Below are 93,309 nucleotides of genomic sequence, written 5' to 3'. Positions count from 1 at the left end.
GAAGGATTGCAGCAGGCCGACGCCGAGGTCCGTCGACAGATCGGACAGATGCGCGGCATCCTGCTGCATGCGCTGGTCGGGATTGACGCCGATGGCGCCGGCATTGGCGAGCCGGAAGGCCCGCGCCGGCCGCATCCATTGGTCGATCAGGTCGAGCGTCAGCGCCTCGCGCAGCTTCAGCCGGATCATCTGGTTGAGCCAGGTCTGAGCGATGTTGAGCAGCAGCAGCGTGCCGGCAATCACGGCAAAGATCATCAGCTGATGCAGGAAGGCCGCCATGTCGCGACGCGCCAGCGCATCGTAGAAAGGCTGGTTCCAGCGGTTGAGCAGAACCTGGCCGATCGACGTCGCGACGATGACCGCCATAATGCCGACCGACGTCCAGACCAGCCACTTGCGCACCGGTGAGCCTATCAGCGCCCGTTTGATCGTCGCTACCTGATCGCGCAGGCTGCTGGCTTCGACGGTTACCGGCTGAACGGTGGCGGACTTGTCCGGTTGATCAGCCATGCACGAGGTCCTTGCGTTCAGAAGCGTTGCTGAAACCAGATGGAGAGACTTGAAGGCATCCGCCGCTCAAACGGACCGCGAATGCATCTGCGACAGATAGGTGGGAAAAACCCACGCAACACCAGTTTTCATGATGATCATGAAGGTGTCACCTGACGCGTCGTCGATGTCACCCCTTCCGCCCGGCGGCCAAGCCGCGTCGCACCGTGCGGTGACAGTACCGGCACGAAGACACGGCGCGAGGCGCGCTGCGCGACCGGCACGCCCTGATAGAGCCGCTTCTGCGCCTCGACCACGATGACGCCGGAAAAGATCGGCCAGAACCGCCGGCCGGCGCGCTCCAGCACATTGTGGAACCGCATCATGAAGCGCCGCGGCGATGGCGGGAAGAACAGCGCGTCGGACCAGGAAGCCGGTGTGAAATTCGCCTCGCGCAGCAATTCTGTCAGCTGGCCGCGCGAGAACGGCCGGCCATTGCCGAACGGCGTGTGCTCGAACCGCGCCCAGACACCGCGCCGGTTGGGCACGACGATGACGACGCGCCCTGCCGGCGACAGCACCCGCCAGATCTCGTTCAGCGTCTCGCGCGGGTTTTCGACATGTTCGAGCGAATGCACGAGCAGCATGCGGTCGATGCAGGAATCGACCAGCGGCAATTCCTCGTCGAAGACCAGCGCCGTAGCCGTCGGCCCGTTCGCCGGCCAGACGACGGCGCCTTGCGTAGCAGGCATGAAGGCAAACACCCGCTCGGCATCGGTGCCGAACCGCTCCAGCCACGGCAAGGTATAGCCGAGCCCGACCAGCCGCTCATTGGGCACTGTTGCCCATATTGAGGACAGCGCCATGGTGATCGAGCGTTCAGCCAGGCGGCCGAGCGTGGTCGAATAGAAGGAGCGGAGATCGACGATATCGGAATGCATGCGCGGGACGGTAGCTGCGATGCCGCCCAAGTTCAACAAAGCCGGCACGTTCTGCAAAGCTAGATGACATCAGCGGCCAAGCGCCCTATGTCTGCGCCAACAGATGGAGAGATGCCAATGCCCGTCGAAATCGAACAGTTCATGTGCCGCAGCGACAATTTCGGCGTGCTGGTGCATGACCCGAAAAGCGGCGAGACCGCCATTATCGACGCACCCGAAGAAGCGCCGATCATTGCCGCTATCGAGCGTACCGGCTGGAAGCCGACGATGATCCTGACCACCCACCACCATGTCGACCATGTCGAGGCCAATCTGGCGCTGAAGGAGCGCTTCAAGCTGCGCATCGTCGGACCGGAGGCTGAAAAGGAAAAGATCCCCGGCATCGACGAGACCGTCGGGCAAGGCTCGGTCGTCCATCTCGGCGGCGAGCGGATCGATGTCATCGCCACGCCCGGCCACACTGCGGGCCATGTCTCCTATCATTTTCCGGCCTCGAAAGTGGCGTTCACCGCCGACACTTTGTTCGCGCTCGGCTGCGGCCGGCTGTTCGAATGCAAGCCGCCGGTGATGTATGAGTCGCTGAAGAAGCTCGCCGCACTCCCGGCGGACACGGTCATCTATTGCGGCCATGAGTATACGCTTTCGAACGCCCGCTTTGCGTTGACCGTCGACCCGACCAATTCGGCGCTGAAAGAACGTGCCGCCAAGATCGAGACCCTGCGCGCCGACAACAAGGCGACGCTGCCGACCACGATCGGCGAGGAATTGTCAACCAATCCGTTCCTGCGCTGGCACGACCCGGCGATCCGCAAGCATCTCGGTATGGAGGAGGCCTCCGACGCCGAAGTGTTCGCGGAAATCCGCAAGCGCAAGGACAATTTCTGAGCATCGTTCCGGGATCAGCCATGACCAGCGCCGCTGAAATCATCGCCATGCTTGGCCTCAAGCCGCACCCGGAAGGCGGCTGGTATGCCGAGACCTTTCGCGACGGCGCCGGTGGCGGCCATTCGACGGCGATCTATTTCCTCCTTGAACAGGACCAGATTTCGGCCTGGCACCGGGTCAAGGACGCGGCCGAGGTCTGGCATTTCCATGCCGGGGCACCGCTTGCGCTGTCGACGTGCGAGGAAGGCAGTCCAAAGGTAAACCAGGTGATCGAGCAGGTGCTCGGCATTGAACTTGCGGCGGGCGAGCGGCCGCAGATCGTTGTGCCGGCCGGCTGGTGGCAATCAGCGCGCAGCCTCGGCGAATGGACGTTGGTCGGCTGCACCGTGGCGCCGGGCTTCGACTTCGCCGCGTTTGAAATGGCCGAGCCGGGCTGGCAGCCTTAGGCCAGAAGAAAACCAAGAGTTATGCAGAGCTGGGCGGCATAGTAGAGCACCCAGACCGCATAACGGATGCCGGCGCGATAGGGTGCTATTGCCGGAACCAGGAATTTCTCCGCGGCAAGCAGCCCGTCCGATGCCATGAACATAACAGCGCCGCCGATGACCCACGGATTGTCGAGCGTCAACGCCGAGATGCCCATCGCCAGAATGGCCGCGATATAGATGGCGATCGGCACCCGCAGGCCGGGACTGACACGGCGCCAGAGCGCCGCCAGCATGACGACTGCGAAGGCCGCCATGGCAAGCGCGATGGCGCCGCGCCATGTCTCGGTGCTGAGCACATCCAGCCCGCCGCCGCCGCGCAGGAAGAGCGGCACATAGAGGACATGCGCCGCAAGGAAGCTGGCCAGCCCGCCGAGGAAGGCCTTTTCGCCGTCACGCGACAGGAAGGCATCGCCGACGCCGCTGAGCAGCAGTGCGACGACGAGCAACAGCGGCCCACCTTGCATGAAGGCCAGCGCCGCAAGCATGGCCACGGCCAGCGTCTTTGCCGCCGAGCGGGCCAGCGTCGGCCGCATATCCAGGGTGAAGGCGTAGATCACTGCCGCCACCAGCGAAAAAATCAATGTTGCATTTGCGTTGGCGTCGATGCCGCCGGCAAACGGCATGGTCATGCGCTTGCCCCGCCAGTTGCCGCCTTGCGCAGGAACAACGATTTCGCCGCCAGCGCCGCCCCACCCGTGATCAACACGCAGGCGGCCAAGATACGCAGCGACGGCTCGGCAACGCCCGCCGCGATCAGCACCAATGTCGACAGCAGTGGCGCCGCATAGCTTGCCGCGCCGAGCACCTGGATGTTGCCGCGCTTGACGCCGATATCCCAGGCATAGAAGGCGGCACCCACCGGCATCAACCCCAAACCAACCACCGCCAGCCACTGGCCGGGGCCATCGGGCAGCACCGTCTTTTCCAGCAGAAGATGGCAGATGAGGGACAGGGCTGCGGTGGCGGCGCAGAACCAGGTGACGATCGAGGTTGGCACCGCCGGAAAGCGCCGCGACAGCAGCGAATAGGACGACCACAGCAGCGCACAGACGGCCGCCATCGCATAGCCGAAGGTGTAGCGAGCATCGAAGGCGAGGCCGCCACCCTTGGTGACGATCAGCACGGTCCCGGCGAGCCCGAGCAGCGCGCCGACCACATGGTTCCAGGCCAGCTTCTCGCCCGGCATCAGCGCTGATCCCAGCACGATCAGCAGCGGCCACAGATAGGCGATCAGGCTTGCCTCCACCGCCGGCGCGTTGCGCAGCGCGGTGAAATAGAAGAAATGGTAGCCGAACAGTCCGGCAATGCCGATCACCCAGACCTGGCGTGGGATCTTCAGGCTTTTATCGGTCGCCGGCATGAACAGCCGGGCAACCAGCCCGACCGCGGTGCCGATGGTGAAGGTGATGGCCGAGAGCAAGAATGGCGGCACGGCGCCCGACGCATCGGTGAGCAACGCCAGCAGCGCCCACATGGCGACCGCCGAGAAACCGATCAGTGTTGCGCGCCCCATGCCCGTCTCCGACGACTCGCCCCATTTCTATTCGGGTGGGCGCGTCTATTCAGTAGCTTCGAACCGCCCCGCGCTGACAGTCAAGGTGCCGATCTGCGTCCCGACCGTGGCGTGGATCGGCGCATATATGCCGGTTTGGCCGAGCGGTGCAAACGTCACCATCATCTGGCTCTTCTTCTTCAGGTAATTCAGCGCCTTGCGGCCCTTGCGGTAGCCTGCCACCGGCTCGAAGCTCATCTTGCAGGTAACGGTGTCGCCCTTGTAGCCCTTGACCGAGATCGATCCTTTCGAGGCGTAGGTCAGCGTCAGGTCGGCGCGCATCTCGCCGTCATAGAATTTCACCTTGCGCCCGCAGACCTGGTCGAGGCTGTCGGCATGGATAACGGTAGCCGCCATGGGATCGAGCACAGATGCCAGATCGTTGCTGCCCAGCGGTATCCAGTTTTTGGGATTGCGCTTTTTCGGCTCGGGAATGACCTGGGTGGCGGTCACCGCGCCATTGGCAAAGCGGATATCGACCATGGAAGCCTTCTTGCCGGACTTATAATCGGCGCGAAATACCTGTGGCTGCATCTGCTTGCCCAGGATCTTGCCCTTTGACGAGATCGTGCCGCTCGTGTCGTCGAACAAGGTGGCGAGACCCGCGCTGGAGACGGTGCCGTCTATGGAATAGCTACCGCCTTCGTAGTGGCTGGAAAATGTCGCCTTGGCCACGGAAAGGCCGAGGAACGACACCGTGTATTCGCCCTTGAAGGACTGTGCGGTGGCTGCGGGCGCGGCGGCAAGGGTTGATGTCGGCAAGGCGGCGACAAGTATGGCGACAACGGCATGTGACGGGCGAAGCATGGCGGGCTCGGTCCTTGATTTTTTTAACCGGAGGCGGGCGACTCCGGCTTGAGATGTCCCTGTCCGACCGCTTATAGGCTGAATTCCGGCCTTTATATGAAACGCTCGTCACAGTCGTGGGCAAGCCGGAGCTTGACGCATTGGCGAAATGCAACTATGGAACGCCAACTTTTCCATAAGGCCGCCTGACTGAAACCGCGCGCCACCCGGCGCGGGCGAACAAGGTTTGGCAGGCTAGACAGAACTGAAGGTTAGAGCCATGTCCCGCACCTGCGAACTCACTGCCAAGGCAGTCCAGACCGGCAACAATGTGAGCCACGCCAACAACAAGACCAAGCGCCGCTTCCTGCCGAACCTCGTCAATGTGACGCTGATTTCGGAAGCGCTGAACCAGAATGTGCGCCTGCGCATTTCGGCCAACGCGCTGCGTTCGGTCGAGCATCGCGGCGGCCTCGACGCCTTCCTGGCCAAGGCCGACGCCAAGGAATTGTCGCAGCGCGCGCGGCTGCTGAAGAAGCAGATCGCCAAGAAGCTGGCCGACCAGCCCGCCGCTTAACGATATCAAGGCGGGGGACGACCGCCCTGAGCATCGGAGCAATCCGATGCTCAAAACTTCTAAGGCAGCAGCATCGGAGCAATCCGATGCTCAAAACTTGCAAGGCAGCGCGATCCGGATTTCGGCTAGCGGCTGGCTGGTTCCATTACCCAGGATAAAAAAATGACTTCCTTCTCGCGATATCTGCCCTTTGTGGCCGCCATGGCGCTTGTCGTCGTGGTATCGAACATCCTCGTGCAGTTCCCGATGCAGGGTCAGGCCGGCGGTCTGTCGCTGGCCGACATCCTGACCTGGGGCGCCTTCACCTATCCCTTCTCCTTCCTGGTCACCGACCTTGCCAACCGCCGCTACGGCCCGACGGTGGCGCGCCGCATCGTCTTTGTCGGCTTCATGACCGCGGTGGTCTGCTCGATTCTCGTCCCGCCCTTCCTGTTTCGCCACGGCCTGATCGAGTTCGAGACATCAGCCGACCGGCTGGTGCGCATCGCCACAGCTTCCGGCGCGGCCTTCCTTTGCGCGCAATTGCTCGACGTCACCGTGTTCAACCGGTTGCGCCGGCAGAGCTGGTGGCGCGCGCCGATCGTCGGCACGCTGGTCGGCTCGGTGTTCGACACCCTGGTGTTCTTCAGCATCGCCTTTTCGGCCGCCTTCGCTTTTGCCGGCCCGAACGACAGCTTTGCGCTGGAGACGGCGCCGCTGATGGGCGTGCTGCCGGTCGAGTCCATGCGCTGGGTCTCCTGGGCCTTGGGCGACCTCTCGGTGAAGCTGATCATCGCTGTTGTGGCCCTGATCCCCTACCGGCTGCTCGCCGCCCACTGGAGCCAGCCGGCCGTGGCTGTCTAGGCCGTGATTCCCTGGGTCCAGCTCGGCTCGGCCAAAACGCCTGACGGCGGACAGGAACTGCGCCTCAAGCAGCGCGGCAGCGAATTCTCGATCATGCTCGGCACCAATGAGCTGATGAACAGCCGCCTCAGCGGCTCCGAGGAAGCGCTGGCCAAGCTCTCCTGTGAAAAGATCGGCGGCCGCGCCCAACCGAAAATCCTGATCGGCGGCCTCGGCATGGGTTTTACGCTGCGCGCTGCGCTTGCCCAAATGGGCGCCGACGCAGGCATCACCGTTGCCGAGCTTGTCCCCGCCGTCATCGCCTGGGCGCGCGGCCCCATGGAGGCGGTCTTCGCCGGCTGTCTCGACGATCCCCGTGTGACGGTTCGCGAAGCCGACGTCGGGCACATCATAAGATCCGACAAGGCAGCCTGGGACGCCATCCTGCTCGATGTCGACAATGGCCCCGAAGGCATCGTCTACAAGGGCAACGACGCCCTCTATGGCGCTGCCGGCCTCGGCGCGGCGCGTACAGCGCTCAGGCCCGGAGGCGTGCTGGCTGTTTGGTCGCAAGGCCCCGATGCCGGCTTCACACGTAGGCTCAAGCAGGCGGGCTTTGTCGTGGACGAGGTGAAGACGCGCGCGAATGGCAAGCGCGGCGCGCGCCACGTCATCTGGATCGCCACCAAGCCTTAGGGCTCTCAATCCTGGTGCAGGATGAATTCCAGATAGAGGTTGCGCTGCAGGATCGAGTGGTTGTCGTCCGAGATCAGCGACACCATCAGCGCTCCGTCATCGCGGGTCCAGACGTCGAGTCCTTCCATATTGTCGATCTGGTAGCCCATGTCGGCTTCCATCAGCACCGGTCCGTCGGCAACCGCGCCCTTCTCGACGCTTTCGCCATAGATGCACCTTAGCCGCATCCTGACACCGCCGGCCATCGAGAAACTGCGCTCCAAAAGCAGCAGGTCGCCATCCGGCAGGAAGGCGCCGTCAGTGATGTCGAAATCACCGTTGCGCTTGACCGTGAAGACGCCCTTGTGCGGCCCTTCGATGATGGCGGCATAGATGTTGCCAGCCTTGTCCAAGCTCTTTTCCGAGACCACGACGAGGCCGCCCTCGTGCTGGCCGCTAGGATTGGTGTGGGTGACCGTCTCGAAACCGCGGTTCTGTCGCAGTTCGCGGGCTGGAATCAGAAAGTTCAGTTGCTTGAAAGGCGCCGTCATGTTGCTGGGGTCGATCTTGAACTGGGCGACGCGGTGATCGCGCTCGAAGCCGACGGTGGCGATGCCGTCCTTGACTGCAAGGCCCTCGGCATCGACTTCCCATTTCCTGTCGATCGGCCGGCCCTTCTCATCGACCATCTGCTGCATGCGGAAATTCTGGATGCCGGACGGCCGCTTGTCGGCATCATGGGTGATCGAGCCGAAGAACCAGAAGCCCGTATCGGCGACGCCGATGAAATCGCTACCGGGTTTGACGAACCGAAATGCCGACAGCGCGCCGAAATCGCGCGTCGTCGAGTTCATCTCAAAACCGCCGACGAATTCCAGCGGCCCAAACTGCTTGTCGGCGCTGCCGATATGGAAGGTGGTGATCGGCCGCGCCGAGACTTCGACCGGCTCGACCGCGCTTGGGCCGGCGGCGATGGCCGGCGCAAACGCCATGCCGGACAAGGCAGTGACCGCGAAGAGCATCTGCCGAAACCCGCCGCGCAAAAAAATCATCCGGCGCGCCGGTAGCCGCCGCGGCGTGTATCGCGCACGTTTTCCTCGGCGAACAGCGAGGCCAGCTGCTCGGTCATGGCGCCGGCCAGTTCCTCGGCATCGACGATGGTGACGGCGCGCCTGTAATAGCGGGTGACGTCGTGGCCGATGCCGATGGCCAGAAGCTCGACCGGCGAGCGCGTCTCGATCAGCTCGATGACGGCGCGCAGGTGCCGCTCGAGATAGTTGCCAGGATTGACCGACAGCGTCGAATCGTCAACCGGCGCGCCGTCCGAGATCATCATCAGGATCTTGCGCTGTTCGGGCCGGGCGATCAGCCGGTTGTGCGCCCATAACAACGCCTCGCCGTCGATGTTTTCCTTGAGCAGGCCCTCGCGCATCATCAGGCCGAGATTGCGCCGGGCGCGGCGCCACGGATGATCGGCGGATTTGTAGATGATGTGGCGCAGATCGTTGAGCCGGCCGGGGTTCGGCGGCTTGCCGTCCTTCAGCCATTTCTCGCGCGCCTGTCCGCCCTTCCACGCCCGCGTGGTGAAGCCGAGGATCTCGACCGAGACGCCGCAGCGCTCCAGCGTGCGCGCCAGAATGTCGGCACAGGTGGCGGCAACCGTGATCGGCCGGCCGCGCATCGAGCCCGAATTGTCGAGCACCAGCGTCACCACCGTGTCGCGGAATTTGGTGTCGCGCTCCTGCTTGAACGACAAGGGCTGCATCGGATCGATGACGACACGAACCAGGCGTGCCGGATCGAGATAACCCTCTTCGAGGTCGAAATCCCAGGAACGGTTCTGCTGCGCCATCAGGCGGCGCTGCAGCCGGTTGGCGAGCCGTCCGACGACGCCGGAGAGATTGGCCAGTTGCTTGTCGAGGAAGGCGCGCAGCCGGTCGAGTTCTTCTTCCTCGCACAGCTCTTCCGCACCGACGGTCTCGTCGAAGGCGGTGGTGAAAACCTTGTAGTCGATCTCTTTCGGCAGGTTGGCGAACGGGTTGTCGTTACGGCGCGCCTCGCCCGGCGTTTCGGCGTCCGCATCGTCATCGTCGGAAAGATCGTCGGCAGTGGCGTCGGAGGCCTCAGTCTCGGACGACTGTTCGTCGTCGGCCGAGGCCTCGGCATCCTCGGATTGCGACTGCTCGGAGCCGGAATCCTCTTCGCCGCCCTCCTCGCTCTGCTCCTCGCCTTGCGGCTGGTTCTCGTCATTGTCCTCGGAGTCTTCGGTCTCCTGATCGTCGCCGAGTTCCTCGGCCATGTCCATGGACGCCAGCATCTCACGCACGACGCGGGCGAAGGCCTGCTGGTCGCCAAGCTTGGCCGACAGTCCGTCGAGATCGGCCTTGGCCTTCTCCTCGACCCAGGGCCGCCAGAGTTCGACCAGCCGCTCGCCGCTCTTCGGGATCGGCCGCCCGGTCAGCTTCTCGCGCACCATCAGCGCCAGCGCTTCCTCGATCGGCGCGTCGGCCTTGTCCTTGACGTCGACAAGGTTGGCCTTGGCGTATTTGTCCTCCAGCATGGAGCCGATATTGTCGGCGACGCCCTGCATGGCGCGGCTGCCGATCGCCTCGACGCGGGCCTGTTCCACGGCGTCATAGATCGAGCGCGCCAGCTTGCCTTCCGGCGCCAGTTTGGTGTGGATACGCTGATCGTGGCAGGCGCGCTTCAGCGCCATGGAATCGCCCAGGCCACGAGTAATCGCGATGTCTGTCTTGGACGCTTTCTTCGGCAGTTCGGGCAGACGGGCGCGGCTGCCGGCGAGCGCCGGGCGGTCCTTGGCGAAACCGACTTCGAGCTCCTTGTCGCCGGCGATTGCGCGCATGCAGACGGTGACGGCACGCTTGAAGCTGTCGGCTTCAGACCCCGTCTTCGACTTGTTGCGCGTGTTGTCGCCCGGACCCGCCATCGAGGCTCTGCTCAGCCCAGCACCACGTTGGCGGCGCTCTCGGGCAAATCCTCGCCGAAGGCGCGCTGGTAGAACTCGGCCACCACCGAACGCTCCAGCTCGTCGCATTTGTTGAGGAAGGTCAGCCGGAACGCCATGCCGATATTGCCGAAGATCTCGGCATTTTCGGCCCAGGTGATGACGGTACGCGGGCTCATCACGGTCGACAGATCGCCATTGATGAAGGCCGAGCGCGTCATGTCGGCGACGCGCACCATCTTGTTGACGATGTCCTTGCCCTTGCCGTCGCGATAGTGCTTGGCCTTGGCCAGCACGATGTTCACCTCATTGTCGTGCGGCAGGTAGTTCAGCGTGGTGACGATCGACCAGCGATCCATCTGCGCCTGGTTGATCTGCTGCGTGCCGTGATAGAGGCCGGTGGTGTCGCCGAGGCCAACGGTGTTGGCGGTCGAAAACAAGCGGAACGCCGGATGCGGGCGGATGACCCTGCTCTGGTCGAGTAGCGTCAGGCGGCCCGACGATTCCAGCACGCGCTGGATGACGAACATCACGTCCGGACGGCCGGCATCGTACTCGTCAAAGCAGAGCGCGACATTGTGCTGGTAGGCCCAGGGCAGGATGCCGTCGCGGAATTCGGTGATCTGCAGGCCATCCTTGACGACGATGGCGTCCTTGCCGACGAGGTCGATACGGCTGACATGGCTGTCGAGGTTGACGCGCACGCAGGGCCAGTTAAGGCGGGCGGCGACCTGTTCGATATGGGTCGATTTGCCGGTGCCGTGATAGCCAGACACCATGACGCGGCGGTTGTAGGCAAAGCCGGCAAGGATCGCCAGCGTCGTCGCCTTGTCGAACAGATAATCCGGATCGATGTCCGGCACATGTTCCGAGGTCACCGAATAGGCCGGCACCACCATCTTGGACTCGAAGCCGAATTTGTCTTTCACCGACACCGTCGTGTCGGGCAAATTGGCGATGTCGCGATCGACCTTGTTCATCTCTATCCAAGTCTCCACGGGCGAAATGCCTGATTTCGCCGGCAATCGATTTTGTCCGGGGGCGGTCTTAGAGCCTTTTCCACCCTTATGAAAGTTGGAAAACGACACGAACCGTTAGGTTGCTCAGCACAAACCCGCCTGCTTGAGCACGCGATAGGCCTGCAGCACATCGCGGAACCGGTCTTCCGAACCTCTATCGCCGCCATTCGCATCCGGATGGTGGCGCTTCACAAGTTCCTTATAGCGCGCCTTGATGTCCTTGCCAGTCGCCTTTGTATCAAGGCCAAGCGTTTCCAGCGCCTTGGCCTCAAGCGGCTTGGCCTTGCGTTCGCGCGCCTCGCGCGGGTCCTTCGGCCCTTTGAACAGATCGAAGGGATCGCGCATGCGGTTGTAATAGCCGGCGCGACCGGAACGCTGCTGGGCGAAATCGGGCGAGGAGCGCGTCGAGGCGCCGGCGACGCCCATCTTCCATGTCGGCCGGTGGCCGGTCATCGCTTCCTTCTGGAAGCGGGCTATCTCGGTGTCCGGCACGCCGGAGAAGTAGTTGAAACCCTTGTTGTATTCGCGCACATGATCGAAGCAGAACTGAAAATACTCGCCTTCCTTCATGCGTCCGACCGGCGCCCGGTGGGTACCGGCCTCCTTGCAGCCGTCCCACTGGCAGATCGGCGAGTGCGACTTCAGCTCCGCATCCTTGTCGGGACGGACCCGAATTTTCTCGAAATATTTGGGGTACGGTTTCATCTCACCCATTTATGGGCTGTTCGCACGTGCGAAACAAGAATTGACATTTTCGCGATCATCGCCCTAACCGCTGAATCGCGGCATAAAGCAGGGCGAATGGCGATTTTTGAGGCGGCCCGGCGGGATCGATCCCGATTTCCCGATCACGCCTTGCAGATATGGTGAAGGGAGATGGCGATGTCCATACAGGCGACGATGGAAGACAAGCTGAACAAGGCGTTTTCGCCGGAGCGGCTGGCGATCGTCAATGAAAGCCACCTTCATGCCGGTCATCACCACCACGGCTCCGACGATCACGGTGCCTATGACGGCACCGGCGAGACGCATTTTCGCGTCCGCATCGTCTCATCCGTCTTTGCCGGCATGAGCCGCATCGACCGCCACCGCGCCGTCAACGAATTGCTCGCAGCGGAGCTGCAAGCCGGCGTCCATGCGCTGGCAATCGAACCGGCTGCACCCGGCGAAAAGACCCGTTGGTAAGTCTCTCCGCCTCAGATCACCGCTTCGATGAGAAACGGTCCCGGACGCGACAGGGCACTGTCGAGCAGCGCGTCGAACCGCTCGCACGTGTCGGCGCGGGCCGCCTCGACGCCCATGCCTTTGGCCAGCGCAACCCAGTCCAGCGCCGGATGGTCGAGATCGAGCATGCGCCTAGCGTTCTCGCCGATCTCATTGACCCCGACATTCTTCATTTCGCCATGCAGGATGGCGTAGGTCCGGTTGGAAAAGATGATGGTCACGACGTCAAGCTTTTCCTTGGCCTGGGTCCACAGTCCCTGCACCGTGTACATGCCGCTGCCGTCGGCCTCGAGATTGATCACCTTGCGGTCCGGGCAGGCGATCGCTGCTCCTGTCGCCATCGGAATGCCGCCGCCGATCGATCCGCCCGTACCCATCATGTAGTCGTGCGGCGCCGCAAAGGCGGATAGCGCGAAGAACCGTCTCGCCGAGGTGACCGCTTCGTCGCAGACGATGGCATTGGCCGGAAGTTTGCGCGCCACCGACAGCGCGATGGCATCGTCCGTCAGTCTGCCGCTCAGCGTCGGTTCGTCTGGAAAGGCGGTTGCGGCGGCGAATTGCTGCGTCGGCTTGATGCCGACCTCGGCAGCCAGCGCCTCCAGCGCCGCTTTCAGATCCTGGCCATGCGCCGCCAGCGAAAGCACCTTGCAATCGTCCCGAACCAGCCGCCCGGGCTTGCCGGGATAGGCGAAGAAGGTAACCGGCTCCTTGGCGCCGACCAGCACCAGCAAGTCGATATCCCGGAGCATGGCCGTCGCCGCATCGACCGGATAGGGAATGCGGGTCGGGGCGAACCGCCCGCGGCCGCGCTGCATGCGGGCGATCAGAACCTCACTGAACAGCCTGACATCGCTTCCCGATAAGATTCTCCCTGTGATTTCAAGTGCATCGGCGCGCGCCGCTTGCCCACGCACCACCATGCCGACACGGCCCGGCGCGGCGCGGATTGCTTCGGCGATCGTGCGCACAACAGCCATGTCGACCGCAGGCGGCGGCTCCAGCTTCACCTTGCCAGGTGAAATCGCAGCAACTTCGCCCCAGGCCGCATCCGCAGGCAGGATCAGCGTCGTGACGCCAGGCGGCGTGAGTGAGGCGCGGAAAGCCGCCTCGGCGGCCGGCACAATATCGGCCGGCCCCTTGACGCGGCCAACCCAGTTCGACATCGGCGACCCCAGGCCTTCTATGTCGCTGGTCAGCGGGGCATCGAGCGGCAGATGGTAGGAAGCATGGTCGCCGACAATGTTGATCATCGGGCTGCGCGCACGCCTTGCGTTGTGGATGTTGGCCAAACCGTTGGCGAGACCCGGTCCGGTATGCAGCAACGTTGCTGCCGGGCGGTCGGTCATGCGCGCATAGCCGTCGGCGGCGCCGGTCACCACGCCCTCGAACAGGCCGAGCACGCAACGCATCTGAGGTTTGCGGTCCAGTGCGGCAACGAAATGCATTTCGGATGTGCCAGGATTGGCGAAGCAGACCGTGACGTCATTGGCCAGGAGCACGTCGCACAGCAGATCGGCGCCATTCATGATTTTCTTTCCCAATCGACAATTCAGGAACAATTGCACCTGTAGGCGCCGGGTCGGCAATGTCCCGCCGGGGCTTTTGGTCTGATCCAGGACGCCTCGCGGGGATCCGGCGATCAACCGACGGTCCATTCAGGAAGGCCAGCATCGCGGCGGTCAACGCGTCGCCGTCCTCGCCGAAGTCGTGATTGATCGACATATGCGTGTAGGCGTTGCCGTCGAACAGCGTCACTTCAGTGCCGATGGCGCGCAGGCGTTTGGCAAAGCCTTCGATTGGTCGTCGCGGCCTTCGGCGCGCGAATAGGCGATGAAGGTCGGCGGATGCTTGTGTCCATCGAGATAGCTGGCCGGCGACAACGCCGCCCATCAGCGCCGCAGCACCGGGCAACCCGCCATTCCAGCCACTCCGAATGTTTCCTCCCAAGCCTTCTACCCGGATTGCAGCCACTCTCCTTCATGTGAAGGGAACCAACAATGCTTTCCGACAGTTGAAGGTGATGAGGCGATTGGAATCCAGATCGGCTCCGAGGGCAGAACATCATGCGTGCAACCCAATCCGACGTCTTCGATCTTTTTTCGGAAATTTATGCCAATGCGGCGGACGAAGAGGTCAGCATCCAACAGTATCTTCTTGCCTGTCGGGAAGACAAATCGATGTACGCTTCGGCGCCCGAAAGGATGGTCGACGCAATCGGCGAACCAAAACTGGTTGACACCAGCAAAGACGAGCGCCTCGGCCGCATTTTCGCGAATCGGACCCTCAAGATCTACCCTCATTTTTCCGACTTCTATGGAATGGAGGATACGATCGAGCGCATAGCTGGATATTTCCGCTATGCCTCGCAGGGGCTCGAAGAACGCAAGCAGATCCTCTATCTCCTCGGCCCGGTCGGCGGCGGCAAATCCTCTCTGGCCGAGCGCCTGAAGAAACTGATGGAGCAGCGCCCGATCTACACGCTGAAGGTCGGCAACCAGATCAGCCCGGTTTTCGAGTCGCCGCTTGGGCTGTTCCATCCCGATCACATGGGTGATCTGCTAGAGGATAAATACGGCATAGCCCGGCGCCGGCTGAACGGAATGATTTCGCCATGGGCGGCCAAGCGCCTCGACGAATTGTCTGGCGACATTTCCAAATTCAGCGTCGTCAAGCTGATGCCTTCGCGGCTGCGCCAGATCGGCATCGCCAAGACCGAACCTGGCGATGAGAACAATCAGGATGTCTCGGCCCTGGTCGGCAAGGTCGACATCAGGCAATTGGAAAATTTTAGCCAGTCCGACCCTGATGCCTATTCCTATAGCGGTGGCCTGAACCGGACCACGCAAGGTCTGCTTGAATTCGTCGAGATGTTCAAGGCACCCATCAAGGTTCTGCATCCGCTGCTGACCGCGACACAGGAAGGCAGCTACAACGGCACTGAAAATTTCGGCGCCTTTCCCTACCAGGGGATCATCGTCGCCCATTCCAACGAGTCGGAATGGCAACAGTTCAAGAGCAACAAGAACAACGAGGCGTTTCTCGATCGCATCCTGGTGGTCAAGGTACCCTATTGCCTGCGGATCACCGAAGAGAGGCAGATCTATGAGAAATTGCTGCGTGAGAGCGAGTTGGCCGCCAGCCCCTGTGCCCCTGAAGTTTTGGACATCCTCAGCCGCTTTGCAGTTTCGACGCGCTTGGCCGAGCACGACAACTCGCCGCTCTACACCAAGATGCGCGCCTATGACGGCGAAAATCTGAAGGAAGTCGATCCCAGGGCAAAGTCGGTCCAAGAATATCGCGACGCCGCCGGCGTCGATGAAGGCATGACGGGCGTCAGCACGCGCTTTGCCTTTAAGATCCTTTCGCAGACATTCAACTTCGATAATGAGGAGGTCGCCGCCGATCCTGTGCATCTGATGTACATTCTGGAGGAGGCGATCAAGCGGGAGCAGTTCCCGAAGGAAACGGAAGCGGCCTATCTTGAATTCATCAAGTCGGAGCTTGCGGCGCGCTACGCCGAGTTCATCGGCCACGAAATCCAGAAGGCCTATCTGGAGTCCTATAGCGAATACGGCCAGAACCTCTTCGACCGCTACATCGCCTATGCGGATGCCTGGATTGAGGACCAGGACTACAAGGACCCCGACACCGGCCAGATCCTCAACCGGGAGATCCTGGACAACGAACTTTCGCAGGTCGAGAAACCGGCAGGCATCGCCAATCCCAAGGACTTCCGTAACGAGGTGGTGAAGTTCACTCTGCGCGCTCGCGCAAGAAACCACGGCCGCAACCCGTCATGGACCAGCTATGAAAAACTGCGCGAGGTCATCGAGAAGCGGATGTTCGGACAGGTCGAGGACCTCTTGCCGGTGATCAGCTTCGGCTCCAAGCAAGACAGCGTTACGGAAAAGCGCCATAACGAATTCGTACAGCGCATGATCGAGCGTGGCTACACAGAACGGCAGGTACGCCGGCTGGTGGACTGGTACATGCGGGTGAACAAGGCGGGTTGACAGAGCCGGATGGTTCCATGCCGATCTTCATCGACCGTCGCCTGAACCCCAAGGACAAGAGCCTTGGCAATCGACAGCGCTTCCTCAGGCGTGCTCGCGAGGAGTTGAAGCGGAGCATTCGCGATCAAATCCGCACTGGCAGGATCGCCGACGTGGATACCGAGCACGCCGTGCCCATGCCTGAAAGGAAAACGGCCGAGCCGAGCTTCAACGATGACAGGGCCAGCGGACGGCGCCGACACATCCTTCCGGGCAACAGGCATTTTTCCCCTGGAGACCTGCTCCCGAAGCCGCATGGGGGCGGCGCGGCGTCGTCGCCAGGAAACACGGCGTCGGAAGACGATTTTCGTTTCGTGCTGTCACGCGAGGAGGTGCTCGAACTCTTTTTTGAGGATCTCGAACTGCCCGACCTGGTTAAGCTCAATCTCAAGGAAATCCTTGCCTTCAAGCCGCGCCGGGCCGGCTTCGCGGCAACCGGTTCCCCGACCAACATCAATGCCGGCCGCACCATGCGCAACAGCCTAGGCCGGCGCATTGCGCTGAGGCGCCCCACGCAGCAGGAACTGGAGGCGATCCTCCGGGAAATCGTCACGCTTGAGTCGGCCCCGGCCGGCGCGGCGGTGCGCCAGCGCATCGCGGAATTACGCGACGAGCTTGACCGGCTGGAGCGACGGCGCAGGCGAATTGCCTTTGTCGATCCGGTCGATATCCGATTCAACCGCTTCGACGCCCGGCCGGTGCCGAATGCCAATGCCGTCATGTTCTGCCTTATGGACGTGTCCGGATCGATGGGCCAACGCGAAAAGGACTTGGCCAAACGCTTCTTCGTGCTGCTGCACCTGTTCTTGAAACGGCGCTACGAACGCACGGAGATCGTCTTCATCCGCCATACCCATGAGGCGCACGAAGTGGATGAGGACACGTTCTTCTACAACACGCAGAGCGGCGGTACGATCGTCTCCACCGCGCTCGACGAAATGCACCGCATTATCGGCCAGCGCTATCCTGCCGGCGAGTGGAACATTTACGCCGCGCAGGCCTCTGACGGGGACAATTTCACCACCGATTCCGAGCGATGCATAGAGCTCATGAACGGCAAGCTCATGCGCCTGTGCCAGTATTTCGCCTATGTCGAGATCATCGACGAACGCGAGAGCCACATATTCGGTGCTACCGAAAACGGGACGTCGCTTTGGCGCGCCTACAGTACGATCGAGCTGAAATGGCCCAACTTCCAGATGAGCCGCATCGCTGCTCCCGCGGATATTTACCCGGTCTTCCACCGGCTCTTCGCCAGGCAGCCGGTGTCCATCAAGAGCGGTTGAAAGAGAGAGATGGTCAGGCGAGCCAACGAAACGAATTTGTTGTTTTCCGGTTCCGACTGGAATTTCGAGAAATTATCGCGGGCTTTTGAAGAGATCGAGGCGATCGCGGTCGACGAGTTGCATCTCGATACTTACCCGGTCCAGATGGAGATAATCTCCTCCCAGCAGATGCTCGACGCCTACTCATCTATCGGCATGCCACTGATGTATCGGCATTGGTCGTTCGGCAAACATTTCCTTCACCAGGAGCTTCTTTACCGTAAGGGTGGTCGGGGGCTGGCCTATGAACTGGTCATCAACTCCAATCCCTGCATCGTCTACCTCATGGAGGAAAACACCATGGCGTTGCAGGCCCTTGTGACGGCCCACGCGGCGCTTGGCCACAATCATTTCTTCAAGAACAATCATCTGTTTCAGCAATGGACCGACGCCGGGGCAATCCTGGGTTATCTGGACTTCGCCAAGGGCTACATCGCCCGGTGCGAGGAGCGGCACGGCCTTGCAGCAGTGGAGGCCATTCTCGATTCCGCCCATGCGCTGATGGAACAAGGGGTGTTCCGCTACCACCGGCCGCCAAAGCTCTCGTCGGAGCGACAGCGCGAAGGGCTTCGCGAGCGCCTCGAATACGAAGAGCGCTCCTACAACGATCTGTGGCGCACGCTGCCGCCGTCGCAGAACAAAAACAAGTCCGGCAATGAGGATCAAGGGATGGCGGAGCGCAAGAGATCGCTCAACCTTCCCGAGGAAAACCTCCTTTATTTCCTCGAGAAGAACAGCCTGATCCTGGAACCCTGGCAGCGCGAGATCATCAGGATCGTCCGCGTCATCGCGCAATATTTCTACCCGCAGCGACAGACTCAAGTCATGAATGAAGGCTGCGCCACCTTCGTGCATTATACCCTCATGAACATGCTATTCGATCGTGGCCGGATCGGCGAAGGTGCCATGCTCGAAATCCTGCGCAACCATTCGAACGTGATCTTCCAGCCGGCCTTTGACGATCCCCGGTTTTCAGGCATCAATCCCTATGCCCTCGGCCTCGACATGATGCAGGACATACAGCGCATTTCGACCGAGCCGACGGCGGAGGACCGCGACTGGTTCCCGGACATTGCAGGACATGGCAACTGGCGCGAGGTCCTGCTTGAGGCCTGGGCCAACCACCGCGACGAATCCTTTATCCGACAGTACCTCAGCCCGAGCTTGATCCGAAAATGGCGGTTCTTCGTGCTTGGCGATGGAGCCGACAAACCGCATTTCGAAGTCGCGTCGATCCACAACGAACGTGGCTATCACAAGATACGCGCCCAGCTTGCCCACAGTTACGACCTTGGAGCGAATCGGCCGGACATCCAGGTGATTGATGTCGACCTGCTCGGCGACCGGCAGTTGCGACTGCAACACAGGGTAAAGGATGGTGTTGTGCTCGAAGGCGCCAGCCGTGACGCGACGCTCCGCCATGTCCGCAGCCTCTGGGGCTACGAGGTCAGCCTGGTTGCAGTTGACGCTCAAACCGGTGCGACCATCCACGAACGGTCTACGAGCCAGATCGCGGCATAAACTCGGCAAAGAGCGTTCTGTTGCGGGCCTGCTCGGTACCTTTAGGATTCGCCCGCCGGCCTGATCCTGATCCTGGCGATCCGGTTCTTGTCGCGTTTCATCACCACGAAGCGCTTGCCGTGGAAGGTGAAAGCCTGCTTTTCCTCGGGGATCGACTGCGTCTCGTGGATGACCAGCCCGGCAATGGTGGTCGCTTCCTCGTCAGGCAGGTTCCAGTCGAGCGCCCGGTTGAGATCGCGGATCGGCACGGTGCCGTCGACGACCACGGAACCGTCCGCCTCCTGCTTCACGCCCTGAATGTCGACATCGTGCTCGTCGGCGATCTCGCCAACGATCTCCTCGATAATGTCCTCCAGCGTCACCAGCCCTTCGACCTCGCCATATTCGTCGACGACGATAGCGAAATGCGCCTTGGCGCGCAGGAAGGCGTTGAGCTGTTCCTGCAGCGTGGTGGTGTCGGGCACGAACCAAGGCTTCGACGCGATCTTCATCACGTCGATCCGGGAAAAGTCGTTGCCGACCTCGTTCAGCGCTCGCAGCAGGTCCTTGGCGTGCAGCACGCCGACAATGTTGTCGAGCGAGCCTTTCCACAACGGCATGCGGGTGTGCGGGCTTTGCAGGATCTCGCGCACCACCGCTTCCGGCCCATTGTCGGCATTGACCGAGCGCATATTGGTACGGTGGACCATGATGTCGGAGACTTCGAGCTCGGCGAGATCGAACAGCCCGCCGACACGGTCGCGGTCCTCACGCACCATCTGGCCGTCGCGGCGGAAATCGTCGACCGCGCCGCGCAACTCGTCCTGTGTCGAGCGCTGCGGCTCGATGCGCGACAGCTCATAGCCGAACATGGCAAGCAGGCGCGTGCGCACGGCCAGGACCAGCAGGATGAGGATGGCAAGGACGGCGACGACGGTCCAGCCGGGCTCGTTGATCATCGCTGCCGGCTTTCCTGGCCAGGGTGGTTCTCCCTGAGGAACGAAAGCACTTCCGACGCCGGTACATCCTTGGCAATAAAAGCCTGGCCAACGCCGCGCGTCAGGATGAATGTCAGCGCGCCGCGCGACACTTTCTTGTCCTGGGTGATGAAGCCAAGCAACGCCTCGGCATCGGGCAACTCACCAGGGATGTCGGCCATCCGCCAGGGTAGACCGACGGCGCGAAGATGCGCCTCGACCCGCGCCGCGTCGTCGGGGCTGGCCAGATTGAGCCTTGCGGAAAAGCGGTGCGCCAGCGCCATGCCGATGGCGACGCCTTCGCCATGGACGAGGCGGGCGCCGTCATACTGTGTGGCGCCTTCCAGCGCATGGCCGAACGTGTGGCCAAGATTGAGCAGTGCGCGGTCGCCGGTTTCGAACTCGTCGCGGGCGACGACATCGGCCTTGGCGCGGCACGCCTCGGCGATGGCCTCGGCCCGCTCCGGTCCGCCAGCGAACACCTTTTCCCAGTTCGCTTCCAGCCAGGCGAAAAACGCCGGTCGGTCGATCAACCCGTATTTGGCAAGCTCGGCATAGCCGGCGCGAAATTCGCGGATCGGCAGCGTGTCGAGCACTTCGGTATCGGCCAGCACCAGTTTCGGCTGGTGGAAGACACCGACCAGATTCTTGCCGCGCGGACTGTTGATGCCGGTTTTGCCACCGACCGAGGAATCGACCTGCGCCAGCAGCGAGGTTGGAATCTGGACGAAATTCATGCCGCGGCGCACGATGCCGGCGGCAAAGCCGGTGAGGTCGCCGATGACGCCACCGCCGAGCGCAATGACGACATCGCCGCGCTCCAGCTTGGCGGCGAGCACGCCGTCGACCACCTCTTCGAGATGGGCAAAGCTCTTGGTCTTTTCGCCGGCCGGCAAAGTGATGACGGCAGGCTGGATGCCGCATGTTTCCAGACCGGCCTTCAGCGCGTCGAGATGTGCCGCCGCGACATTATCGTCCGTGACCACCGCCGCTCTCGTGCCGGGCAGGCGGCGCGAAATCTCGGCGCCGGCGCGCGCCAAAAGGCCGGGGCCGATCAGGATGTCATAGGCACGCTCGCCAAGGCCGACCTCGACAGTGACCGGTTCGCTCACAGCCGCACCTCGCCCGGCGCAGTCGGAGCCGGAATGCCGAAATGCCCGCACAGCGCGTCGACAACCTCGGTCGCAATGACCTCCTTGCGGTCGTCGCGTGTCGGCACGGTGATGTTGGACGTGGCATAGACCGGGTAGCGCTCGCCCATCAGCCGCTCGAGCACGGCGCGCGGATCGGCGCTTTTGAGCAACGGCCGGTTCTGCTTCTTGGACACGCGTTCCATCAACAGGTCGATCTCGGCCTTCAGCCACACCGACACGCCATGCCCGGCGATCGCTTCCCGCGTCTGCGCATTCATGAACGCGCCGCCGCCGGTCGACAGCACCTGCGGCCCACTCTCCAGCACGCGCAGGATGACGCGCTGCTCCAATGCCCGGAATTCGGTCTCGCCATAGCGTTCGAACAATTCCGGCACCGTCATGCGCGACACGGTTTCGATCTCCTGGTCGCTGTCGACGAAGGGCAGCGACAGCATCGTCGCCACCTTGCGGCCGATCGCCGTCTTGCCGGCGCCCATCAGGCCGACAAAGACGATCGAGCGGCTTCCCAGCCTGTCGAGCAGCGCGGCATGGCTATCGCCGGGAGGATTTGCTGGTAACGCGTTCATGAGACCATGCTGTTTCTAAGCCGTCTTTGCCGGCGTATCGACATCAAAAGCCCGTTTGCGTCAAGCATAGCGCCTTTCGCACGCAGAGCCCTTCGTCCTTGAATTGACGGAATTAGCGTCCCATAAGGACACGGGCTTGGAATCGCAGAGCAAGAAGACGGGCGAAGATTGATGCCGACACTGTTCCGCTTTGTCGTGACGATGATGATTCTTGCCGGCATTGCCTATGGTACGATGGTGGCGCTGGCGATGTTCGTCGAGCCGAAAAAAGCCGAAATCACCGTGCGCATTCCACCGGAAAAGCTGAACCCCAAGAAAAACTGACCCCAAACTGACCCCTGGAACATGAACAGCGCGGCTCGCATCGAAGCCTTTCTCGAGATGATGAGCGCCGAACGCGGTGCCGCTGCAAACACGCTGTCTTCCTACCGCCGTGATCTCGAAGACGCTTCGCAGCAGATTGCCGGCGGGCTTGCCGCTGCCGCCGCAGCCGACATCCGCGCCTATCTCGACGATATCGCGGCGCGCGGCTTTGCGTCGACGTCGCAGGCGCGCAAACTGTCGGCGATCCGCCAATTCTTCAAGTTTCTCTACGCCGAGGGCTTGCGCCGCGACGACCCGACCGGCACGCTGGACAGTCCGAAAAAGGGCCGGCCGCTGCCCAAGACGATGAGCGAGGCCGATACCGGTCGGCTGCTCGACCGTGCGGCGCTTGAGACAGGCGATGGCGTCAATGGCGACCGGGTGGCGGCACTGCGCCTGCACGCTTTGGTCGAGGTGCTCTATGCCACCGGCCTGCGCGTCTCCGAACTTGTCGGCCTGCCGGTGACCGTCGCCCAGCGCGACGACCGCTTCTTCATGGTGCGCGGCAAGGGCGACAAGGAGCGCATGGTGCCGCTGTCGGCCAAGGCCCGCACGGCGATGCGGGCTTGGCTCACAGCCCGGGCCACGGTGCCGGCTTTCGCCGACAGCCCGTTTCTGTTCCCGGCCGCCGGCGACAGCGGCTTTCTCTCCCGGCAGGTCTTTGCCCGCGACCTCAAAGGCCTTGCCGCGCGGGCCGGCATATCGGCGGCGAAAATTTCGCCGCATGTGCTGCGCCATGCTTTCGCCAGCCATCTCCTGCAGAACGGCGCCGATCTCAGGGCGGTGCAGCAGNGATTTACACGCATGTGCTGGAAGAGCGGTTGGTGCGGCTGGTCAACGATCATCATCCGCTTGCCGACTAGGCCTCATATCGCTATGTGAGGGCAACGTGCCCGCGCGGAGCCTACATCTGCGCGATGTTTGCCTTCCGACGCATCGGTCCGCTCAAGAATGTACAATTACCTCGATTTCGAAAAGCCGGTGCAGGACCTTGAACTCAAGATCCTCGAGCTGAAGAAGCTTGCCGAGAATGGCGAGGCGGTCGACGTCGGCGACGAAATCAGCCGGCTCGAGAAGCGCGTGCGCGACGCGCTGCGCGACATCTACAAGGCGCTGACGCCGTGGCAGAAGGTGCAGGTCGCGCGCCACACCGACAGGCCGCATTGCCTCGACTACATCAAGGGTCTGTTCAGCGATTTCACGCCGCTCGCCGGCGACCGCAATTTCGGCGAGGACCAGGCGATCATCGGCGGCTTCGCCCGCTTCCGCGGCGAACCGGTGGCCGTCATCGGCCAGGAAAAGGGCTCCGACACGGCGAGCCGGCTCAAGCACAATTTCGGCTCGGTGCGCCCTGAAGGCTACCGCAAGGCCGTGCGGCTGATGGAACTTGCCGACCGTTTCCAGATCCCACTTCTGACGCTGGTCGACACCGCCGGCGCTTACCCCGGCGTTGGCGCCGAGGAACGCGGCCAGGCTGAAGCCATCGCCCGCTCAACCTCGGCCTGCCTCGGCCTCAAAGTGCCATCGATTTCGGTTGTAATCGGCGAAGGCGGTTCGGGCGGCGCCATTGCGATCGCCACCGCCAACCGCGTCTACATGCTGGAACACGCCATCTATTCGGTGATCTCGCCGGAAGGCGCTGCCTCGATCCTGTGGCGCGACACCACGCGCTCGAAGGATGCGGCGACCAACATGAAGATCACCGCCCAGGACCTTCTGGAAATGAAGATCATCGACGCCATCATTGCCGAGCCGCTCGGCGGCGCCCAGCGCGCGCCCGAAACGGTGATCGCCGCCACCGGCGACCTCATTGCCAAGACGATGAAGGAATTTGCCGGCGCCAATACCGATTTTCGCGAGCAGCGCCGCGAAAAATACCTGGCGATGGGCCGCAGCCTCTGATTTCGGCGGGCAACGCACCGCAATGTGGCGTCAAGGAGCAATTTCGCCATAAAAATGCCGCCGCATTCGGCTCAATAAAAAATCCGTGACACCGGGCGAATTGCCGTGGGGGACGCCGTCCGACGCTTGCGGTAAGGAATTTTCAAGGTTAACGGGCTTAGGGTGTCCGTCAGTGTTCAGCATACAGGACCGGGCGCTATCCGGCCCGTGACGCGAGAAAAAGACATAGCCGTATCCATGTTTACCAAGCTTGCCCGCACCGCACTTCTGATCGCCGCGCTTGGCGTTGCCGGCTGCAACGATTCCTCTATGAAGAATTTTGCGCCGGAAGCCAGCAAGCCGCTGCCGGACAAGATCCTGGCCGACATGAAGGCCAAGGGCATGATCCGCACCTCGTCGGTGATGGCTCGCATCTTCAAGGAAGAAGGCAAGCTCGAAATCTGGAAGGCCAAGACCACCGGCCGCTACGAGATGGTCGCCAGCTACGACATCTGCAAATGGTCGGGCAAGCTCGGCCCGAAATACACGGAGGGCGACCGCCAGGCGCCGGAAGGTTTCTATACGGTCCGCCCGTCGCAGATGAATCCGCGCTCGAACTATCACCTGTCCTTCAACATCGGCTATCCCAACGCCTATGACCGTGCCAATGGCCGCACCGGCGCCAATCTGATGGTGCATGGCGCCTGCTCGTCGTCGGGCTGTTATTCGATGACCGACCCGCAGATCGAGCAGATCTACGCTTTTGGTCGCGATGCCTTCCAGGGCGGCCAGACCGAGTTCCAGATCCAGGCCTTTCCATTCCGCATGACCGCCGCCAACATGGCGCGCTACCGCAACGACCCGAACTATGAGTTCTGGAAGATGCTGAAGGTCGGTTACGACAATTTCGAGATCACCAAGGTGCCGCCGAAAGTCGATGTCTGCGACAAGCGCTATGTCTTCAACCAGGTGGCGCCCGAGGGCACGACATTCGATCCGACCGGCGCCTGCCCGGCGACCACGCAGCCGGATTCGCTGAAGAGCGCACTCAACGCCTATCAAAGCAGCTATGACGCGGCCTTCACCGGCGCGGTCAAAGCCAGCGTGCCGGCGCCCAAGCCGACCATTGCCGGCATCAAGGAAGCCGCCATCGTTTCCGAATGGTCGAAGCGCCGCGCCCGGGGCGAGCGCGTGCCGATCGAACCGCCGTCGCTGAATTCCGACGGCACGCTGACCGAGACGGCGCGCATGGGCCGCATCGATTCGCCCGCCGGCCGCAAGATGGCGGCGCTGGACGCAGAGAAGGAAGCCAAGCGCAAGGCCGAGGAACAGCGGGTTGCTGCCATCGAGGCTGCGAAAGCCGCCAAGGCCCAGGCACTGGCTGAAAAGCAAGCCGCAAAGGCCCAAGCGCTGGCCGAAAAGGAAGCAGCCAAGCAGGCCCCCCAGCAGCCGGTCGCCACTGCGAGCGTCGAGGCGGCGCCTGCAGAACCGCCGGCGGACGAAAGCCGGATGTCGAAGATCAAGAACAAGCTGCTAGGCATGTTCGGCGGCTGAGGTTTTTCGCCTTGTCGATGCATGTCGCCCAAAAGTGCGCAGCGGTTTTGGGACAAAGACATGCATGAAGACAAACAAACAAATCACACCGCGATCTATGACCTCAAGGGCCTGAACTGCCCCCTGCCCGTTCTCAAGGCGAAAAAACGCCTGGCGGCAATGCAGCCGGGCAGCCGGCTTTGGCTGGAGACCACCGACCCGCTGGCGGTCATCGACATCCCCGCCTTTTGCGCCGACGCTGGCCACCAGCTTGTTGAAACATCAGCCGTCAGCGGCGGCCACCGCTTCCTGGTCGAACGCGGCGCATAGCGAGCCTGAGAATCAGCCCCCGGCTATCGCCAGCGGATTGCTCTCCAGCGCCGCGCGATCCGGCGTGTCGATCGACGGCCGGTTGGTGAAGGCGGAAAACAGCCGGCGCACATAATCTTCCGGCATATCGAGCGTGATCAGCACCAGCCTGGTGCCGCGTTGGCCGTCCGGCCAGGCCAGCAGCCGCGCCGGCGGATGCAGGATCTTCTGCACCCCGTGGACGACAAGCGGCCGCGACGGGTCCTCCGCAAGCTCGATGACGCCCTTCATCCGCAAAAGCTTGTCGCCATGCGCAGAACGCAGCAGGTCGAGGAACATCTCGATCGCCGAAAACGGCACCGGGCCGTCATGGACCAGCGAGTAGGAGCGCACGCGGGAATCGTGGCGGTGGTGGTGCTCATGCTCGCCGTGGTCATGATCATGATGATGGTGGTGCTCATGGGCGGCTTCTTCGCCGAGCCAGCGCCGGACATCGGCGGATTTGGTCGCCGGATTGTAGAGGCCGCAATCGAACAGCGCCGTGACGCCGGTTCGGCCGTCGCCGGCGTCCAGCACCACGGCGCCTGGATTGAGCTGATGGAGTCGCGTTCGCAAAGCATCGACGTCGCCGGGATCGCTGGCCAGATCGACCTTGGTCAGCACGATGCGATCGGCGACCGCCACCTGCTTGACCGCCTCGACATGGCCGTCGAGCGTCGCATTGCCGTTGACCGCGTCGACCAGCGTGATGACGCCATCAAGTCGGAAGGCCTGCACAAGGGCGGGATGCGCCATGATCGACTGCAGCACCGGCGCCGGATCGGCGAGCCCGGTGGTTTCGACGACGACGCGGGCGAGGCGGGCGATACGGCCCGTCTGCAGCCGGTCGACGAGGTCAGCCAGCGTGTCGACCAGTTCGCCGCGCACCGTGCAGCATAGACACCCGTCGGACAGCTGGATGATGCCGTCCGAGGCCTGCTCGACCAGAAGGTGGTCGATCGCCACCTCACCGAATTCGTTGATGATGACGGCCGTGTCGACCAGTGCCGGATCTTTGAGCAGCCGGTTGAGCAATGTCGTCTTGCCGGCGCCGAGGAAGCCGGTGACCACCGTGACGGGTATCGGAAAGCCAGCCATCGCCTAGTTCGCGGCTTTGACCAGCTGGTCGCCCTGCACCGCGGTTGCCTGGCCCACCACGGCCGGTTCGGCGCCCTTTGGCGCCGGAATGTCTGGCCGCCAGCTCGGCAGCGGCACATCGGCGTATTCCTGGCCGCCCTGGTCGAGCATCGCCTTCGGCGCCGGCCCGGTGGCGCCGCCGAGGCCGACGGCAACCAGCGTCGGCACGTGGTCGAGCTTTTCCTGATAGGGCGATTTCGGCACGTCGGCACCCTTCGCGGCCACCGGCGGAGCCGCCTCGGACTGCTCGTGCGGCGCCTTCTTCCTGCAGATCTCATCATGCATGTCGTTGGGTGACATTGTATCGCCATAGGAAGGCATGGCCGCGACCGTGAGCCAGTTCGGGTCGGGCGTGGCAAAGCCCTGGTCGAGCAGCCTGGCGGCGGTCTCGGCACGGCTGATCGCCGATTTTTCGCCGAGCACGACCGCGACCAGCGTGCGGCCATTGCGTGTCGCCGAGCCGATCATGTTGAAGCCCGAGGGACAGACGAACCCGGTTTTCATGCCGTCGGCGCCGGGATAGCGCCCGATCAAGAGATTGTAGTTGGAGATCGCCTTCTTGCCGACGGCAAGGCCTTCGATCGAGAACCAGGGGGCGTATTGCGGGAATTCCTTGCGGATCGCCATCACCAGCAGGGCAAGATCGCGCGCCGTCGTATACTGCTCCGGCGAAAACAGTCCGTTCGGATTGACGAAATGTGATCCGGTCATGCCGAGCCGCGCCGCCTCCGCATTCATGCGAACGGCGAATCCGGCCTGAGAGCCGCCTATGTTTTCGCCGATGGCCATGGCGATATCGTTGGCCGATTTGACCAGCATCATCTTCAACGCATTGTCGAGCCGCATCACCGAGCCCGGCTTGAAGCCCATCTTGCTCGGCGGTTCGCCCGCCGAATGCTTGGTCACCTTGATCGGTGAATCGAGCTGGACCTCGCCGGCGGCAATCGCCCGGAAGGTGACATAGGCGGTCATCAGCTTGCTCAGCGAAGCGGGATACCAGCGCTTGAATGCGTCCTGGTGCTGCAGAACCTTGCCGCTGTTGAGGTCGAACAGGATCACCGGATTGGCCAAAGCTGGCCCAGCCAGCATGGGTAGCGCCAAGCCGCCCGTTAGCAGTAATTTGAGGATATGGCTGTGCCGCATCATGGAATCCGAAATCGCCTCTTGCCGTAGTCGCCCCTGGCTCCGTAAGATTTCGCTACGCGATGGCCAGCATGACCTGATCCGGCCCTCAATTTCCGGATCACATTGTCTGGGGTGCTATTTACCCTATGTGACGCCAAGATGGCAAAGTGCCAAGATGGCAACAAGCATGGCAATCACAATTGCAATCAAGCAGGCCAGATCGTCTGCTCCAACAGCGAGATGGAACCATTATGCCGATTCTCAACCGCGCCGCCGAGATTCAGGATGAAGTTGCCGGCTGGCGACGCCATCTGCACCAGACGCCAGAACTGAATTTCGATGTCTTCAAGACCGCCGCCTTCGTCACCGAGAAGCTGAAGGAATTCGGCTGCGACGACGTGGTGACGGGCCTCGGCAAGACCGGCGTCGTCGGCATCATCCATGGCCGCAAGGGGCAAGGCGCGACCATCGGCTTGCGCGCCGACATGGACGCGCTGCCGATCAACGAGATCACCGGCAAGCCCTATGCCTCGACCATTCCCGGCAAAATGCATGCCTGCGGCCATGACGGCCATACGGCGATGCTTTTGGGCGCCGCCAAATATCTGACCGAAACGCGCAATTTCGCCGGCTCGGTCGCGGTCATCTTCCAGCCGGCGGAAGAGGGCGGCGGCGGCGGCAACGAGATGGTCAAGGACGGCATGATGGAGCGTTTCGACATTTCGCGCGTCTTTGGCATGCACAACATGCCGGGCCTGCCGGTGGGCCAGTTCGCCATCCGGCCGGGTCCCATCATGGCGGCGACCGCCGAGTTCACCATCACGGTCAAGGGCCGCGGCGGCCATGCGGCGATGCCGCACGGCACGATCGACCCGATCGTCATCACCAGCCAGCTGGTCGGCGCCCTTCAGACGGTCGCTTCGCGCAGCACCGATCCGGTCGAGGCGGTGGTGGTTTCGGTGACGAAGTTCCACGCCGGCGACGCCTACAACGTCATTCCCGAGACCGCCGAGATTGCCGGCACGGTGCGCACACTGAAGAAAGAGATCGCCAAGAAGTCGGAAGAGCGCATCCGCACCATCTGCGAAGGAATAGCCACCGCCTTCGGCGCGACGATCACTGTCGACTATGACGCCAACTATCCCGTGACCTTCAATCATCCGGAAGAAACGGTCTTTGCCGGCGATGTCGCGGCAAATGTCGCCGGCGACACCCAGGTCCACCGCGCCATCCAGCCGGTGATGGGCGGCGAAGACTTCTCCTACATGCTGGAAGCCCGACCTGGCGCCTTCATCTTCATCGGCAATGGCGAGACCGCCGGCCTCCATCATCCGGCCTACGACTTCAACGACGAAGTCATACCGCACGGCATGAGCTACTGGGTGAAACTGGCCGAAACGGCGCTGGCAGCCTGACCTGCCCCGACGAAAGGCCGGCCGATTAGCCTTCGGCCGGCCTCTTCATTGCCTTCGGCGAGCCTCTTGGCGAAACGATCGGAAGCGGCTATGTGTCGGGCCGCGTGGTCCCGTAGCTCAGTAGGATAGAGCGGCAGATTCCTAATCTGTAGGTCACAGGTTCGATTCCTGTCGGGATCACCAGCAAGATCAAAGGCTTGGTGACTGAGATAGCCTGTCCGCATGTTGCAGCACTGATGGACTGGTCTTCGGTGATTTTCACGGACGCGACCAAGCAAGCAGCCTGACTTTAGTTCCATAGAAAAAGTCCATCCCTGAGGTCTCAGGAGCGAGCTTTAAGCATCTACAGCCGCGAAGAGAATCGACCTCTTGCAAGTACAATTCCAGATCGAGCGATGGTTCCCAGTCGATCCGTTACGGTCTGAGTTCGGCGCCGCCAACTCAACGAAGCCGGCCGTATCCTAGCTGGCAACCAGGGGCACCGTGACGGTCGTGGCGTAATTTATCGGATACTGGTCGAAATACGGGAAAGCGATGACGAAGGCATAGCTGGCGGTCAGATGCGCCATCTTGAAGCCGCCGCTGGCAGGGTCGATCGCGATCGTCACAATGACGTTCTGCAGACCCAGGTTCACCAATTTCTGCGTGGCGATGGCCTGGATGTCGCTCTGCGAAAGCGTGTTGTTCAGCTGCAGNGCAACCAGGGGCACCGTGACGGTCGTGGCGTAATTTATCGGATACTGGTCGAAATACGGGAAAGCGATGACGAAGGCATAGCTGGCGGTCAGATGCGCCATCTTGAAACCGCCGCTGGCAGGGTCGGTCGCGATCGTCACAATGACGTTCTTCAGACCCAGGTTCACCAATTTCTGCGTGGCGATGGCCTGGATGTCGCTCTGCGAAAGCGTGTTGTTCAGCTGCAGCGCCCGGGAAGAGGTTTCCAGTGTATAGCGGACGGTCGACACGGCATTCATGGCCCAGCCGAAGGCGAAGATTCCGAACAAAAGCATCACCAGGAAAGGCGCGATCAAGGCGAATTCCAGCCCGGCTGCGCCGGAGCAGTCACGGCGCCACCTGGATCCGATCCTTTCAGCGGACACGGATCACCTGCTGATGACTGATCGCGCGCGGGTCCGGGAAGACACCGAAGTTAAACGGGGGCACCCAGGTGCCCGTCGCCGTTATCTGGACGAAGACGGTCGGCAGCTTCGTTCCGCCGCAAATGGTGGTCGCATCCACGACCGTGGCGCCGCACAAATAGGAGCGGACCAGCACGACCGCGGCGTCCTCGGGCTTGTCGTTCCAGCTCGAAAGCGCGACCGCCTGCGTCCCGGTGTCATTGGACGCGCCGGCCATCACGAGATTGGCCGCGGTTTTGACGCCCGCGCGCATCTGCAGGTAACTCGTCACGTAGGACCAGCCGTCGGCGATGCCGAGGCAAACGAGGCACAGGACCGGCAGCAACATGGAAAACTCCACGGCAGCTATCCCGGATTTGTCCCGGACAATGCGCAAGGTCCGCCCACCCATCCCGCTACTCGACAAGCTGAACGGACNAGCTATCCCGGATTTGTCCCGGACAATGCGCAAGGTCCGCCCACCCATCCCGCTACTCGACAAGCTGAACGGACTGCGTCGCCGGAATGTCTTCCATCCCTAGACTGGTGCAGTCCTGCTTGATGGTGGTACTGCCGGACCATTGGATGGTGTCGGCGACGACCTGAGTGCAGCCACCGTTCCCCGAGAAGTTGCCAAGGTAGTTGACCTGCTGCCTGGGAAAATAGATGGCGCCTGTCAAAAGCGAGTCCGCGGTGCCATTGAAGGTGCTCTGCGCCGCAGTCCCGGTCCTGTCGCCGTAGAACAGCACGCCGGAATAGGCTCCGGAGGTAGGCGCGCTCAGCGTCACCTTGGCGTTGCCGTTCATGCTGACGGTGTTGCTGCCTGCCATGAAGATGGTTACGCCGCTGCCCGCGACGACCGCGTTGGCGTTGACCTTCATACCGCCCTGCACGACGTAGACGCCGGGCTGCAGGGTGACGTTGCCGCTGAGGCTCATGCCGCTACAGTAGGTGCCAGGCTGGAGTGTTTGCGACGTCTTGTTGCCGTTGACATTCTTGCAAGGGTTGCCGGCTGTCGGCGTCGCCAAGCCGGAGAAAGGATCGGCTGCCGGCAAGGCTCGGGTGATGTTGGACTTGCAGACTGTGGTCGCTGGATTGTTCAGCACCATGCCGCCGACCGTGATCAGGCAGTCGGCCTTGAGCACCGCCGAGCCCTGCGTCTTTATGGCGTCCGAGGCAATCGAGTCCGACATGACCGAACNTTGGAGGCGTCATTGATCAGCGCCACCGCCCTTGCCTGTTCGGCAACGGGCGCCTGGTTGAAAATCGCCGTGAAGTAGCGGTCGAGGTTCTGCTTGACGATGACCTCCACTGCCTTCTTCGCGGTGTTCGGGCCGGACAATGGCGGCGTGTTGACCTGGATCGTGCCCGGCGTGGCAAAATTGTTCGAGGTCGCGGACTGCGTGGCGGCGGCGATGATGGTCGGGTTATCGGAACCCGCGACTTTCTCGAGCGCGCCGGCATAGGCCGCGGCATCGGCAACGGCCTGCAGCTTAAGGCTGCTGTAATACCAGAAGGATGTCTCCACACCGAGGCCGGCGCCGCCAACCACGACCGGCAAGGTGAAGGCAACGATGACGGCAACGTTACCGTTCGNGCGCGCCTTAGGCGGCTCAAAGCAAACCAAATCCGGGTGAACGCGTTGGATGCCATATGTATTAGAAACCATGAATTAGATAAACGAATGTGTAAAAAACCCATTCCGATTCGATGAAGTCCGACCTGCCAGACGAAATAGGTGCGCTGCAATTCCTCCTCGCCTCGCATGTACCGAGATCAGGCCGCTCAATCTGCGGTCGATCTCTACGGGTTGGAAGCGGCGACCGCCGTGGCGCAGTGCGCTTTGGAGGCTCATTTCGACGGTCGACCAGATGACTATCGCTTTTGGTGCGATGTCTTTCACCAACTGAGAAGAGCAACTGACGGAACTTTTGCCGCGAAATCGTGTTCGTTCGAGCATGACCAGAATAGCCGACCTTGGACCGCCTAAGCCCGGCAGGCCACACCAACCCCAGGACGGGCACGATCGATTTCACCCATGCCCGATCTGCGGCCAGCAGGTCGACAAGCGCGACTTCCGCCAGGTCATGTGGCACGAGCAACCAGATCATGAGCCGCTGGAGCTCGATCAGTGAGGCAGGAACAACTGGGCCGCCAGCCAGAAGCCGACGGCCATCAAAGACAAAACAACGAGTGCGACGAGGAACAGCCTCATCGCCGGTTCCTACCACGCGTCAGAACAAAACCCGCCGACCGAAGCCAGCGGGCTTTTGTTGCAGGGCCGTGGTTTGCTTAGGATGTGGATCGCGGTTCAACACTGGGTGCCAATTGCGCCGTCACTGCGCTGAGACGCCCACGTTTGGTCAGTACTGGCTTGCTNTCGCGGTTCAACACTGGGTGCCAATTGCGCCGTCACTGCGCTGAGACGCCCACGTTTGGTCAGTACTGGCTTGCTGTATTCTTTCTTCATGCAGTCCCTCCAGTGGAAATTTGAGGCAAAGCGCATTTACAGCCAAAGGTTGTCAATCAGCCCGCGCCTTGTCAATTCAAAAGGTGCCCGCCGCCCTTGCGTCCGGCGGACGAGAGACGTCACACCGCAAGCATCTCACCAGCCATGGAATCGTCCAACACCGTCCAGGTACTGAGGTTACCTAGCCGCAGGAGGGTCCTGAAGCCGCACAACCTTGTCGAGATGTAGCCGTATCCGCTGGCCTTCAGCGAAGGACAGCGCAAACGATTCCAGGCCGAATGAGCGTGTAATTTCCTGGTCGGTCTCTATGATGCGGACGACCCATTCGCCACTGGCTCCGACCACTTCCACGCGAGGCGTGGCCTTGCGAATTGACACCACGTTGCTCATCACATCCTCCCTACGAAACGCAGTGGCAAGTCGATTTAAGACCGTCGTAGTCGGTAGATCAATAACAAATGCTTGCTCGGATCGGACGAACCATCCTGGATGGGCATACAACGGGGGCTAATGCCACTTCAGTCAGGCGAACCCTCCGGGGAACCTCCCTTGAGATAGCGTCTGCTTCAGGTCGTTGGCATTCAGGATGGCCGCCAGCTCTTCGGCATACTCCATGTCGGGAAGGTCGACAGATGGGTGGCCCGCTACAATAGCCGGCAGCCCGGTGAACACGTCGAACACCGTCCACGTCCCATCCGGTTCCCGCCTTACGCCGTACCGCAGAGTTGCCATGAGGGGATGCTAATGGAAGCCGCGAATATATGGTACAAAAAATGCGAGCGGGCGATCGGACAACGGGCACGCCTTGCAGAAGTTTTGCCGCTACGACGGGTTCGGTCGGGCACGGCCAGAATAGCCAACCTCGGACCGCCCATCCCCGGCAAGCCACATGACCTGACTGGGAAGAGCATTTCTATGCGCGCCCCATTTGCGCGCAAAAGATAGACCGTCGCGACTTCCGCCAGGTGATGTGGCACGAGCAACCGGACCACCAGCCGCTGGAATGCGACGCCTAAGAGCGCAGCACAACCCAACTGGTCATCGCTATCGAAGCAGCGTTTGCGGGGCGGCCGCTTCTAGGCGCATGGTGGCTAGATGACCCGAATATGGGTGGGATCGGATGGCGCCACGATTTATAGCGAAACCACTGTCCTGGCCGACCGAACCGGCGGCTGGCTGGTCCGGGCCGGAATGAACCGGGGCAATGCCCGGCTCAACGGCTACGCTCTCGATCAAGTGCACCTGGTCCCGGTAGATCGTGCCGTGGAGGTCGGTTTCGGCGGCGCAGTTTTACTGCCGCAACTTATCCGTGAGGCAGCATTCGTTTGCGGTGTTGACCGCTCGCAGGATGTCGTGAACGCTGCCTCCCACCGGTTCGCCGATGCAGTGCGCGTCGGACGAGCCGAGTTCCGAACCGGGCTAGTCGAGGACTTGCCCTTGCCGGATAGCACATTCGACAAGGCTCTCAGCGTCCACACAGTGTACTTCTGGCAAAGCCTTAGAGCTGGATCCGCAGAGCTCCATCGCGTCCTCAAACCAGGCGGTCGCGTCGTGCTTGGCTTCCTCCCGAAGGCACATATGGACCGGATGAACATGCCGGCCGACATTTTTACACCTCGCGAGCCGGATGAGGTCATTGCTGCCTTGCGAGAGGCAGGGTTCAGCGACCCTGAAGTGCGGAGACCGAGCACGGAAACCGCATGGCTCGTTGTGACAGGCACGCGAAGATAAGTTTCGGCGCCTGGAAGCGGAAAAGCCCGCCGCCGAAGCCAACTGGCTTTGTTGCAGGGGTTTGCCTAGGCTCCTCTGGGTTCAACACTGGGTGCCAATTGCGCCGTCACTGCGCTGAGACGCCCACGTTTGGTCAGTACTGGCTTGCTGTATTCTTTCTTCACTGCAGTCCCTCTCTAGCGAATTTCGGCAAAGCGCCTTGGGCCTAAAGGTTCTCACTCATCGGTGCAGGTTGATGGCGTGCACACAGCCGTTACGGCCGAGAGCTTCTCGCGCTTCTTTAGTTCCGGCTTCTGATAAGGCTTCTTCATGCAGGGTTCCCCACGTTTGTCCCTCAATGCGAAAATGCGGTGCGCCGACCACGATTGTCAACCGGAAACACTGAAGTAGCGGCCGAGCGACGCCAGGGGCCGGCACGCGCGGTCAGGGCGGCGTGCGCAGCGTGGATGCTGCAATTGCCTGGCCGGTTGCCATGGCCTGCTAACGAGCGCACACTGCTGCGGTCGCCTCGAAAAATCAAAAACAAACAGGCACGAGGCGCTTGGGAGCGATCATCAGGCTTTCGCCCGACCAGGGAGAAGGCCCATGCCCACACCGGCACAGAGCCGGCTCATGTATTTTATGGGCCAACTCGTTCACAACGAGAGCATCGTTTCCAAGCAGGATATTATCGTCGGCTTACTGGATCACGAAGGCAGTCCGACGGCCGACGCCGACGAATTGCTGGCGAACTTGCATCGATCACTGCAACAGGCCCGACAGAGCTTGCACGAGGCGCAAGAGATCTATGGAGTCAGAAATGCGGAGTAGCGAAAAAACAAAACTCGCATACACAGCCGCAGAGTTCGCCGAAAAACACGGTTTGACCGTGAAGGCAGCCGAAATCATTCTGTCCGTGAACGGCTCCTCACGTGTCGCTTGCGATGCAGCAGCACGCGCATTCAAAGAAGCGGTTGCGCACCGAGAACACAGCAATGACGGCGAATGAGGCCCGCGCCTGCTTCCGAGGCTGCGCGGGCCGACCATGACGAGTGGAGAGGACATCTTGGTCACCGGCAGGAATCGCTGAAGAACGAGCCGGGTGTGACCGAACAGCCTCAGAGCGAGGTTGTTCCCGACTGACGCAAAAAAGCCCGCCAACATGAGCCGGCGGGCCAAGTAATGGGTCGCTGTCCAATGAACGCGTTAGGTGTCTTCAGATGGATTTTGGTCGAGAAGCCGCCGCGCGTCAGGCGCAACAAATCGGGCGCCGATTGAACGCCCTGCGGACGCAGGAACGCCTTCGTCTCGCGGGCGCTCCGCGTAAGCAAATCTTCGCCGCCGAGAAGCTCAATCGTCTCGGCCCAACCGTCGTCTGCAAGCAATTCGTGTGTCATCGCAGTTAGAATCCCACCCGATTCCGCAGGGCAATACCTATCTTATCGCCTAGGCCCTTTTGCCCCTACCGCCGAGACATGACCGAGCACCACGGAGCTGTCGAACATCTGCACCAGGTGCGCCGACGACGAGAGCGCAGCGAGATGATCAAAGAACGTTTCGAACACGCCCGCCTTGCTCAGCCGGTCGAAGCGTTTCCAAACGCTGTTCCATTTGCCGAAACGCTCCGGCAGCGCTCGCCATGTAATGTTGTGGACTGAGAATAGTGCAGAGCCTCCACGAATAGCAGGGTCGTCCCGACCCTTGGCTCCGCGCCGTGGCAGCGATCCGCGGAACACCTCCAGCGCCGCCGACCAATCCATCTCCGTCATCTTCGTAGACATTGCCGACCTCCAGAATCAGTCGGCAATCTATGAATCACACCGGATTCCTCTCAAACCAATACCGGTGTCGTTGCGCCCACTTCTGTGCCGGATAAGCAAAGAATAGGCCGGTAAACGGTGAACGCAGTTCGGGGAGTACCCGCACCAGATCGAGCTGATGGGCGAGATAGCCTGGAAGAAAGCTGATGCCCAATCCTATCGCCACGAGCGCCCTCACCGTTAGCAGATCATCGCAGGTGAGGCCCCCTGTCAGGTCAACACCGATCTTCCGGTCGCCCGCCAGCATCGGCAGCGGTCGCGCCCATGCCTTGCTGAGGGCGATTAGATCGTGATGTTCGAGTTGCTCCAGTGAGACAGGTGTGCCCCGGCGGCCGAGGTAGGCCTTGGAAGTGTCCTGAAGGACCCGTCACGAAAGCGCGTGAGATCAGGCTGGAATCGCGCAACGGGCCGACGCGCACGGCGAGGTCGATGCCGTCGGCGACGAGATCGGCAACGCGGTCGGTGACGAAGAGATCAACGGCGACCGCCGGATAAGCCTTACGGAACGCTGCAATAACAGGCGGTAGAAGCGTCTGCGCGATATCCACTGACGCCGTCAGCCGAAGCTGTCCGTCCATCCCCGCCGACTCTGCGCGAAGCTCAGCTTCGACGGTCTCGATTTCTCGCAGCGCGATGCGACACCGCTCGAAATAGGCTTGGCCCTCGGGCGTAGCGCGCAGCTTTCTGGTCGTGCGCTGGATCAACGAGAGCCCGAGCCGTCGCTCCAGGGCCGCGACCTTGGCGCTCACTGTCGTTGCAGGCATGCCGAGACGGCGCGCCGCGCCGGCAAAGCTCCCTGCCTCGAGGACGTTGATGAAGACACATATCTCGTCGATGCGCATTCCCGGATTATGCAGAAAACGGGATGCTCATTCCAGTCATCTCATATTTTCCGGGCAATGCATTTGCGCGATATTTACGCTTGTCGAAATCGCCAGCAGGGGAGCGGAGGCCATGAACGATCAATCGATCAATCCCAATGACGCCGCCAGCTTCGTCGAAAAATATGCCATCAACCCGCGCGTTCGGGTCGGTCACGTCCATCTCAACGTCGCCGACATCGAGCGATCGCTAGCCTTTTATTGCGGTGCCCTCGGGTTCGGCGTCAACCTGTCGCTAGGCGAGGAGGCTGCCTTTCTCGCGGCGGGCGGATATCACCATCATCTGGCGCTCACTAACTGGAAAGGCCGCGGCGGCGCCGCGCCCCCCATTGGCACGACGGGCCTACACCATGTCGCCTTTCTCTATCCGACACGGGCGGCGATGGCGGCTGCGCTGCGCCGCCTGCGAGCAGCAGGGGTGACGCTCACCGGCGCGAATGACCATGGCGGCTCGGAGGCGATCTATGTGCGCGATCCCGACGGCAACGGGGTAGAACTCTATTGGGATCGCCCGGAAGCGGAATGGCCGCGCAACCCGGACGGCGCGCTGAAACTGGTCAGCAATCCGCTCGACGTGGACAATCTCGCCCGGGAGGGGGCATCAGACTGCTAAGCTGGCCACCGCCATGGCGGGCTGCGTTCGGAGGACTGCTGCGACAGTGCTAGCCATTCACCGAGCCACGGAGCCGGTTGGCTGCGAGCGGAGGGCAACCATTCGACTGGCGGGCTTCGCCACCCCAGGTAATAAAGTGTAGGCTTCGAGAAGACCGTCGGCAACTCAAGCGCTTAAAATGCATCGCAATACCCTGCGGGAAGAGAAGCGAAGCTTCGCATCCGAGCTTAGGACTTGACCGGCGGCTAGCCAGACGGCTCCCGCGCGGCTGAGACGGCCCTGTCCCGTTCCTTTGGATGAACTGCGCCTTGTGGCCGGTGATGTTCTCGATCGCCTTCAAAAGGGGTCGATGGAGCTCACAGAGCTTGGCATGCTCGCTGTGGTACGCACAGCGGCCCGACGATGCTCTTGTGCAGCGCTTCGGCTGCCGCCAGGAAGCGCTCGATTTCAGCCCGGGAAAGCTGTTCGGAAGGTTTGNATGCTCTTGTGCAGCGCTTCGGCTGCCGCCAGGAAGCGCTCGATTTCAGCCCGGGAAAGCTGTTCGGAAGGTTTGGTTCTGGCCATTGGTGCTTGCGCAATTACTAATTTAGTGAAACCTTACGTTCTTCTGGGGAGTAGACGTGAGACCGGTCGGTCCAGCTATGGGGCGGCATTGAACATGATGTTTTTTCCGCGATTACTGATTGGGATGTTTGCCACGTCGACCGTGGTAGCGACCTGGACTTACCTAGCAACCGATTCGTTCTGGAAGTCCCTTGCATGGACCTTGCTGATTTTTATCATCTTTCAGGTTGCATATTTCCTATTTTCATTCGCGCTTTTCGACAAGCTTTGGTTGAAAAGAACCGAAGAAATACCGAACCCTGCCGAGCCTACCTGTCGAGACGGCGGTGTCTCATCTGAAGGGCGCTCGATGACGCTTTGAGGGAGACCGCCAGACACGAGAGCAGCGATCATGCTAATCTTTGCGAACCATGCGAAAGAAGGAAAGCCGTGGCAGCGCCAACAATCATCGAAAAGCGCGCTGGCGCTGGATGTCGCACGGAGATCGTCGACAGGGTGCGGACCGACGACGCCGAAGCCGAGGAGCGCGAGGTAGGTCTAAGGAGGAAACACAGATGGCTGCCTATCTGATAGCGGATGTAGACGTAAAAGACGCTGCCTTGTTCGAGGAATATCGGCGGGACGTTCCCGCTACCGAAGAGCGGTACGGTGGGCGGTACCTGGGCCGCGGTGGCGCCACCAAGGTTTTGGAAGGTGATTGGGATCCACACCGACTGGTCATTGTCGAATTCCCCGACATGGCGTCATTGATGGGCTGGTATAATTCGCCGGAGTACGCCCGGCTGATCGAGATCCGCAAACGTTCCGCTAACACCAGGATCATCGCTTTAGAAGGGATTGCAACGCCTGCGGCGTGACCCATAAGCGCGGCCAGCGGACCCGACGACAGTTGGGCATCCTCAGCGTCATTTCTTCCTCACGGCGAGATGCCGGAGCAGCAAGACCACTTAGTACACTCTATGATCAATTTGCCGCTGCGCCGGCGAGCGAGCAAAAGACGCGGGAACAGGTGTCTCGTGACCGCCGTGTTATCCCGATCATCCGAAGACGTTCGCTCTGGTGCGGGACGACTTCAAGTCCTTTTTCAAGGGTGTTCGGAGGTTGGCCCACGGCTGAAGGGCTGCACAACCAAGGGGCGACGATCAGCTTCTCCACCTTCAGACACATCGTGATAACCTGTCGGCCATGAAATCGGTGGCTTGAGAGAAACGTGGGCGGGCCCCAGGAGACTAATTTCTGCCCATGGGGAAGGCGATGTCCGCGCTAGCCGGAATGTCAGCTACCGAAGATCCGCCGCGTGAAGGCTGCCAGTCCGCTAACGGCCGCCCCAAAGCTGCCGGTCAAGACAAGGTCGCGTTGGAACCGATCCTTCGCATCCCCCGTTATCGAATGGAAGGGACATTACTTGCCATTAGGAGATGAAGAATGAAACGGCTTCTTTTTGCCACTGCCATGATGGCTCTTTCCAGCGGGCTTGCGTTCGCGGGGACGACAGGGACAACAGGGACGACGTCGAGTGGCTCCTCCACTACCACAACGATGCCGACGACAGATAACAACACGGATTCGACCACAACGAAGTCGACCAATTCGAACTCAGCGAAGGACTGTGCGCCGGGCCAGCAGAGTGGCAGTGCTAAGCAGGCCGCTCCTGGTCAACAGGATGACACCAGTGCCAAGTCCGCAGCCCCTGGACAGATGAAAACGACTGCCGAAGGTTGCTAATTGTGGCGGGAGGGGCCGGTTTGCACCGGCCGGAATGGATGCCTCCCGCTGCCGACCGGCGGCAACGGACCGGCCCGCGCCCTTCGATCAGCGCGGGCCGTTTTTCTGAAAGAACCTCCCTTAATCGTCCAAGGAGCCTGCAGCCTTTTCTTGGGCGAGCCGGAATGCATAGTTGGTTGCGGATGTCTTGTTGAATAGCGGCCCTTGGTGAAGGCAGATTTGAACGCGACAAACGCCTCAAGCGGCACGTCCAGGAAATCGTATTGCTTCCCCCCTCGCTCAAAACCAGACCGAGAGAACCCTGGTCCGGGTCAATAGTCGAACTCATCGAGGTCGGCGGCATGGTGCGTTTCAAGAAACCAGCGTGAGCCGCGGCCAGCCGGGTATGGACCGCCCTACAGGCTGAGCTGTATTCGAAGATGTGGCCGGGCGTAGAATGACGTCGCGTTCCGCCGCTTCGCGCGCCGCCCTGATCGGAGTTTTCGCGTTGACGGTGTGGGTGGCCGTCACGGCATCGGCTGCGATATCCTCAACACGGTATTTCGGCACTTTTGTTCCTACGCGTCGGTAGCGACTCCGCTTGTTTAGGGTCGCCCTCAAAGAGGAGAATAAGGTGGCAAGCTCGTCGTCGCCCTGCCGCCGGGGGTGTGACCCGGCGGCTTGGACGTTCGGCTAGGATCGCTCGGCTGTGACCGCCTTACGGCGTTGCCGCGGGAGTCTGCTTGGCAGCCATCTCGTCGATCTTCTCGGCAAGCACGCCGTTGGCCCATTCGGTGACCTCGGCGTCGACCGGCTTGTTGGCCATATCGGCGAGCGCGTCATCCAGCGATGGGACGGCGGCAGCAGCATCGGCCGCCGCTATATTGGCCGTATCGAGCGCTGCCTGCGCTGCATCGATCTGCTCCTGGGTCGGGACTTGGTCGGCCGGAGTATTCGGGTCGTTCAATTTGGCGTTCAACGCGTCGACTTCGGCTTGGGCGGCATCTACCNACTTGGTCGGCCGGAGTATTCGGGTCGTTCAATTTGGCGTTCAACGCGTCGACTTCGGCTTGGGCGGCATCTACCGCGGCTTGGGCGCCCTTGGCGGCCGCCGACCCTGTCACATAAGCCTGAATGCCGGCGAATTTTTTGCTCTTGGAGTTCATATAGGCGTTGATGTTGCGCTGCAGCGAGTTCAGCCGGCCAAGCTTGGCGTGAATGTTCTTGTCCTTAGGCGTCGCGGCGACCTCAATGTCGTCGACGGCGACCTGGTCGTCGCCCGAGGNTGGCGTGAATGTTCTTGTCCTTAGGCGTCGCGGCGACCTCAATGTCGTCGACGGCGACCTGGTCGTCGCCCGAGGTCTTCTTTCCGGCGTGAGCCGATGCCGACTTGCCGTGCGAAGCGCTGTTGCCGGACTTGCCGCCATTGCCGTGACCACCACCATTGCCGTGACCACCGCCATTGCCGTGACCACCACCATTGCCGTGACCACCTCCGTTTCCACCCGCGCCAGCGAAAGCAGGAGCGGTCACTAGCGCAAGCGCGGCAAGCGCTGCCAACAGCGTTTTTCGGGACGTCATGGTACCTCCTCGGCGAATAGCCACCTCGCCGATTCGTTATAGAGCGGCTTATAAGTGTTTCCTAATTCGAATGAATGAACTTTAGATAAATGCTCATTGCAATGGGCGACTAACGACCGCGAGGCTCTTTGTAACAGTGTGAAATGTAACAACTATTCGGAATCGTACAGCGTATCGGCCCTCTTCGCGACTGAAGTCCTATACCGATCGGACCTTGGTCGGGCGATGCACAACCTGCGGAGTGCCTGCGCCATTTCGGAGTATGGCATCACATGACTGAACATTGCTAGACAACTCGCCGGGCGAAGACCCCAACTACCTCGAGCCCGGCGAGCCTACACCTGATCAGAGTACGCGATCAGGACCGGGGATCAGCCGGCGAAAGATGTGGATGCAATATGGGTGCCAAACATATTCGTCCCAAATTGGGACCATGCTGGGGCCGGCAAGCTGTTCCTAGGCCTCACCAGCGGCCTAGGCTTTGGCTTTGGATCGCGCTGGCCGGTTAGCGTAGATCTGCGCCCCGGCGATGCGCCGCGTGAATGCCGCTCGACTCCAACAACAGCCTCATCTTTCGTTTCGACTGTTCCGTGCGCGCCGCCGTCATGGCAGGTCCAGAACCAAGTGCCTGCGGCTGGGCCGTGCATCGTCTTCATGATGCGGCCGACCTTTTCCTGCTGGAACGCTGCGGCGAAATCGAAGGGCGCCGTCTGCCCTCCTATGATGGTCCGCGACCATGCCAGCCAAACGCGAGCACCTCGGCCGAGCACGAACTTGAACGCCTCGTCCTGTTTCTCGAACGTCTGGAGGATCGCGCTTCCGTCGAGGACCTGAAAGCCGCGTTGATAGGCGAAGCGGACGGTAGGGCGATCTGCTGCTGGCATGGCTCCGATATAGCGTTCAATCTTCCTCGCNTGGAGGATCGCGCTTCCGTCGAGGACCTGAAAGCCTCGTTGATAGGCGAAGCGGACGGTAGGGCGATCTGCTGCTGGCATGGCTCCGATATAGCGTTCAATCTTCCTCGCGGAAATCCTGCAGTGAGGCATGACGCAGGCCATCCTCGCCGCGCAGGTGCTTCACGCGTCCAATGAGGCCCGGCTTTACCCATTGCGTCGCCGGCCGCTTCATGATGCCCTTGGGCGCCGCCTGAGTGCTCCTGGACGCGTTTCCATAGCCTCTCGCGCATTTCCCGGTTCAAGGTGACGAATGCGCTTCCGACATAACGCCGGTGCGGCGCTCAGCCATCAGAGCGAAAGCCGGCCTGCCAGCTTCACGCTCGACGCCGAGCAAATCGTATTCTTCAACCATATAGCTCTTGATCTTCAGCCAGGCGGTCGACCGGCCGCTGCGGTATTTGCTGTCGCGGCGCTTCGAGAAAAGCATGCCAACAAGACCGCGCATCTCGTCATGTGCCACGATACGGGTTTCAGCAGGGCCGTCATTTACCCGAGAGGCGACGCGGGTGCTGAGGGTCACCACGTTCGGGGATGTCTTCCCGAAAACATCACAATCGCGCTCGTAATCTTCCGGTCAAGTAAATCCGAGAATGTGTCACTGCGGGCGTGGTGGCGCTCCTGCACGACCTTAAGAATGGTGCAGTCCTTAGTGGTCAATTGGCAACGATCGAAAGTGGGCACGGCACGTTTCCAGCCGGCCTCTGAAACAATCCGGCGTCAAGCAGTTGAGCGGGCGTGGAAACCTACCCTGCGCCGGGCAAGGACACCCGGCACAGGGTTACACTCCCGCGAGCGCCGGCAACAGGACAGGGAGACGGTTGCGGCGCTCATAGCGGCCGATTCCATTCTAAATCGCCAAGACGCCGGGTCTCATATCAACCCGCCCGCCCGATCCGAACGCTACAAACGCCTCGGGCGACCCCTGATGACGAAAGCCGTTCATGGCGGGTTGTTTATCGACGTCCGCTTATCGGCACGGATAGGAACGCCCTATCGGCCGATATGAGGCGCATTCCCGCCAGGCAGCTTTTGGGGCCGCAAGCTGCCGCGATCAATAGGGATCAGCCGCGGTAAGCTCGGCAGAGCACATATCCTGGCATCTCCACGCTCGCTGCCGGCCACAGTCATCCTGAGACAGCCGTTCGACAGAAGGGACGACGACCGTTTTCGCGCGGCTTCGACTGGATCTCTGCTTCCGACATCCGCAAACCATACGCGGATCGCTTCAGAATGGACCGGGTTATTGGGGTATGCTGCATCTGCCAACGAAGGCTACGACTGCGGAGAGCGGTTGTGTGCGTCAATCCCGGGCCGACGGTGAAAGAGGTAGGCGTCCGGGGCTATCGGTCGCGATCACCCCCGCTCGTCGCGCAAGATCTCGTCGGGCAGTTGAGGGCTGAACTGGCGGGGATTTCGGCACGCTTCGGGAACCAACCGCATTGGCTTGTAAGATTTTATTGACAAGGTCGCATCTACGAATATTTTCGATATTTTCAAATGCTACACCTCTCTTAATATAAAGTTTGCTAACGTAAGTATTAGTCTTACATCTGCCTATTTTTTGCAGAGGTGAGAGTGTCTTGATGATCAACTTTCCGGCGATCGCCCCTCGAAAGATCAGAAAAATGGTCTTTATATTACTGTGGTACTTTCAAGTTTATAGCCCAATCCTCAGATTTATGTGGCTGCGCTGCCGCCCCGCGATTAACCACTCCCGAATGAACACGGTTAACGATTCGCTAATTTAGTTGACTATGTTTTGCACAGGTATATTTTCGAAACGTTGGGATGTGCAATTTGGGCGAGCAATGGGCGATGGTGGCATCAGGCGCGTGACCGCGGTTTCGGGGCGTATCGGATGCTGAACGGCAGCTAATAGCCGAGTAGCACCGCCCAGCAACTCAAAAAGCAATCGACAGACATCAGGAGTGGACGATTCCGCGGGAGCGGAAGGTTTGTGACGTTCTCAGGAACGTCGCCCGGCAACGCTATGGCCGGCAGTAGTGTGCGCAGAGCGTAAGGGCGAAGGGGTGGAGTATGGGTAGAACTGTCAATGTTCTGAAACTCGGGGCCGGGAACAGCCGAAGGGGCGCGAATTCCAATCAGGGTCGCGCGCTGGTTGCCGGTGGGGCAGGATTTCTGGGTTCGCATCTGTGCGAGCGTCTTTTGCGGGATGGATACGACGTTCTCGCGCTGGACAATTTCCACACCGGCAAAAGATACAATCTCAATCCCCTCGTGCGCGATCCGCGATTTACGTGCATCGAGCACGACATTGTCGACCCTCTGCCCGTGGATCTCCAGGTCGATGAAATCTACAATCTCGCCTGTCCGGCGTCCCCGCCGCATTACCAGGCGAATCCGATCCATACGTTCAAGACAAGCGTGCTTGGTTCGCTGAACCTGCTCGAACTCGCGCGGCGGAACAATGCGAAGATATTTCAGGCTTCGACGTCCGAAGTCTACGGCGACCCCCTGGTACATCCGCAGCCGGAAGGCTACTTCGGCAACGTCAACCCGCACGGTCCGCGATCCTGCTATGATGAGGGCAAGCGTTCGGCCGAGACGCTGTTCTTCGACTATTCGAGAACGTATAGCCTCGATGTCCGCGTCGCACGGATCTTCAACACCTATGGCCGCCGCATGCAACCAGACGATGGCCGCGTCGTCTCGAACTTCATCGTCCAGGCATTGCACGGTGACGACCTGACCGTCTACGGCAGCGGCCGGCAGACCCGTTCATTCTGCTACGCGGACGACCTCATCGAAGGTTTTATCCAGTTGATGAACGCACCGAGCGCACCGCAGCACCCGGTCAATCTCGGCAACCCTGCCGAATTCACCATTCTGGAACTGGCGACACAGGTGCTCGAATACACCAACTCACGTTCGAAGATCGTGCATCGGCCGCTGCCGGTCGACGATCCCAAGCAGCGTCGGCCGGACATCTCATTTGCCCGGGAAAATCTTGGCTGGGAGCCAAAGATCAGCCTGAGCCAGGGGCTCGCGCATACCACGGCGTATTTTGACGCCCTTCTCTACCCGAACCGGCGCGTCAAAGAAGCTGCGATGTAATGAGCCGCCCGGCAATCCTGGTGACGGGTGGGGCCGGTTACATCGGCAGCCACACCTGCAAGCTGTTGTCAGCTGCCGGCTACCTGCCCGTCGTTTTTGACAATCTGAGCCGTGGCAACGAGAGATCCGTTGCCTGGGGGCCGCTTGTTGTCGGCGATATCCGGGACCGGGAGGCGCTACAGCAGGCGATCAGCACCTACCAGCCGCAAGCGATCATCCACTTTGCTGCGCTGGCCTATGTGGGCGAGTCTGTTCACGAGCCCGCAGAGTACTATTCGACCAATGTGTCGGGTACCATCGCGGTGCTTGACGCGGCACGCTCGAGTTCTATCGAAAACATTATCTTTTCAAGCAGCTGCGCGACATACGGCGTTCCCGAAACACTGCCCATTCGAGAGACCTTGGCGCAAAATCCAATCAGCCCCTATGGGCGAACCAAGCTGATGGGCGAGCAGATCATCAGCGACTATGCCAGCGCCTACGGAATGAAATATGCGATCCTGCGTTATTTCAACGCCTGCGGCGCCGATCCCGACGGCGAGCTCGGTGAGTGGCACTCGCCTGAAACGCACCTGATCCCGCGCGTGCTCATGGCCGCATCAGGCACAATCGACGAGATCGAGGTTTTCGGCACAGACTACGACACGTCGGATGGCACCTGCGTGCGCGATTACATCCATGTCAGCGATCTGGCCCGCGCGCATCTGAGGGCTCTCATGCATCTGGAGGCGGGTGGCGAAAACCTGTCGGTCAATCTCGGCACCGGGCGCGGGGTTTCGATCAAGGAGATTCTCCAGGCGGTCACCCGGATGACGTCCAAATCGGTTCCGGTTGTCTTCCGGCCCGGGCGCCCGGGAGACCCGGCGGAGCTCTATGCGGACCCGATCAAAGCGCGCGAACACCTGGGCTTCGTGCCGGAACTTTCCGACATCGATACCATCGTCAGGACAGCCGCCCCGTTCTTCGGGCTGGAGGCCACCGCGTTCACAATTCCGATGCCGACAGCGAGGCGCCGCCGGTCAACTTCGCCAGGAATACCAAATGCATCGGAGGACATCACCAGCTCGCAAAGCTTGTAGTCGTCCCTGTTTGTCGTTGTCGGGGACGTGGGCTCATTGAGGTGGGTGAGCTTCTCGGCGAGCCTCAACTTTTGGAATCGATCGAGGTACGGATCTTGTCGAACTGCGCGCCCTTTGTATCGCCTTCCTCGAACTTTCGTTGCTCGTCGGAAGGGTCTCCCGGAGAGTGCCGGAAACTGTACCAGACACCGTCCGGATCCTTGCGCTGTTCGAGGGTCCCACTCCGGAAGCGGTGGCTGAAACACGTGCGGATCGGCGCTGCGGCGTAGGTCTTGGACCGCCAGACGAGATCCATGCACATCTTGCCATCGTTGCTCAGATGCCATCTGCCTTCGCCGACAGAAGCCGTGTCTTGCTCGGAGGTCCAGGCCCGGACCGGTCGATCCTTCTGTCCGAAATAGGCCGCTCCGTTATCCCATATCCACGTGCGGTCAGCATAAACAAGCTGAAGTTGGAAAGCCGTGGGAACGGCAACGGCATCTGCAGGGCCGCTGTCTTTGGGACCAGCTGCGTGCGCGGCTCCGCAAAGCGCCATCTGGCACCAAATGGCCAGGACGCGCGCAAACGAGATGGCAAGTCGATGTCGCCTCGCCCGGCTCGCTGACTCAAATGGCAATCCGGTCCTGTTCGTCATGCTGAGCGGTCGCATTCAATGTTCGCTTCCCAAGCGGGCGTCGACCAGCCGAGCATACCGCAAGAACGGGCCCGGTCCGTCCTGCGCTGACAAGTGGCTCCACGCTGCAACCGTCAGTGTTTCGCATGCTAGTGAGTACCCCTCGAAGATGTCAACCGGTAGGACGGTCAGTGTCTGCCGCGGCGCGCACGGGCTGCAAATCGAGGACGACGGTCTGCCACGCGGCACGCTATAGACATCCCTCGACGAACGGGCCGCTAACCCATAGCGAGCCGTTGCTGTACATGGCGGTCCCGTTGTCGTCGGTGTAGCCGTGCGATTGCTCGTCGACACGCAGTCTGGTGTTTGGCACCAACTGACCGTTCACCTTGACGCTCTTGATGAACAGATTGCGATCACCTGCCTTGCCGTCTCCGCCCCACAGGTCGTTGGTGTAGCGAAGCTCGATCGTCTTCGGGTTAGGCACGCTGCTGAGATCGATGTGGAACGGCTTGGCCAGGGTTGACGCCTGCATCAGCTCCGCCATGGCGGCTTCCGGCGTCGATGCGACGCTTTCCTTGCCCGGGACGTCGATCTCGGCTGTGGTCTTTCCGTCGACCACGACATCGAACCGAGGCGCGCCCCGGAGATTAATGCCGGCAGCGTCGACCTCCAGACTGGTGATGGCGCAACGTCCTGTCTCTTTCGCCGCGGCGGCCACCAGGTCGGCCACGCGCTCTCTCTGCGATTGCACCCATCCGGCGATGGGCTGCAGCAGCGCGTTTCGATCCCCGGTATCAGTGAAGAGGTTGGTTCGCTCATCGGAATCGGCCTTGAGGTCGTATTCCTCCACCTTGCCGGTGGTCGCGTTGAAGATGACCTTTCGATCGTTTTCGCGATAGCCGAACAGGAAACCGGCCCAGGGATTGAAGAAGAAGGTCTTGTTTGGCCGTTGCTCGCTGAACAAAGTGCGCCCCTGCCACTGCTTGGGCAGCGCAAGTCCGAGTATGTCGAAGATCGTCGGGGCGATATCGACGATGCCGCCGACCGGGTGAGCAACTTCATCATGAAAGAGATGCTTGTTGATCATGATGAGCGGGATGTGGATGTTTTCCTCGTAAATCGCGCTGGCATGAATGTAGTCGCCATGCTCCCCGAACGCTTCGCCGTGATCGCCCAATATGACCACCAGCGTCGAATCGAGCTTGCCAGACTGCTTGAGCGATTCAAGGATCTCGCCAAGGGCCGTATCGCCGACCTTCAGGGCGTTGAGATAGGCATTGAATTTCTGGTCGTCCGAGTAGTGGACCAGCGTGTTGCCATCGGAGGAAGGCGCCATCTTCGAAAACATCGGGCTGTCGGTGATGTAGGGATAATGGGTCATCGCCGTGAACATGATGCCGAAGAAAGGTTTTGCCTCGTCTTTGTTCATCCAGTCGATGATCGACTGCGCCGTGCAAAGGTCACTGTTGTAGTCCATGTTTTTCCACTGCTCGGAGCTGAGCTTGAAGGTCGGGGTGCCGCATTTCTGCCCCCGGTAGTCCTGGATCACATCCAGTCCCTTGTTGAGGAAAAACTCATCGACCCGTTGGAATCGGGAATCCGCGCTCCAGAAAAACCCTGTGCGGAAATTGTTCTTGGACAAGGTGTTGGAGATCGAGTCCAGCGGCAGATAGGGGTACCTTGCCGTCATGCCGTAATATGAAATGTCGTTGTACATCGAGGTGAGCAGAGAAAATATCGAGTAATGCGTGGACGGTGCGTGCGCATATATGTTGTCGAATCGTATCGAGTCCTTTGCATACCTCTTCATATTCGGCGTGACCGGATACTTGCCGCCAAACGTCTCGATGTATTTGGATGGCACCGACTCCATCATGAAAATCAGCACGTTCTTGATCGGGTTCGGCGTCGGCGCCTTGAAGGTCGACGTTTCCGGCGGTCGCTCGCCGACGCTGGCGACATCCGGGTCATTGGTGCTGGCATTCATCGTCAGCACGACCGGCGTTGGATTGAGCAGGGCCGATTTAACAAAATACAGGATCGGATTGTCGATCTCGGCCGCCGGCAGCGCTTCCGCACGTACGTGGTGTCCACTACCGGCGATGGCAGCGCCGACACACACAACGAGCACGCCCAGGAAGGCCCCGTAGCCAGCGGCGCTCAGCCGCTGGCACAAACTGGCCGCGGCATAGCCAAGAATGAGCACCAGGATGACGGACCCGGAAAGGGTAGCGAAGTCCTTGATGTTGAGCGCGTCGCCCATCGCGTTCCTGGCATCGGCATTCTGCAGGAAGTCGCCATAGACCAGCCACTGGAACGTGAACGGTTCGCCCAGCATTTTGACGAGATTGATGTTGGCAAATCCCCAGCCCAGAGAGACCACGATAGCAACATAGAAGAGCAAGACGACGATTGCTGAGCCGAGACGGCTCGCCTTTGCCAGGAACAGCAGGACCAAAGTCGTCACAGTCAGGGACGTAACGACAATCAGGTCATAGTAGCTCGATGCCAATCCCTTGGGGACGGCCGCCACAAGGCCTGAAACCGTGGTTTGCGGATCAATGATTGCGCCGCGGTAGACACCCAAAAGCAGCCACGACAACAGGCCCGTGCAGATGACCCGCAGGCTCCTGCGCCGGAAGCGCACATTCTTCGCCGAAGCGGTCCCCGCCTTCGACTGCGTAAGGCCGCTCTCAGGTCGGCTCGCCGACCCCCTACTGCCGCCGATGCTCATACAAACTACCCGCCGCCAGTTTGCGCTTCGGCCCCAAATAATGGCCGACAGCCTTCAAACCCCCACCCGCAGAATCGGCTTGCGCTAAAAAAGAGTCAATGAAATGGAGCTTGCGTTAACCACGCCTCTTGAGAACTGGTTAATCCACGCGATAATCGGCGAGGCGTTGTTCCCAGGTGAGCTGTTCCATCAACTGGGCACCCGCCATATGAATTGACGAACGGCGGGTGCCGTCGACCACCCGCCGTCATGACGTTTCAGTACTGCGCAGGCAATCAGCCGCCGCGCAGACGCGTTGGGCTCAGGCTCGCGACGGTCATGCCCTGCTGTTGGGAAGGACACGTCGGCAGAAAGCGGCTCGCATCCGCGTATGTCATGGTCGCGATGGAGCTCTTTAGCCCCCCACGCTTGGCGATCCAGCCGCGAACCCAGCCAGGGTAGTTTTTCATCATGAAATTCGCGGCCACCTGATTGCCGCGCGCAGAAACGCCATACGGCAGGTGAAAGCCGAACGACGCGCTCTGCGTAATGCACACCTTGCTCTTGGGCATCGACAGATAAAGCGTGCAGGCCGAGTCGCACGAACCGTTGAACCGCACAAAAGTGCCACTGCGACGCATTTTTAGCGCACGAATGGCATAGTCGATCACATAGCCGCCGCGATCGCCACTGATGGTCTTGACGTTGGCCGTACCAAGGCTGATGCGCGGACGCAGCAATTCTCCTGCGGAGCTTGCCGAGACCAGTGCGCCGATCAAACCGAGCGCACCGAGAAACTTCATTGTCGTTTTCATTTGCGCCTCCTGCTATTCCGTCAATGACTAGCTGGGAGGCGTAAAAATTGAATATTCTGTGTCGCTAAATTTGAATCAGTCGATCGATTATGCAGTCGTTTTAGAACTTGATTGACGATTTGGTTTACCAATGACGCACAAGCATGATCACTGAAAAGTAAACCTGTCGCAGGCATCATTGCAGATGACTGTGCTGCGTAGCGCAATCGGCGGATTTGGATCAGAGGAAGTCGGATGGCCGTTGGTGGCAAGGAGCAGAGGAGGTCAAAGGAAGGCAAGCCTCGCCGGGTCTGCGTCGTGACGAATGCAATCGACCATGGCGGCGAAGATGGCGCCATGGTCGAGTTGGCCAGGCTTTTTGCCGAAGAGGGGGACGACGTCACCCTGCTATGGGTTCCAGGCAGGGATGCTCCAACGGAGGAGGCCGCGCGCCACCGCGAGCTGGAGGCGGCATCGGTGCGGCTGGTGATTCTCGACAAGTCCGATCAGCTGCTTCCTTCGCTGACGACACCCGAGAGCCGGTCCGCCGCTGTGCTGCATTATCTCGAACGGTCCGGCCACGATTTGGTCTACGCGCCCCTTGAGGGCGGGCTGCTTTACTACACGCTGCTGGCTGTCGAGACTGCGGCTTTTGCCGCGCCGCCGATCGTGGTCGTCGCTCACGCTCCGGAAGAATGGGAACATGAAGCCGACAAGGCGTTCTTCGACAGCACCGAGGTGATTGCCGTCGCCTTTATGGAGAAATACTGCGCCGAGATGGCGAACCGGACGATCTGTGTGTCCGCAGCCTTGCGACACTGGATGTTGTCGAAGGGTTGGAAGGTGAAGAAGGCGATCGTGACGCCGATGTTGCCGTTGCAGGATCGTCTCGCTCCAGCCGGTGCGCGATCGTCGACGGGCGGAGAACTTGCCGTCTTGGCCGGATGGCGCTTCCGCGATGGCCTGACGCTGCTTTGCGACGCGCTCGACATCATCGCGCCAATGGCGCCAAAAGGGCTGACGGTCACCGCATTCGGTCCATTTGGAAAGATCATGGGCGAGCACAGCGGTGGACTGCTGCTGAGACGCGCCGAGCGGTGGCCGTTCAAGGTCAACCTGTTGGCGCACGCAAGCCCCGCCGCAAAGCTCGACTACGTCGCGCGGGCCGGCGCGATTGCCGTCATCCCCGCCCGCGCCGCATCGACGGGCGGCACCGTTGCCGCATGCATCGAGGCGGGATTGCCTTTCGTTGCGACCAATGTGGACGCGAACGCCGAGCGCTGGTGTGCGCAGGCGAGGCAGCCGCGGCTGGTCGATCCTGATGCCGCCACGTTGGCGCAGGCCATTTCGGCGGCGCTCGATGACCCGCCTCGCCCACTGCCTGTCGACAGCCTGAGCCAATGTCGGCAGTCCTGGCTGGATACGCGCAACTTGCCGACGCCAACTAGGCGCTGGCGCGTCGACAAAAGTGCCGGGTCGTCACCCCTGGTCTCTATTGTCATGGCCCATCGCAACCGGCCGCTCTATCTGAAACAGGCAATCGCTGCGATCGAAGCGCAAACCTATGATCACCTGGAACTGGTTCTGGTCGACGACGGAAGCGACCTGGATGAAGTCAGGCGATTGCTGGATACGCTGGAACCTACCTTCCGTCAGCGCGGGTGGAAGATTCTGCGCCGACCGCACAAGCACCTCGGTGCGGCGCGAAATGCCGGCATCCGCGCTTCGCATGGCGAGCTGATCCTGTTCGTCGACGACGACAACGCGCTGTTTGCGGAGGCCGTCGATCATTTCGTGCGTGCGATGGCTACATCGGATGCCGACATCTGCACTGCGTTCCAACTGATCTTCTACGAGGATTTCGTGCCCGAACATCGCGCCGACGGGCTGATCCAGTACCTGCCTCTGGGTGGTCCCGACGCGCTCGGCCTGATCCATAACGTCTACGGTGACGCGAATGCGATTATGCGCCGGTCTGTCTTCTCGCGGATCGGGTTCTTGATCGAAAAGCCGGGCTACGCCATGCACGACTGGGAATTCTTTGCCCGAGCCTCTCTCGCCGGTCTCAAGATCAGGACGATTCCAAAGCCGCTATACTGGTATCGCTCGAAACCGGATGGCATGTTTCGGACGTCGAACTGGTACGACAACCGGCTTCCCATCCTGGAGGCGTTCAGGTCGAGCCTGCCCGATGGCGCCCGCCTGCTGCATCATTTGGCCATTGCCCAGAACGCGCACCGGTCTGAAATTGAAAGTGCCCGTGAAAACCTGAAATATACCCCCGGCAATCGGAAATATCTGGAGCTTTGCGGCATCGAGCCGAACAGCGATGCGGCCATAGAGAAGCTTGCCAGCATTGCTGGGTCGATCGGCCGCCCCGATACGGCTGCCACTTTGCTTGGGCGCCCCGCCACAGACCACAATGCCGCCGACCGTCCTGATGTCGGCGGCGGTTCTATCATTCTCGACTACGACATGCTGCGGAGTGCGCGGTTGCTTACACCCCGCGTCTCGGCTCTCCCGCTGCTGCTTGTCGCACCGGACGACGGCGGGGTGTTCTTGCGTCCGCATGCGGACGGCCCGGTCGCTGCATCGCTTGATCATCATTTTCCAGCCTTCTTCCGGAAGGTTGAAGCATCCGTCGAAATCGCTCATGCCGATGCGCCGGCGATGGATTTTGCTCTCGCCCTTGCTCGACCCGACCAGCCCATAGATTGGCAACAGGACATCGGCAAGCAAACGATCGCCTTCTCAGGCTGGATGAGCATCGAAGACAGATTTGTGCGTCATCACTTGGTGGCAACGCTTCGCACACGAAGGAAGATGCTGCTTTCAATCGTTCTCGCCGTTCGTTTCACCGCAACGTCCAACGGTTTTCCCACGAATGCGTTCTTCCGCACGCTGACACTGTTCAGCGACTAAACGTCGATCCAACCAGGCAAGGGAGATCCGAGCGCAAGCCAGGCCCGTTCATCGGTCGTGCGCGTTAACCACGTTGGTGGAACCTTCCAAGAATGGTTGACAAAACGTTAACAGACGCTAATGTTTCAGTGGGTTGAGTAGGTGGGGTGCGTTATGCGTAGGATTCATTCTCTACTGTTGGGTGGACTTAGTCTGCTGGGGTTGAGCGTCGCTTTTTCTGACGCGGCGCAGGCGAAGACCGAAGTTGGCGTCAAGGAAGCCGAGCTTGCCTGCGAGCAGGCCCTTAAAACCGGCACCATCGAGGCACTTGAGGATTATCTGCACCGGTACCCGAACGCTCCGACAGCCTGCAAGGCGCTTGCTCTCAACAGTTTGGGCCAGTTTGCGGGCGGTGAAGAGGGCAAAGGCCACGGTGAAGGTGGCGGCCGCTACGGCGGATAAGCATCAGCCGGATTTTCCCTCAGTAGTTCGAGCACATCAGGTGGCGTAGTCGCTGCGCTGGTGTTGCATGGTCAGGGTCGAAACGAAACCGGCGAAGGGCTCCGAGGTCGTCATCCAGCCGAGTTCGACGAGTTGCGCGCCGTCACCCCGATAGCAGACGGAGCTTTGGTTCCGAAGCGCGAGTTTCGGATTGCGCTCCAAGGCCTCCATGTAGGCAGCGCGCTCCTCAAGCGTCTTTTCCTTGAGCTGCGCATTTTCACTCAGAGACGACGCTGATTTCTGGCGGAATCCCCAGACGAATTTGAAGTGCAGCAATGCGACGCGCAGTTCGCTGAATCGGACCTTGCTGATCGTGTGCTGTGCGACGTGATAACGCGTGCCGCGCCCCCATTTCACGATCGGCACCTTTGTCAGGCACGGGGGAAAAGTTTGCTTGAACCGGCCGTGCCAGAAGACCCGTTCCCTCACGCCACCGAACATCTGCTCGGGTGGGTACATACCGTCGCGCGGGCGCAGCCATCCCGGCTCCGGGTCGAAGTAGGGTGAAGCTTCAACAAGCGGGATCTTGCCATCATAGCTGTATTCGGCCAACGGGCCATCGGCGTACATGTCGATCATGGAGCCTATGACAGCGTCGACGCCGGTCGAATCGAGGTAGCTGCAAAGCTGCTGGAGATTTGCCCGCTCAAAATCGGGATAGACGAGAAGTTCGTCGGCGTCGATCGAAAGGCACCAATGGCCGGTGCCGAACACATTCATGAGCGTGTTGATCCATCGCGGCGGATCGATGTTTTCAGCGAAATGCGATCCTTCCGTGTGGAAGCAGTGGCTGTCCGGCTGCTCCAGGATCAATTCGCGGGTCCCATCCGTGGAGCCATTGTCCAGGAAGAAGAACCGATCGACGCCCAGGCCGCGGTAGTGGTCGAGAAGTTGCCGCAGCAATTGGGATTCGTTGCGCAGTCCGACAAAGCACAAGATCTCGCCATCGGTCACGTCAATGGGCCGGTCGTCCAGTCGCGCGAGATGTTTTGGGGATCGAAGTTCAACCATCCGAGGTCATCAACCAGTTTACGCGAAAGGCAGGTACGCTGCTGAGAGTCCCGCGAAACGATTATCAAAGTGTTATCCAACTGTTGGCAAGACTGTTTCGAACGAAGCGGGCTGACAAGGGGGGGTCATTGAGCATTGGTTCCAAGGCAGGCGCCATGCCCACGGGCAAGCGACAGGCAAGCCATAAGCCTCGCAATGTGTGTGTCGTTTCGGAGGTTGAGTTCGGCTCGACGGCGACTGGCGATCACGGGTCGGTAACCTACGCGCTGGCGCAGCATCTGGCCGGAACCGGCGATACCGTGACGCTGCTTTGGGCGCCGAGCCCGCTCGGCAGCCAGCCCGATGATCAGGAAATAGTCAGGCTGGGCAAATGGTGCTTCGACAATTTCCTGGTGCGGCTCGAATTGTTGCCGCCCTCGCCCGAGTTGCTGCGCGGCACGGAGTCCTGCGACAAGAACTCATTGGCCGCCTACCACTACCTCAAGCAGAATGCATTCGACGTCGTCTATTTTGCGCTTGAAGGCGGACTGGCGCATTTCTCCACCCTTGCGAAGCGCACAGGTGTCTTTCCCGATCCTCCTACGATCATCGTGCTCGCACATGAGCCCCTTGTGTGGAAGCTGGAAGCCAATTCACGGGCGGTCGAACGCAAGGAGCAGATGACCGTCGCGCACATGGAAAAGAGGTCGGCCGAGACGTGCGACCATCTTGTCATCGCTGGCCAGTCGCTGCTCGACTGGATGGCCAAGGCGGGATGGAAGTTGCCCACCAGCCATCACATTGCTGCGCCCCTCGAGCCGGAGGAGTGGCGTTCCAACTTCGCTGTCGATCACTACAGGCCGCGGGATCGGCCAACCGCCGAAGTGATTCATTTTTCAGGCACAGAGGCGCGCGATGGGCTGACGCTGTTCTGCGATGCGCTCGATCGTCTGGCCGACAGCGGCGTCACCGATCTGACAGTGACGGTAGTCGGCGCGTTTGGTCATGTCCTGGGCGAGCATTCGGGTGGCATGATCGTTCGGCGTGCGCGGCAATGGCCGTTCAAATTGAAGCTCCTGCCCATTCGAGATGAGCCTGACATCTATAGATACCTGCGGCAGAGTCATGCTCTGGTGGCGATGACGCACTCAGCGGCTCAGCTGCCGCTGGAAGTGATGACGTGCCTTAACGAAGAGATCCCGTTCATTGCGACAGATGTCGGCAGCATTCGTGACGTGCTCCATCCGAAGTCGGCCGATGCCGTCCTGATGGATGCGTCGGCCTCCGCCATCGCGGCCAAAATAGCGTCTGTGCTGGAAAGCCGATCGTTTCGTCCGGCAAAGCCCCTGCAAAAGCGGGAAGCGCTCGAGAAAGCCTGGAGCGGGCTGCACGCGAAATTCTCCCGCGAACCCGGCAAGGTCTCCAGTCGCAGGCGGAGCCAACGGCCGCTCGTTTCGATCATCACTGCGCACTACAACCGGGTGCACCTGTTGCCGCAGGCGATTGCCTCGGTTCGACGCCAGGACTATCCCAACATCGAATTGATTGTCGTCGATGACGGCAGCACCGATCCCGATGCAATCAACCTGTTGGCGGAACTCGAACCGGAGTTCGAGCAGCGAGGATGGCGGATCATCCAGCAGAAGAACGGCTTCCTCGGCAAGGCGCGCAACACCGGTATCCGCGCCGCCAGGGGTTCGCTGATCCTGTTCCTGGACGACGACAACGTGCTGTTCCCAAACGCCGTCAGTACGTTCGTCGCCGGCATGCAAAATTCCGGCGCCGATATCTGCACGACCTTCGCCAAGTGGCTCAACGAGCCCTTCGTGCCGCCGGACACCAGGAGCGGCTATGTGCTCTACTTCCCGGTCGGCGGGCCGACGGACATCGCCATGCTCAACAATCCGTATGGCGATGCCAATGCGATGTTCCGGCGTGAGGTGTTCGACAAGATAGGTTACCTCAACGAAGAGCGGGGGTTTTCCGCAAGCGACTGGGAGTTTTTCCTTCGCGCGGATCTGGCAGGCCTGGAGATCGTCCCCGTCCCGGAGCCGCTCTATTGGTACCGGTCGGCACCGACGGGCATGAACCGAAATGCCGAGTGGCTGAGGAATCGCAAGCCGATCATCGCTGTCTTTCGAAAGCATCGATTCGCGAAAACAGAAATGTTCGTGCAACTCGCCATCAGCTCGAACACCGATAATCATGAGAAGGAGCTCAACCTCTGGAATCTGGAGCTGCGGGTTAACGACGAGCGGTATCTCAGGTTGAGTACAGGTCCCGCCAATACCGCGGACGCTATGCAGTTGCTGGCCGAGATCGCGGCACGCGAAGGCAGGGCGGATACCGCAATTTCGCTTCTCGCCCGTGCAGGACGAAGCGACTTTGCTGTGGGTGTGGTTGAAATACTCAACGCGGCGACCGGAGAGACGGTGCCCGAGTTGAATTCCTCGCTGTACAGCGAGCAGTATCTTTCCGCCGAGCCCATGCGCCTAGCTCATGTCGGTTCGTATCCGGATGCCGATCCGGACCTGCTGAGCTATGTCGAACTGTCTCCAGACCAGTTGTTCCTCGAAGCCAGGGGCAGCAATGTCACCATGGCTTTGCTGAAGGGAGTCTGCCCGCCGGGCACCGTAGGCGCGACGTGTTGGGTTTACCTCGACGAGGAACTGACGGGCTCTGCGCAGTTTCAGCTCGCGATCGTAGACGCAGAAAACCAGACCTTCAGCAATTTCGCCCGGCTGCTTGAGGATGGCAGCGGGAGCGGTTGGGCTGATGTCAGCCGACGGCACGAAGCGCGTGAGATAGGGGCGATGGTCAGTTCGCCGGCTACCGGCCGACGCGATTTGTTGTTGGCAGTCAAATGCGGCGGCAGCCGCCCGGAGGCGCGCGTCCTCGGCGGCTTTTCAAGCGTCCATATCCGCCATGTCGTTTCGAACGATGCCAGGCGCCCGCGCCTCAACGCACCCCAACAGCGCCAACGCACCCGCCGAATGACCAATGATGACCTGAAGCGTGCGGCGCTTGTGACGGATTATCCCTCCGAGCTGCCGACGCTGCTCATCGCCGGCGACAATGGCGGTATATTCCTGCGGCCGAATACGCACGGTCCGGTTGTTGCCGCCCTCAATTCGGCCTTCCCGGCCTTTGCCAGAAGTGTCATCGCGACAGTGGAGATCGCCCACGATGAAGCATCCCCATTCGAGTTCGCCATGGCGCTCGGCAGGCAGGAAGAAAAACTCGTGTGGAAACACGATGCACCTGTCGGCGCGCTGTCATTCTCGGGATGGACGCGCGTCTCGAGACCGTTCGAACTGCATGACCTGAAAGTTTCGACCCGGGAGGTCGATCGCAAGTGGCTGACGATCTATCTGGCAATCCGGCTGCCATTCGGCTCGAAGCCGATGCCGTCCAATGCTTTCTGGCGCAAGCTGTTGCTGGTGTGGGACTGAGGGGCGCGGGTTGTCGGGACGCGTCGCGCCTTGTCGACTTTTAAGTGCGGTAGTAGATTAAGTCCGCGTGGAGGCGCCAAGACAATGAAGAAATCACTCGGCCTTGTTCTGGCATTTATTGTCATTACCGGATGCGCAATGTCTTTCGGCGCGGCCGCCCAGGAACGCGACGTGGGGTCTAAATGCACGCAGTGGAATGCACATCGCGTCCTCTTCAAAAAAGGTGAAGGCAAGATATCCGAGGAATCCGCGAAGGCCCTGGCGGCTTTCGTCAAGGATGCTGGGCATGATTGCGGCTACCGGCTCTACGCAACGGCGAGCAAGGAAGGCAACTACAACAAAGCCTACGACATCGCTGGTCTCAGGCTCGATGCAACCGGCGATTTTCTCAAGGCGCAAGGCGTCAAGCCCGAAATGGTGCTGGTGCTTTCGCATTGGGTTGACGACGGCGCCGCCGACACCAATACGGCGCGGAGCGCGATACTGTACACGCTGCCAAAGCAAGGCATATCTTGCCGGCAATATGAGAAGCGCAGCCCTGTGCAGGTCGACCTGTTTTCTATAGCCAGTCCTATGTGATTTCACCGCGGGTCAAGGCCGACCTCGAGAAGTTCGCCGCCAGCATCCGAGACTCACGTTGCAATGTCGAACTGACGGCTCTCGCGGCCATGGAACTCACCGGCGCCGACGCTGCAAAGACAAACAAGGAACTGGCCAAGCAGCGCCTGAAGGCGGTCGAGGATATCTTGACCGCAGCCGGGATCGACAGCGATCGTCTGGTAGACACGAAAGTCGAGTACGTTGGCGACCAGAAGCCGAACGGCGTTCGCAGTCGTCTGGCGACCGCGTCCCTGATGTAACAGCTTGCCAGATTGGCTGACCCGCGACGGACCCGCAACGATGTGGGGCTACGGCGCACCACACCTGACGCTGGACGGCTGGAAGGCACACCTCGACCAGTTACTCGCGATCGGCACGGGCAAGGTCCATGGCGGGCGTGGGGATTCCCTGCCGGTGGCCGAGGCGGCCCAGCAGATCGCTATGTCGACAAGCCGACGAGATCGTCACCGCCTTATCAACCACGGCGTCAATGACGGCCCAGGGATCTGGTGGGCTTTTCTGCTGGGGCAGGTGTTGAATGTGGGCCGATCATACGTCCGCGATCAATCCGCCGCAGCTCGGCGGCCTTGACCACCCGTTGCAGCCCGCCGACGTCACGAAATGACGGACGGGCACCAGGAAGTCCCACGGGTTGCCTCTTCACGCCAGCACGCCTGTGCCACCGTCGCTGCCTAAGTTGGCGGCGACGGTGGCCGCTTGAAGCAGAACCCGCGCGCCGGTAACCGCGTGGGCAGGCTCCACATATTCCGCCTCGTTGTGGCTCAGCCCGTCACGGCACGGCACAAAGATCATCACGGCAGGCGCNGCCGCAGCTCGGCGGCCTTGACCACCCGTTGCAGCCCGCCGACGTCACGAAATGACGGACGGGCACCTCCACAGGTTGCCTCTTCACGCCAGCACGCCTGTGCCACCGTCGCTGCCTAAGAGGCGGCGACGGTGGCCGCTTGAAGCAGAACCCGCGCGCCGGTAACCGCGTAGGCAGGCTCCACATATTCCGCCTCGTTGTGGCTCAGCCCGTCACGGCACGGCACAAAGATCATCACGGCAGGCNGCAGGCGCCACCCGGGCGAGGAACAGCGCGTCATGGAATGCACCCGAGATCATCTGTTTGTGCGGCAGCTGTAGGGTATTGGCGGCCTCCTCGACGGTTTTGACCATATCGGGAGAGAATGCCGCCCCCGGCATGTCGAACTTCAGCCTATATGTCCGTCGTCTCCGACCGCATCCGCCGCGAACTCGGCCGGCCGATCGGCATCAATGTGCTTGCCAATGCCTCCATTCCCGCGCTGTCGATCGCCAGTGCCTCCGGTGCTTCCTTCGTGCGCGTCAATCAATGGGCCAACGCCTATGTCGCCAATGAGGGCCTTATCGAAGGCGAAGCGGCGCGCGCCATGCGTTTCCGCGCTAGGCTTCGGGCCAATGGCATCCGCATCTTCGCCGACGCGCATGTCAAGCATGGCGCCCACGCGATCGTCGGCGACCGGCCGATCGAGGAGCAGGTCAAGGACCTCGTGTTCTTCGATGCCGACGCGGTGATCGNGCCCGGCGCCTGTTGGCGGAATTGGCGCTCGCGCGCGGCTTCGCGGTTTTCCAGGACGCCATGGCAAACCTTTTCGTCCGCCGCGAGGGCACGGATGCCGCCCTGCCGCCGCTGCTGATCGGCAGCCACCTCGACAGCCAGCCGACCGGCGGGCGCTTCGATGGAGCGCTCGGCACGCTTTCCGCCTTCGAGGCGCTCGAAGCGCTGGAGGACGCGAGGGCCGAGACTCGGATGCCGATCGAGGTCGTCGCCTGGGCCAATGAAGAGGGCAGCCGGTTTACGCCGGGTGTCATGGGCTCCATGGCCTTCACCGGAGCCGACATTTCCGCATGGCGGTCCATAGTCGGCAGCGACGGTGCGTCCCTCGCAGAGGAGCTCGGGGCAACGATCTCCGCCTTGCCAGAGGCAACCCTTCGCCCCCTCGGCATGCCGATATCCGGCTAAATCGAGCTCCATATCGAACAGGGACCATCGCTGGAAAAGGAGCGGCTGCCGATCGGTATCGTCACAGCCGTGCAAGGTACGCGCTGGCTGGAGGTCTGCATTGAGGGCGCCGCCGGTCACGCCGGCACAACCGGCCTCCCCTACCGTAGGGATCCGATGGTCGCGGCCGTTGCCGCGATTCACAGGCTCCAGACGACGATCATGCCGTTCGACAGCAGGGCAAGGCTGACGGTGGGCCGGGTGACCGCCCAGCCGGGATCGATCAACGCCATACCGCAGTCTGTGGTCTTCGCCGTCGATATCAGGCATCCGCGGGTAGAGCGGCTCGATGCGATCGAAGCAGAACTGCGCCATGTGTGCGCGGCGGAGGCAGAAGCTCAGCATTGCACGGTAACGATCAGTCGGTCGTTCGACATGCCGGGGGCGGCATTCTCTCCCGATATGGTCAAAACCGTCGAGGAGGCCGCCAATAGCCTAAAGCTGCCGCACAAACAGATGATCTCGGGTGCATTCCATGACGCGCTGTTCCTCGCCCGGGTGGCGCCTGCCGTGATGATCTTTGTGCCGTGCCGTGACGGGCTGAGCCACAACGAGGCGGAATATGTGGAGCCTGCCTNCCTGTGGAGGTGCCCGTCCGTCATTTCGTGACGTCGGCGGGCTGCAACGGGTGGTCAAGGCCGCCGAGCTGCGGCGGATTGATCGCGGACTTACGATCGGCCCACATTCAACACCTGATCCAGCAGAAAAGCCCACCAGATCCCTGGGCCGTCATTGACGCCGTGGGTGATAGGCGGTGACGATCTCGTCGACTTACCGAGATGGACGATCTGCTGGGCTATCGCCTCGGCCACTGGCAGGAAATCCCCACGCCCGCCATAGAGCTTGCCGTGTCGATCGCGAGCAACTGGCGCCGTCCAGCCGTCCAGCGCTGCTGGACGTTGTCGCACTCGAGGCGTCCACAAGGATGCGTGTGTCCCAACTGTCGCTGCGGTTAATCCTAAAGCCAATGTCGCGCACCATGGAAAGAGACAATCCCGATTGGGCACCCAGAAACTGGTGATGTCGCCGGCAAGGGAAGCCGCTTCGTAGTATTGCGCAACGGCGACGCCAGGCATCATGGCAACGAACCTTATTGCCCAAAGGCATCGGCGCTTTCAAAAATGTCGATAGATGACTGCGAGCCGTTTTGATCCTTCCCGGCCATGTTGCTACCGCACATTAGCAGAACCGGATTTTTCTCGCCAAAGGCGAAAAATCGAAACGTCGTTCCTTATCTCTATAGATTTTGTCGAATATCGTCTGCCCCGGTTTGGAAATGACCGATGCGCATGCAGGGTCTGGGAGATTGACGAGTTGGCAAGGCTATCGGTTCTCGGAATATCCGGCGGCGTAAGCACGCCATCGCGCACAACCGCGGTGGTGAACGCGCTGGTCAAGGACGTGGCGCTGCGCGTCCCGGCAGACACGGGCCTGATCGAAATCACCGAGGCGGCGCCTTCGCTTTTTGTCGGACTGTCCCGTGGCGCCCTCGGCGCGTCCGGCGAAGCGATTATCCAGCGTGTCGAGAAGGCCGATCTGCTCGTGGTCGGAACGCCTGTCTATCGGGCTTCCTACACCGGCGCCCTCAAGCACCTGTTCGACCTCGTCGACTATCGCGCGCTCGCCGGCAAGACCGTGCTTCTCGCGGCGACAGGCGGAAGTCCATACCATGGCCTGGTTCTCGAACATCAGTTGCGGCCATTATTCGGCTTTTTCGGCGCCGTCACCGTACCGACCGGCGTCTATGGGGCGCCCGACGATTTCATCGGCGCCGAAATCGTCGGCGAGGCGATACGCGAACGCATTTCACGGGCCGCATCCGAAGCGGTTTCACTGCTCAACTCCAACCATGCAAATGCCGCCGCCGCAGCGCGCGTCGGCTGAGCCAACCAAAAAGGGAACAACGACATGACGTCTCATTCCGACGGCCTGAAATTCGCCTACTGGGTTCCGAACGTCTCCGGCGGCCTGGTCATCTCCAACATCGAGCAGCGGACCGGTTGGGACATCGACTACAACCGCAAGCTCGCCCAGATCGCCGAGGCCAACGGCTTCGACTACGCACTGAGCCAGATCCGCTTCACCGCCGGCTACGGCGCCGACAACCAGCACGAATCCGTGTCGTTCAGCCACGCACTGCTGGCCGCCACCACAACGCTGAAAGTGATTGCCGCCGTCTTGCCCGGTCCATGGAACCCGGCGCTGGCGGCCAAGCAGATCGCCACCATCAACCACCTGACCAAGGGCCGCGTGGCCGTCAATGTCGTCAGCGGCTGGTTCCGTGGCGAGTTCGCCGCCATCGGCGAGCTGTGGCTCGACCATGACGAGCGCTACCGCCGCTCGGAGGAGTTCATCCGCGCGTTGCGCGGCATCTGGACCGAGGACAATTTTACGCTGAAGGGCGACTTCTATCGCTTCACCAACTACTCGATGAAGCCGAAGCCGATCGATCCGCAGCCCGAGATCTTCCAGGGCGGCTCGTCGCGCGCCGCGCGTGACATGGCTTCGCGGGTGTCCGACTGGTATTTCACCAACGGCAACACGCCCGAAGAGATCAGGAAGCAGGTCGACGATATCCAGGCCAAGGCGAAGGCGAATGGCCACAAGGTGAAGATCGGCGTCAACGCCTTTGCCATTGCTCGCGAAACCGAGGCGGAAGCACGCGCCGTGCTGGACGAGATCGTCGCCAAGGCCAATCCCGAAGCGGTGCAGGGCTTTGCCGACCAGGTCAAGAATGCCGGCAAGGCCTCGCCGGAAGGCGAGGGCAACTGGGCGAAGTCGTCCCTTGAGGATCTGGTGCAATACAATGACGGCTTCCGCAGCAATCTCATTGGCACGCCGGAACAGATCGCCGAACGCATCCTCAAGCTGAAGGATGCCGGCGCCGATCTGATCCTGCTCGGCTTCCTGCATTTCCAGGAAGAGGTCGAGTTCTTCGGCAAGCGCATCATCCCGCTGGTGCGCGAACTGGAAGCGGCGCGTGACAGGGAGCTTGTCGCCGCCGAATAGGCCAGGGCGTGGCCTGCGGGCCGCGCACTCCTTCAAAATCAGGAACGTGTCATGATTGGTGCTTCGCTGGGAGCCGCCGCATACGAGCGTGCGCCCGAAATCCCCGGCATTCTTGCTGGCGCTGGTCCACTCACGGACACGCGCCCGGCGCGCCTGTCGGCAAAGGTCGATGCGATCCTGACTCTGAGCGGGATTGGCATTTCGTTCGGCGGCGTCACGGCGCTGAGCGATGTCGACCTCGAGGTCAAGAGCGGCGAAATCCGCGCCGTGATCGGCCCCAACGGCGCAGGCAAATCCTCGCTGATCAACATCATCAGCGGCCTCTATCACGCCGACCACGGCAAGATCGCGATCGCCGGCCAGTCATTCTCCCGTGTGCCCGCGAACCGTCTGGCACGTCTGGGCGTCGCGCGCACCTTCCAGAACCTGGCGCTCTTTCCCGGGCTTTCCGTGCACGACAACATCGCGTCGGGCCGCGTCCACACCAGGCGCGCCAGTTTCGTCGAACATATTGCCGGCCTGCCACGCGCCAGGCGCGAAGACGCTGCGATTGCCGAAAAGGTCGACCAGACAATCGCCTTCCTGCATCTGGAAACGGTCGCCGATCAGCTGGTCGCGACGCTGCCCTACGGCTTGCAGAAGCGGGTCGAACTGGCGCGAGCGCTGGTTGCCGAGCCGAAGATCCTGCTGCTCGACGAACCGATGGCGGGCATGACGGCGACCGAGAAAGCCGAGATGGCCGGGTTCGTGCGCGCCGCGCGCGACCGGCATGGCGTCACCATCATCCTGATCGAGCACGACATCGGGGTCGTCATGGGCCTATCCGACCGCGTCGCCGTGCTCGATTACGGCCGCAAGATCGCCGACGGCACGCCGGCCGAAGTGCGCGCCGATCCGGACGTGATCCGGGCCTATCTCGGCACCGCCGAGGGCGAGGATGGCGAGGGCATCTGATGAGCTACTATGATTTTCTCTTCGTCGTCGAAGTGCTGGTCGGCGGCCTGTTGTCGGGAGTCATGTATTCGCTCGTCGCCATCGGCTTCGTGCTGATCTACAAGACGTCGGGTGTGCTGAACTTCGCGCAAGGGTCGATGGTGCTGTTTGCGGCACTCACCTTTGTCAGCCTGGTCGAACGCGGCATCCCGTTTGCGCTTGCGCTGCTGATCACCTTCGCAGTCATGGTCGCGCTGGGTTTCACCATCGAGCGTACCGTGCTCAGGCCGCTGGTCAACCGCTCGCCGATGACGCTGTTCATGGCCACGCTTGGCCTGTCCTACATCATCGAGGGTGCAGCCCAGCTGATCTGGGGAACGCAGGTGCACGGGCTCGATCTCGGCATCGACGACACGCCTTTCGAGGTCGGCGGCATCCTCATCTCGTCGTTCGATCTGCTCGCGGCCGGCATTGCCGCGGTGATGGTGGCCGGCTTGAGCGCATTCTTCTACTGGACGCGGATCGGGCTGGCTTTTCGCGCCGTCGCCGACGACCAGTTCGCGGCACTTGCCGTCGGGCTGCGGCTGCCGCGGATCTGGGGAACGGTGTGGACGGCTGCAGGCTTCGTGGCGCTGGTCGCGGGACTGCTGTGGGGCGCACGCCTCGGCGTCCAGTTCTCGCTATCGCTGATCGTGTTGAAGGCGCTGCCGGTGCTGGTGCTTGGCGGCTTCGATTCCATCCTTGGCGCCATCGTCGGCGGCCTCATCATCGGCGCCAGCGAAAAGCTCGCTGAGGTCTATCTCGGACCCTTCGTCGGCGGCGGCATCGAAGGCTGGTTCGCCTATGCGCTGGCGCTGGTTGTCCTACTGGTGCGCCCCTCCGGCCTGTTTGGCCAGAAAATCGTCGAAAGGGTCTGACCGATGGCCGTGCAAGCGCTCGATGCCGCAAGGGCTCCAATCGACTGGCTGAGGTTTGCCCGGAAATTAGCTTTGCCGGCCGTGGCGATCGTCGTCGTCTACGGCCTGGTCCCGGCCTTTGCGTCGAGCTATCTGGTCGAGGCGATCCTGCTGCCGTTCCTTGCGCTCAGCCTGGCGGCAGTCGGCCTCAACCTCTTGACCGGCTATTGCGGCCAGCTTTCGCTTGGCTCCTCCGCTTTCATGGCGGTAGGCGCCTTCGCCGCATACAATTTCAACCTGCGGGTGGAAGGACTGCCGCTGGCTGCGACCATGATCCTGGCGGGAATTTCGGCGGCCGGCATCGGCGTCATCTTCGGGTTGCCGAGCCTGCGCCTGCGCGGCTTCTATCTCGCCGTCTCGACGCTCGCCGCTCAGTTCTTCGTGCAGTGGGCGCTGACCAAGTTCGGCTGGTTCTCCAACGACAATCCGTCCGGGGTGATTTCCGCGCCGCACCTTGCCGTCGCCGGGTTTTCGCTCGACGGTGCCGCCGGACGCTATTTACTTTCCGTCACCACCGTCGCCTTGCTGACGGCACTGGTCTGGCGGCTGGTCAACAGCGCCACCGGCCGCAATTTCATCGCCGTGCGCGACAATGAAACCGCCGCGCGCATCATTGGCGTGCCGGTGCTGCGGACCAAGCTGCTGGCGTTCGCCATTTCGTCCTTCATCATCGGCGTCGCCGGCGTGCTGTGGGCCTTCACCTATCTGCGCACGGTCGAGCCGGCCGGCTTCAATCTCGACCGCTCGTTCCAGATCCTGTTCATCATCATCATCGGCGGGCTGGCTTCGATACGCGGTGCGTTTCTGGGCGCCGCATTCATCGTCGTCTTCCCGCTCGTTCTGTCTCGGCTCGGCGCCTTCGTGTTCGGCGGCCTGTTCGATTCTGGTGTGCTCGATATGAGCCAGCGCATCGTGCTTGGCGCCCTCATCATCATATTCCTCATCGCGGAACCGAACGGGCTGTCGGCCCTCGTCGACCGCCTGAAACGACGGATCGGCTCAAGGTCCAGCTGAGCGCCGCTCGACATTCTCTCACGGACCCAAAACCTCAGGAGACGCAACTCATGACCTTCTTCAGTCACCTCAAGAAAGCGGCGATCGCCACCGCTTTCGTGCTCGGCGCGACAGCCGTCCATGCCGACGAACAATATTTCCCGCTGCAGAGCTACCGCGTCGGCCCCTATGCCGCGGGCGGCACCGGCTTCTTCGGCGGCTTCATCGACTATCTCAACCTGATCAACATCCGCGACGGCGGCGTCAATGGCGTCAAGCTGACCTGGAGCGAGGGCGAAACCCAGTATGAGGTCGAGAAGGGCGTCGAGGTCTACGAACGGTTGAAGAGCAATCCCGGCATCGCCGCCTGGAACCCGCTCTCGGTCGGCATCGCCTACGCCATGATCGACCGCATCACCGACGACAAGGTGCCGCTTATCACCATCAATCACGGCCGCACCGACACCACCGACGGCCGGGTATTCCCTTACGTCTTCCCGCTGCTGCTCAACCCCTACAGCGAAACATCGGGCATCGTGAACTACATCGCCTCCAAGGAAGGCGGCCTCGACAAGCTCAAGGGCAAGAAGATCGTCGTGCTCTATCACGGCTCGCCCTACGGCAAGGAGACGATCCCGATATATGAGCTGCTGTCGCAGAAATACGGTTTCGAACTGTCGCAGATCGAGGTCCCGCACCCCGGCAACGAGCAGCAGGCACAGTGGCTGACGATCCGTCGCGATCGTCCCGACTATGTCGTGCTGCGCGGCTGGGGCGTGATGAACCCGGTTGCGCTGAAGACCGCGCAGAAGACCGGCTTCCCGGCCGATCACATCGTCGGCAATGTCTGGTCCAACTCTGAAGAGGACGTCATCCCCGCCGGCGACGCCGCCAAGGGCTACACCGCCATCACCACCCAGGCGTCTGGCGCCGACTACCCGGTCGTCAAGGAGATTGTCAAGACGGTCTACGAAGCCGGCAAGGGCAATCTCGAGGACAAGAGCCGCATCGGCTCGGTCTACCACAATCTCGGCATCGTCAACGGCATCCTCAATGTCGAAGCCATCCGCATCGCGCAGGCCAAATTCGGCAATCGCACGCTGACCGGCGATGAGGTCCGTTGGGGCTTCGAACACCTCAAGCTCGACCCGGCGCGCGTCGAGGCGCTCGGTGCCAAGGACCTGTTCCACTCGATCAACGTCTCCTGGGACAATCACGAAGGTGACGGCTACGTGACCTTCCAGCAGTGGGACGGCAAGAAGTGGAACGTCGTGTCCGACTGGATCGCGCCCGACTGGAAGCTGCTGCGCCCGATCATCGAGAAGTCGTCCGAGGCCTATGCCAAGGAAAAGGGCCTCAAGATCCGCACGGCCGAAGACGCCGATGCGGTGATCAGCAACTGAGTTTGAAGAGCTCACGGCCGGCCCGCGGGCCGGCCGTGCCATCCATCTTCGCAGCGGAGTTATCGATGTCCAGCCCGGAAAATCCGATCCTGTCGATCAGCCGCGTCGAGGCCGTCTACAACGGCGCCATCGCCGCCCTGCATGGCGTCGACCTCTCGGTCGGCAAGGGCGAGATCGTGGCGTTGCTCGGCTCCAACGGCGCCGGCAAGACGACGCTGTTGCGCGCCGCATCCAATCTTCTGCCGGCAGAGCGCGGCGCCGTTACCGCCGGCCGGATCATTTTCGATGGCGAGGATGTTTCAAGGGCAAGCCCCTCGCACCTCGTCCGCAAGGGCCTGGTCCAGGTTCTCGAGGGCCGGCACTGTTTCCGCTCGCTGACGGTCGAGGAGAACCTTCTGACCGGTGCGCTCGGGCGTTCATCCTCACGCCTTGGCGTGAAGGCCGACCTTGAGCGTGTCTACGCGCTGTTTCCGAGGCTTCTCGAGAAACGGCGCACGCGGTCCGGCCTCACCTCCGGCGGCGAGCAGCAGATGACGGCGATCGGTCGCGGGCTGATGTCGCGGCCGAAACTCTTCGTGCTCGACGAGCCTTCGATGGGACTGGCGCCGCTGATCGTCGACGAGATTTTCAGCGCCTTGAAGCGGCTCAATCGGGACGAGGGTCTTTCGATCCTTGTCGCCGAGCAGAATTCGGCGGTGGCGCTGAAATATGCCGACCGCGCCACCGTGCTCGAAAACGGAAAAAGCGTGCTGGAAGGGTCGGCTGCCGACCTGCGCCAGCGCGACGACATCAAGACCTATTATCTCGGCGGCGCGCCGCTCCCATCGCAACACTTTCCCCAGGAGACAGCAGCATGACCATCCAATCCAAGCAGCCGTCCGACGCGCGCGTCGCCGTGCCTCCGGTCGAGCGCCCGTCGGCCAAGGCGCATATCATCAAGACCGATGCCGAGGCGATCGCCATCGCCGAAAAACTTGCCATTGAATTCGCCAGGGAAGCGTCGAAGCGGGACCGCGAGCGCATCTGGCCGAAGGAAGAGCTCGATGCGTTTTCGCAGAGCGGCTTGTGGTCGATCAATGTGCCGAAGGCCTATGGGGGGCCGGAGGTGTCCTATGTGACGCTGTCGAAGGTGATCACCATCATCTCGACGGCTGATCCCTCGCTTGGCCAGATTCCGCAGAACCATCTCGGCGTGGTCGCCGCCATCCGCACGGTTTCGGACGAGGCGCAGAAAAAGCTGCTCTTCGCCGAGGCACTGTCCGGCACGCGCTTCGGCAACGCGTTTTCCGAGTTCGGCTCCAAGCGTGCCGCAGACTTCGAGACCAAGTTTGTCGATGCCGGTGACCATGTCGTGGTCAACGGCCAGAAATTCTATTCAAGCGGCGCCCTGCTCGCCCATCTGGTGCCGATTGTGGCGCTCGATGACGAGGGGCGCGCCTGGTATGCCATCGCCGATCGCGGGGCGTCCGGACTGACCGTCATCGACGACTGGTCGAGCTTCGGCCAGAAGACGACGCTCTCCGGCACGGTCCTGCTCGACAATGTGAAGGTGCCGAAGACGCATCTCGTCCCCGGCTACAAGGGTTACGACAAGCCGACAGTCGACGGACCCATCTTCCAGATCATCCAGGCGGCGGTCGATCTCGGCATCGCCAAGGCGGCAATCGACGAGACGGTCAGTTTCGTGCGCACCAAGTCGCGCGCGTGGATCGACAGCGGCGTCGAGCATGCCTGGCAGGATCCCTATACCATCCAGGCAATCGGCGACCTTCGCCTGCGCGCCAATGCGGCCGAGGCTATTCTCGAAAAGGCCGGCCTTGCGGTCGATCGCGCCGTGGCCGATCCGAACGAGAAGACCGTCGCGCAAGCGCAGATCGCGGTCGCCGAATCCAAGATCCTCACCACCGAGATCGCCATCAACGCCACCAACAAACTGTTCGAACTCGCCGGCACGCGATCCACGCTGGCCGAGCACAATCTCGACCGCCACTGGCGCAATGCCCGCACCCACACGCTGCACGATCCGGTGCGCTGGAAATACGCGATCCTGGGGAACTATTACCTGAACGAGGTGAACCCGCCGCTCCACGCCTGGAGCTGAGCGGGAACGCCGTAAAGTCACAAAGGACTATTCATGAGCGCTGCCACCCCCTCCAGGATTAAGGTCCTGTGGTTTCTCCCGACGCATGGCGACAGCCGCTACCTCGGCACCTCCGAGGGCGGCAGGGCGGTCGATCTGCCCTATCTCACCCAGGTCGCCAAGGCCGCCGACGCCATCGGCTATTATGGCGCGCTGCTGCCGACCGGGCGCAGTTGCGAAGACAGCTGGGTGGTGGCGTCGGCGCTGGCGCCGCTGACGCAGCGGTTGCGCTTCCTCGTCGCCGTGCGGCCGGGTCTGCAATCGCCGACGCTCGCCGCGCGCATGACCTCGACGCTCGACCGCATTTCGGGCGGGCGCTTGCTGATCAACGTGGTCACGGGCGGCGATCCGGTCGAGAACAAGGGCGATGGCATATTCCTCAGCCATGACGAGCGTTATGAGGTGACGCGGGAATTCCTCGACATCTACAAGGCCGTGCTCAGCGGCGAAACCGTAGCCTTCGAAGGCAAGCATTTCCACATCGAAGATGGCAGGTTGCTGTTCCCGCCGGTGCAGACGCCGCACCCGCCGCTCTATTTCGGCGGCTCGTCGGACGCGGCCAATGCGGTCGCCGCCGAGCAGATCGACAAATACCTCACCTGGGGCGAGCCGCCGGCGGACGTCGCCGCCAAGGTCGAGCATGTGCGCGGCCTTGCCGAAAAGGCCGGCCGCGAAGTGAGCTTTGGCATCCGATTGCATGTCATCGTTCGCGAGACCAATGACGAGGCCTGGGCCGATGCCGATCGGCTGATCAGCCGCCTCGACGACAAGACGATCGCCGAGGCACAGAAGGTTTTCGCCCGCATGGATTCGGTTGGCCAGTCGCGCATGAGCCGGTTGCATGGCGGCAGCCGCGACAAGCTCGAAATCAGCCCGAACCTTTGGGCCGGCGTTGGCCTCGTGCGCGGCGGCGCCGGCACCGCCTTGGTCGGTGACGCGGCGACCGTGGCAGAACGGATCGACGAATACCGAAGGATTGGCATCGATACCTTCATCCTGTCCGGCTATCCGCATCTGGAGGAAGCCTATCGCTTCGGCGAACTGGTGCTGCCGCTGCTGCCGCTCGATCACGAAATCTCGACCCGGCCGACGACGGTGAACATGGGACCGTTCGGCGAAACGGTGGCCGGAGATCATCGACCATCGGCGCTGCGCGCGAGCCAGCCTTGAGCGCTTCCCGCAGGGCTGGGAAACTGACGGTCGCCATCATTGGCGGCGGCTTTTCCGGCGCCGCAACCGCGTTTCACCTGGCGCGGCTGCTGCCCGCCGATGCAGCCGATATCGTGGTCGTCGAACCGCGCGAGGCGCTCGGCTATGGTCTGGCCTATTCGACGGCCGATCCCTCGCACCGCATCAACGTGCGGGCGTCCAGGATGACGCTGATCTCAGGTGAGGAGGGCCATTTTTCCGACTGGCTGGAGCAGACCGGCGCTATTCTGGACGATACGCAGGCCATCGCCGCCAGCGGCGCGATTTACCCGCAGCGTCGGGTCTTCGGCCGCTATGTCGAATCCCACCTGCAGCCCTTCCTGCAAAGCAAGGCGATCCGCCATGTCAGGGCCGAAGTTGCTTGGGTCGAGCGCAGTGGCGAGGGCTACCGGCTTGTCCTGTCCGATGGCGCAACGCTTTCCGCCGATGCTGTGGTGATCGCGGCGACGCATCCATTGCCGGCCCTCCCGGCGCCGCTGCGCAGCGTGGCCTCAGTCGCCGGATTGGTGGCCAATCCCTACGATCTCGAACGGCTGCAGGCGATCGGCCGCGACGACCGTGTTCTCATTGTTGGCACCGGTCTGACCTCGGCCGACGTCATTGCAGCCCTCGACCGTAGAGGTCATCGCGGCCGCATCACGGCACTGTCGCGCCATGGCTATCGCTCGCATGTGCAGGCCGCCATGCAGGGCGACCCGATAGGCGACTTCACCAGCCTGCCTTTACGCAGCGCCACGGTGCTGCTCAGGCGCATCCGGGCCACGATCGCGGCAGCGACGCGACAGGGCGAAGACTGGTATCCGGTCCTCGACGCTGTCCGGCGTCAGGGGCAGTTGATCTGGCAGGCCTTGCCGCTCGCCGAGCAGCGCCGCGTGGTGCGCCATCTTCGCGCGCTCTGGGACGTGCATCGTTTCCGCATCGCGCCACAGGTAGCAGTCGTGCTGGATCGCCGCCTTGACGAGGGGACGCTCGCTTATCGCGCCGGATCGATTGTCGAGGCCGAAGCGGCCGACGGACGTATCCGCGTCACGCAGCGGTCAAGGCGCCGACACGACCTCATAGTTGAGACGTTCGACAGCGTGATCGTGACGACCGGGCCGGCGCATGCGGACATTCTTCGCACCAACACGGCGATTGCCGCCCTTGGACATCTGGGCCTGGTCCGTCTTGACCCAACCGGCCTTGGTCTCGGCACCGACAGCCACGGCCGCGCGGTCGGTAAGTCAGGTCACCCGGCCGACAATATTTTCATCAGCGGACCGCTGGCGCGCGGCAGCGTCGGCGAGCTGATGGGCATCCCTGAAGTCACCGCCCATGCCGAGAGCATCGCCACCGAAATTCACCAATGGTTGGGTTACCAGACGGCGTTGCGTCGCAGGGCGTCGTGAAGGTGCAAACACGATGAGGCTATCCAGATGACACTAACCGAACGCATTCTGCCGGATGAAACCCGGATTCCCCTGAAATTTGCGATGCGACACCTGGCCGGAGCCGTGTCCGTGGTCACCGCAGGCAGCGGCGACGAGCGGACGGGCGCAACAATTACCACAGCCCATTCCCGGTCGAACCGGAGGTGATGGTCGTCAGCATCAACCTGAGCTCGTCGACATGGGCAGCCATCAGCCGGCATCGGCACTTCTGCGCGAATGTGTTAGGCGCCGACCAGATCGCGATCGCCGACCGCTTTGCTGGTCGAGGCGGCCTCAAGGGGCAGGCTCGCTACGAGGGTGCACGCTGGTCCACCCTTGCAAGCGGCGCATTGGCGCTCGAAGGTGCGCTTGCCGCGGTCGATTGCACCGTCGAGGATACCATAGTTCGCCACAGCCATGCGCTAATCCTCGGCAGCGTCCGGCATGTGGTGAGCGGGGAGCCCGGTCCGGCACTGATCTATCATCACGGCGCATATGGATCATCTTGAGCGGGTTGGTACGTGTCGTTTCTGACAGCCATGCAAATCTCGGAAAAGTGACGCTCGCGATGCTCGCCTTCTGGCATACCAGAACCGCGAATGATCCGCGGCGCGGGAGCACGTAATTCAAACAACGGATGCCTTGAACCTCTGCAGATCGCCGACTGCAACAACGATTAAGAGGCTTGCTGATCGGAATCGTCGCAGGTCCTTCCTGGGCATTACTATCCGCGCCGATAAGCGGACGTAAAATGGAGGACACGCCAGGAACGGCTTGCGTCACCCCCCGAGGCAGTTTGCGGGCGCCGACCGGGCGGGCGGGTTGTATGATGCCCGGCGTGTTGGCCGGTTTAGAATGGAAGCTTGATTTCGCCCACCGAGAGAGGCCTACCGGCCGCTATGAGCGCCGCAACCGTCTCTCTGTCCTGTTGCCGGCGCTTCACGAGGCCGTTCAGCACCCTGTCGAGAGATATCGCCCNGCGCCGCAACCGTCTCTCTGTCCTGTTGCCGGCGCTTCACGAGGCCGTTCAGCACCCTGTCGAGAGATATCGCCCCGGCGCCGGCTACGGCCAGGACGAACATGCCGCCCGCTATGGCGAGATCCTTTTCGAGATGCAGCAATTCGTTCTGGTTGGCGAAATTGGTGTGGAACAAAGCTGCCGTTGCCAAACAGAACAGTCCGAGCGCCACCGCGCCCAGACGCGTCAGCAGACCAAGGCCGACCGAAAAGCCAGCTCCCAGCTGCAGCGCTATGGTGGCTATTAAAAGCGGCAGGCTGACGCCGAGCGCCGTCATCGCCTTGGCTGCACCGGCGAAATGCGTCGCCAGCTCCAGGCCTTCATGCACGAAGAGCAATGAGAGCAGCAGGCGACCCGTCAGCAGGGTCAAGTCGGTGAGATGTGGTTTCCAGGCGGTTTGTGTCGTTGTCACGATGGGCTCCAGGCAATGGGAAAGGGGCAGGCGCCTTGCAGCACCTGCCTGGTTTACTTTGTCACCTTGGTGTCGATGGCCTTGTGGAGGTCTTCGAGTTCTTCACAGCCGGCGGGACACAGCTTCTGCAGCGACGCCAACTGCTCGTTGGCCTTGGCCATGTCGCCGGTCTCTACATAGAGTTCGCCCAGATATTCGCGGGCGGCCTTGTGGTCGGGCTTCAGCTCGAGCGCCTTGTTGTAGTAGGTCAGCGCCGTGGTGAAATCGCCCGTCTTGCGCAGCGTGAAGCCGAGCAGGTTGTAGACGTCGGCCTGCTGGTTGTCCTGCGCGAGATCACGCAGATCGGCCAGCGCGCCCTTGTAGTCCTTGACGGCGATCTTGGCCTGGACGGCGGTGAGGTCGGGTGCATCGGTGCCTTCGAGGTCGTCGACCGCATAGGCCGGCATGATAGTGGCCACGGGAACGACGGTCAGCACGGCAATGGCGCCGAGCAGGCCAAACAGGGCGTGCTTGCCCAGATAGGATTGCTTCATCATCTTTCTCGCTTGGGTTGGGAGCTCGCGCTCAAATCTGAACTGGGGTGAAACCATAGGCATTGCCGTCTTTCACGAAGACGCCGGTGCCGGGGAACGGGAAATGCGAACCCGAGATCCGGATGTTGTCGGCGATCACGCGATCGATCAGCTTGTGCCGCGTGGTGATCGCCATCGGCCCGTCCTGGTCGTAACTGCCCTGCCACTCCGGATGCGGCGCCAGAAGGGCGGGCACATACATGGTGTCGGCCGAGATCATCAGCTGTTCCTTGCCGGAGTTGGCGAGGTAGACCGAATGTCCCGGCGTGTGGCCGGGCGCAGCGATGATCTGGATGCCGGGTGCGACTTCGGCGCCGTCATTGACCAGCTTCCAGTTCTTCCATTTCGGAAAGTTTTCGGCGATGCGCTTGCCCGCCGGCTTGCGGCCTTCCGGCAGCTTGGCCAGCCGGCTGGGGTCGGTCCACCAATTGTATTCCGTGGCGTTGACGATCAGCTCGGCATTGGGGAACACCGGTGCATCGGTCCCCTTTTCCATCAGGCCCCAGACATGGTCGGGGTGGAAATGCGAGATCATGATGGTGTCGATCGTCTTATAGTCGATGCCGGCGGCGGCCATGTTGGCCGGCAGATGGGTGGCATTGGTCTGCCATTGGCCGACGCCCGATCCGGCATCCATCATGATCAGCCTGCCGTTCATCTTGAGGACGATGACGGTGAGCGGGATGGGCATGAAGTCTGTCGTCAGGCCGGCCTTGGCAAGCGCTGCCTTGGTGTCCTCGACGGAAACATCCTTGATGAAGGCCGGGTCGTGCGGCTTGCGCCAGATGCCGTCATAGATGGCGGTGACCTCGATATCACCGACCTTGTATTTGTAGAAGCCGACGGTCGGCTCGACCGACGTTTCGGCGAAGGCGGGACGGGTGAATTCCAGCTTGCCGGCCAGACCGAAGGCGGTCGCGGCGAGCGTGGTTCCAAGCAACGTGCGACGTGTCATCATGAACATAGGTGATCTCCTGCAGCCTTATGGGGTGATGATGGAGAGCCAAAGGTTTGGCTCTCCATCGTGAGTGGTAAGAGAAGATGTTCGGAAGGGTGCCTTCAGCGGCCCCAGATGCCGTCGTTGTTGTGCCTGGTGATGATGTCCTGAACCGACCCCTGGCGCGGCCCGGTCGTCACCATGGTGTCGACGCCGGCTTGGCGCGGGGAGGGGGAAATGGAAGCAGTGGCATTGGTGTCAACGGTAGCGACCGGCTGATTGGAGTTGTTGCCGCCATGGTCGCTGCCGGCAAAGGCAGCGGTTGAGGCAAGCAGCATGGCAGCCACGCTGAGAGCGAGCTTGGTCATTTCGGTAGATCCTTTTTTCGTTTCTTGGGTGCGTGCCGGGAAATTGGCCCCGCTAACAACAAGACCCATCAGGACATCCCTTTATTCCCGGGCGGCGCGAAATTCTTTTGAGATTTCCCGAAAACAGGGGCCGGCGTCCGCCCCGAACTGGAGCCGACGCTGCACGAGGACGCGTTCGACGTCGGCGCCATGCTGCCGTGGTCTGTCACCCGGGCAGGAACGTCAAGGCTAGCGCAGGTCGGCACTCGATATCGGTTGGAGTGCCGACGGTCGGTTATCAGCCGGGGACGACCGCGGCGCGGAAGCGCGCCACGAAGTCGTCGAGCTCCGGCCGCTCCATGTCGGAAATCGCCCAGTAGGAGAAGGCGCCGTCGCTCCATTGCACCAGCGAGAAGCCGCCCTCCGAGAGATCGACGGGGTCGGTCACCGCCCCGGCATTTTGCGGCTCGGCGACAAGGGTGATCAAATGCTCGCGGTGGCGATAAACCAGCGCCGGCACTGCCCGGCCGCCAATGACCTCGACCCTGCCACCGATGAGCGCAAATCCGTCTTTCACCATATCAGGAGCCGGCGGCGAAAGGCCGAGCCTTGCATCGAGCCATGGCTTTACGGTGTGCCGGTCCGACGAGACTACATCGACGGGGCTGGTCGCCAGCAGGCTGCGTTGGTGGCCGCTGGCCACGCCTGCGGCAAAGCTATCGGCTACGCTAGGCTGCATCGCCCATTGCGTCGCGCCGCTGGCCAGAACAGCGCTGATCATGATCGAGGCCGCCATGGTGCGCCAGTCGAATGATCCGAAGTTGCGCGCCGACCACCACGTTCGAGCGGACTTCGCCCGTATCGGCGCTCTGGGCCGCAGCACCTCGACGCTGCCGGATGCTGCCATGGCTGCAATGCGCGCGCTGAACTCGTCGCTCACCTGGGGCTTCGGAAGCCTGGCCACAGCCCCTTGCAAAACCATGATGCGGGCATGTTCGGCCGCCAGCTTGGGATCGGCCGCGATGCGCCGCTCGACAGCCATGGCCGCGGCGGCGTCAAGCTCGCCATCTATCAGCGCGTGCAGCATCAGGTTCATGCCTGCGGCGTCCTCGGGCAATCCATCGTTGTGCGCACTCATTGCGCCCTCCCAAGGTCAGAGATCAGCAGGCCACGCGCCCGCGCCAGCCGCGACATCACCGTGCCCATCGGCACGCCCAGCATGGCTGCGATATCGCGGTAGGCTAGGCCATTGACGTCGCGCAGCACGAGCGTTTCTCGAAAGGGTTGCGGCAGAGCGGCGATCGCCGCCTCCAGGGCCGCCACGTCTGCCCTGGCAATCAGGCTCGCCTCCGGGCTTTCGCTCTCAGTCGGATCGACTGCGTGAGCGGCGCTCACCTCGTCGAGATCACCGAGGTCGCCCACCGAGACGATGCTGCGCGGGCGATTGCGCGCCAGCCATGTGTAACACGAGTTGCGAACGATGGTGAGCAGCCAGGCACGTGCATTGCCGCCGGCATAGCTTGCGATGTTGGCGTGTGCCTTCATGCAGGCGTCCTGCACGACATCCTCGGCGTCGGTGGCATTGCCGGTCAGCCAGCGGGCCAGCGAAAGCGCGTCGGCGAGATGGGGCATTACCACTTCGCCGAAGCGGTCGGCTCGCGCATTGCTGCTTAGCATCGGTACACCGTCACATGCGCCTCGCCTTGAGTGCTCATGGGGCGAGAATGGTTCTGCGTTGCGATCGAACCCAGAGGAAACATCCCGGGTCGCCAACTGCGTTGAATGTGAGGGCAAACGTCGCATCGGTGTCAATCACGCACTGGACCGCAAACATGCATCCAGATGGATGCTTCTCGAGCACAAGCATTGCCGAATTCACGACCCATTTCGCATGCGCGGCACCTCAGCTTTCCCGATCCCGGCCGCGGCAGCACCTTCGGCAGACAGGTGAGCCAGCCGGCCGCAGGCGGCCGACCTATCGCCTTCCAGAGGTCCTGGAACGCGTCGACCGATACCGTCGTGCTCGGCAATGTGTGGGTTTGCAGTGCGGCGTCCCTTCAAGGTCAATCAGCAGCTCATGCATGGAGGACCAGGGCAAGCGGCTTTTTATTCCCGGACAGCGTGATTCTTTCTCGGCAATGTGATTGGTCCGGGCGCCCTGGTTTTGGCATTGCGTTTGATGAAACTACTCGATCGTCCAGTGTCAATCCCAGTCCTGCAGCAGAACCAGCTTATTCGTGAGATGCACTACTGGCTGCTGATAGGTCGCCACGGTGCAGGCATCCACGCGCTCGGGAATCACCGACAGCCATGCAAGCCGCATCGCGCCGGCCGTCGCGCTTATCAGAGCCGCCTATGCGGAGGCGCTGACGGTGGAGAATTGGCCGAAGTCGCCGGCATAAGTCGTTCTCACTCAGTTCGATCGTCGGCCGCCCGTCCAAGCGAGAGCGGTTGAGCTCCCGTCCATCAAGCATATCCAAGTTTGATGCTGTCAAACCATCGTTTCATTCAAATCACTTTAGAAAATTTGGGGTGAGCGTAGACAGGATGACGCCTGTGCGTCCGCCGATAATTGATTGCTGGACGACTTGAGACATGGGGTGCGCATTTTGAACGGACGATCTAGGTATCTTCGTGCTGCCCCGGTTAAGTTCGACATGGAAGCTTTTCTTTGTGGCGGACATCATTGGCATGAGTTCCATTCTGAAGCTTTTCAGCGAGACCGGTCCGACGATGAATGTCAATTCAACCGCGGCCAAGCTCCGACAACCCTGGGTCACCAGGTATAAGCGTGGCTAGTCCTCAGAGGGTTCCGGGCAGGCGTTGGTATGTGGCCCTCGCGGGGGCAGTTTGTGGGGTGTTTACATTGGTGTTGGTCCTCGTTTCATCAAAGCCATCCCTGCCTCTGCGCACGACCTATGTGAAATATGGATGCATTCCCGACGATCCTTCGGAGCGCGAATGGGATCAATATCTTGGTCTGTCGACCTGCAAATGAGCAGCATGCCGATGCTAGCTCAGCCCAGGCTTGGCCCGGGTCTCGATAAATCGGCCTTACCCTGAACGATGTCGCCGGGCGATGCGCCGCATCTGTCTGTTGATTACCGGTCGGCTGGCAACGCTGGTGCCCAAGCCAGCAGCAACTGACTTGGCAAGGTCCTCGTGGAACCTGATTCGGAAATTGAGAGTGATGCGTCTGTTACCGCCAACGTACGACCAGGAATGCTGCGCCGGCGGCCAGTCGGACGCGCTTCGTCACAATCCGTTAGGGCATCCAACCTGCTCGACATTCATTGCCTCACGACTGGGGGATGAGCAGATCCAAAAGATGAAGTCCGCACGTTGTGCCGGGAAAAATATCAGGCTGTAGCGCGCATATCGTACACTGTGCTCCCGTTAACGAGCTGATGCGTATTGAGCATCAAGAGACTTGGGTTCGTACGATATATGCGGGTTTAGAATTCCTGCAGGATCGAGAGCAGCGCGGATGCGGTTCATCGCTGCGATTTCGGCGGTGGACCGTGATCGCCAAAGATGAGCGGCCTTCTCCCGGCCAATTCCATGTTCGGCAGAAATCGAAGACGGTTCGTAGTTCGCCAGGGGATCATAGACGCATTCCTCGATAAGGCGTGTCGCGCCGGACGACCCGTCGTGCCCGATCATGAAATGAATGTTGCCGTCCGCGAGATGCCCAAAATAGTAGGCGACGGCGTCTGATAATCGGGCTTTCAGGCGCGCGTCGACGTCCGCGATGTAAGCGGCATACTTATGTGGCCGCATGCTGACGTCAAAGGAAAGCACATGTTCATGGGCTCGCTCGATGACATCGGACCCATCACGGATGGACCAGAGACGGCTCTCCTGGACAGGTGTCGTCGCCAGCGCGCTATCGATAACGTCGTCGATTCCCTCCAAAGCTCCGACCAAACTCTCGACTGCTTGTTCGCCACTATCCATGCCCTCGACCTGGGCGAGAAGATAAACGGGATGGCCAGGTGCAAGCGGAGGTGTTCCTTCCGACAGTGCAGTGCTCACTTTCTCGAAGTATCGGTTCCACATGATCTCCAAGGCCAGCAAAGAATGGCCGCAGGCTCTTTCTAACGCTTCCATCACTGTGAGAGCGCTGTTGAGGTGGTTGAGCGCCAACAGAACACTCGCCGTGCCGGCTGGGCGTCGGCTGAACTTCAGCAACGCTTTGGTCACTATACCCAGCGTTCCCTCGGAGCCGATGAATATCTGCTTCAGGTCGTAACCCGCGTTGTTCTTAGGTAAACCCCTCAGATCGGTAAGGATCGACCCATCGGAAAGGACCACCTCAAGCCCGACAACGTTGGATCGTGTCATACCGAAGCGGATGACGGAATTCCCGCCCGCGTTCGTGGCGATGTTTCCACCTATGGTGCAGCTGCCCCGAGCGCCGAGATCAACCCCATAACGTAGATCGTGGTCCGCAGCGAAATTATGGACCGCCTCCAACTTCGTTCCGGCCCCTACGACAAGCAGGCGCGTGCTCGGGTCGAAGCTCTCGATCTTATTTAGCCTTTCGGTGGAAATTCCGAAGTAGTGCGATGGGGTGTGGGTACCATGCACGAGCCCGGTTAGCCCACCCAGCGTAACAACTGGCGCCTGTTGCCCATGAAAGAGCTTCAGGCACTCCGCCATTGCCTTGGTGGTCCCGGGTCTGACGACAAGCGCCGGGCCACCTGGCGGCCCGGCAATGACATTCGACTCGCCCACGACCTGCCGAAGTCCAGCCTTAAGGGTCTCGTTGTTCATGACACGACTGCGCCTGAAAACATTGCCGCGTCATTGTCTATCTGGAGCAGGGTCGGTCTGTTTCTCTTGAAAGCTTCCTTGAGCTCACGGCTGAGCTGTTCGAGCGATTCAATTTGAACGGCATGGCATCCGAAGCCCGTCGCAATCATCTGGAAGTCGGGCGTGTAGAGGTCCACGCCCACCGTGGGGATGTCCGACGCAATCATTGCATCTCGGATTTCGCCATATGCCCGGTTGTTCCAGAGAATGATCGGAAGGCTGACTTCATTTTCAACTGCCGAGGTGAGTTCCTCGATCGTGTAGAGGAAGCTGCCGTCGCCGACGATCGCGACCACCTGACGATCCGGGCAGCCGATCTTCGCTCCGATGGCGGCGGGGAGGGCGCTTCCGAGCGTGCCGTAGCCGTTCGGGAACAGCCATGTGCCGGGCTCTTTCGAGGGGAAGAAGTGATTGCCTGTGTATGCAAGTTGAGTGGAGTCGGCGCAGATGACGGCATTCGGATCAAGCGCTGCCGCGATGGCCCTCAAGATCGCCTTGTGCTTGTGGGACTCCGCGGACCAACCGGAGTCTTTTTCCACTACCGACCTAATATCGGCGACTCGTCGCTGAGCGATTTCACTCTGATCCGCGTCGGCACCGCCGCACCCTTCGATTATCGCCTGGAGCGCGACCTTCGCATCGGAGAGCATAGCGATGCGCGGGAGATAGTTCATGGTCAACTGTCGCGGATCGATGTCGATCCTGATCAACGCACCATTTATCCGGTAGCTCTTGCAGGTGTAGAGCAGGTCAGTCTCACTGAGTTCCGTTCCGACTGCCAGCACTACGTCGGCATCCTCGATCGCGCGGTGCATCGGAGGAAAAGGAAGAATTGAGCCAAGGGAAAGGGGATGGGTTTCCGGCAGGATTCCCTTACCGGTATTCGTCGTCACCACGGGGATGCCAAGTTGGTCCGCGAGCGCCAGGACTTCTCGGTTCGCGCTGCGAGCTCCTCCGCCGACGATCATGATGGGACGCTTGGCGCCCATTAGCATTGAGGAGACTCGGCTGATCACATCCGGGTGCGGCCCGGGTCTATACAGTTGGAGCGCTTGCTCGCCAGGAACCGCCACCTTCGAACTGAGGAGGTCTCTCGGAACTTCGATCAGGGCCGGCCGCGGACGCGACACCTCCATTGACGACATGGCCCGGTGGAAAACCTCCTCGATGTTTGAAGGCTCCAGCAAGGTATGGGTGAAAGCAGCAATCTGCTCCTGGACAGCGGACTGCGATTTGGTCTCGTGCAGGGCGCCGCGGCCCACTCCGATTTCTCCGCGCAAGTTGTTCGCGGCGATCACGAACACCGGAATGGAGTCCGAATGGGCTTCAGCAATACCTGTGGCAGCGTTGAGCACACCGGGTCCGGTGATGAGCATGCACGCGGCCGGTCGGCCGGTCGCGAAGGCGTAGCCGTATGCCATGAACGCTCCGCCCTGCTCGTGCCGAGGCGTCACGTGCCTGATCCGCCGTTCGGGAAGGGATTTATAGAAGTCGACGGTGTGCACCCCGGGGATGGAGAAGATCGTGTCGATCCCATGGGATTCCATGAGACGAAGAATGGCGTCCGCCACCGTCGTCTCGCCGATTTGCTTTTCGCCACCCATATCAGGCCTCCCCGCCTTTGGTCAGAACCATGACGGCCCTGGCAATCTTGCGCGCGGAGTTGACGAGGTCGGCCGTCCCGACATGTTCCTCAGGTGTATGCGCCCACTTCTCGTCACCAGGACCGAGGCCGATCGTGGGGATGCCGGCGGCGTTCATGAACGTGCCGTTCACGCCGAAACGCCAGGCGGAGATGGACGGGGCGGTGTCGTCGACGTCGAGTGCGGCGACGATGGCAGCCTGAGCCACCAGGCTGGTTTGTGGGGTGAACATCAACGGGTAATGGTTGGTGACTTCGGCGGTCCACTTGACCCCCTCGGTTTCTCCGTATGCGGACTTTAGGATTTGACGGATTTCCGACAGGCAGCTCTCTTCATCCTCTCCCCTGATGTAGCGACGGTCGACCCTCATCTTCACGAGGTCCGGTACGACGGCGGTGCCATTGTCCGGGAAGGAATGCATGCCGGTCACGACGACCGTGGCAGGGCCAAGGAGCTCGTCTTCGGGCAGCGTAGACGAGTATTGCTCCAAGGCACTGATGAACGCCGTCGATAGATAGATCGCATTGATGCCATTCGACGGCTCCGACGCATGGGAGGTTCGCCCATGGAAACAGACCTCGAACTCCAGCTTGCCGCGGTGACCGAGATAGACTTGCCCCCTCGTCGATTCCACGGAGATTCCGTAGTCCGCGCGAATGCCTCCTTCAATAACCGACTTCACACCCTTGGGAGAGTCGGTCTCTTCCTCGACGTCGGCGACAACGATGACATCGCCGCCCGGCTTCAGCCCGCTGCGCTTCAGGGCACCCACCGCATAGACGGCCGAGATGACGTTGCACTTCATGTCACACGATCCACGGCCGAAAATGGCCTGACCGCTTTCGCCCCAACGGACGGCGTGCACGAGCTCACCGGAGAACGGATTCTGCATAGCGCCAACCGGGACGTGATCGATGTGGCCGTTGATCATCACGGATGGGCCGGTCCCGTCACCGAAAACCGTCCCGATGACATTTCCGTTCGCATCGATTTTTACGTCGTCAAAGGAAAGCTCGATCATCTTTTCGGCGACGAATTTCGCGACATCCGCCTCCTGGCCGGTGAGGCTCTCGATCCGTACCACCTCCTGGCAAGCCGCGATAAGCGCAGGAGCGTCGATCGCTTCGTCAATGGCCGCACCAACTGAATTTCTGAGCATGATGAAGTACTCTTCTGTCTACTGTCGACATTTTCGGCCTTTAGGAACGGCCTCATGTCGGGATTGATGGGAAATTTGGTGCTGAGCTCGTGATGCTGCCGTGCGGCCGCGTTGAACTATTTCGTGGAAGCAAAGGCGTCCAGTGATGTCATTATGTGCTCAGCGAGCGCTGCGGCGGCCTTGTCTGGATCGCCGCTTTCTATCGCTTGCACGAGAGGCTCATGCTCCTGCGCCACGTCCATGAGGCTCTTGTAACCTGCATTGTCGATCGTAAGCGCGAGGCGAAGATGGTCGAACAGAAGCCCGGCGACCTTTTCGATGTACGGGTTCTTGGCCATCCGCCAGAGAGCTTCGTGGAATTCAAGTTCTGCGTCGACCAAGCCAGGCAAATCGCCATTCTTCGCAAAATTCGACATCGTTTTGATGAGCTTGCGCAGCTTCTTGACGTCTTCGGCGGTATGGCGCTCGGCCACCGCCCTGATCGCCAACGCCTCGATGGCATTCCTCACGACATACAATTCGCGGATTTTTTCCGCACTCATCTGGATAACCGAGGTGCCGTAATGGGTGCGGCTCTCAAGAAGTCCGGCTTCGGTCAGACGGTTGACGGCTTCGCGGATCGGCGCGCGGCTGATGCCGAGAGATTTGGCGATGGTCGCTTCGACGATGCGCTCCCCCTGGGCGATCTGTCCTGAAAGAAGTTTGGCGCGGAGGTCGAAGTACACCTGATCGGCAACCGAATTACGCTGGATCACCAAACCGTTGGTTTCATCTTGTTTCACGACACCCATGGTGGGCCTCTCTTCATGGTTGGCGCAGCCTACCGGATTCGGTCCAGCATCAGCGCAGGCAACTTAGCGGAACTTGCGGAAAAAGAATACGAAACCGTGCAACAGTACGGGTTCGCTCCGTTTTCCAGTGTGGAGAACCTCCCCGGCTCTTCGCCAGGGAGGGTGGACGGATTACGCGGCAGACTTCACAGACTTGCGCAGTGAAGAGCCAGCGCGGTCGAGAGTATCAACGATCTGGTCTGCCTCCGCTTCGGTAAGCACCAGTGGAGGAAAGAACTTCAGACCGGGCGGATCGATCTCCGCGACGCTGTGGCATAAAACGCCATCGGCGAGAATTTTCCTGTAGAGTTCACGCCCCAGATCCCGGTTGGCAACTTGAACCGAGACGGCGAGCCCGAAGGATGTAACGCCCTTGAGAACGTCGGAGTGTTTCGAGCAGAGCGCTTGGAAGGCGTTGTGGAGGTACGCTCCAACTTTGCGGACGTTCTCCAACAAAGCCGGACTGGAGGCGACGTCAAGCACCTTCGCCGCGACAACACAGCTGATCTCGTTGCCGCCGAGGCTGGAGATATACGCGAACCGATGCTGATTCATGCAGTGCTCGTAGATCTCCGCCCGCATCAATACGGCACTCGCTGGGTACAGGCCGCCCGACAAGCCCTTCCCGGTGATCATCATGTCCAGATCGATGTCATACTGCTCCGAAGCCCACAGTGTCCCCGATCGACCCAGACCTGCGCGTGTTTCGTCCACGATGAACAGGACCCCGCGCTCTTTGCAAAGGCGGGAAGCCTGGGTGAAGAAGTCGTTGGAAGCCGCCTCGAAGGTCTCGTAGTCCATCGGCTCGATGATGAAGGCCGCGATCTCGGAGGTAAGAAGACGGTCGAGTTCCTCGAGATCGCCGAACCGCTCGAGAAAGTTCGAGTGCGAAGGGAGATTATAGTGGTCGATGATCCCTTCTTCGGGCGAGCCCGTGACGATAGCCGCAAATCCTGTATGGCCGTGATATCCATGCCTGTAGGCAAGCATCTTCTGGCGCTTGGTGACGCGGAACGCGAACATTGTCGCCAGATCAACTGAAAGAGTGGAGCAAAGAGTAATCACGCTCCGATTCAGATGGGCCTTGGGCGCGAGCGCCGCCAGCTTGTCCTGGAGTTCCAAATATTTGGCATTGGGTACCGACCAAAGTCCGGTGTCCCGGCCGTCGTCGAGCGCCTGCCGCAGCACAGCCAAGATCTCCGGATGGCGATGTCCCAACGCGTGCACGCCGCCACCGGTGCCGCAGTCGATCAGGCGCCGCTTGCCCTCGATGTCCCACATGTAAACGCCTTCGCGTTTGCCGATGACGAACTCAGCGCCTTTCGCCTTCTGCCGCTCAGCATTTGACCGCCAGGATCGCTCGATGAAGGCGTCGAAAATTTCGGCACTTGTGTGAAGTGCCTTCTGGTTTTCGGTTGTCATTTTTACGATTCCATTCTCGCAGTCACTGCGCATCCAAAGCGAAGTGCCAAACCTTCGAGACGATCTTCCATCCGCCGGCGGTTTTGGCGCAGGTCAGTTCGTCCACGAAGTTCTTCGGAATGAAAATCTCCTTGACCCGAAGATGGGCTGTCGTGGGGCTGGCGATCTCGATCGAAACGACCTCGTCTCTCCTTGGATCGTTGCGGGAAGCCGGTGAAACACGGCCCCGCACGATCTCGAGGTACTTGTCGACCACCATGATTACGGGTTCAGCTTCCGTGAAGCAGTAGAGCATCGCCGCGGGATGAAACACCTCAGCGAAGAGGTCCGCCTTCCCGAAATACAGCGCGTCGAAATACTTGTTTGCGAGCTCGCGCAACGCGGCTTGGCCTGACATGATGTCCTCCCTTAGGTTTGTTCTGTTCCGGCCGATCAAGCCTGTTTCGTAGTGCGGTTCTGGTGGGCTACCGCCGCCAGGCACGTGAGCTCGAACATCAGGTTCGCGGCGTTGATGCAGGTGATCCCGGTCGGATCGAGCGATGGCACGACCTCGCAGATGTCACCGCCGATCAAATCGATGCCATTGAGCGACCGCAGGATCATTTGGGCATCCCGCATCACGATGCCGCCTGGTTCTGGGACACCCGTGCCGGGTGCGTCCTTCGGGTCCAGGCCGTCGATGTCGATCGAGAAGTAAGTCCGGCCGGCGCCGATTACGCGTTTGATCTCCTCGATGACCGCTGCGCGGCCCATCGTCTCGAACTCGTCCATCGTGATCATTCGGATGCCGACCTGACCGCCATAGACGATGTCGTCGTCGCCATAGCGGGTGCCCCTCAGACCGACCTGGACGATCCGCTTGGGATCGAGGAGGCCTTCTTCCACGGCACGGCGCACGAAGGTGGCGTGGTTGTACTTCGTGCCCATGAACTCATCGAAGGTATCGGAATGCGAGTCGATCTGGATCAGGCCAACCGGGCCGTCCTTCGCGATCGCCCTGAGAATTGGAAGCGGGACCGTGTGGTCTCCGCCCACTGAGATGGGAACGGCCCCGGCTTCGTGGACGCTTTTGAAGAAATCCTCGATGCGCTCGACGCTCTTCTCGACGCTGAGGGGATGGGTCGGCGCGTCGCCGATATCGGCGATGTTTGCTATGCGGTATGGCGCGACGCCGGTGGTCGGGTTGACCTGTCGGATCAGGCGGGAGGCTTCGCGAACGCCCGCCGGTCCCTGTCTCGCACCGGACCGGTACGTCGCACCGAGATCCAGTGGAACGCCGACCAGAGCGATGTCGATAGAGGACGAAATCTCGGATCGTGCGGCGCGCATGAACGTCGCGATCTCGGCGTATCTGGGGGTAATAGATGAATCCATTGGATTGAATTCGTTGTTCGACATTTCATTCCTTTCTTGTCGACCACTGCGGTCTAATGGCTGCGAAATTCGGGACAGGCCTCTTCAATGCCTCAACAGGTGGAGCATGTGCTTGCGGTAGCGGGTGAATTCCTCGCTCGCGACGACGTCGGCGACGCGCGGCCTCGGCACTTCGATCCTGAAGTCTTCGATGATCCTGCCGGGGCGTGCGCTCATGACCAGCACGCGATCCGCGAGGTAGACGGCTTCCTCGATATCATGCGTCACGAAGATCACGGTGGTCCGCTTGCGAGACCAGACGTCGAGCAGCAGTTCCTGCATCCGCGAGCGCGTCTGAGCGTCGAGCGCGCCGAACGGCTCATCCATCAACAAAACGCTAGGTTCCATCGCCAGGGCGCGGGCGATCGCCACGCGTTGCTTCATGCCGCCCGACAGGACTTTCGGAAACTGGTCGGCATATTCCTTGAGGCCCACGATCTCAATGAGTTCATTGGCGATTTGGGAGACCTTGACCTTCGGCCAGCGGTTCAGTTTGGGGCCGAACTCGATGTTCTGCCTCACTGTAAGCCATGGATAGAGCGAATAGTTCTGGAAGACCATTCCGCGATCAGGTCCTGGTCGGGCAACCGATCGTCCATCGACCTTGATGGACCCGGTCGAAGCTCCCACCAGCCCGCCCATGACATTGAGCAAAGTGGATTTTCCGCATCCGGATGGCCCGAGAAGGCAGACGAACTCGCCTTGCTCGATTTCCAGATGGGTATTCGTCAGCGCTATCTGCGGAGCTTCCCGATGCCGGGCGAATTCCACGCTGACGTTGTTGACAAGAACGCGTGTCATGGTGGTCCTCAGTACATGTAGGGGAAGAACTTGCGGTGCGCATAGCGGAATGCGAGGTCGGTCAAGACCCCCAGAATGCCGACGGCCACGATGCCGGCGATGACCTGGTCCGTCAGAAGAAAACGCTGGGATTGCAGGATGGCGATCCCCATTCCCTTGTCTGCTCCGACGAGCTCTGCGACGATGACATAGGTCCAGGCGATGCCCGCCGTAATGCGGAGCGCGTCCACAGTTGCCGGGATGCAGGCTGGCAGCAGAACCTTGAAGAACACCTGTCGCGAGCTCGCTCCAAGCGAGTAGGCACTGTTCATCAGGTCACTGGAAACGCCTTCCGAAATGCTGGCGATGAACAGGACTAGCGGGAAGAACGTGCCCATGAAGACGATCGAGATTTTCTGCGATTCGTTGATCCCGAGCCAGATAATCATCAGCGGCACGAAGGCGGTTGCAGGCAGATAGCGCGCGGTGCTGAGCAACGGCTCGAGAAGGGAACGGAAGAACGGGAAGTTCCCGATGAGGATGCCGATCGGCACAGCCACTGCTGCAGCGAGAAGGAACCCGCCGAATACACGGTAAGCGCTCGCCCAGACATCCGCCAAATAGCCGCCGTTTACGACCATGGTGGCCAGACGACTGGCGACTGCGATGGGGCTGGGAAGGAAGAAGGGTTGAATACAACCGGCCTCGGTGACAAGCAACCACAGCAGAAAAAAGGCCAGTACGCCGACGACGGAAATCGTCATCCGCTCGCTTGCAGGCAGGATTGCCCTGGGTCTCAAATATGTCTGGACCTTGATCAGGAAGCTTGGGCGTCTCCGAGAGACGCCCGCCGTTTTGAGTTCGCTGTTCATTGGAAGCACTTGCAAAGTCCGCATGGTCCCACCAGGCTCACTTTGCCAGTTCGCCGGCCATGCCGACGACCTTTGCCGCGTCCGGCGTCGAGCGCAGCACGCCGATCTTGTGATAGAATTCACCGGCCTGCGACACGAGTGCAAAGGCCGGGCTGCGATCACCGGAGAAGAACGCCGCGTTGTCCTGTTTGCTAAAGAAGCGAACGTCCTTCAGCGTCCCCTCGAGTGTCTCGGTGCTCATCTTCAGATTGCGAGCGATGATCTCATGCGCTTCCGCCGGGTTCTTTCCCATGAAAGCAATGCCTTCGAAGTAGGCGCCGACGAAAGCCTTCATCTCCGTCTTGTGCTCGTTGGCATAGTCTGGCTTCGCGGCGAGCGCATCGACGATTAGGCCGGGCATCGAGCTGGTGTCGGCCAGAATTTTGCCGAACTTGGTGGCTGCGGCTTTGGAAAGCCAGGGTTGCCACGTCACGGCTGCATCGACGCTACCGGCAACGAAGGCTGCGCCGGCGTCACCGGACTTCATGTCGATGATTTGGACGTCTTCGAGCGTCAATCCGGCCTTGTCGAGGGCCTGCGCCAGAAGGAACTGGGAGACCGAGCCTTTCTGAACACCGACGGATTTTCCCTTCAGGTCCGCGACGGTAGCGATCTCTTTCTTCGCCACGATTCCGTCGCCGCCGGCCGACTCGTCAAGCGCGGTCAGCACCTTCAGGTCGGCTCCATTTCCCGAAAACAGCGCGAAGTTGTCCATCGTCGAGGCGACGATGTTGATCTGACCGCCCTGCATTGCGGCGATGGCGTCGGATGATGCCTCGATGATCTGCAGGTTTACGTCAAGTCCTGCCTTTTCGAAGAAGCCCTTTTCCTTGGCGATGTAGAGCGCGCCGTAACCGATCCAGGTCGAGTGCGCGACCGAAATTTTTTCCGCCGCATCAGCGGCGTTCCAGCTTGCAGACAGGGCGATTACGCCCGCGAGAGCGAGTCCCTTAAGCAGTTTCATTAACGTTCCCCATCGTTGTTTTTTGACGACTGTCTTCTGTCGACAATATTTCGTCTCACATAAGTCCGATCTAGTCAATGCGAAATGGTCCTCTCGCGATAACTGTGATTTATGGGCTGGCATCACCCCATGAAGTCGTGCGGGACTATCCTGAAACGGCGGAGGCACGGTGGAAAGGCGGAATATGCGCGTAGAAATCCCACCCCTGGACAAGGTCGATATCCGGCTCCTTCGGGTCTTTAAGGCGGTGACCGAATGCAACGGTTTCGCGGCCGCAGAGGAAACGCTAGGTCTGGGTCGATCAACGATCTCAATCCACATAGCAGACTTGGAGACGCGCTTTGGCCTGAAGCTTTGTGTTCGCGGTCCTAGCGGGTTCTCGCTGACGCCACAGGGACAGGTTGTGTATGAGGCCACCCTGCGGCTCTTTAGCGAGATCAACAGTTTCAGAACAACGGTTGCCGGCTCCAAGGGGCAACTCATGGGCGAACTGACGATATGGCAGATGGAGAACATCGCCAGCGATCGGCTGAACCCCTTGGTTGGTGCGCTTCGGCGATTTCGAGAGCGTTCGAATGGCGTTGAGATAACCATGAATGTTGTGCCGTCCAACGATGTCGAGCGGGGTGTCTATGACGGTCGTTGCGATCTTGGTCTTACCGGAAGCCGAAGCCCGCTGAATGGCTTGAAGTATGAGCAGGCCTACTCCGAAAGAATATCGCTTTACTGTGGTTCGAAGCATCCACTTTTCGATCGTTCGGCAAGTGCGCTTAGCGATGATGACCTTCGTCAAGTCGATTTCGTCCGGCGAGGGTTTGTAACGCGGCAACAGGAAATGGTTGAAACCAATTGGAACTCAACCGTCGTTTCGATGCACGTCGAAGCGACCCTCGAATTCATCTTGACGGGTCTCCATATCGGCTATCTTCCGGATCAGTACTCTGCGGCATGGGTTGACCTGGGCATACTGCGAAAGATCAATCCGGAACGATTCAGCGTGGATTGGCCGGTGTACATCGTGTCTCGGGAGAGCAACGCTCCCTCCGTCCTCGTCTCGACGTTTCGAGATGATCTCCTCAGCGAGTCGCGGCACCTGGCAAACCAGGAGGCGAATTGAACCACGTCAGAAGAGGGTTTTGGCGATCAGCGCCAGCACTCTTTCTCCCTCCCTGAATTGCTCCTTGTCGATAAACTCGTCGACCTGATGAGCCTGTGATATGCTCCCTGGCCCAAAGACCACTGTGGAAAGCCCCGCGGCCTGGAAGAAGCCGGCCTCGGTTGCATATGACACGCCCTTCACATCCGGCGAGGAACTGAAGCGGCTGACGAGCTGTTCCGCAACACTGGAGGCCTCTCTGACAAGTGGCGGAATATCGAAACGCTCCGTGATCTTGATCTCACAACCGGGAGCAGTCGCGCACAGCCCAGGAAGCACAACATCGCGCGCAAGGTTTGAAATCCGGGCAAGGATAGTTGCAGCCTGGCCCTGCTCCACTGTTCGGGCCTCCATCTGGAAGCTGCACCGCGCTGGGATGACGTTTCCAGCGGTGCCTCCTTCGATGACTCCGACAGTGACAGTGGGATGCGGCACGTCGTAGAGCTCGGCATTCGGTGACGGCTGCTTCTCAAGCTCCCTGGCAATCTCCTCCACCTCGCAAACCAGGCGGGCGGCCGCGTGAATGGCATTCGCGCCCAGATGCGGAAGACTTGAGTGGGCCGCCTTGCCGAGAACCTCGATCGTCCAATCGAGCGCGCCTTTGTGCGCGCCTACAACCTGCATTTCGGTGGGTTCGCCGACGAGGACCGCGAGAGGCTTCGGAACCGACTTGGCGATATGGCGCACGATCGGTTTTACACCTTCACAGGAGATTTCTTCGTCATAAGAAAACGCAAGGTGGAGCGGCTTGGTGAGCTCGGCAATGGGAATGGTCGCGGCAAGCGAGAGGGCAAGGGCGAGGAAGCCTTTCATGTCCACCGCACCACGCCCGTAGAGGCGTTTATCCGCCTGCCGCAACGCGAATGGGTCGGAAGTCCAGGACCGGTTCCCTGCGGG

At 61.1% G+C, this 93,309-nt stretch carries 88 protein-coding genes, 1 tRNA gene and 5 pseudogenes (1 of these 94 cut by a window edge); 45 read left to right on the top strand and 49 right to left on the bottom strand.

The features are described from left to right. Both X726_RS0135470 and X726_RS151465 read right to left on the bottom strand, forming a co-directional pair. Positions 1-510, bottom strand: a 510-nt coding sequence (locus X726_RS0135470) for an SbmA/BacA-like family transporter (protein ID WP_031215033.1), incomplete at its 3' end; no start/stop codon positions are given. Positions 511-647: 137 nt separating this feature from the next. Next, positions 648-1,430, bottom strand: a complete 783-nt coding sequence (locus X726_RS151465) for a methyltransferase domain-containing protein (protein WP_023670688.1) — start codon at positions 1,428-1,430, stop codon at positions 648-650. A gap of 117 nt (positions 1,431-1,547) precedes the next feature. Between X726_RS151465 and gloB the strand changes: the two genes are divergently transcribed. Together gloB and X726_RS151475 are read left to right on the top strand one after the other, a co-directional pair. Continuing rightward, positions 1,548-2,315, top strand: coding sequence for a hydroxyacylglutathione hydrolase (gloB, locus tag X726_RS151470; RefSeq protein WP_023670687.1), 768 nt, complete (start codon positions 1,548-1,550; stop codon positions 2,313-2,315). Positions 2,316-2,335: 20 nt separating this feature from the next. Beyond that, the gene (locus X726_RS151475; RefSeq protein WP_023670686.1) at positions 2,336-2,761 is read left to right on the top strand and encodes a cupin domain-containing protein; all 426 of its coding nucleotides are present in this window, start codon (positions 2,336-2,338) and stop codon (positions 2,759-2,761) included. On the opposite strand, the gene X726_RS151480 is transcribed toward X726_RS151475, so the two are convergent. Genes X726_RS151480 through X726_RS151490 form a run of 3 tightly spaced genes read right to left on the bottom strand, consistent with a single transcriptional unit; the run spans position 2,758 to position 5,162 of the window. Continuing rightward, on the bottom strand, positions 2,758-3,432 hold the full coding sequence (locus X726_RS151480) for a lysoplasmalogenase family protein (RefSeq protein ID WP_023670685.1): 675 nt from the start codon (positions 3,430-3,432) through the stop codon (positions 2,758-2,760). The genes X726_RS151475 and X726_RS151480 overlap by 4 nt on opposite strands. Continuing rightward, the gene (locus X726_RS151485) at positions 3,429-4,316 is read right to left on the bottom strand and encodes an EamA family transporter (RefSeq protein WP_023670684.1); all 888 of its coding nucleotides are present in this window, start codon (positions 4,314-4,316) and stop codon (positions 3,429-3,431) included. The genes X726_RS151480 and X726_RS151485 overlap by 4 nt, the downstream gene beginning before the upstream one ends. Before the next feature lie 45 nt (positions 4,317-4,361). Then, on the bottom strand, positions 4,362-5,162 hold the full coding sequence (locus X726_RS151490) for a DUF3108 domain-containing protein (protein ID WP_023670683.1): 801 nt from the start codon (positions 5,160-5,162) through the stop codon (positions 4,362-4,364). A gap of 259 nt (positions 5,163-5,421) precedes the next feature. Between X726_RS151490 and rpmB the strand changes: the two genes are divergently transcribed. From rpmB to X726_RS151505, 3 genes are all read left to right on the top strand, one after another. Beyond that, the gene (gene rpmB, locus X726_RS151495; RefSeq protein ID WP_023670682.1) at positions 5,422-5,718 is read left to right on the top strand and encodes a 50S ribosomal protein L28; all 297 of its coding nucleotides are present in this window, start codon (positions 5,422-5,424) and stop codon (positions 5,716-5,718) included. 162 nt (positions 5,719-5,880) lie between these two features. Beyond that, positions 5,881-6,561, top strand: coding sequence for a queuosine precursor transporter (locus X726_RS151500; protein ID WP_023670681.1), 681 nt, complete (start codon positions 5,881-5,883; stop codon positions 6,559-6,561). A 3-nt stretch (positions 6,562-6,564) separates the two neighbouring features. Further along, entirely contained in the window at positions 6,565-7,236 is a 672-nt protein-coding gene (locus X726_RS151505; RefSeq protein WP_023670680.1) for a spermidine synthase, read from the top strand. A 5-nt stretch (positions 7,237-7,241) separates the two neighbouring features. Here the strand turns inward: X726_RS151505 and X726_RS151510 are convergent, their stop codons facing one another. From X726_RS151510 to X726_RS151525, 4 genes are all read right to left on the bottom strand, one after another. Then, on the bottom strand, positions 7,242-8,267 hold the full coding sequence (locus tag X726_RS151510) for an esterase-like activity of phytase family protein (protein WP_023670679.1): 1,026 nt from the start codon (positions 8,265-8,267) through the stop codon (positions 7,242-7,244). Beyond that, on the bottom strand, positions 8,264-10,162 hold the full coding sequence (gene cobT, locus X726_RS151515; RefSeq protein WP_023670678.1) for a cobaltochelatase subunit CobT: 1,899 nt from the start codon (positions 10,160-10,162) through the stop codon (positions 8,264-8,266). The genes X726_RS151510 and cobT overlap by 4 nt, the downstream gene beginning before the upstream one ends. Positions 10,163-10,173: 11 nt before the next feature. Continuing rightward, complete coding sequence (gene cobS / locus X726_RS151520; protein ID WP_023670677.1) at positions 10,174-11,160, bottom strand: cobaltochelatase subunit CobS; 987 nt, start codon at positions 11,158-11,160, stop codon at positions 10,174-10,176. A 123-nt stretch (positions 11,161-11,283) separates the two neighbouring features. Continuing rightward, positions 11,284-11,913, bottom strand: coding sequence for a J domain-containing protein (locus tag X726_RS151525; protein ID WP_032887126.1), 630 nt, complete (start codon positions 11,911-11,913; stop codon positions 11,284-11,286). Between the two features lie 168 nt (positions 11,914-12,081). On the opposite strand from X726_RS151525, the gene X726_RS151530 reads away from it, so the two are divergent. Then, positions 12,082-12,384, top strand: coding sequence for a BolA family transcriptional regulator (locus X726_RS151530; protein ID WP_023670675.1), 303 nt, complete (start codon positions 12,082-12,084; stop codon positions 12,382-12,384). Between the two features lie 11 nt (positions 12,385-12,395). Here the strand turns inward: X726_RS151530 and X726_RS151535 are convergent, their stop codons facing one another. Next, positions 12,396-13,949: an acetolactate synthase large subunit gene (locus X726_RS151535; RefSeq protein ID WP_023670674.1), complete on the bottom strand. Its 1,554-nt coding sequence runs from the start codon at positions 13,947-13,949 to the stop codon at positions 12,396-12,398. Next, positions 13,906-14,334: a hypothetical protein gene (locus X726_RS1000000171750; protein ID WP_245259876.1), complete on the bottom strand. Its 429-nt coding sequence runs from the start codon at positions 14,332-14,334 to the stop codon at positions 13,906-13,908. The genes X726_RS151535 and X726_RS1000000171750 overlap by 44 nt, the downstream gene beginning before the upstream one ends. A 152-nt stretch (positions 14,335-14,486) precedes the next feature. Between X726_RS1000000171750 and X726_RS151540 the strand changes: the two genes are divergently transcribed. Genes X726_RS151540 through X726_RS151550 form a run of 3 tightly spaced genes read left to right on the top strand, consistent with a single transcriptional unit; the run spans position 14,487 to position 19,321 of the window. Next, positions 14,487-16,436 carry a PrkA family serine protein kinase gene (locus X726_RS151540; protein WP_023670672.1) on the top strand — a complete coding sequence of 650 codons (1,950 nt, stop codon included), beginning with the start codon at positions 14,487-14,489 and terminating at the stop codon, positions 16,434-16,436. 17 nt (positions 16,437-16,453) lie between these two features. Next, a complete protein-coding gene (locus X726_RS151545) occupies positions 16,454-17,761 on the top strand; it encodes a YeaH/YhbH family protein (protein ID WP_023670671.1) in 1,308 nt (435 codons plus the stop codon). Between the two features lie 9 nt (positions 17,762-17,770). After that, positions 17,771-19,321 carry a SpoVR family protein gene (locus X726_RS151550; RefSeq protein ID WP_023670670.1) on the top strand — a complete coding sequence of 517 codons (1,551 nt, stop codon included), beginning with the start codon at positions 17,771-17,773 and terminating at the stop codon, positions 19,319-19,321. A 41-nt stretch (positions 19,322-19,362) separates the two neighbouring features. Here X726_RS151550 and X726_RS151555 read toward each other — a convergent pair whose 3' ends face one another. Genes X726_RS151555 through X726_RS151565 form a run of 3 tightly spaced genes read right to left on the bottom strand, consistent with a single transcriptional unit; the run spans position 19,363 to position 21,997 of the window. Continuing rightward, entirely contained in the window at positions 19,363-20,259 is an 897-nt protein-coding gene (locus X726_RS151555; RefSeq protein WP_023670669.1) for an HlyC/CorC family transporter, read from the bottom strand. Continuing rightward, positions 20,256-21,389 (bottom strand): 3-dehydroquinate synthase, encoded by a 1,134-nt coding sequence (aroB, locus tag X726_RS151560; RefSeq protein WP_023670668.1) that lies wholly within the window; start codon positions 21,387-21,389, stop codon positions 20,256-20,258. The genes X726_RS151555 and aroB overlap by 4 nt, the downstream gene beginning before the upstream one ends. Continuing rightward, positions 21,386-21,997 (bottom strand): shikimate kinase, encoded by a 612-nt coding sequence (locus X726_RS151565; RefSeq protein WP_023670667.1) that lies wholly within the window; start codon positions 21,995-21,997, stop codon positions 21,386-21,388. The genes aroB and X726_RS151565 overlap by 4 nt, the downstream gene beginning before the upstream one ends. A 171-nt stretch (positions 21,998-22,168) precedes the next feature. Here X726_RS151565 and X726_RS151570 point away from each other — a divergent pair, with 171 nt between their 5' ends. The 5 genes and pseudogenes from X726_RS151570 to X726_RS151585 all read left to right on the top strand — a co-directional run bounded on the left by X726_RS151570 (position 22,169) and on the right by X726_RS151585 (position 26,104). Next, positions 22,169-22,321 (top strand): hypothetical protein, encoded by a 153-nt coding sequence (locus tag X726_RS151570; RefSeq protein WP_023670666.1) that lies wholly within the window; start codon positions 22,169-22,171, stop codon positions 22,319-22,321. A gap of 21 nt (positions 22,322-22,342) precedes the next feature. Next, positions 22,343-23,223 (top strand): annotated as a pseudogene (locus X726_RS01000000167075) (site-specific tyrosine recombinase XerD). Positions 23,224-23,311: 88 nt separating this feature from the next. Then, complete coding sequence (locus tag X726_RS151575) at positions 23,312-24,262, top strand: acetyl-CoA carboxylase carboxyltransferase subunit alpha (protein ID WP_023670665.1); 951 nt, start codon at positions 23,312-23,314, stop codon at positions 24,260-24,262. A 237-nt stretch (positions 24,263-24,499) separates the two neighbouring features. Then, a complete protein-coding gene (locus X726_RS151580) occupies positions 24,500-25,795 on the top strand; it encodes a murein L,D-transpeptidase family protein (protein WP_023670664.1) in 1,296 nt (431 codons plus the stop codon). Positions 25,796-25,855: 60 nt separating this feature from the next. Next, entirely contained in the window at positions 25,856-26,104 is a 249-nt protein-coding gene (locus X726_RS151585) for a sulfurtransferase TusA family protein (RefSeq protein WP_027050749.1), read from the top strand. 12 nt (positions 26,105-26,116) lie between these two features. Here X726_RS151585 and X726_RS151590 read toward each other — a convergent pair whose 3' ends face one another. Together X726_RS151590 and X726_RS151595 are read right to left on the bottom strand one after the other, a co-directional pair. Further along, a complete protein-coding gene (locus X726_RS151590) occupies positions 26,117-27,220 on the bottom strand; it encodes a GTP-binding protein (RefSeq protein WP_023670662.1) in 1,104 nt (367 codons plus the stop codon). A gap of 3 nt (positions 27,221-27,223) precedes the next feature. After that, positions 27,224-28,402: a D-alanyl-D-alanine carboxypeptidase family protein gene (locus X726_RS151595; protein WP_023670661.1), complete on the bottom strand. Its 1,179-nt coding sequence runs from the start codon at positions 28,400-28,402 to the stop codon at positions 27,224-27,226. A gap of 233 nt (positions 28,403-28,635) precedes the next feature. Between X726_RS151595 and X726_RS151600 the strand changes: the two genes are divergently transcribed. Then, positions 28,636-29,799, top strand: a complete 1,164-nt coding sequence (locus X726_RS151600; RefSeq protein WP_023670660.1) for a M20 aminoacylase family protein — start codon at positions 28,636-28,638, stop codon at positions 29,797-29,799. A 106-nt stretch (positions 29,800-29,905) separates the two neighbouring features. Beyond that, positions 29,906-29,982, top strand: a tRNA-Arg gene (locus tag X726_RS151605). A 278-nt stretch (positions 29,983-30,260) separates the two neighbouring features. Here X726_RS151605 and X726_RS1000000169125 read toward each other — a convergent pair. The 6 genes from X726_RS1000000169125 to X726_RS151620 all read right to left on the bottom strand — a co-directional run bounded on the left by X726_RS1000000169125 (position 30,261) and on the right by X726_RS151620 (position 34,119). Beyond that, positions 30,261-30,899, bottom strand: coding sequence for a TadE/TadG family type IV pilus assembly protein (locus X726_RS1000000169125; RefSeq protein ID WP_023670659.1), 639 nt, complete (start codon positions 30,897-30,899; stop codon positions 30,261-30,263). Then, a complete protein-coding gene (locus X726_RS151610) occupies positions 30,889-31,329 on the bottom strand; it encodes a TadE/TadG family type IV pilus assembly protein (RefSeq protein WP_031215032.1) in 441 nt (146 codons plus the stop codon). Before X726_RS151610 ends, X726_RS1000000169125 begins: the two co-directional genes overlap by 11 nt. A gap of 79 nt (positions 31,330-31,408) precedes the next feature. Then, complete coding sequence (locus X726_RS1000000171745) at positions 31,409-32,110, bottom strand: hypothetical protein (protein ID WP_245272126.1); 702 nt, start codon at positions 32,108-32,110, stop codon at positions 31,409-31,411. Continuing rightward, a complete protein-coding gene (locus X726_RS1000000171740; protein WP_245272129.1) occupies positions 32,080-32,469 on the bottom strand; it encodes a pilus assembly protein TadG-related protein in 390 nt (129 codons plus the stop codon). Before X726_RS1000000171740 ends, X726_RS1000000171745 begins: the two co-directional genes overlap by 31 nt. A gap of 1,095 nt (positions 32,470-33,564) precedes the next feature. Next, complete coding sequence (locus X726_RS151615; protein WP_023690461.1) at positions 33,565-33,777, bottom strand: hypothetical protein; 213 nt, start codon at positions 33,775-33,777, stop codon at positions 33,565-33,567. A 132-nt stretch (positions 33,778-33,909) separates the two neighbouring features. Further along, positions 33,910-34,119 (bottom strand): hypothetical protein, encoded by a 210-nt coding sequence (locus X726_RS151620; protein WP_023670655.1) that lies wholly within the window; start codon positions 34,117-34,119, stop codon positions 33,910-33,912. Positions 34,120-34,482: 363 nt separating this feature from the next. Here X726_RS151620 and X726_RS1000000168105 point away from each other — a divergent pair, with 363 nt between their 5' ends. The 3 genes from X726_RS1000000168105 to X726_RS1000000169105 all read left to right on the top strand — a co-directional run bounded on the left by X726_RS1000000168105 (position 34,483) and on the right by X726_RS1000000169105 (position 36,106). Beyond that, positions 34,483-35,118, top strand: coding sequence for a class I SAM-dependent methyltransferase (locus X726_RS1000000168105; RefSeq protein ID WP_023670654.1), 636 nt, complete (start codon positions 34,483-34,485; stop codon positions 35,116-35,118). Between the two features lie 585 nt (positions 35,119-35,703). Next, on the top strand, positions 35,704-35,928 hold the full coding sequence (locus X726_RS151625) for a hypothetical protein (protein ID WP_023670653.1): 225 nt from the start codon (positions 35,704-35,706) through the stop codon (positions 35,926-35,928). Continuing rightward, complete coding sequence (locus X726_RS1000000169105) at positions 35,918-36,106, top strand: hypothetical protein (RefSeq protein WP_031243249.1); 189 nt, start codon at positions 35,918-35,920, stop codon at positions 36,104-36,106. The genes X726_RS151625 and X726_RS1000000169105 overlap by 11 nt, the downstream gene beginning before the upstream one ends. A gap of 109 nt (positions 36,107-36,215) precedes the next feature. Here the strand turns inward: X726_RS1000000169105 and X726_RS151630 are convergent, their stop codons facing one another. The 3 genes and pseudogenes from X726_RS151630 to X726_RS0135435 form a co-directional block, all read right to left on the bottom strand. Beyond that, on the bottom strand, positions 36,216-36,494 hold the full coding sequence (locus X726_RS151630; RefSeq protein WP_023670652.1) for a hypothetical protein: 279 nt from the start codon (positions 36,492-36,494) through the stop codon (positions 36,216-36,218). Positions 36,495-36,614: 120 nt separating this feature from the next. Further along, positions 36,615-36,857, bottom strand: a pseudogene (locus X726_RS151635) (transposase); the annotation flags it as partial. Between the two features lie 275 nt (positions 36,858-37,132). Further along, positions 37,133-37,759, bottom strand: a complete 627-nt coding sequence (locus tag X726_RS0135435) for a LysR family transcriptional regulator (RefSeq protein ID WP_023670649.1) — start codon at positions 37,757-37,759, stop codon at positions 37,133-37,135. A 112-nt stretch (positions 37,760-37,871) separates the two neighbouring features. Here X726_RS0135435 and X726_RS151645 point away from each other — a divergent pair, with 112 nt between their 5' ends. From X726_RS151645 to X726_RS151650, 3 genes are all read left to right on the top strand, one after another. Then, positions 37,872-38,411, top strand: coding sequence for a VOC family protein (locus X726_RS151645; RefSeq protein ID WP_050588547.1), 540 nt, complete (start codon positions 37,872-37,874; stop codon positions 38,409-38,411). 478 nt (positions 38,412-38,889) lie between these two features. Continuing rightward, on the top strand, positions 38,890-39,336 hold the full coding sequence (locus X726_RS1000000171735) for a hypothetical protein (RefSeq protein WP_245272130.1): 447 nt from the start codon (positions 38,890-38,892) through the stop codon (positions 39,334-39,336). A gap of 193 nt (positions 39,337-39,529) precedes the next feature. Then, on the top strand, positions 39,530-39,832 hold the full coding sequence (locus X726_RS151650) for a DUF1330 domain-containing protein (RefSeq protein ID WP_023670645.1): 303 nt from the start codon (positions 39,530-39,532) through the stop codon (positions 39,830-39,832). Positions 39,833-41,397: 1,565 nt separating this feature from the next. On the opposite strand, the gene X726_RS1000000171730 is transcribed toward X726_RS151650, so the two are convergent. Together X726_RS1000000171730 and X726_RS1000000171725 are read right to left on the bottom strand one after the other, a co-directional pair. Further along, positions 41,398-41,658, bottom strand: coding sequence for a hypothetical protein (locus tag X726_RS1000000171730; RefSeq protein ID WP_023670643.1), 261 nt, complete (start codon positions 41,656-41,658; stop codon positions 41,398-41,400). A 1,796-nt stretch (positions 41,659-43,454) separates the two neighbouring features. Further along, entirely contained in the window at positions 43,455-43,661 is a 207-nt protein-coding gene (locus X726_RS1000000171725) for an ATP-dependent DNA ligase (protein ID WP_023693726.1), read from the bottom strand. Between the two features lie 1,592 nt (positions 43,662-45,253). Between X726_RS1000000171725 and X726_RS151655 the strand changes: the two genes are divergently transcribed. Next, positions 45,254-46,291, top strand: coding sequence for a UDP-glucuronic acid decarboxylase family protein (locus X726_RS151655; protein ID WP_023670638.1), 1,038 nt, complete (start codon positions 45,254-45,256; stop codon positions 46,289-46,291). Further along, positions 46,291-47,370, top strand: coding sequence for a UDP-glucose 4-epimerase GalE (gene galE / locus X726_RS151660; protein ID WP_023670637.1), 1,080 nt, complete (start codon positions 46,291-46,293; stop codon positions 47,368-47,370). The genes X726_RS151655 and galE overlap by 1 nt, the downstream gene beginning before the upstream one ends. 64 nt (positions 47,371-47,434) lie before the next feature. Here the strand turns inward: galE and X726_RS151665 are convergent, their stop codons facing one another. The 3 genes from X726_RS151665 to X726_RS151675 all read right to left on the bottom strand — a co-directional run bounded on the left by X726_RS151665 (position 47,435) and on the right by X726_RS151675 (position 51,514). Then, positions 47,435-48,004: a DUF995 domain-containing protein gene (locus X726_RS151665; RefSeq protein WP_245271349.1), complete on the bottom strand. Its 570-nt coding sequence runs from the start codon at positions 48,002-48,004 to the stop codon at positions 47,435-47,437. A 229-nt stretch (positions 48,005-48,233) separates the two neighbouring features. Beyond that, a complete protein-coding gene (locus tag X726_RS151670) occupies positions 48,234-50,720 on the bottom strand; it encodes a sulfatase-like hydrolase/transferase (RefSeq protein ID WP_023670635.1) in 2,487 nt (828 codons plus the stop codon). A gap of 275 nt (positions 50,721-50,995) precedes the next feature. Beyond that, the gene (locus X726_RS151675) at positions 50,996-51,514 is read right to left on the bottom strand and encodes a hypothetical protein (RefSeq protein ID WP_023746383.1); all 519 of its coding nucleotides are present in this window, start codon (positions 51,512-51,514) and stop codon (positions 50,996-50,998) included. Between the two features lie 336 nt (positions 51,515-51,850). Between X726_RS151675 and X726_RS151680 the strand changes: the two genes are divergently transcribed. Beyond that, entirely contained in the window at positions 51,851-54,415 is a 2,565-nt protein-coding gene (locus tag X726_RS151680; protein ID WP_198029278.1) for a DUF6212 domain-containing protein, read from the top strand. A gap of 153 nt (positions 54,416-54,568) precedes the next feature. Then, positions 54,569-54,856: a hypothetical protein gene (locus X726_RS151685; protein WP_023707299.1), complete on the top strand. Its 288-nt coding sequence runs from the start codon at positions 54,569-54,571 to the stop codon at positions 54,854-54,856. Between the two features lie 36 nt (positions 54,857-54,892). Here X726_RS151685 and X726_RS151690 read toward each other — a convergent pair whose 3' ends face one another. Further along, the gene (locus tag X726_RS151690) at positions 54,893-55,906 is read right to left on the bottom strand and encodes a glycosyltransferase family 2 protein (RefSeq protein ID WP_084630786.1); all 1,014 of its coding nucleotides are present in this window, start codon (positions 55,904-55,906) and stop codon (positions 54,893-54,895) included. Positions 55,907-56,034: 128 nt separating this feature from the next. Between X726_RS151690 and X726_RS151695 the strand changes: the two genes are divergently transcribed. The 4 genes from X726_RS151695 (at position 56,035) to X726_RS151710 (ending at position 60,528) form a co-directional block, all read left to right on the top strand. Then, positions 56,035-59,337, top strand: coding sequence for a DUF6212 domain-containing protein (locus tag X726_RS151695; protein ID WP_155921712.1), 3,303 nt, complete (start codon positions 56,035-56,037; stop codon positions 59,335-59,337). Positions 59,338-59,421: 84 nt separating this feature from the next. Further along, a complete protein-coding gene (locus tag X726_RS151700) occupies positions 59,422-59,916 on the top strand; it encodes a hypothetical protein (RefSeq protein WP_023707298.1) in 495 nt (164 codons plus the stop codon). Beyond that, complete coding sequence (locus tag X726_RS151705; RefSeq protein ID WP_023670627.1) at positions 59,913-60,197, top strand: OmpA family protein; 285 nt, start codon at positions 59,913-59,915, stop codon at positions 60,195-60,197. Before X726_RS151700 ends, X726_RS151705 begins: the two co-directional genes overlap by 4 nt. 40 nt (positions 60,198-60,237) lie before the next feature. Continuing rightward, the gene (locus X726_RS151710) at positions 60,238-60,528 is read left to right on the top strand and encodes a hypothetical protein (protein WP_023670626.1); all 291 of its coding nucleotides are present in this window, start codon (positions 60,238-60,240) and stop codon (positions 60,526-60,528) included. Between the two features lie 350 nt (positions 60,529-60,878). Here the strand turns inward: X726_RS151710 and X726_RS1000000169095 are convergent. Then, positions 60,879-61,149: pseudogene (locus X726_RS1000000169095) on the bottom strand (M20/M25/M40 family metallo-hydrolase); the annotation flags it as partial. Here X726_RS1000000169095 and X726_RS0135405 point away from each other — a divergent pair. The 13 genes and pseudogenes from X726_RS0135405 to X726_RS01000000167045 all read left to right on the top strand — a co-directional run. After that, a pseudogene (locus tag X726_RS0135405) lies at positions 61,149-61,496 on the top strand (BtpA/SgcQ family protein); the annotation flags it as partial. The pseudogenes X726_RS1000000169095 and X726_RS0135405 overlap by 1 nt on opposite strands. Then, positions 61,496-62,590 (top strand): annotated as a pseudogene (locus tag X726_RS01000000167050) (hydantoinase/carbamoylase family amidase); the annotation flags it as partial. The pseudogenes X726_RS0135405 and X726_RS01000000167050, both read left to right, overlap by 1 nt. A gap of 705 nt (positions 62,591-63,295) precedes the next feature. Then, positions 63,296-63,865, top strand: a complete 570-nt coding sequence (gene msuE, locus X726_RS151715) for an FMN reductase (protein ID WP_023670623.1) — start codon at positions 63,296-63,298, stop codon at positions 63,863-63,865. 24 nt (positions 63,866-63,889) lie between these two features. Next, entirely contained in the window at positions 63,890-64,990 is a 1,101-nt protein-coding gene (gene sfnG, locus X726_RS151720; protein ID WP_023670622.1) for a dimethylsulfone monooxygenase SfnG, read from the top strand. A 51-nt stretch (positions 64,991-65,041) separates the two neighbouring features. Continuing rightward, entirely contained in the window at positions 65,042-65,944 is a 903-nt protein-coding gene (locus X726_RS151725) for an ABC transporter ATP-binding protein (protein ID WP_023670621.1), read from the top strand. Next, on the top strand, positions 65,944-66,840 hold the full coding sequence (locus X726_RS151730; RefSeq protein WP_023670620.1) for a branched-chain amino acid ABC transporter permease: 897 nt from the start codon (positions 65,944-65,946) through the stop codon (positions 66,838-66,840). Before X726_RS151725 ends, X726_RS151730 begins: the two co-directional genes overlap by 1 nt. Before the next feature lie 3 nt (positions 66,841-66,843). Further along, on the top strand, positions 66,844-67,893 hold the full coding sequence (locus tag X726_RS151735) for a branched-chain amino acid ABC transporter permease (RefSeq protein ID WP_023670619.1): 1,050 nt from the start codon (positions 66,844-66,846) through the stop codon (positions 67,891-67,893). Between the two features lie 50 nt (positions 67,894-67,943). After that, on the top strand, positions 67,944-69,275 hold the full coding sequence (locus tag X726_RS151740; protein WP_023670618.1) for an ABC transporter substrate-binding protein: 1,332 nt from the start codon (positions 67,944-67,946) through the stop codon (positions 69,273-69,275). Positions 69,276-69,340: 65 nt separating this feature from the next. Beyond that, positions 69,341-70,132, top strand: coding sequence for an ABC transporter ATP-binding protein (locus tag X726_RS151745; protein WP_031215028.1), 792 nt, complete (start codon positions 69,341-69,343; stop codon positions 70,130-70,132). Continuing rightward, positions 70,129-71,376: an SfnB family sulfur acquisition oxidoreductase gene (locus X726_RS151750; RefSeq protein WP_023670616.1), complete on the top strand. Its 1,248-nt coding sequence runs from the start codon at positions 70,129-70,131 to the stop codon at positions 71,374-71,376. Before X726_RS151745 ends, X726_RS151750 begins: the two co-directional genes overlap by 4 nt. Positions 71,377-71,409: 33 nt before the next feature. After that, a complete protein-coding gene (gene ssuD, locus X726_RS151755) occupies positions 71,410-72,585 on the top strand; it encodes an FMNH2-dependent alkanesulfonate monooxygenase (protein WP_023670615.1) in 1,176 nt (391 codons plus the stop codon). Next, on the top strand, positions 72,582-74,012 hold the full coding sequence (locus X726_RS151760) for an FAD/NAD(P)-binding protein (protein WP_023670614.1): 1,431 nt from the start codon (positions 72,582-72,584) through the stop codon (positions 74,010-74,012). The genes ssuD and X726_RS151760 overlap by 4 nt, the downstream gene beginning before the upstream one ends. Positions 74,013-74,200: 188 nt before the next feature. Further along, on the top strand, positions 74,201-74,542 hold the full coding sequence (locus tag X726_RS01000000167045; protein WP_245272125.1) for a flavin reductase family protein: 342 nt from the start codon (positions 74,201-74,203) through the stop codon (positions 74,540-74,542). Positions 74,543-74,920: 378 nt separating this feature from the next. On the opposite strand, the gene X726_RS0135385 is transcribed toward X726_RS01000000167045, so the two are convergent. The 6 genes from X726_RS0135385 to X726_RS151780 form a co-directional block, all read right to left on the bottom strand. Continuing rightward, on the bottom strand, positions 74,921-75,463 hold the full coding sequence (locus tag X726_RS0135385; protein ID WP_023670613.1) for a DoxX family protein: 543 nt from the start codon (positions 75,461-75,463) through the stop codon (positions 74,921-74,923). A 53-nt stretch (positions 75,464-75,516) separates the two neighbouring features. Beyond that, positions 75,517-75,996, bottom strand: coding sequence for a tetratricopeptide repeat protein (locus X726_RS151765; RefSeq protein WP_023670612.1), 480 nt, complete (start codon positions 75,994-75,996; stop codon positions 75,517-75,519). A gap of 31 nt (positions 75,997-76,027) precedes the next feature. After that, positions 76,028-76,999: an MBL fold metallo-hydrolase gene (locus X726_RS151770; RefSeq protein WP_023670611.1), complete on the bottom strand. Its 972-nt coding sequence runs from the start codon at positions 76,997-76,999 to the stop codon at positions 76,028-76,030. 95 nt (positions 77,000-77,094) lie between these two features. Further along, the gene (locus X726_RS151775; protein ID WP_023670610.1) at positions 77,095-77,340 is read right to left on the bottom strand and encodes a DUF680 domain-containing protein; all 246 of its coding nucleotides are present in this window, start codon (positions 77,338-77,340) and stop codon (positions 77,095-77,097) included. Between the two features lie 277 nt (positions 77,341-77,617). After that, on the bottom strand, positions 77,618-78,457 hold the full coding sequence (locus X726_RS0135380) for an anti-sigma factor (RefSeq protein ID WP_023723369.1): 840 nt from the start codon (positions 78,455-78,457) through the stop codon (positions 77,618-77,620). Further along, complete coding sequence (locus X726_RS151780) at positions 78,454-78,996, bottom strand: sigma-70 family RNA polymerase sigma factor (protein ID WP_023670608.1); 543 nt, start codon at positions 78,994-78,996, stop codon at positions 78,454-78,456. The genes X726_RS0135380 and X726_RS151780 overlap by 4 nt, the downstream gene beginning before the upstream one ends. Positions 78,997-79,592: 596 nt before the next feature. Here X726_RS151780 and X726_RS1000000172395 point away from each other — a divergent pair. After that, positions 79,593-79,721: a hypothetical protein gene (locus X726_RS1000000172395; RefSeq protein WP_023670607.1), complete on the top strand. Its 129-nt coding sequence runs from the start codon at positions 79,593-79,595 to the stop codon at positions 79,719-79,721. 994 nt (positions 79,722-80,715) lie between these two features. Here X726_RS1000000172395 and X726_RS151785 read toward each other — a convergent pair. From X726_RS151785 to X726_RS151830, 10 genes are all read right to left on the bottom strand, one after another. Then, positions 80,716-82,095, bottom strand: coding sequence for an FAD-binding oxidoreductase (locus X726_RS151785; RefSeq protein WP_023670605.1), 1,380 nt, complete (start codon positions 82,093-82,095; stop codon positions 80,716-80,718). After that, positions 82,092-83,738, bottom strand: a complete 1,647-nt coding sequence (locus X726_RS151790; RefSeq protein WP_023670604.1) for a 5-guanidino-2-oxopentanoate decarboxylase — start codon at positions 83,736-83,738, stop codon at positions 82,092-82,094. The genes X726_RS151785 and X726_RS151790 overlap by 4 nt, the downstream gene beginning before the upstream one ends. Before the next feature lies 1 nt (position 83,739). After that, entirely contained in the window at positions 83,740-84,936 is a 1,197-nt protein-coding gene (locus tag X726_RS151795) for a M20/M25/M40 family metallo-hydrolase (protein WP_023670603.1), read from the bottom strand. 116 nt (positions 84,937-85,052) lie between these two features. Next, positions 85,053-85,727: a GntR family transcriptional regulator gene (locus X726_RS151800; protein ID WP_023670602.1), complete on the bottom strand. Its 675-nt coding sequence runs from the start codon at positions 85,725-85,727 to the stop codon at positions 85,053-85,055. A gap of 171 nt (positions 85,728-85,898) precedes the next feature. Further along, the gene (locus X726_RS151805; RefSeq protein WP_031215024.1) at positions 85,899-87,188 is read right to left on the bottom strand and encodes an aspartate aminotransferase family protein; all 1,290 of its coding nucleotides are present in this window, start codon (positions 87,186-87,188) and stop codon (positions 85,899-85,901) included. A 22-nt stretch (positions 87,189-87,210) separates the two neighbouring features. Further along, the gene (locus X726_RS151810; RefSeq protein ID WP_023670600.1) at positions 87,211-87,585 is read right to left on the bottom strand and encodes a nuclear transport factor 2 family protein; all 375 of its coding nucleotides are present in this window, start codon (positions 87,583-87,585) and stop codon (positions 87,211-87,213) included. Positions 87,586-87,620: 35 nt separating this feature from the next. Further along, positions 87,621-88,586, bottom strand: a complete 966-nt coding sequence (locus X726_RS151815) for an agmatinase (RefSeq protein WP_023670599.1) — start codon at positions 88,584-88,586, stop codon at positions 87,621-87,623. A 60-nt stretch (positions 88,587-88,646) separates the two neighbouring features. Next, on the bottom strand, positions 88,647-89,402 hold the full coding sequence (locus X726_RS151820) for an ABC transporter ATP-binding protein (RefSeq protein WP_023670598.1): 756 nt from the start codon (positions 89,400-89,402) through the stop codon (positions 88,647-88,649). Positions 89,403-89,410: 8 nt separating this feature from the next. Beyond that, positions 89,411-90,253, bottom strand: coding sequence for an ABC transporter permease (locus X726_RS151825; protein WP_245272124.1), 843 nt, complete (start codon positions 90,251-90,253; stop codon positions 89,411-89,413). A 37-nt stretch (positions 90,254-90,290) separates the two neighbouring features. Then, on the bottom strand, positions 90,291-91,379 hold the full coding sequence (locus X726_RS151830; RefSeq protein ID WP_198037341.1) for an ABC transporter substrate-binding protein: 1,089 nt from the start codon (positions 91,377-91,379) through the stop codon (positions 90,291-90,293). Positions 91,380-91,440: 61 nt separating this feature from the next. Here X726_RS151830 and X726_RS151835 point away from each other — a divergent pair, with 61 nt between their 5' ends. Next, the gene (locus tag X726_RS151835; protein WP_023670595.1) at positions 91,441-92,373 is read left to right on the top strand and encodes a LysR family transcriptional regulator; all 933 of its coding nucleotides are present in this window, start codon (positions 91,441-91,443) and stop codon (positions 92,371-92,373) included. A gap of 6 nt (positions 92,374-92,379) precedes the next feature. On the opposite strand, the gene argE is transcribed toward X726_RS151835, so the two are convergent. After that, positions 92,380-93,309, bottom strand: the 3' portion of a protein-coding gene (gene argE / locus X726_RS151840) for an acetylornithine deacetylase (RefSeq protein ID WP_023670594.1). Its footprint extends 228 nt past the window's final position; the window shows 930 of its 1,158 coding nt (coding positions 229-1,158); its start codon lies off the right edge, out of view — the gene reads right to left on this strand; the stop codon is at positions 92,380-92,382.

The organism is Mesorhizobium sp. LSJC285A00, assembly GCF_000503155.1.
Lineage (GTDB): Bacteria > Pseudomonadota > Alphaproteobacteria > Rhizobiales > Rhizobiaceae > Mesorhizobium.
The sequence above is the reverse complement of the archived record's forward strand: the minus strand, read 5'-3'. Positions and strand labels throughout refer to the sequence as shown.

Bases quoted from the DNA above. Each gene is read 5' to 3' on its own strand.
- X726_RS151465 (WP_023670688.1), bottom strand. From the start codon at position 1,430: ATGCATTCCGATATCGTCGATCTCCGCTCCTTCTATTCGACCACGCTC.
- gloB (WP_023670687.1), top strand. From the start codon at position 1,548: ATGCCCGTCGAAATCGAACAGTTCATGTGCCGCAGCGACAATTTCGGC.
- X726_RS151475 (WP_023670686.1), top strand. From the start codon at position 2,336: ATGACCAGCGCCGCTGAAATCATCGCCATGCTTGGCCTCAAGCCGCAC.
- X726_RS151480 (WP_023670685.1), bottom strand. From the start codon at position 3,432: ATGACCATGCCGTTTGCCGGCGGCATCGACGCCAACGCAAATGCAACA.
- X726_RS151485 (WP_023670684.1), bottom strand. From the start codon at position 4,316: ATGGGGCGCGCAACACTGATCGGTTTCTCGGCGGTCGCCATGTGGGCG.
- X726_RS151490 (WP_023670683.1), bottom strand. From the start codon at position 5,162: ATGCTTCGCCCGTCACATGCCGTTGTCGCCATACTTGTCGCCGCCTTG.
- rpmB (WP_023670682.1), top strand. From the start codon at position 5,422: ATGTCCCGCACCTGCGAACTCACTGCCAAGGCAGTCCAGACCGGCAAC.
- X726_RS151500 (WP_023670681.1), top strand. From the start codon at position 5,881: ATGACTTCCTTCTCGCGATATCTGCCCTTTGTGGCCGCCATGGCGCTT.
- X726_RS151510 (WP_023670679.1), bottom strand. From the start codon at position 8,267: ATGATTTTTTTGCGCGGCGGGTTTCGGCAGATGCTCTTCGCGGTCACT.
- cobT (WP_023670678.1), bottom strand. From the start codon at position 10,162: ATGGCGGGTCCGGGCGACAACACGCGCAACAAGTCGAAGACGGGGTCT.
- cobS (WP_023670677.1), bottom strand. From the start codon at position 11,160: ATGAACAAGGTCGATCGCGACATCGCCAATTTGCCCGACACGACGGTG.
- X726_RS151525 (WP_032887126.1), bottom strand. From the start codon at position 11,913: ATGGGTGAGATGAAACCGTACCCCAAATATTTCGAGAAAATTCGGGTC.
- X726_RS151530 (WP_023670675.1), top strand. From the start codon at position 12,082: ATGTCCATACAGGCGACGATGGAAGACAAGCTGAACAAGGCGTTTTCG.
- X726_RS151535 (WP_023670674.1), bottom strand. From the start codon at position 13,949: ATGAATGGCGCCGATCTGCTGTGCGACGTGCTCCTGGCCAATGACGTC.
- X726_RS151540 (WP_023670672.1), top strand. From the start codon at position 14,487: ATGCGTGCAACCCAATCCGACGTCTTCGATCTTTTTTCGGAAATTTAT.
- X726_RS151545 (WP_023670671.1), top strand. From the start codon at position 16,454: ATGCCGATCTTCATCGACCGTCGCCTGAACCCCAAGGACAAGAGCCTT.
- X726_RS151550 (WP_023670670.1), top strand. From the start codon at position 17,771: ATGGTCAGGCGAGCCAACGAAACGAATTTGTTGTTTTCCGGTTCCGAC.
- X726_RS151555 (WP_023670669.1), bottom strand. From the start codon at position 20,259: ATGATCAACGAGCCCGGCTGGACCGTCGTCGCCGTCCTTGCCATCCTC.
- X726_RS151565 (WP_023670667.1), bottom strand. From the start codon at position 21,997: ATGAACGCGTTACCAGCAAATCCTCCCGGCGATAGCCATGCCGCGCTG.
- X726_RS151570 (WP_023670666.1), top strand. From the start codon at position 22,169: ATGCCGACACTGTTCCGCTTTGTCGTGACGATGATGATTCTTGCCGGC.
- X726_RS151575 (WP_023670665.1), top strand. From the start codon at position 23,312: ATGTACAATTACCTCGATTTCGAAAAGCCGGTGCAGGACCTTGAACTC.
- X726_RS151580 (WP_023670664.1), top strand. From the start codon at position 24,500: ATGTTTACCAAGCTTGCCCGCACCGCACTTCTGATCGCCGCGCTTGGC.
- X726_RS151585 (WP_027050749.1), top strand. From the start codon at position 25,856: ATGCATGAAGACAAACAAACAAATCACACCGCGATCTATGACCTCAAG.
- X726_RS151590 (WP_023670662.1), bottom strand. From the start codon at position 27,220: ATGGCTGGCTTTCCGATACCCGTCACGGTGGTCACCGGCTTCCTCGGC.
- X726_RS151595 (WP_023670661.1), bottom strand. From the start codon at position 28,402: ATGCGGCACAGCCATATCCTCAAATTACTGCTAACGGGCGGCTTGGCG.
- X726_RS151600 (WP_023670660.1), top strand. From the start codon at position 28,636: ATGCCGATTCTCAACCGCGCCGCCGAGATTCAGGATGAAGTTGCCGGC.
- X726_RS151610 (WP_031215032.1), bottom strand. From the start codon at position 31,329: ATGGGTGGGCGGACCTTGCGCATTGTCCGGGACAAATCCGGGATAGCT.
- X726_RS1000000171745 (WP_245272126.1), bottom strand. From the start codon at position 32,110: ATGTCGGACTCGATTGCCTCGGACGCCATAAAGACGCAGGGCTCGGCG.
- X726_RS151615 (WP_023690461.1), bottom strand. From the start codon at position 33,777: ATGAGCAACGTGGTGTCAATTCGCAAGGCCACGCCTCGCGTGGAAGTG.
- X726_RS151620 (WP_023670655.1), bottom strand. From the start codon at position 34,119: ATGGCAACTCTGCGGTACGGCGTAAGGCGGGAACCGGATGGGACGTGG.
- X726_RS1000000168105 (WP_023670654.1), top strand. From the start codon at position 34,483: ATGACCCGAATATGGGTGGGATCGGATGGCGCCACGATTTATAGCGAA.
- X726_RS151625 (WP_023670653.1), top strand. From the start codon at position 35,704: ATGCCCACACCGGCACAGAGCCGGCTCATGTATTTTATGGGCCAACTC.
- X726_RS1000000169105 (WP_031243249.1), top strand. From the start codon at position 35,918: ATGCGGAGTAGCGAAAAAACAAAACTCGCATACACAGCCGCAGAGTTC.
- X726_RS151630 (WP_023670652.1), bottom strand. From the start codon at position 36,494: ATGACACACGAATTGCTTGCAGACGACGGTTGGGCCGAGACGATTGAG.
- X726_RS0135435 (WP_023670649.1), bottom strand. From the start codon at position 37,759: ATGCGCATCGACGAGATATGTGTCTTCATCAACGTCCTCGAGGCAGGG.
- X726_RS151645 (WP_050588547.1), top strand. From the start codon at position 37,872: ATGAACGATCAATCGATCAATCCCAATGACGCCGCCAGCTTCGTCGAA.
- X726_RS1000000171735 (WP_245272130.1), top strand. From the start codon at position 38,890: ATGCTCTTGTGCAGCGCTTCGGCTGCCGCCAGGAAGCGCTCGATTTCA.
- X726_RS151650 (WP_023670645.1), top strand. From the start codon at position 39,530: ATGGCTGCCTATCTGATAGCGGATGTAGACGTAAAAGACGCTGCCTTG.
- X726_RS1000000171725 (WP_023693726.1), bottom strand. From the start codon at position 43,661: ATGCGCGGTCTTGTTGGCATGCTTTTCTCGAAGCGCCGCGACAGCAAA.
- X726_RS151655 (WP_023670638.1), top strand. From the start codon at position 45,254: ATGGGTAGAACTGTCAATGTTCTGAAACTCGGGGCCGGGAACAGCCGA.
- galE (WP_023670637.1), top strand. From the start codon at position 46,291: ATGAGCCGCCCGGCAATCCTGGTGACGGGTGGGGCCGGTTACATCGGC.
- X726_RS151665 (WP_245271349.1), bottom strand. From the start codon at position 48,004: ATGACGAACAGGACCGGATTGCCATTTGAGTCAGCGAGCCGGGCGAGG.
- X726_RS151670 (WP_023670635.1), bottom strand. From the start codon at position 50,720: ATGAGCATCGGCGGCAGTAGGGGGTCGGCGAGCCGACCTGAGAGCGGC.
- X726_RS151675 (WP_023746383.1), bottom strand. From the start codon at position 51,514: ATGAAAACGACAATGAAGTTTCTCGGTGCGCTCGGTTTGATCGGCGCA.
- X726_RS151680 (WP_198029278.1), top strand. From the start codon at position 51,851: ATGGTCGAGTTGGCCAGGCTTTTTGCCGAAGAGGGGGACGACGTCACC.
- X726_RS151685 (WP_023707299.1), top strand. From the start codon at position 54,569: ATGCGTAGGATTCATTCTCTACTGTTGGGTGGACTTAGTCTGCTGGGG.
- X726_RS151690 (WP_084630786.1), bottom strand. From the start codon at position 55,906: ATGGTTGAACTTCGATCCCCAAAACATCTCGCGCGACTGGACGACCGG.
- X726_RS151700 (WP_023707298.1), top strand. From the start codon at position 59,422: ATGAAGAAATCACTCGGCCTTGTTCTGGCATTTATTGTCATTACCGGA.
- X726_RS151710 (WP_023670626.1), top strand. From the start codon at position 60,238: ATGTGGGGCTACGGCGCACCACACCTGACGCTGGACGGCTGGAAGGCA.
- sfnG (WP_023670622.1), top strand. From the start codon at position 63,890: ATGACGTCTCATTCCGACGGCCTGAAATTCGCCTACTGGGTTCCGAAC.
- X726_RS151725 (WP_023670621.1), top strand. From the start codon at position 65,042: ATGATTGGTGCTTCGCTGGGAGCCGCCGCATACGAGCGTGCGCCCGAA.
- X726_RS151730 (WP_023670620.1), top strand. From the start codon at position 65,944: ATGAGCTACTATGATTTTCTCTTCGTCGTCGAAGTGCTGGTCGGCGGC.
- X726_RS151735 (WP_023670619.1), top strand. From the start codon at position 66,844: ATGGCCGTGCAAGCGCTCGATGCCGCAAGGGCTCCAATCGACTGGCTG.
- X726_RS151740 (WP_023670618.1), top strand. From the start codon at position 67,944: ATGACCTTCTTCAGTCACCTCAAGAAAGCGGCGATCGCCACCGCTTTC.
- X726_RS151745 (WP_031215028.1), top strand. From the start codon at position 69,341: ATGTCCAGCCCGGAAAATCCGATCCTGTCGATCAGCCGCGTCGAGGCC.
- X726_RS151750 (WP_023670616.1), top strand. From the start codon at position 70,129: ATGACCATCCAATCCAAGCAGCCGTCCGACGCGCGCGTCGCCGTGCCT.
- ssuD (WP_023670615.1), top strand. From the start codon at position 71,410: ATGAGCGCTGCCACCCCCTCCAGGATTAAGGTCCTGTGGTTTCTCCCG.
- X726_RS01000000167045 (WP_245272125.1), top strand. From the start codon at position 74,201: ATGGTCGTCAGCATCAACCTGAGCTCGTCGACATGGGCAGCCATCAGC.
- X726_RS151765 (WP_023670612.1), bottom strand. From the start codon at position 75,996: ATGAAGCAATCCTATCTGGGCAAGCACGCCCTGTTTGGCCTGCTCGGC.
- X726_RS151770 (WP_023670611.1), bottom strand. From the start codon at position 76,999: ATGTTCATGATGACACGTCGCACGTTGCTTGGAACCACGCTCGCCGCG.
- X726_RS151775 (WP_023670610.1), bottom strand. From the start codon at position 77,340: ATGACCAAGCTCGCTCTCAGCGTGGCTGCCATGCTGCTTGCCTCAACC.
- X726_RS0135380 (WP_023723369.1), bottom strand. From the start codon at position 78,457: ATGAGTGCGCACAACGATGGATTGCCCGAGGACGCCGCAGGCATGAAC.
- X726_RS151780 (WP_023670608.1), bottom strand. From the start codon at position 78,996: ATGCTAAGCAGCAATGCGCGAGCCGACCGCTTCGGCGAAGTGGTAATG.
- X726_RS151785 (WP_023670605.1), bottom strand. From the start codon at position 82,095: ATGAACAACGAGACCCTTAAGGCTGGACTTCGGCAGGTCGTGGGCGAG.
- X726_RS151790 (WP_023670604.1), bottom strand. From the start codon at position 83,738: ATGGGTGGCGAAAAGCAAATCGGCGAGACGACGGTGGCGGACGCCATT.
- X726_RS151795 (WP_023670603.1), bottom strand. From the start codon at position 84,936: ATGCTCAGAAATTCAGTTGGTGCGGCCATTGACGAAGCGATCGACGCT.
- X726_RS151800 (WP_023670602.1), bottom strand. From the start codon at position 85,727: ATGGGTGTCGTGAAACAAGATGAAACCAACGGTTTGGTGATCCAGCGT.
- X726_RS151805 (WP_031215024.1), bottom strand. From the start codon at position 87,188: ATGACAACCGAAAACCAGAAGGCACTTCACACAAGTGCCGAAATTTTC.
- X726_RS151810 (WP_023670600.1), bottom strand. From the start codon at position 87,585: ATGTCAGGCCAAGCCGCGTTGCGCGAGCTCGCAAACAAGTATTTCGAC.
- X726_RS151815 (WP_023670599.1), bottom strand. From the start codon at position 88,586: ATGTCGAACAACGAATTCAATCCAATGGATTCATCTATTACCCCCAGA.
- X726_RS151820 (WP_023670598.1), bottom strand. From the start codon at position 89,402: ATGACACGCGTTCTTGTCAACAACGTCAGCGTGGAATTCGCCCGGCAT.
- X726_RS151825 (WP_245272124.1), bottom strand. From the start codon at position 90,253: ATGAACAGCGAACTCAAAACGGCGGGCGTCTCTCGGAGACGCCCAAGC.
- X726_RS151830 (WP_198037341.1), bottom strand. From the start codon at position 91,379: ATGCCAGCCCATAAATCACAGTTATCGCGAGAGGACCATTTCGCATTG.
- X726_RS151835 (WP_023670595.1), top strand. From the start codon at position 91,441: ATGCGCGTAGAAATCCCACCCCTGGACAAGGTCGATATCCGGCTCCTT.